General features: G+C 69.8%; 94 protein-coding genes (1 of these 94 running past the window's edge). 64 read left to right on the forward strand and 30 right to left on the reverse strand.

Translation table 11 applies throughout. The features are described from left to right. A protein-coding gene (locus tag J4H91_RS05895; RefSeq protein ID WP_243752688.1) for a CapA family protein crosses the window boundary here: on the forward strand, positions 1-443 show its 3' portion. It extends 811 nt beyond the left edge of the window; 443 of the gene's 1,254 nt are visible here — the last part of the coding sequence; its start codon lies off the left edge, out of view; the stop codon is at positions 441-443. Positions 444-539: 96 nt separating this feature from the next. Here the strand turns inward: J4H91_RS05895 and J4H91_RS05900 are convergent, their stop codons facing one another. From J4H91_RS05900 to J4H91_RS05915, 4 genes are all read right to left on the reverse strand, one after another. After that, positions 540-1,496 (reverse strand): NUDIX hydrolase, encoded by a 957-nt coding sequence (locus J4H91_RS05900; RefSeq protein WP_208045338.1) that lies wholly within the window; start codon positions 1,494-1,496, stop codon positions 540-542. Next, entirely contained in the window at positions 1,493-3,616 is a 2,124-nt protein-coding gene (locus tag J4H91_RS05905) for an RNA degradosome polyphosphate kinase (protein WP_208045339.1), read from the reverse strand. Before J4H91_RS05905 ends, J4H91_RS05900 begins: the two co-directional genes overlap by 4 nt. 62 nt (positions 3,617-3,678) lie before the next feature. After that, the gene (mshD, locus tag J4H91_RS05910; RefSeq protein WP_208045340.1) at positions 3,679-4,602 is read right to left on the reverse strand and encodes a mycothiol synthase; all 924 of its coding nucleotides are present in this window, start codon (positions 4,600-4,602) and stop codon (positions 3,679-3,681) included. 71 nt (positions 4,603-4,673) lie between these two features. Beyond that, positions 4,674-5,342, reverse strand: a complete 669-nt coding sequence (locus tag J4H91_RS05915) for a winged helix-turn-helix transcriptional regulator (protein WP_208045341.1) — start codon at positions 5,340-5,342, stop codon at positions 4,674-4,676. Between the two features lie 293 nt (positions 5,343-5,635). Between J4H91_RS05915 and J4H91_RS05920 the strand changes: the two genes are divergently transcribed. Further along, positions 5,636-6,916, forward strand: coding sequence for an RNA 5'-3' helicase PhoH2 (locus tag J4H91_RS05920; RefSeq protein ID WP_243752702.1), 1,281 nt, complete (start codon positions 5,636-5,638; stop codon positions 6,914-6,916). Positions 6,917-6,956: 40 nt separating this feature from the next. Here J4H91_RS05920 and J4H91_RS05925 read toward each other — a convergent pair whose 3' ends face one another. From J4H91_RS05925 to xseA, 8 genes are all read right to left on the reverse strand, one after another. Further along, on the reverse strand, positions 6,957-8,372 hold the full coding sequence (locus J4H91_RS05925) for a VaFE repeat-containing surface-anchored protein (protein WP_208045343.1): 1,416 nt from the start codon (positions 8,370-8,372) through the stop codon (positions 6,957-6,959). A 251-nt stretch (positions 8,373-8,623) separates the two neighbouring features. Continuing rightward, a complete protein-coding gene (locus J4H91_RS05930) occupies positions 8,624-9,397 on the reverse strand; it encodes an SGNH/GDSL hydrolase family protein (RefSeq protein ID WP_243752689.1) in 774 nt (257 codons plus the stop codon). Between the two features lie 48 nt (positions 9,398-9,445). Next, on the reverse strand, positions 9,446-11,392 hold the full coding sequence (locus J4H91_RS05935) for a sigma-70 family RNA polymerase sigma factor (protein ID WP_208045344.1): 1,947 nt from the start codon (positions 11,390-11,392) through the stop codon (positions 9,446-9,448). A 678-nt stretch (positions 11,393-12,070) separates the two neighbouring features. Beyond that, on the reverse strand, positions 12,071-13,474 hold the full coding sequence (locus tag J4H91_RS05940) for an aspartate ammonia-lyase (RefSeq protein ID WP_208045345.1): 1,404 nt from the start codon (positions 13,472-13,474) through the stop codon (positions 12,071-12,073). Between the two features lie 115 nt (positions 13,475-13,589). Continuing rightward, positions 13,590-14,264, reverse strand: coding sequence for a carbonic anhydrase (locus J4H91_RS05945; RefSeq protein ID WP_208045346.1), 675 nt, complete (start codon positions 14,262-14,264; stop codon positions 13,590-13,592). A 25-nt stretch (positions 14,265-14,289) separates the two neighbouring features. Continuing rightward, entirely contained in the window at positions 14,290-14,958 is a 669-nt protein-coding gene (locus tag J4H91_RS05950; protein ID WP_208045347.1) for a DUF4245 family protein, read from the reverse strand. Between the two features lie 3 nt (positions 14,959-14,961). Next, complete coding sequence (locus J4H91_RS05955; RefSeq protein WP_208045348.1) at positions 14,962-15,204, reverse strand: exodeoxyribonuclease VII small subunit; 243 nt, start codon at positions 15,202-15,204, stop codon at positions 14,962-14,964. Positions 15,205-15,225: 21 nt separating this feature from the next. Next, positions 15,226-16,455: an exodeoxyribonuclease VII large subunit gene (xseA, locus tag J4H91_RS05960; RefSeq protein ID WP_208045349.1), complete on the reverse strand. Its 1,230-nt coding sequence runs from the start codon at positions 16,453-16,455 to the stop codon at positions 15,226-15,228. Between the two features lie 107 nt (positions 16,456-16,562). Here xseA and J4H91_RS05965 point away from each other — a divergent pair, with 107 nt between their 5' ends. Next, complete coding sequence (locus tag J4H91_RS05965) at positions 16,563-17,594, forward strand: 4-hydroxy-3-methylbut-2-enyl diphosphate reductase (RefSeq protein ID WP_208045422.1); 1,032 nt, start codon at positions 16,563-16,565, stop codon at positions 17,592-17,594. A gap of 126 nt (positions 17,595-17,720) precedes the next feature. On the opposite strand, the gene J4H91_RS05970 is transcribed toward J4H91_RS05965, so the two are convergent. Together J4H91_RS05970 and fbaA are read right to left on the reverse strand one after the other, a co-directional pair. After that, on the reverse strand, positions 17,721-18,428 hold the full coding sequence (locus J4H91_RS05970) for a DUF6264 family protein (RefSeq protein WP_208045350.1): 708 nt from the start codon (positions 18,426-18,428) through the stop codon (positions 17,721-17,723). Further along, on the reverse strand, positions 18,428-19,456 hold the full coding sequence (fbaA, locus tag J4H91_RS05975) for a class II fructose-bisphosphate aldolase (protein ID WP_208045351.1): 1,029 nt from the start codon (positions 19,454-19,456) through the stop codon (positions 18,428-18,430). The genes J4H91_RS05970 and fbaA overlap by 1 nt, the downstream gene beginning before the upstream one ends. 83 nt (positions 19,457-19,539) lie before the next feature. Between fbaA and glpX the strand changes: the two genes are divergently transcribed. After that, positions 19,540-20,523, forward strand: a complete 984-nt coding sequence (glpX, locus tag J4H91_RS05980) for a class II fructose-bisphosphatase (RefSeq protein WP_208045352.1) — start codon at positions 19,540-19,542, stop codon at positions 20,521-20,523. A 16-nt stretch (positions 20,524-20,539) separates the two neighbouring features. Here glpX and J4H91_RS05985 read toward each other — a convergent pair whose 3' ends face one another. From J4H91_RS05985 to erm, 4 genes are all read right to left on the reverse strand, one after another. After that, a complete protein-coding gene (locus J4H91_RS05985) occupies positions 20,540-21,946 on the reverse strand; it encodes a hypothetical protein (RefSeq protein WP_208045353.1) in 1,407 nt (468 codons plus the stop codon). Beyond that, the gene (locus J4H91_RS05990; RefSeq protein WP_208045354.1) at positions 21,943-23,514 is read right to left on the reverse strand and encodes a DNA recombination protein RmuC; all 1,572 of its coding nucleotides are present in this window, start codon (positions 23,512-23,514) and stop codon (positions 21,943-21,945) included. Before J4H91_RS05990 ends, J4H91_RS05985 begins: the two co-directional genes overlap by 4 nt. Before the next feature lie 115 nt (positions 23,515-23,629). Further along, on the reverse strand, positions 23,630-24,214 hold the full coding sequence (locus J4H91_RS05995) for an exonuclease domain-containing protein (protein WP_208045355.1): 585 nt from the start codon (positions 24,212-24,214) through the stop codon (positions 23,630-23,632). A 29-nt stretch (positions 24,215-24,243) separates the two neighbouring features. Further along, positions 24,244-25,056, reverse strand: coding sequence for a 23S ribosomal RNA methyltransferase Erm (gene erm / locus J4H91_RS06000; protein WP_208045356.1), 813 nt, complete (start codon positions 25,054-25,056; stop codon positions 24,244-24,246). A gap of 323 nt (positions 25,057-25,379) precedes the next feature. Here erm and J4H91_RS06005 point away from each other — a divergent pair, with 323 nt between their 5' ends. The 3 genes from J4H91_RS06005 to J4H91_RS06015 all read left to right on the forward strand — a co-directional run bounded on the left by J4H91_RS06005 (position 25,380) and on the right by J4H91_RS06015 (position 28,086). Beyond that, positions 25,380-25,772, forward strand: coding sequence for a VOC family protein (locus tag J4H91_RS06005; RefSeq protein ID WP_208045357.1), 393 nt, complete (start codon positions 25,380-25,382; stop codon positions 25,770-25,772). A 51-nt stretch (positions 25,773-25,823) separates the two neighbouring features. Then, positions 25,824-26,897: a redox-regulated ATPase YchF gene (gene ychF, locus J4H91_RS06010; protein ID WP_208045358.1), complete on the forward strand. Its 1,074-nt coding sequence runs from the start codon at positions 25,824-25,826 to the stop codon at positions 26,895-26,897. 259 nt (positions 26,898-27,156) lie between these two features. Continuing rightward, positions 27,157-28,086, forward strand: coding sequence for a DUF6892 domain-containing protein (locus tag J4H91_RS06015; protein WP_208045359.1), 930 nt, complete (start codon positions 27,157-27,159; stop codon positions 28,084-28,086). Positions 28,087-28,195: 109 nt separating this feature from the next. Here J4H91_RS06015 and J4H91_RS06020 read toward each other — a convergent pair whose 3' ends face one another. Next, positions 28,196-29,518, reverse strand: coding sequence for a CapA family protein (locus tag J4H91_RS06020; RefSeq protein ID WP_208045360.1), 1,323 nt, complete (start codon positions 29,516-29,518; stop codon positions 28,196-28,198). 248 nt (positions 29,519-29,766) lie between these two features. Here J4H91_RS06020 and J4H91_RS06025 point away from each other — a divergent pair, with 248 nt between their 5' ends. Next, positions 29,767-30,963: a DUF6357 family protein gene (locus J4H91_RS06025; protein ID WP_208045361.1), complete on the forward strand. Its 1,197-nt coding sequence runs from the start codon at positions 29,767-29,769 to the stop codon at positions 30,961-30,963. Further along, positions 30,963-31,676: a hypothetical protein gene (locus J4H91_RS06030; protein ID WP_208045362.1), complete on the forward strand. Its 714-nt coding sequence runs from the start codon at positions 30,963-30,965 to the stop codon at positions 31,674-31,676. The genes J4H91_RS06025 and J4H91_RS06030 overlap by 1 nt, the downstream gene beginning before the upstream one ends. Here J4H91_RS06030 and J4H91_RS06035 read toward each other — a convergent pair. Further along, complete coding sequence (locus tag J4H91_RS06035) at positions 31,648-32,007, reverse strand: zinc ribbon domain-containing protein YjdM (protein ID WP_208045363.1); 360 nt, start codon at positions 32,005-32,007, stop codon at positions 31,648-31,650. The genes J4H91_RS06030 and J4H91_RS06035 overlap by 29 nt on opposite strands. Before the next feature lie 75 nt (positions 32,008-32,082). Between J4H91_RS06035 and J4H91_RS06040 the strand changes: the two genes are divergently transcribed. From J4H91_RS06040 to J4H91_RS06050, 3 genes are read left to right on the forward strand one after another with little or no spacing between them, the layout of a single operon-like run. Further along, positions 32,083-32,514 (forward strand): metalloregulator ArsR/SmtB family transcription factor, encoded by a 432-nt coding sequence (locus tag J4H91_RS06040; RefSeq protein WP_208045364.1) that lies wholly within the window; start codon positions 32,083-32,085, stop codon positions 32,512-32,514. Next, positions 32,511-34,163 carry a SulP family inorganic anion transporter gene (locus tag J4H91_RS06045; RefSeq protein ID WP_341783457.1) on the forward strand — a complete coding sequence of 551 codons (1,653 nt, stop codon included), beginning with the start codon at positions 32,511-32,513 and terminating at the stop codon, positions 34,161-34,163. Before J4H91_RS06040 ends, J4H91_RS06045 begins: the two co-directional genes overlap by 4 nt. Before the next feature lie 4 nt (positions 34,164-34,167). Next, positions 34,168-34,740 carry a hypothetical protein gene (locus tag J4H91_RS06050; RefSeq protein ID WP_208045365.1) on the forward strand — a complete coding sequence of 191 codons (573 nt, stop codon included), beginning with the start codon at positions 34,168-34,170 and terminating at the stop codon, positions 34,738-34,740. 126 nt (positions 34,741-34,866) lie between these two features. Here the strand turns inward: J4H91_RS06050 and J4H91_RS06055 are convergent, their stop codons facing one another. Beyond that, positions 34,867-36,027 carry a hypothetical protein gene (locus tag J4H91_RS06055; protein ID WP_208045366.1) on the reverse strand — a complete coding sequence of 387 codons (1,161 nt, stop codon included), beginning with the start codon at positions 36,025-36,027 and terminating at the stop codon, positions 34,867-34,869. 67 nt (positions 36,028-36,094) lie between these two features. Between J4H91_RS06055 and J4H91_RS06060 the strand changes: the two genes are divergently transcribed. From J4H91_RS06060 to J4H91_RS06115, 12 genes are all read left to right on the forward strand, one after another. After that, on the forward strand, positions 36,095-37,759 hold the full coding sequence (locus tag J4H91_RS06060) for an ATP-binding cassette domain-containing protein (protein ID WP_208045367.1): 1,665 nt from the start codon (positions 36,095-36,097) through the stop codon (positions 37,757-37,759). Between the two features lie 105 nt (positions 37,760-37,864). Continuing rightward, positions 37,865-38,602, forward strand: a complete 738-nt coding sequence (locus J4H91_RS06065; protein ID WP_208045368.1) for a hypothetical protein — start codon at positions 37,865-37,867, stop codon at positions 38,600-38,602. Between the two features lie 100 nt (positions 38,603-38,702). Further along, a complete protein-coding gene (locus tag J4H91_RS06070; RefSeq protein WP_208045369.1) occupies positions 38,703-39,158 on the forward strand; it encodes an SRPBCC family protein in 456 nt (151 codons plus the stop codon). Between the two features lie 144 nt (positions 39,159-39,302). Beyond that, a complete protein-coding gene (locus tag J4H91_RS06075; protein ID WP_208045370.1) occupies positions 39,303-39,722 on the forward strand; it encodes a VOC family protein in 420 nt (139 codons plus the stop codon). A 121-nt stretch (positions 39,723-39,843) separates the two neighbouring features. Then, entirely contained in the window at positions 39,844-40,653 is an 810-nt protein-coding gene (locus tag J4H91_RS06080) for an alpha/beta fold hydrolase (RefSeq protein ID WP_341783458.1), read from the forward strand. 284 nt (positions 40,654-40,937) lie between these two features. After that, a complete protein-coding gene (rpsL, locus tag J4H91_RS06085) occupies positions 40,938-41,309 on the forward strand; it encodes a 30S ribosomal protein S12 (protein WP_046456180.1) in 372 nt (123 codons plus the stop codon). Then, positions 41,309-41,779 (forward strand): 30S ribosomal protein S7, encoded by a 471-nt coding sequence (gene rpsG, locus J4H91_RS06090; protein ID WP_208045371.1) that lies wholly within the window; start codon positions 41,309-41,311, stop codon positions 41,777-41,779. The genes rpsL and rpsG overlap by 1 nt, the downstream gene beginning before the upstream one ends. 156 nt (positions 41,780-41,935) lie before the next feature. After that, positions 41,936-44,056, forward strand: coding sequence for an elongation factor G (gene fusA, locus J4H91_RS06095; RefSeq protein ID WP_208045372.1), 2,121 nt, complete (start codon positions 41,936-41,938; stop codon positions 44,054-44,056). A gap of 222 nt (positions 44,057-44,278) precedes the next feature. Then, positions 44,279-45,472 (forward strand): elongation factor Tu, encoded by a 1,194-nt coding sequence (gene tuf / locus J4H91_RS06100; RefSeq protein WP_208045373.1) that lies wholly within the window; start codon positions 44,279-44,281, stop codon positions 45,470-45,472. Positions 45,473-45,638: 166 nt separating this feature from the next. Then, positions 45,639-47,438: a polysaccharide biosynthesis protein gene (locus J4H91_RS06105; RefSeq protein ID WP_208045374.1), complete on the forward strand. Its 1,800-nt coding sequence runs from the start codon at positions 45,639-45,641 to the stop codon at positions 47,436-47,438. Further along, positions 47,435-48,535, forward strand: coding sequence for an MraY family glycosyltransferase (locus J4H91_RS06110; protein WP_208045375.1), 1,101 nt, complete (start codon positions 47,435-47,437; stop codon positions 48,533-48,535). Before J4H91_RS06105 ends, J4H91_RS06110 begins: the two co-directional genes overlap by 4 nt. 25 nt (positions 48,536-48,560) lie before the next feature. Continuing rightward, the gene (locus tag J4H91_RS06115; RefSeq protein ID WP_208045376.1) at positions 48,561-49,457 is read left to right on the forward strand and encodes an Lrp/AsnC family transcriptional regulator; all 897 of its coding nucleotides are present in this window, start codon (positions 48,561-48,563) and stop codon (positions 49,455-49,457) included. 24 nt (positions 49,458-49,481) lie between these two features. On the opposite strand, the gene J4H91_RS06120 is transcribed toward J4H91_RS06115, so the two are convergent. From J4H91_RS06120 to J4H91_RS06130, 3 genes are all read right to left on the reverse strand, one after another. Then, a complete protein-coding gene (locus tag J4H91_RS06120) occupies positions 49,482-50,474 on the reverse strand; it encodes a C-terminal binding protein (protein WP_208045377.1) in 993 nt (330 codons plus the stop codon). Beyond that, positions 50,471-52,099 carry a thiamine pyrophosphate-binding protein gene (locus J4H91_RS06125; protein WP_208045378.1) on the reverse strand — a complete coding sequence of 543 codons (1,629 nt, stop codon included), beginning with the start codon at positions 52,097-52,099 and terminating at the stop codon, positions 50,471-50,473. Before J4H91_RS06125 ends, J4H91_RS06120 begins: the two co-directional genes overlap by 4 nt. An 84-nt stretch (positions 52,100-52,183) precedes the next feature. Next, positions 52,184-53,539, reverse strand: coding sequence for an MFS transporter (locus tag J4H91_RS06130; RefSeq protein WP_208045379.1), 1,356 nt, complete (start codon positions 53,537-53,539; stop codon positions 52,184-52,186). A 686-nt stretch (positions 53,540-54,225) separates the two neighbouring features. Here J4H91_RS06130 and rpsJ point away from each other — a divergent pair. The 29 genes from rpsJ (at position 54,226) to rplQ (ending at position 69,884) form a co-directional block, all read left to right on the forward strand. Further along, positions 54,226-54,534, forward strand: coding sequence for a 30S ribosomal protein S10 (rpsJ, locus tag J4H91_RS06135; protein ID WP_025133701.1), 309 nt, complete (start codon positions 54,226-54,228; stop codon positions 54,532-54,534). 14 nt (positions 54,535-54,548) lie between these two features. Beyond that, entirely contained in the window at positions 54,549-55,202 is a 654-nt protein-coding gene (gene rplC, locus J4H91_RS06140; protein WP_208045380.1) for a 50S ribosomal protein L3, read from the forward strand. A gap of 3 nt (positions 55,203-55,205) precedes the next feature. Further along, a complete protein-coding gene (rplD, locus tag J4H91_RS06145; protein ID WP_208045381.1) occupies positions 55,206-55,859 on the forward strand; it encodes a 50S ribosomal protein L4 in 654 nt (217 codons plus the stop codon). Next, the gene (gene rplW / locus J4H91_RS06150; protein ID WP_208045382.1) at positions 55,856-56,155 is read left to right on the forward strand and encodes a 50S ribosomal protein L23; all 300 of its coding nucleotides are present in this window, start codon (positions 55,856-55,858) and stop codon (positions 56,153-56,155) included. Before rplD ends, rplW begins: the two co-directional genes overlap by 4 nt. 22 nt (positions 56,156-56,177) lie before the next feature. Then, positions 56,178-57,014, forward strand: coding sequence for a 50S ribosomal protein L2 (rplB, locus tag J4H91_RS06155; RefSeq protein ID WP_208045383.1), 837 nt, complete (start codon positions 56,178-56,180; stop codon positions 57,012-57,014). A 24-nt stretch (positions 57,015-57,038) separates the two neighbouring features. Next, complete coding sequence (gene rpsS / locus J4H91_RS06160; RefSeq protein ID WP_208045384.1) at positions 57,039-57,320, forward strand: 30S ribosomal protein S19; 282 nt, start codon at positions 57,039-57,041, stop codon at positions 57,318-57,320. A 25-nt stretch (positions 57,321-57,345) separates the two neighbouring features. Then, positions 57,346-57,726, forward strand: a complete 381-nt coding sequence (gene rplV, locus J4H91_RS06165) for a 50S ribosomal protein L22 (protein WP_208045385.1) — start codon at positions 57,346-57,348, stop codon at positions 57,724-57,726. 4 nt (positions 57,727-57,730) lie between these two features. After that, entirely contained in the window at positions 57,731-58,489 is a 759-nt protein-coding gene (gene rpsC / locus J4H91_RS06170; RefSeq protein WP_208045386.1) for a 30S ribosomal protein S3, read from the forward strand. Between the two features lie 2 nt (positions 58,490-58,491). Next, complete coding sequence (gene rplP, locus J4H91_RS06175) at positions 58,492-58,911, forward strand: 50S ribosomal protein L16 (protein ID WP_208045387.1); 420 nt, start codon at positions 58,492-58,494, stop codon at positions 58,909-58,911. Continuing rightward, positions 58,911-59,231, forward strand: a complete 321-nt coding sequence (rpmC, locus tag J4H91_RS06180; protein ID WP_208045388.1) for a 50S ribosomal protein L29 — start codon at positions 58,911-58,913, stop codon at positions 59,229-59,231. The genes rplP and rpmC overlap by 1 nt, the downstream gene beginning before the upstream one ends. 2 nt (positions 59,232-59,233) lie before the next feature. After that, positions 59,234-59,506, forward strand: a complete 273-nt coding sequence (rpsQ, locus tag J4H91_RS06185) for a 30S ribosomal protein S17 (RefSeq protein ID WP_208045389.1) — start codon at positions 59,234-59,236, stop codon at positions 59,504-59,506. Between the two features lie 31 nt (positions 59,507-59,537). Further along, positions 59,538-59,906, forward strand: coding sequence for a 50S ribosomal protein L14 (gene rplN, locus J4H91_RS06190; protein WP_208045390.1), 369 nt, complete (start codon positions 59,538-59,540; stop codon positions 59,904-59,906). A 4-nt stretch (positions 59,907-59,910) separates the two neighbouring features. Then, complete coding sequence (rplX, locus tag J4H91_RS06195; protein ID WP_208045391.1) at positions 59,911-60,273, forward strand: 50S ribosomal protein L24; 363 nt, start codon at positions 59,911-59,913, stop codon at positions 60,271-60,273. Further along, positions 60,273-60,833 (forward strand): 50S ribosomal protein L5, encoded by a 561-nt coding sequence (rplE, locus tag J4H91_RS06200; protein WP_208045392.1) that lies wholly within the window; start codon positions 60,273-60,275, stop codon positions 60,831-60,833. The genes rplX and rplE overlap by 1 nt, the downstream gene beginning before the upstream one ends. 118 nt (positions 60,834-60,951) lie before the next feature. Then, a complete protein-coding gene (gene rpsH / locus J4H91_RS06205; RefSeq protein ID WP_208045393.1) occupies positions 60,952-61,350 on the forward strand; it encodes a 30S ribosomal protein S8 in 399 nt (132 codons plus the stop codon). Positions 61,351-61,356: 6 nt separating this feature from the next. Then, positions 61,357-61,893, forward strand: a complete 537-nt coding sequence (gene rplF / locus J4H91_RS06210) for a 50S ribosomal protein L6 (RefSeq protein WP_208045394.1) — start codon at positions 61,357-61,359, stop codon at positions 61,891-61,893. 2 nt (positions 61,894-61,895) lie between these two features. Next, positions 61,896-62,270 carry a 50S ribosomal protein L18 gene (gene rplR, locus J4H91_RS06215; RefSeq protein ID WP_208045395.1) on the forward strand — a complete coding sequence of 125 codons (375 nt, stop codon included), beginning with the start codon at positions 61,896-61,898 and terminating at the stop codon, positions 62,268-62,270. Next, complete coding sequence (gene rpsE, locus J4H91_RS15510; protein ID WP_208045396.1) at positions 62,267-62,977, forward strand: 30S ribosomal protein S5; 711 nt, start codon at positions 62,267-62,269, stop codon at positions 62,975-62,977. Before rplR ends, rpsE begins: the two co-directional genes overlap by 4 nt. After that, the gene (gene rpmD, locus J4H91_RS06225; RefSeq protein ID WP_046456203.1) at positions 62,977-63,165 is read left to right on the forward strand and encodes a 50S ribosomal protein L30; all 189 of its coding nucleotides are present in this window, start codon (positions 62,977-62,979) and stop codon (positions 63,163-63,165) included. Before rpsE ends, rpmD begins: the two co-directional genes overlap by 1 nt. Beyond that, positions 63,162-63,623 carry a 50S ribosomal protein L15 gene (gene rplO, locus J4H91_RS06230; RefSeq protein ID WP_208045397.1) on the forward strand — a complete coding sequence of 154 codons (462 nt, stop codon included), beginning with the start codon at positions 63,162-63,164 and terminating at the stop codon, positions 63,621-63,623. The genes rpmD and rplO overlap by 4 nt, the downstream gene beginning before the upstream one ends. Positions 63,624-63,872: 249 nt before the next feature. Then, positions 63,873-65,195, forward strand: a complete 1,323-nt coding sequence (secY, locus tag J4H91_RS06235) for a preprotein translocase subunit SecY (protein WP_208045398.1) — start codon at positions 63,873-63,875, stop codon at positions 65,193-65,195. Next, positions 65,192-65,788, forward strand: coding sequence for an adenylate kinase (locus tag J4H91_RS06240; RefSeq protein ID WP_208045399.1), 597 nt, complete (start codon positions 65,192-65,194; stop codon positions 65,786-65,788). The genes secY and J4H91_RS06240 overlap by 4 nt, the downstream gene beginning before the upstream one ends. Before the next feature lie 3 nt (positions 65,789-65,791). Next, positions 65,792-66,634, forward strand: a complete 843-nt coding sequence (gene map / locus J4H91_RS06245; RefSeq protein ID WP_341783459.1) for a type I methionyl aminopeptidase — start codon at positions 65,792-65,794, stop codon at positions 66,632-66,634. A 151-nt stretch (positions 66,635-66,785) separates the two neighbouring features. Beyond that, positions 66,786-67,007: a translation initiation factor IF-1 gene (gene infA / locus J4H91_RS06250; RefSeq protein WP_017885304.1), complete on the forward strand. Its 222-nt coding sequence runs from the start codon at positions 66,786-66,788 to the stop codon at positions 67,005-67,007. 66 nt (positions 67,008-67,073) lie between these two features. Continuing rightward, positions 67,074-67,190 (forward strand): 50S ribosomal protein L36, encoded by a 117-nt coding sequence (rpmJ, locus tag J4H91_RS06255; RefSeq protein ID WP_017885303.1) that lies wholly within the window; start codon positions 67,074-67,076, stop codon positions 67,188-67,190. Between the two features lie 223 nt (positions 67,191-67,413). Further along, positions 67,414-67,782, forward strand: a complete 369-nt coding sequence (rpsM, locus tag J4H91_RS06260) for a 30S ribosomal protein S13 (protein ID WP_208045400.1) — start codon at positions 67,414-67,416, stop codon at positions 67,780-67,782. 48 nt (positions 67,783-67,830) lie between these two features. Next, positions 67,831-68,229 (forward strand): 30S ribosomal protein S11, encoded by a 399-nt coding sequence (rpsK, locus tag J4H91_RS06265; RefSeq protein ID WP_025133724.1) that lies wholly within the window; start codon positions 67,831-67,833, stop codon positions 68,227-68,229. 115 nt (positions 68,230-68,344) lie between these two features. Continuing rightward, complete coding sequence (locus J4H91_RS06270; RefSeq protein ID WP_208045401.1) at positions 68,345-69,331, forward strand: DNA-directed RNA polymerase subunit alpha; 987 nt, start codon at positions 68,345-68,347, stop codon at positions 69,329-69,331. Between the two features lie 46 nt (positions 69,332-69,377). Continuing rightward, positions 69,378-69,884: a 50S ribosomal protein L17 gene (gene rplQ, locus J4H91_RS06275; RefSeq protein ID WP_208045402.1), complete on the forward strand. Its 507-nt coding sequence runs from the start codon at positions 69,378-69,380 to the stop codon at positions 69,882-69,884. Between the two features lie 124 nt (positions 69,885-70,008). On the opposite strand, the gene J4H91_RS06280 is transcribed toward rplQ, so the two are convergent. Further along, positions 70,009-72,015: an acyltransferase family protein gene (locus J4H91_RS06280; protein WP_208045403.1), complete on the reverse strand. Its 2,007-nt coding sequence runs from the start codon at positions 72,013-72,015 to the stop codon at positions 70,009-70,011. Between the two features lie 274 nt (positions 72,016-72,289). Between J4H91_RS06280 and truA the strand changes: the two genes are divergently transcribed. Both truA and J4H91_RS06290 read left to right on the forward strand, forming a co-directional pair. Then, complete coding sequence (gene truA, locus J4H91_RS06285; RefSeq protein ID WP_208045404.1) at positions 72,290-73,174, forward strand: tRNA pseudouridine(38-40) synthase TruA; 885 nt, start codon at positions 72,290-72,292, stop codon at positions 73,172-73,174. Between the two features lie 102 nt (positions 73,175-73,276). Further along, on the forward strand, positions 73,277-74,014 hold the full coding sequence (locus J4H91_RS06290) for a MazG nucleotide pyrophosphohydrolase domain-containing protein (protein WP_208045405.1): 738 nt from the start codon (positions 73,277-73,279) through the stop codon (positions 74,012-74,014). 80 nt (positions 74,015-74,094) lie between these two features. On the opposite strand, the gene J4H91_RS06295 is transcribed toward J4H91_RS06290, so the two are convergent. Beyond that, entirely contained in the window at positions 74,095-74,466 is a 372-nt protein-coding gene (locus tag J4H91_RS06295) for a GntR family transcriptional regulator (RefSeq protein WP_208045406.1), read from the reverse strand. Then, complete coding sequence (locus J4H91_RS06300; RefSeq protein ID WP_208045407.1) at positions 74,463-75,635, reverse strand: hypothetical protein; 1,173 nt, start codon at positions 75,633-75,635, stop codon at positions 74,463-74,465. The genes J4H91_RS06295 and J4H91_RS06300 overlap by 4 nt, the downstream gene beginning before the upstream one ends. A 237-nt stretch (positions 75,636-75,872) precedes the next feature. Between J4H91_RS06300 and hisS the strand changes: the two genes are divergently transcribed. The 3 genes from hisS to J4H91_RS06315 all read left to right on the forward strand — a co-directional run bounded on the left by hisS (position 75,873) and on the right by J4H91_RS06315 (position 80,263). Next, on the forward strand, positions 75,873-77,171 hold the full coding sequence (hisS, locus tag J4H91_RS06305; RefSeq protein WP_208045408.1) for a histidine--tRNA ligase: 1,299 nt from the start codon (positions 75,873-75,875) through the stop codon (positions 77,169-77,171). Between the two features lie 155 nt (positions 77,172-77,326). Continuing rightward, positions 77,327-79,627 (forward strand): bifunctional alpha,alpha-trehalose-phosphate synthase (UDP-forming)/trehalose-phosphatase, encoded by a 2,301-nt coding sequence (locus J4H91_RS06310; protein ID WP_208045409.1) that lies wholly within the window; start codon positions 77,327-77,329, stop codon positions 79,625-79,627. A 51-nt stretch (positions 79,628-79,678) separates the two neighbouring features. Further along, a complete protein-coding gene (locus J4H91_RS06315) occupies positions 79,679-80,263 on the forward strand; it encodes a TetR/AcrR family transcriptional regulator (RefSeq protein ID WP_208045410.1) in 585 nt (194 codons plus the stop codon). Positions 80,264-80,299: 36 nt separating this feature from the next. Here J4H91_RS06315 and J4H91_RS06320 read toward each other — a convergent pair whose 3' ends face one another. Continuing rightward, positions 80,300-82,393 (reverse strand): NADPH-dependent 2,4-dienoyl-CoA reductase, encoded by a 2,094-nt coding sequence (locus J4H91_RS06320; protein ID WP_208045426.1) that lies wholly within the window; start codon positions 82,391-82,393, stop codon positions 80,300-80,302. A gap of 453 nt (positions 82,394-82,846) precedes the next feature. On the opposite strand from J4H91_RS06320, the gene J4H91_RS06325 reads away from it, so the two are divergent. Genes J4H91_RS06325 through J4H91_RS06345 form a run of 5 tightly spaced genes read left to right on the forward strand, consistent with a single transcriptional unit; the run spans position 82,847 to position 88,944 of the window. After that, entirely contained in the window at positions 82,847-83,851 is a 1,005-nt protein-coding gene (locus J4H91_RS06325) for an NrtR DNA-binding winged helix domain-containing protein (protein ID WP_208045411.1), read from the forward strand. After that, the gene (gene nadA / locus J4H91_RS06330) at positions 83,848-85,176 is read left to right on the forward strand and encodes a quinolinate synthase NadA (protein WP_243752691.1); all 1,329 of its coding nucleotides are present in this window, start codon (positions 83,848-83,850) and stop codon (positions 85,174-85,176) included. The genes J4H91_RS06325 and nadA overlap by 4 nt, the downstream gene beginning before the upstream one ends. Further along, positions 85,173-86,870, forward strand: coding sequence for an FAD-dependent oxidoreductase (locus J4H91_RS06335; RefSeq protein WP_208045412.1), 1,698 nt, complete (start codon positions 85,173-85,175; stop codon positions 86,868-86,870). Before nadA ends, J4H91_RS06335 begins: the two co-directional genes overlap by 4 nt. Positions 86,871-86,911: 41 nt before the next feature. Then, positions 86,912-87,760, forward strand: a complete 849-nt coding sequence (nadC, locus tag J4H91_RS06340) for a carboxylating nicotinate-nucleotide diphosphorylase (protein WP_208045413.1) — start codon at positions 86,912-86,914, stop codon at positions 87,758-87,760. Positions 87,761-87,765: 5 nt separating this feature from the next. Further along, complete coding sequence (locus J4H91_RS06345; protein WP_341783461.1) at positions 87,766-88,944, forward strand: cysteine desulfurase family protein; 1,179 nt, start codon at positions 87,766-87,768, stop codon at positions 88,942-88,944. 62 nt (positions 88,945-89,006) lie between these two features. Here the strand turns inward: J4H91_RS06345 and J4H91_RS06350 are convergent, their stop codons facing one another. Next, a complete protein-coding gene (locus J4H91_RS06350; protein WP_208045415.1) occupies positions 89,007-90,299 on the reverse strand; it encodes a DUF4192 family protein in 1,293 nt (430 codons plus the stop codon). Between the two features lie 257 nt (positions 90,300-90,556). Further along, entirely contained in the window at positions 90,557-92,332 is a 1,776-nt protein-coding gene (locus tag J4H91_RS06355) for an FAD-binding protein (protein ID WP_208045416.1), read from the reverse strand. 78 nt (positions 92,333-92,410) lie between these two features. Here J4H91_RS06355 and J4H91_RS06360 point away from each other — a divergent pair, with 78 nt between their 5' ends. Next, positions 92,411-93,391, forward strand: a complete 981-nt coding sequence (locus J4H91_RS06360) for a LysR family transcriptional regulator (protein ID WP_208045417.1) — start codon at positions 92,411-92,413, stop codon at positions 93,389-93,391. The last annotated feature ends 249 nt before the right edge of the window (positions 93,392-93,640 follow it).

Here is a 93,640-nt window from a genome sequence, read left to right on the forward strand (position 1 = left end):
GGCAGCGCGACCTCGCCCTGCAGCTGCACGCCAGCGGCCTGTTCGACTTCGTCTACCAGCACCACGCCCACGCGGTCCAGCCGCTCGAGAATGTGAACGGCAAGTGGGTGCTCTACGGCACCGGCAACTTCATCAGCGAGTCGGCGCCGCCCGCCAATCGGGTGAACAACGAGTTCCTGCTGACCCGGGTGCAGTTCGCGAAGCAGGCCGACGGCACCTGGACGACCAACGACGTCGCCTGGACCGCGGCGACGAACATGCAGAACGGCGGCTACAAGTGGTGCTCGGTGGCCTCCGACGCGCCGCAGGGCGCGTGCCAGGGCGCCGACTTCGACGCCGGCGTGCGGGAGCGCACCCGCGCCACGGTTGACTCGATGGGAGCGGCGGCGGCCGGGGCCCACGAGTGGTTGATCACGCAGGATCCGGCGCCGGCCGCGGGGTGAGCGCGCGTTCCCCCGCTTGATCTCGACTCGCTGGCGCTCGCTCGATCAGCGGTGCGGGGCTTCGCCGCGCTCAATCAGCCGTGGGGCGACCACCGCTCACTCGACGTGCTTGAGGGGGTAGGTCTCCACGCCGAGGATGCCCGAACCGGGGTGCTTGCGCGAGAGGTGGAACACCGAGAATCCACCGGGCGGTAGCGCGGCCGCCTCGCGCAGGTAGTCGCCGAGCAGGCTGCCGGTCGCGAGCGCGAGCTCGCGCGCCGCATCGGGCAGCACGGGGCGGTGCGTGCAGAGGATCGCGTTCTTGCCCTTCCGCACGATCTTGCCGATGGTGCGTCGCAGCTCCGCCGTTTCGCCCGCGTCCCAGGCGTCCTGGCTCAGAGCCTCTCGCACCCGCACCGTCTTCCGCAGGTGGTGGGCGATCGGTGCGACGGTGCGCAGGCAGCGCTCGGCGTTCGACGACATGATCCTCGCGGGGGCGAAGGCGGCGAGGGTCGGCACGAGGGTCTCCGCCTGGTCCTCGCCGGCGTCTGAGAGCGGTCGCAGCCGATCCTCGGGGTAGGCGTCGCCGCGCGGCTCGGCCTTGGCGTGGCGCAGCAGCGTCACCGAGAACGTCTCGGCCGCATCGCGCTCGGCGAGTCTGCGGAAGACGTCGAGGATCTCGCGGTCGGCGCGGTAGCTGAGGCGCTTGCGCGCCTGTTCGAGGGGTGTCCACTCGAGGGCCTCGACCTCTCGGTTCGGCACGAACGACGACACGTGCACGGCGGTCTCGTCGACCTCGGCGGCCCAGTACTGCACCGTCTTCTCGGCGCCATTCGGGAGCTCGTAGTGCACCGTGCCCAGGTTGACGCCGAGCGGCACGGCGAGCCCGGTCTCCTCGAGGGTCTCGCGCACGGCCGCCTGCGGCATGCTCTCACCGGGGTCGAGCTTGCCTTTCGGGAACGACACGTCGCGCTGCTTGGTGCGGTGGATCAGCAGCACCATGATGCGCTCGCCGTCGGGCATGGGCACGCGCCGCCAGCAGACGGTGCCGGCGGCCAGCACGCGTCGCGTCATCGCGACCGCCTCGCGCGCGCCTCCGTGCGGTCGGTCATCACGAGATCCTGCAGGTCGGGGAGGGGCTCGCCGTTCTCGCCGACCGTGCGGCGCTCCCACGAGCCGTCGGGCAGCATGCGCCACGAGGAGACGTCGTCGCTGAAGCAGAAGCCGAAGAAGCGGTCGATGCGGGCGAGGTGCTCGCGTTCGACGATGCGCGCCAGCACCTCGATGCGGCGGTCGAGGTTGCGGTGCATGAGGTCGGCGCTGCCGATGAAGACCTCGGGTTCGCCGCCGCCCGCGAAGGCGTAGATGCGCGAGTGCTCCAGGTAGCGGCCCAGCACCGAGCGCACCCGGATGTTCTCGGAGAGCCCGGGCACGCCCGCCCGGATCGAGCAGATGCCGCGTATCCAGATGTCGATCGGCACGCCCGCCTGGCTCGCGCGGTAGAGGGCGTCGATGATCTGCTCGTCGACCATCGAGTTGGCCTTGAGTCTGATGCCGCTCGGCCTGCCCGCTCGCGCGTGCTCGGCCTCGCGCTCGATGCGTTCGAGCAGCCCGCGGCGCAGGCCCTCCGGGGCCACCAGCAGCCGGTCGTAGTTCGTCTCGATCGCGTAGCCCGAGAGCACGTTGAAGAGCTTGGTCACGTCGCGGCCCACCTCGGGCGACGAGGTGAAGAGACCGAAGTCCTCGTAGATGCGGCTCGTCTTCGGGTTGTAGTTGCCGGTGCCGATGTGGCAGTAGTGGGCGAGCTTGCCCTGCTCCTCGCGGATCACGTGCACGAGCTTGCAGTGCGTCTTGAGGCCGACGAGGCCGTAGACGACGTGCACGCCCGCCTGCTCGAGCTTGCGGGCCCAGGTGATGTTCGCCTCCTCGTCGAAGCGGGCCTTGATCTCGACGAGAGCGAGCACCTGCTTGCCGGCCTCGGCCGCCTTGATGAGGGAGGCGACGATGGGGCTGTCGCCCGAGGTGCGGTAGAGGGTCTGCTTGATGGCGAGCACGTCGGGGTCGGTGGCGGCCTGCTCCACGAAGGCCTGCACGCTCGTCGCGAACGACTCGTAGGGGTGGTGCACGAGCACCTCGCGCCGGGCGATCGCGCCCAGCACGTCGGGCTTGTCGCTCGAGGAGCTCGAGCGGAACTGGGGGGCCGTCACCGGGATGTGCGGCTTGAACCGGAGATCCGGACGGCGCAGGCCGGAGAGCGCGAAGAGTCCGCTGAGGTCGAGCGGGGAGGGCAGCGTGTAGACCTGCTGCTCGTCGATGTCGAACTCGCTCACGAGCAGTTCGAGCGTCGCCTCGTCCATGTCGTCGGAGATCTCGAGGCGGATCGGGGGCCCGAAGCGGCGGCGCAGCAGCTCCTTCTCGAGCGCCTGGATGAGGTTCTCGGTCTCGTCCTCCTCGATCTCCATGTCCTCGTTGCGTGTGACGCGGAACACGTGGTGGTCGATGACCTCCATGCCCGGGAAGAGCCCGTCGAGCTGATTCGCGATGAGCACCTCGAGCGGGATGAACCGCACATCGTCGAGCGCCTCACGGCGGTCCACGCGCACGTAGCGAGGGATCATCTGCGGCACCTTGAGGCGTGCGAACTCGACCTTGTCGGTCCGCGGGTTGCGCACGCGGATGGAGAGGTTCAGCGCGCGGCCGGAGATGTAGGGGAAGGGGTGGGCCGGGTCGACCGCGAGCGGCATGAGCACGGGGTAGATGTGCTGCTCGTAGTACTCGGTGAGCACGGCGCGGTCGGCGTCGTCGAGCTGATCCCATTCGACGATGCGCACGCCGGCGGACGCGAGCGCGGGCTTCACGTCCTCCGCGAAGCAGCGCGCGTGCCGCAGCTGCAGCTCGTAGGCCTTTGCGTTGATGCCGGCGAGCACGTCGACGGGGGCGCGGCCCACATTGGTCGGAACGGCGAGGCCGGTGACGATGCGCCGCTTCAGGCCGGCGACGCGCACCATGAAGAATTCGTCGAGGTTGGAGGCGAAGATGGCGAGGAAGTTCGCGCGCTCGAGCAGCGGGACCGTCGGATCCTCGGCGAGTTCGAGCACCCGCTGGTTGAACGCGAGCCAGCTGAGTTCGCGGTCGATGTAGCGGTCCGCGGGGAGTTCGATCTCGCCGGTCGGTTCGCTCGTGTCGTCGTTCATATGTCCATTCTGGCAGTTCGGCTCGCGGAGCGAGCGAAGCGGAGGTGAATGACAGGTTCCGGTCAGCGCCGCCACTGCCGGCTGCGGGAGTCGATCGTGAAGCCGGCGCGCTCGTACATGCCGACGGCGACCTCGTTCTCGCCGTCGACGTAGAGCTCGACCTTCGCCGGACGGTGCTGCGCCATCCGCGCGAGCGTCGCTTCGAGCAGCGCGCGGCCGAGGCCGTGCCCCGAGCGCGCGGGATCGACCCCGATGGCGTAGAGCTCGGCGATGGGGGCGGATCCCTCGCCCGGAACGGTCTTGACCCAGGTGTAGCCCGCGACTCCCTCCGCGTCCTCGATGAAGAGCAGATCGGCCGGATCGAACCAGGGCTCCTCGCGCATCAGGGCGAAGTCGGCCTCGGTGATGCGCCCCTGCTCGGGGTGCGAGGCGAACGCGGCGGCGTTGAGCCGCACCCAGTCCGCCGCGTCCTCGGGCAGCTCGGGGTCGAAGGCGCGCAGCGCGAAGCCGGTGGGCATGGGGAGGGCGAGGGGATCGGATGATGGATCGGGCAGCCGCGAGGGATCGAGGGCCATGCGGTAGAGGGATCGCACCGGCTCGAACCCCGCGCGCGCGAGGAGCGCGTCGGCCGCGGGGTTGTCGCCGTGCGCCCAGGCCTTCAGCTCGCCGGGGGCCGCACGGTCGAGCAGCACGTCGAGGGCGGCTGAGCCGATCCCTCTCCCGCGTGCCGAGGGATCGACGACGAGGTCGACCTCTCCCTCGCCGACGATGCCGACGGCGACGGTGCGCTCCGGGTCCGCCGCCTCGGCGAAGCGCCGCAGTGCGCGTCGGCCCTGCGAGGCCGCGAGCAGCGCCTGATCCGACACCGGGGGCCGGCCGTCTGCGCTCTCCGCGGCCGCGATCACCGCTCGCGCGTCGGCGAGCGCCCGGGTTCCCGGCTCTCCTGAGCTTCCCGGATCGATCTCGATGAGCTCGGCCTCGGTCATGGTCGTCCTCCTGCCGTGCGCGCCCGGGCGAACCGCCGTCGGCACCCGCTCAGCTGCGAGGGCGCGGCGCGTCAGTCGTCATCGTAGTCGCGTTCGCGGGCGAAGCCGTAGCCGACACCGCGCACCGTGCTGATCAGCCCCTCGTGCTCGCCGAGCTTGGCGCGCAGGCGCCGCACGTGCACGTCGACCGTGCGGGTGCCGCCGAAGTAGTCGGTGCCCCAGACATCGCTGAGCAACTGCTCGCGCGTGAACACGCGGCCGGGATGCGCGGCGAGGAAGTGCAGCAGTTCGAACTCCTTGTAGGTGAGGTCGAGGGTGCGGCCGTGCACGCGGGCGATGAAGTTCGACTCGTCGATCACGACGCCCGCGGCCTGCACCTCCGCGACGGGCGCGTCGGCGGCGGAGCCGCGCTCCAGCAGGCGCAGCCGCGACTCCACCTCGGCCGGGCTCGCACCGGGCAGCAGCAGCTCGCTCACCCCCCAGTCGGCGGTGAGCGCGGTGAGGGCGACCTCGGGCAGGATCACGACGCGGGGCGTCTGCGTCGTACCGGCGAGGGCCTGGCAGGCCGTGCGAGCGCGGCGCGCGTCGAGGGTGCCGTCGATGAGCACCGCGTCGAAGCGCGACGGCATCGTGTCGGGAACCCTGAGCGACAGCGGGGAGGTGCGCACCTCGTGCGGCAGGAGGTCGAGCGCGGGCAGCGATTCGGCCGGATCCCTATCGGCGAGGCAGAGCAGCTGCATCTCCCGCTCCCTTCGGCTGTCGAACCGTTGCAATTCTACTGCCGGGCCTGTTTCCCGCCGGTTTCGGGAGTGTTACCCGCGGTGAGGGATCCCTCGCGGGCACGGGGCGCAACCCCCGCGCAACCGGATGTTCACCGTTCTTCACTCGGATCGGTGTGTGTCGCTTCGACGCATCGAGCGGCGCGAGCGTAGCGTGAGAGGCACCGGACGAAGGAGACACTGTGACCGAGTTCCCGCATTCCGAACCCCTCTCGGCCGAAGCGCACGAGGGCCGTGATCGCTCGACGGAGCGTCTGCGCACCTATGTGCTCGACACCTCGGTGCTGCTGAGCGATCCCTCGGCGCTCTTCCGCTTCGCCGAGCACGCGGTCGTGCTGCCCATCGTGGTCGTCATGGAACTCGAGAAGAAACGGCACGACCCCGAGATCGGCTACTTCGCGCGGCGCGCGCTCCGCATCCTCGACGAGCTGCGGGAGCGCCACCTTCGCCTCGACTTCCCCGTGCCCGTCGGCGACTCCGGCGGCACGGTGCGTGTCGAGCTCAACCACTCGAGCGCCGAGGCGCTGCCGAGCGGCATGCGGCTGGGCGACAACGACACCCGCATCCTCGCCGTCGCCCAGAGCCTCGCCTCGGACGGCCTCGACGTCACCGTCGTGTCGAAGGACCTCCCCATGCGGCTCAAGGCCGCGGCGCTCGGGCTCGGCTCCGAGGAGTACCGCGCCGAGCTCGCCCACGACGACGCCTACACCGGAACCGCGACGATCGAGCTCGCCGAGCACGAGATGCAGTCGCTCTGGGACCAGGAGCGGCTCGACGACGTCGACGACGTCGAGGGGCTGACCCGCGGCACCGGTCTCATCATCACCTCCGCGCGCGGCTCGGCGCTCGGGCGCGTCGACGGCCCGCGCTCGCTGCACCTCGTGCGCGGCGACCGGGAGGTCTTCGGAGTCACGGGCCGCAGCGCCGAGCAGCGGCTCGCGATCGACCTGCTGCTCGACACGCGGGTCGGCATCGTGTCGCTCGGCGGCAACGCGGGCACCGGCAAGTCGGCGCTCGCGCTCGCCGCGGGGCTCGAGGCGGTGCTCGAGCGCCGCCAGCACCGCAGGATCATGGTGTTCCGGCCGCTGTACGCCGTCGGCGGGCAGGAACTCGGCTACCTGCCCGGCGACCGCGAGGAGAAGATGGGGCCGTGGGCGCAGGCCGTGTTCGACGCGCTCGGGTCGATCGTCTCCGAGAACGTACTGGACGAGGTGATGGCGCGCGGCCTGGTCGAGGTGCTGCCGCTCACCCACATCCGCGGCCGCTCGCTGCACGACGCCTTCGTGATCGTGGATGAGGCGCAGTCGCTCGAGCGGGGTGTGCTGCTGACGATGCTCTCGCGCATCGGGCAGAACTCGCGGGTGGTGCTCACCCACGACGTCGGGCAGCGGGACAACCTGCGCGTCGGCCGCTACGACGGCATCGCCGCGGTGATCGAGAAGCTGAAGGGGCACCCGCTCTTCGGCCACGTCACGCTCACACGGTCCGAGCGCAGCGAGATCGCGGCCCTCGTGACGGAGATGCTGGGGGAGTAGGGGCGCCGGGGCGCGGCGGGAGGCCGCGCCCCGGTCGTGCCTACACCGCGCGGCGTCGCGCTACGAGGAGTGCGGAGCCGGCGAGCACCGCGAGCAACGCCGTGGCGGCGAGCGCCGATGCGGGGCCTCCGCCCGTACGCGCCAGTTCGGCCGCAGGTTTCGCGGTCGGTGCGGCCGGCTTCGCCGGCGTCGTTGCCGGTGCCTGTGCCACTACGACGGTCTGGGCGGCATCGTCGATGTCCTCGTGGGCCGCCACAGGGGTGCCGCCGACCTCCGAACCCGCATAGAGCCGCTCGAAGGCGACGAGAGTTTCCCCCGCGTAGCCGCGAGGGATCGTGAAAGAGACCTCGACGGTGCCGGACGCGGATGTGGGGGTGAAGGTCGTGGAGCCCGTGATGCCGGTCGCCGAACCGTCGGACTTCCGCATGAGCTCTCCCGTAAGCGTGTACTGCTGCCCCGGCGTCAGGTTCGCATACGCGACCGTGTCGATGACGGTGCCGCCGTCCCACGCGACGATGCGATCGCCGTCCGCGGCGTCCACGAGGGAGGTTCCGATCGCAGGAAGGGCGACGGGCGTCGCGGTCCAGCTCGCCGTCGCCTGCGCGGTCGTGCGGGCGGTGTCGGGCGCGATCAGGATGATCGACTGCGCGTGGTCGGCCGCGGTGGGGGTGCCGCCCGCGGAAGTCGGCACCGAGATCACCGAGCCGCTCGCGCTCGACCCGGTCACTGCGGCCGTCACCGTCGCGGAACCCGACTCCGTCGCGGAGCGCAGGTCGAGGTACAGCTCCTGGCCGTCGGTCACGGCGTTCGGGTCGATGGCTTCGCCCGCGGCATTCGTCAGCGTGATCGCCGGATCGACGGACACGGAGGCGGTCGGCCGGTTCGTGTGCACCGTGAAGGGGCCGACGAGATCTCCCGGCTCGAATGCGCCGGAGGGGGCCGTGATCGAGACGGTGGCCTCGAAATCGGCCGGCGTCAGTCCGGAACTCGCGTTCGCGCCGGCGATGAGGTACTGGTAGGCGGCTTTGGTGTTCTCGACCGAGTCGGTGCCCGCCCAGTTCCAGTCGGCGTCGAACCCGAGGTCGGTGTAGCGCCAGATCGCGTACTGGGTCGCCTCGATGGCGTCGTTGCGCGAGATGCCGGGCACGTTCGCGGCGTCGGCGAAGTCGGACAGGCTGAGCGCGGGGTAGCTGTGCGCGAGCACCCAGAGCACCTTGCCGTACACGGCGGGGTCCGACTTGAAGAGGTTGGAGCCGAGGTAGCTCGAAGCGTCGCCGACCCGTCCCTCGAGCCTCGTCTTGGCCGAGACGTTGTGCTCGATGCAGTACGCCCAGTAGTCGGGGGTGCCCGGGTTGTTCGGATCGGCGGGGACGGTCTCGTGGATGCCGAAGATCCCGTTCCCGCCGTGCCCCTCTCGCGGCCCGACCCAGACCGTGCCGTCGGCGACCGCTGCCAATGCAGGGGTCGTAGTCGGCGCGAGTATCGTGAGGAGTCCGACGATCAGGGCGACGATCGCCCGTCCCGTCCTTCTCCGTGGTTCTGTATGCTGCAACGTCATCGTGGGCCTCTCTCCAGGGTTTCAGCCGCCGGGCTACCGATCCGGGCACGGCTCGATATAGAGAGAGTCGACGGGGCGCGAAAAGTGACGCGGACTTCCGCGAATCGATTCGGCGTCCCCGTCGGAGGCGGCGGAGCGGGAGAGGCCCCTCAGCCTGCGTGTTCGCGCTTCCAGCGCTCGACGCGCGGGAGAACGAGCGGCCAGAACGCGTCGGCCCACACCTCGTAGCCGCGATCGTTCGGATGGAACGCGTCTTCGGCGAACTCGGTGAGGATGCCGCGCAGCCCGCGCTCGCGGGTCGCGCGGTAGACGGGCACGACCTCGAAACCACGCGCCTCGGCCACGGCGTGCAGGATGAGGTTCGCCTGCCTCACCGCGCGCTCCCGCCACGGAAGGTGGAACGAGGGCACCTCGCCCACGATCGTGTGCGGGGGCAGCGCATCGAGAATCGTGCTCAGGTTGCGGTGGAATGCGACCGGATCCCACGCGGCGATATCGTTCGCACCGATCGCGACGGTCACGAGGTCGGGGTGCTTCTTCAACGGGTTCACGGCGCGCGGCAGCTGATCCCTCGCACACAGGGCGCTCGTCGCCCCCGAGACGGCGAGGTTGGTCACGTGCACGGGCTCGCCGATCTCCGCCTTGATGCGATCGGTGAGCTGCCCCACGTAACTGCGGCCGGGCACGCTCGCCCCGATACCCTGCGCCGTGGAGTCGCCGAGCGCCAGGTAGAAGAAGCGCCCCGGCACCCGTCGACGCTCGCGCCACCACGCCGCCGTGACCGGCTGCATGTCGGACAGGGCCCACATCGGACGCTCGGCGCGCTCGAGCCAGTCCGCGCGGCCGAGTCGCCGAGCCAGCCAGACCTGCGTGGAGAGCGACAGTGCGCGCAGGCCCTGCGCGGGGGTTCCGCCTGTCATCATGCGCCTGATTCTAGTGGTTCACCGGGCGGTGCCTGCCGAGCCGACCCCTCAGTCGACCGGCTCCAGATCGATGGACTCGAGCCCTGGATCCCAGGGTGTGAAGATCGGCGCTCCGTCGTCGTAGACGTCGACAGCCAGCTCTGCGGGAGCACCGCGATACATCTCCGTCGCCGAGGCTCGGTCGCACTGCTCCAGGTAGAGGTAGTAGAAGCCATACGCATGCATGCGCATGCGGCGCACGGCCTTCCCCGATCCGTCGAGAGGGATCTCGTACCACTGCTCGGCGGCGGCCGTGGTCATGCAGACCGTGGTGCCGGGGGCGCCGGTGACCTGGAAGACCAGGCCGGTCTGCGAGGCCTCCTCGAGTGGGATGGTGGTGGCGAATTCGACACCGGTGATGAGGGGAGACTCGATGGTGAAAGTTCCGGTGATGGCTGCAGAGGAGTCGGTCTCGGTGAACGCCCACACCCGATACTCGTGCGTGCCCGACCTTCCATTGCCGAGCGAACGGAAGTCGAAGCTCCACGCGCCCGCCGCGTCCGGGGCGACTGTGTAGATCCTCGCGGTGGGCGTCGTGTACGAGTCGAGGTAGCGGTACTCGACGGCCACGGTGGAACCCGGCGTGGCACGGCCGCTCAGCTGCGGTGCGATGTAGCGCTGCTGTTCGGGGATCGGCTCCGCGCCGGAGGTGAGCAGCATCTGGTTGGGGCCGCCGCCGGGGTCACCGCCCGGCTGTCCATCGGTCGGACCGGACACCGTGCCGGGTTGGGCGGGCTGAGGCTGCGGTGGAGGGGGAAGGTATTCGCCGGGCTGACCCGAGGGGTCGAAGTCCGCGGCGACGATCGTCGGGTCTTGGACTCCGCGCCCGAACTCGCCGTTCGGCTGCTGCCCGTTCCCGCCTGCGGAAGCGCTCGAGCCTCCGCCGGTTCCCGAGCCGCCGTTCGTGTCCGTTCCGGTCCCGGACGGGAAGCCTGAGGTCGAACCGTCCGAGTTGCCCGGTACCGACGCCGAACCGGTCTCGGAGGGTTTGCCGTCCGCCGCACCCGACGCGCCGCCCGAGAAGAACAGGGCAGTGGCAAGCACACCGGCCACGGCGATGACGCCGATGCCGGCGGCGACCCCCGTCGACCCCATGCTGCCTGCCACGACACCGCCGACGAGCAGCGCCGCGGCACCGGCAGCCCCGCCCGAGCCTGCGGCGCTCGCGGGAATAACCCCGGCGAGTGCGGCGAAACCTGCCGCGCCGAGGGTGGCGCGCCGCGTGCGCGCGAACCCCGCGCGCAGTTCGTCGTGCAGTTCGGCGCAGACGCCGCAGCCCGCGAGGTGGCCTTCGATGCGGTTGCGATCGGCTGCCGAGACCTCGCTCGGGGCCGCGACGTAGGCCGGCAGGAGCGCTGCGGCGTGAAGCGGATCGGATGCGAGCCGTGCGGGGACCCGCCGAGTGAGCCACTGCAGCCCGAGACCGTTGCGGGCGCGTCTCGTCAGCGCCGAGACGGCGTTGGGTTTGATCCCCAGCTCCGCGGCGATGCGAGCCCGCGGTACGTCCTCGACCTCGGCGAGCCAGAGCACCCGCTGCCAGCGCTCCGGCAGATCCTGGAAGGCCGCGAGCAGCTCGCCCGCCTCCGCCTCGTCGCTCAAGATCGTGAGGGGATCGACCGCGTCCGTCTCGTCGATGTCCGGATCGGTGTCGACGAGACGTCCCGCCTTGCTCCACCGGATCGCGAGGTTGCGCATGGTGGTGAGCAGGTAGGGGCGGAACGCCTCCCGGGGTCCCTTCCCCTCGACGGCGACCTGCCGGTAGACGGCGAGGAAGGCTTCCGATGCGAGATCCTCGGCCGCCCCCGGCGCGTACCGGCGGGCGACGGTCAGAGCGAGCCCGATATAGCGGCACCACAGCTGGGCGTAGGCCTCCGAGCTCCCCTCGCGGAGGCGCGTCAGCAACTCGGCGTCCGTGGCGGCGGGGTCGCCGACACGATCTCTCTCGATAGACTGCACAGTCTCCCCCTCTGCGCGCCCCCACGCGCGCGGCCCCTCATCCTCGAAGAGTACCCCGAAACGGTCACTCGTCCGAGTGAGAGTCCGGAGAAGCCGAGAAGTGACGCGGGAGGCGGATTTTTTGATGCGTTCGTGCGGAGAGCACGCATTCCGCGCGATGCGCGTCACTTTTCGGGTGCTCCGCGCTCTCACCTCAGTGAGAAACCGGGGCGGCCGGACCGTATGAGCCTCGACCGTCGCGGGATCTCCGCCCCCGGTCGGCTCCTCCCCGCAAGGCTTCGACCGCTCCCGGTCGAAGCCGGGAGACGCCCCCCCCGGTATCCTGCTGCGAATCGTGAGCCCGCGGAGAAATTCTCGGCGTTCTCGCGTCACGTTTCGGGCCGAACGCCGTGTTATGGGGTGAGACGTGATGCGGCCGGACCGTATGAGCCTCGACCGCTTCCCGTCTCGACCCAGGACGGGGCGGCGTCCCCCCGACGCCGCCCCGCCCGCCGCTCGCCGGTCCGGCCGATCACTTCCCCCGGTCGTTCCGACGAGCGGGGTGCGGGAACGGTTCCCCGACCCGACTCGCCCCTTCCGCACCGGCCCGGACGCGTCCGGACCGGGGAAGCGCTGAACCACGAGGGGCGAGGGACCGTCAGGATCCCTCGCCCCTCTCGGGTGCCGATGCGACGTTCGCTACTTGGCGACGCCCGGGTGGGTCATCGAGAGCAGGTCGAGAGCCTTGTCGAGGTCGGCCTCCGTGACCTCGCCGCGCTCCACATAGCCGAGGTCGACGAGGGCCTCGCGCACGGTGATGCCCTTCGCTACCGAATGCTTCGCGATCTTCGCCGCCGCCTCGTAGCCGATGAGCCGGTTGAGCGGGGTGACGGTCGACGGGCTCATGCCCGCGAGCGTCGCCATGCGCTCGATGTTGGCCTCGAGGCCGGCGATCGTCTTGTCCGCGAAGACGCGCGAGACGTTGGCGAGCAGACGGATCGACTCGAGCAGTGCGGTGCCCATCACGGGGATCATCACGTTCAGTTCGAAGTTGCCGCGGGCACCGCCCCAGGCGATGGTGGCGTCGTTGCCGATGATGCGGGCGCACACCATGAGCGTGGCCTCGGGAACGACCGGGTTGACCTTGCCCGGCATGATCGACGAGCCCGGCTGCAGATCGGGGATGTGCAGCTCGGCGAAGCCGGTGTTCGGCCCCGAGCCCATCCAGCGCACGTCTTCGGCGATCTTCGTGAGCGACACCGCGATCGTGCGCAGGGCGCCCGACGCCTCGACCAGGCCGTCGCGGTTCGCCTGCGCCTCGAAGTGGTTGCGCGCCTCGGTGATGGGCAGGCCGCTCGACTGGGCGATCTCGGCGATGACCTTCTCCGGGAAGCCGAGCGGGGTGTTGATGCCGGTGCCGACGGCGGTGCCGCCCTGGGGCACCTCCGCGACACGGGGGAGGGCGGCGTCGATGCGCTCGATGCCGTAGCGGATCTGCGCGGCGTAGCCGCCGAACTCCTGCCCGAGGGTGACGGGGGTGGCGTCCATGAGGTGGGTGCGACCCGACTTCACGGCGTCCTTCCACAGCTCGGCCTTCGCCTCGAGCGCTTCGGCGAGGTGCGCGAGGGCCGGCTTCAGCTGCTCGATGAGCGCCCCGGTCACGGCGATGTGCACGGAGGTGGGGAAGACGTCGTTCGACGACTGCGAGGCGTTGACGTGGTCGTTCGGGTGCACCGGCGCGCCGAGGTGCTTCGTCGCGAGCGTGGCGAGCACCTCGTTCATGTTCATGTTCGACGAGGTGCCGGAGCCGGTCTGGTAGGTGTCGACCGGGAACTGGTCGTGATGATCGCCCGCGATGATCTCGTCGGCGGCCGCGACGATCGCGTCGGCGATCGAACCGTCGAGGATTCCGAGATCCTTGTTGGCGATGGCGGCGGCGCGCTTGATTCGGGCGAGCGCGACGATCTGCGCGGGCTCGAGGCCCGTGCCCGAGATGGGGAAGTTCTCGACGGCGCGCTGGGTCTGCGCGGCGTAGAGGGCGTTCTTCGGAACGCGGACCTCGCCCATGGTGTCGTGCTCGATGCGGTACTCGGTGTCAGTCACGGTGCTCCTGTTTTCTGTGCTGAGGGGCGCCCCCTGAGCCTGTCGAAGGGGGCTGGGATCGGTGCCGGACCCTTCGACAGGCTCAGGGTCCGTTGCTGGGGTCGAGTGAGGGGGATCAGTCGAGGGGAGCGAGCTCGATGTCGAGCGGGCCGACCGCCGTGTAGGGCACGGCGCGACCCTCGGTGAGTCGGTACTGGCAGCCGACCACCGCGAGTTCGCCGCGATCGACTGCGTCGCTGATGGTGCGCGAGTTGCGCAGCAGCTCGTTCACGGTCGCGGCGAGGTGGATGCGGCCGACGGCGTTCGCGTCGATCTCGGCGGCTTCGGCGTAGGGAGTCTGGTGACGGTCGCGGAGCCACAGCTGCTGCACCGACGGCTGGATCGGTGCGAGCGTGTTCGCGACCGAGTCGGTGACCTCGGAGGGATGCCGCCCGGACTGGTCGATCGCCGCCGCAACGGCGCCGCAGGAGTCGTGTGCGAGCACCACGATGAGCGCCGCGCCGAGGTTCGCGACCGCGTATTCCATCGAGGCGGTGATGGACTCGGCGACCACGTGCCCCATGTTGCGGGCGATGAAGAGATCGCCGAGGCCGCAATCGAAGATGATCTCGGCGGCGAGGCGCGAGTCGGAGCAGCCGAAGAGGGCGACGTCGGGCGACTGCTGGTTGACCAGTTCGGAACGGCGCTCCACGTCTTGATTCGGGTGGCTCGACGCGCCGGCGACGAAGCGGTCGTTGCCCGCGATGAAGGTCTCCCAAGCCTGCTGCGGCGTGACGCGTGGTGCGCTCATCTGTATCTAGCTCCTTAATCGTGCCTTATCGTGCGAGTGATTCGGCGACCTGGGTCGCCAGAATGCGAAGTGCCGCGGGAGAGTCCGTACCGAAGACGAGGATCGTGTCGCCGTTCCACTCGCCCTGCAGGCCGAACAGCATGTTCGCCTCGTCGGGGTTGCGGTCGGTGTGGTCGTAGACGGTCCAGTCGATGCCGCCGAGCTGCTCCGTGCCCGTGGCGCTCTGCTCCTCCAACTGCTCGGCGATCCAGTGCTCGTCCACCGGCTCGCCATCCGCGGTGAAGCCCTGCAGCACCGCGGCGTACGCCTCGTGACCGGTCGTCTCATCGACCGTGGTGTAGTTGACGCGCCAGACGTTGACGTCGCCGCTCCTGCTCAGCACGGCCTGCTTGGCCTTCCAAGCCTCGGGTACGGCCGGTGCCGCGAGCGTGCGGCCTGCACTGGGCGCCGCATCGGTCGCGAGGGCGGGCACATCGACCGAGACGTCTTCGAAGCCGCCGGTGCCGCGAGGCACCATCAGGAATATGACGGCGACGAGGGCGAGCGTCACGAGCAGGGAGAAGACGAGATTGTTGACCGTCTTGCGCTCGCGGTAGAGGCGGCTGTTCTCCGCCTTCCGCGCCGCCGTCTCCGCAGGAGTCTCGGGTCGACCGAGTTCGGCGACCACCACCGGGGGCTTCTGCTGCTTCGCCATGGGCTACGCGTCGTCTCCGGTCTCGTCGTCGCTCTGCGATCCCTTGCGGGCCGCCTCCAACCGCTGCCTCGCCCCGAGCAGCCATTCCTCGCAACGGGCGGCCAGCGCCTCGCCGCGCTCCCAGAGCTGCAGCGACTCCTCGAGGGTCGCGCCGCCCTGCTCGAGTCTGCCGACGACCCGGATCAGTTCGTCGCGCGCCTCCTCGTAGCTGAGCTGCGCGGGATCCCGGTCCACGGTTTCTGCCATGGGCCACAGTCTACCGCGCGCCTACTCGACGATCGCGGAGAGGCGGCCTGCCGCGAGCGACACTCGGATCGACGAGCCCGCGGGAGCCTCGGCGGGATCCCTCAGCACCGCACCCGCCTCGCCGTCGGCCTCGAGCAGCTGCGCGATCGCGTAGCCCCGCTCGAGCGTCGCGCTCGGCGAGAGCGCCCGCAGCTGCGCGCGCACCCGACCCAGCTCGTGCGCGCGGTCCCCGACCGTGCGGTCCGCCAGCTCCGTGCCGCGCGCCACCCAGCGCACCAGCTCCTCCGCGCGATCGTCGACGATGCGCTCGGGGAGCGCGAGGACGGGGCGGCCGCGCAACTGCGAGATGCGGTCGGCCTCGTGCGCGAGCAGCTGCCCCAGGCGCGCGCTCATCCGGGCGCGCGCCTGGTCGATGCCCGCGAGCTCCTCGCCGACATCGGGCACGACCCTCTTCGCGGCATCGGTCGGGGTCGAAGCGCGCAGGTCGGCGACCTCGTCGAGCAGCGGCCGGTCGGCCTCGTGACCGATCGCGCTCACGAGCGGGGTCGTCGCCGCGGCCGCGGCGCGCACCACCCGCTCGTCGCTGAACGGCAGCAGATTCTGGAAGTCGCCGCCGCCCCGCGCCACGACGATCACGTCGACCTCGGGATCCCTGTCGAGAGCCTCGATGCCCGCCGCGACCTCGGCCGCCGCCCGATCGCCCTGCACCGCGGCGTGGTGCACCCTGAAGCGCACCCCGGGCCAGCGCAGCGTCGCATTGCGGATGACGTCCTTCTCCGCATCGGAGTCGCGGCCGGTGACGAGGCCGATCAGGCCGGGGAGGAACGGGAGTGCGCGCTTGCGATCCCTGTCGAAGAGACCCTCCGCCTGCAGCTGCCGCCGCAGCCGTTCGAGCCGCTCGAGCAGCTCGCCGAGTCCCAGGTGCGAGAGTTCGAGCACCTGGACCGTGAGCGTGCCGCCCTTCACCCAGAAGTTCGGTTTCACGAGCGCGACCACGCGATCGCCCTGCGAGAACTCGGCCGTGAGACGCTGTGCGACAGAGCGCCACACGGTGAAGCTCACCGTCGCGTCCTGACCGAGGTCCTTGAGCTTGCCGTAGACATGGCCGCCCCGCACCTGCCACTGCGTGACCTCGCCCTCGATCCACACGGTGCCGAGACGCTCGATCCAGGCCGCGATCTTCTCGCTCATGAGGGCCACCGGCCATGGCGCGTCGCGCGTCGCGGGGGCGTTCGGTGCGGGCTCTGCCATGCCGTCCAGCCTAGTTCGTCGCGTGCGCCGGTAGAATCGCCGGCATGAGTGTCACCGGCCGAGCCATCGACCAGCGCACCATCGGCGCGCCCGTGGTGAGCCTCGCGATGCCGCGCATGCGCCGCCAGGCGGGGCGGCTCGAGAACCTGCCCGTCGACGGCGAGAAGAAGGTGCTGCTCGCGGCACCGCGCGGCTACTGCGCGGGTGTCGACCGCGCGGTCGTCGCCGTCGAGAAGGCGCTCGAGCGCTTCGGGGCGCCCGTCTACGTGCGCAAGCAGATCGTGCACAATGTGCACGTCGTGCGCACACTCGAGAAGATGGGCGCGATCTTCGTCGACGAGGTCGACGAAGTGCCCGAGGGCGCGAACGTGGTGTTCTCGGCCCACGGCGTCTCGCCGGCGGTCGTCGGCGCCGCCGAGGACCGCGGCCTGCACGCGATCGACGCCACCTGCCCGCTCGTCACGAAGGTGCACCGCGAGGCCGTGCGCTTCGCCAAGCAGAACCGGCAGATCCTGCTCATCGGCCACACCGGTCACGAGGAGGTCGAGGGAACCGCGGGGGAGGCGCCCGAGCACATCACGATCGTGAACTCGCCCGACGACGTCGACTCTCTCGAGGTGAGGGATCCCGACAACCTCGTCTGGCTCTCGCAGACCACGCTCTCGGTCGACGAGACGATGGAGACCGTGCGCCGCCTGCGCGCCCGCTTCCCGAAGCTGCAGGACCCGCCGAGCGACGACATCTGCTACGCGACGCAGAACCGCCAGGTCGCGATCAAGAGGATCGCTCCGAAGGCCGACCTCGTCATCGTGGTCGGCTCCGCGAACTCCTCGAACTCGGTGCGCCTGGTCGAAGTGGCACTGGAGTACGGTGCCAAGTCCGCCTACCGCGTCGACTTCGCGAGCGAGGTGCGCCAGGAGTGGCTCGACGGAGTGCGCACCGTCGGCGTGACGAGCGGCGCCTCGGTGCCCGAGGTGCTCGTGCAGGAACTGCTCGACGACCTCGCCGACGCCGGCTACTCGGACGTGGAGGCCACGGTCGCCGCTGAGGAGGACCTCGTCTTCTCGCTGCCGAAGGAGCTGCGCCAGGACGCCGCGGGCAACCGCGACGAGCGGGCCCTCGGCGGTCGCGTGCGCTGACGCTCGCTCAATCAGCGGAAGAGAGGGCTGAGTCTCGCTCGATCAGCTCGTCCGCCGGCCCGGCGAGGTGGAGCATCCCCGCTGGTTGAGCGAGGCGCAGCCGAGTCGAAACCCGGGCATCCACACTTACGGCGCGGTGCCCGTCTGCGACACGTACTCGAGAATGCGGCTCATCGCCGTCGGGTCGGCGAGCTCCCGCGTGAGCTCCGGCATCTGACTGGCGGCGAAGGCGCTGCACGCAAACACGATGATGAAGGCCACGGCGCCCGCCACGAGCGGCACCCAGAACGTCAGCTTGCCGCGACGCAGGCGCTGCAGCGAGTAGATGAGGTTCAGCGCGTACACCGCGAAGACGAGCAGCGCACCGACCATGCCGAGCGTTCGCACGGACTCGGGCAGCACGAAGCCGTCGACCTGGAGGGCCGCGGCCATGAGCTCGAACGAGCCGGGCATCTGATACAGCGACATGGCGGAGTAGAGCGCTCCGCACGCGCCGAGCACCAGCAGCACGATCGTGACGACGCGGTCGCCCGAGCGGGGTCGCGGCGCCTGCGGCTGGGAGCCGGGCGCCGATGCACGGTAGGAGTGGGGGTCGTCCACCGCCGAGGACGACTGCGCGCCCACCGCAGGGTCCCGCTGCGCGGGCGGCGCCGCCTGAGAGCCGGAGCCGCGGGCCCCGAGGTTGTGGGGGACCCCGCTCAGGCGGCCGGGGTGCTGATCCTCAGCCGCGAGGGATCCCTCGTCGCGCTGCGCAGCCGATCCCTCATCGGGCTTCCACTCCCAGCCCTCGGGAGCGTACTCGCCGTAGGCCGGAACCGGTCGCTCGTCTGCCACTACGCGCTCACCGACTTCCCGGCCGAGCCGAGCTGCTCGGCCGCCTCGACGATGCGGGCGGCCATGGAGGTCTCGGCCGCCTTGCCCCACGCGCGCGGGTCGTACTGCTTCTTGTTGCCGACCTCGCCGTCGATCTTGAGCACGCCGTCGTAGTTCTTGAACATCGAATCGGCGATCGAGCGCGTGAACGCGTACTGCGTGTCGGTGTCGATGTTCATCTTGATGACGCCGTTCCGCACAGCCTCCGCGATCTCCTCGGGGGTCGAGCCCGAGCCGCCGTGGAAGACGAGGTCGAGAGGCTTCTCGCCGGTACCGTACTTCGACTGCAGGCCGGCCTGGATCTCGGCCAGGAGCTCGGGGCGCAGCCTCACGTTGCCCGGCTTGTAGACGCCGTGGACGTTGCCGAAGGTGAGCGCGGTGAGGTAGCGGCCCTGCTCGCCGAGGCCGAGCGCCTCAACCGTGGCCACGGCGTCGTCGAGCGTTGTGTAGAGCTGGTCGTTGATCTCGTGGCTGACGCCGTCCTCCTCGCCTCCGACGACGCCGATCTCGACCTCGAGGATCACGCCGATCGCCGCGAGGCGCGGCAGCAGCTGCTGGGCGATCTGCAGGTTCTCCTCGAGCGGCACAGCCGAGCCGTCCCACATGTGCGACTGGAAGTAGGGGAGCCCTCCCTCGGCGACCCGCTCCTCGCTCGCGGCGAGGAGGGGCAGCACGAAGCCGTCGAGCGCGTCCTTCGGGCAGTGGTCGGTGTGCAGCGCGACGGTGACGTCGTAGGACTTCGCGACCTCTTCGGCGTACTTGGCGAAGGCGATGGCACCGCGCGCGCGGTTCTTGACCGTGTGGCCGGCGAAGTAGTCGGCGCCGCCCGTGCTGACCTGGATGATGCCGTCGGAGCCGGCCTCGGCGAAGCCCTGGATCGCAGCGTTGATGGTCTGCGAACTCGAGACGTTCACCGCGGGGAAGGCGAAGCCTCCGCTCTTCGCGGCATCGAGCATCGCTGCGTACTGTTCCGGGGTTGCGACGGGCATGAGCGCTCCTTGTCGTGGGGTCGGATCGGCGGGATCTGCTGGGCCACCGCTTCGAGGCCAGTCTACGCGGTAGGCTGGGCGACATGACTGAACCTGTTTCGCTTGGCGATTGGCAGCCGGACCGCAACCTCGCGATGGAGCTCGTGCGCGCGACCGAGGCCGCGGCGATGCGTGCGACGCCGTGGATCGGACGCGGCGACAAGAACGCCGCCGACGGCGCGGCGGTCGATGCGATGCGCCGATTCCTTGCCACCGTCAACATGAGCGGGACCGTGGTGATCGGCGAGGGCGAGAAGGACGACGCGCCCTGGCTCTACAACGGCGAGGTCGTCGGCAACGGAGAGGGCGCGGCCTGCGACGTCGCGGTCGACCCGATCGATGGCACGCGGCTCACGGCCGAGGGCCGTCCCGGCGCCCTCTCGGTGATCGCGGTGGCCGACCGGGGGTCGATGTACGATCCGTCGGCCGTCTTCTACATGGACAAGCTGGTCTGCGGCCCGGCCGGTGTCGGCGTCGTCGACATCCGCCGCCCGATCGGCGAGAACATCCGGGCGCTCGCGCGGGCGAAGGGCGTCGACGTCTCCGACATCCGAGTCGCCGTGCTCGACCGCCCGCGGCACGAGCAGCTCATCGCGGACATCCGCGAGGCCGGGGCAGGCACGCGTCTGATCATGGACGGCGACGTCGCGGGCGGCGTGAACGCGGCCCGTTGGGATTCGCGGATCGACATGTGCGTCGGCATCGGCGGCACCCCCGAGGGCATCATCACCGCTTGCGCGGTGAAGGCGCTCGGCGGCGTGATCCAGGGCCGCCTGTGGCCCAAGGACGACGAGGAGAAGCAGAAGGCGATCGACGCCGGGCACGACCTCGACCGCGTGCTTGAGGCGAACGATCTCGTCGCGAGCGACAACTGCTACTTCGTGGCCACCGGCATCACCTCGGCCGACTTCGTCGAGGGCGTGCGGCGCAACGGGCCGTACGTGAGGGCCGAGAGCATCGTGATGCGCGCCCACTCGGGCACCATCCGCCACGTGGTCGCCGACATGGACCCCGACCGCTGGATGTGAGCCGGAACGCCGACCTTCAGCTCAGGTCCTCGGGCAGCTCCAGGTCGTAGCCGTCCAGGCTCGGCACCCACAGCGAGACCTCGTCGATCTCCGAGGAATCGATGAGGTCCATGAGGGTTGCGCTCGCGCGGTCGACATCGTTCGGCGAGGTCGTGCCGTCGAGGTCGAACCGCATCCTGATCGTGTCCGAGCTGATGATGAGTGCGGCGAAGGCGGCGTGGGGGATGGAGCCGCGGGCCGAGTTCATCGCCGTGTACGCTTCGACGGCCCCTGTGGCGTCACCGCCCCGGGAGATCCGGACGAAGCCCTGATCGGGATCTGCGCCCTCGATGAAGAACTCGGCTTCGACCGGGGAATGCTCCGCGACGAGGGCGAGGATGCCGGGCACGGACTCCCAGTCGCGGGCTCGGACCGTGACCTCGGCGCCGCCTCGCGAAGCCGGGAGCGTGACGCTCTCGACCTCGGGCAGCGCGTCGAGAGCGATGATGAGTTCGTCGTACGATGCGCTTTCGTCGCCGCCTCCCGGGCCGTCGAGATGCACCGTCACCGGAACGTCGATCGCGTCGGCGGCCGTGCGCAGGCGCTCGGCATCGGGGCTCTCCAGCATCCGGGGATCACCGACCGCGACGTCGAGCGCCCCGTCTGCGAACGAGATGCCGCGGTGCGGCATGGCGGCGGCGAGCTTGAGCAGCGGGAGCAGATCATCGATCTCGTACTGCGCCGGAATCCGCACTGCGATGGGCTCGCCGAAGTTCGTGATGGCGCTGCCGTCTCCGTCGACCCAGCCGTTGAACTCGAAGGCGACGTCCGGGGTGCGGTGCCGGAGCTCGCCGAGCAGCTCGAGGAGAGAGGGGAGCGTCGTGGTCTCAGCCGTGACCCGGAACCGCGGTTCGCTCGGGCCCTCGTCTGCCGCCCCGGCCTCCTCCTCGGAGAAGACGATGACCTCGCCGAGGAAGTCGGGTCCGGTGGCCTCGAGCGTCTCGAGGACGACGGAGAACCGTTCGAGCGCGGCGGGATCGCGGCAGGAGTCCGTCGGCCCGTAGCCGGTCGCCCTCCACCGCTCATCGACGGCCCTGCTCTCGAACGTGAGGTCCGAGAACTCGGTCGGCGAGCTGCAGCCCACGTCGGCGATCGCGCGGGCCTGCTGGGTCGTGAGGTCGGGCGAGAGCTCGACGCGTCCCGTGTAGCGGTTCGAGCTCGTCGGCCAGCCGCTGTAATAGTTCCAGTCGGCCGACTCCACTCCGGCGGCCGATTCCATCTGCTTCTGCCACCGCCCGTGGCCCGGATCGAGGCTTCCGCACCCGCTCAGCGCGATGGTCGCGGTGAGGGCGGCGGCGCAGCAGACGATTCGAACCGTGCCCCCGCTGCGTCGGAACACCGGCCCACCCGTATCGGCCGGGCTCGGCGGCTCCCACGCGGTCATTCCGGGCCTTCTCCCGTATCGAGGCCCGTCTCGAGACGCTCCGAGTTCGCCTCGACCTCCTCGAGTTCCGGGAAGAGTTCGTCGAGCGTCGGCGCCTCGGTCGCCGCGATCTCGAAGGTTTCGACCGAACGAAGCGTGCGCTCGACGGCCCTCGTGCGCACGCCGGCCTGGTGCACGGTGTTCTGGGCGGTCTGCAACTGCTTCTCCAGTTTCGCCCAGACCTGCCCGTACTTCTGGAACTCGGTCTTGGCGGCGCCCAGCACCTGCCACACCTCGGAGCTGCGCTTCTCGATCGCGAGCGTTCGGAATCCCAGCTGGAGGCTGTTGAGCAGTGACATGAGCACGGTCGGACCCGCGATCGTCACGTGGTACTCGAGCTGGAGCTTGCTCGCGAGGCCGGGCCGGCGGATCACCTCCGCGAACAGACCCTCGGTGGGGAGGTACATGATGGCGAAGTCCGTCGAGTGCGGCGGTTCGATGTACTTGTCTCGGATGAGCTTCGCCTGCGCCAGGATCACCCGCTCGACCGTCTTGCTGGCGGCCTCGATCTGCTCCTTCTCCCCGTGCTCCTGGGCCTCGAGCAGACGCTCGTAGTCCTCCTGCGGGAACTTCGAGTCGATCGGCAGCCACACCGGCGTCTCGTCCTCACCGCGACCGGGCAGCCTGATCGCGAACTCGACCCGCTCTGCCGAGCCGGGGCGCACGGCGACGTTCTCAGCGTACTGATCGGGCGTCAGCATGTCTTCGAGCTGGCGCGACAGCTGCACCTCTCCCCAGCTGCCCCGGCTCTTGACGTTGGTGAGCACCCGCTTCAGGCCGCCCACGTCGGAGGCGAGCGTCTGCATCTCGCCGAGGCCCTTCTGCACCTGCTCGAGACGGTCGCTGACGAGCTTGAAGGATTCGCCAAGCCGACGCTCGAGCGTGCCCTGCAATTTCTCGTCGACGGTCTCGCGCATCCTCTCGAGCTTCGCCTCGTTGCCCTGCCTGAGCTTCTCCAGCTCCTCGCGCAGTGTCTGCTGCAGCTCGGCCTGCTTCGCGACGTGAGTCTCGCTGAGCGACTGGATGCGCCGGGCATTCTCATCGAGCGAGGTCTTGAGAGTGGCCTGCAGCTTTTCTCCGACGGTCGCCCGCACCTGCTCGAGCTTCGCCTCATTGGCCTGCCGCAGCTCGTCGAAGCGCGCCTCGACGGCCGCCTTGAATTCGGCCTGCGACTGCTGCGAGATCTGCGAGCCGCTGTGCAGTCGATCGCTCAGGCCCGCGAGCGAGCGCTCGAGCAGTTCCCGCTGCTCCCGCTGCGCCGCACCGCGCGCCTCGCGGTCGCGCGCCAGCTCGTCGGCCTGCGCGGAGGCCGCGGCCTGCACCCGGGCGTCGAGCTGCTGCTGCCCGACCGCGAGCGCCTGGGCGAGTTCGCTGCGCTGCGCCGAGAGATCCTGCCTCAGCTCGCCGCTGATCGCGCGCGAGTCGACGGTCTGCCCGCCTTGGTGCCTGGTGCGCGCGAGCACGACGAGCAGCACCGCGATGAGGAGCAGCAGGTTCGCGGCGAGCAGGACGATGGTCAGTGCGTTCATGGTTCACCAGGTCTCTCGGGTCGGGATGCTGCAGATGGTACGGGTGACCTCCGACATTCTCGGCGGTGCAGGGGGCGGAGCGGGGATCCCTCGCCCGGAACGGCCGTTCCGCCGCTCACAGCTTGAGCGGGATCGCCTGGAGTCGGTGGATGCGCACGCCGATCTTCTTGGCGAGCGCCGTCACGTCGGAGGTCTCATGGCGCCTGGCCGCATCGCTGATGATGGCGGCGCAGGCCTCGGCGTCGGCGAGCGCATCGTGGTGCGAGAACTCGCCGAAACCGGCGGCCGCAGCGGCGAGCGGCAGCCGGTGCGACGGGATCTCGTAGGTCTTGCGCGACACCTGCACGCTGCACAGGTAGCGCAGCTTCGGGATCGGGGCGATCGCCTCGGCACATGCGGCCTTGATGACCCCCATGTCGAAGCTGGCGTTGTGCGCGACCGCGACGTCGTCGCCGATGAAGTCGCGCAGCTCGACCAACTGCTCGGCCCACGCGCGCGCATCGGCGACCATCTCGGGGGTGATGCCGTGGATCTTGACGTTGAACGGCAGGAACGCGCCGTGCGACTCCGGCGGCCTGATCAGCCAGTCGGCGCGCTCGACGACCGCCCCGTCGCGCACGCGCACCAGGCCGACCGCGCAGGCGGATGACGGGTGGCTGTTGGCGGTCTCGAAGTCGATGGCGGTGAAGTCTACTGACACCCGTCTAGGGTGGCATACGCGTCTGACACTCACGATCCGGCCCGCTGCGGGCGGTGCTGTCCGCAGGCGCGCCAGAGCTCCGCCCACTGCTGCGCCGTGACATCGCGGGGGAGCGCAGCCGCTCGCACGGCGGCGCTCCGCAGCGCGGCGTCGACCTCCGTGCGGGAGAGGCCGATCCCTCGCTGCAGGATCTGCCGCATGCCGCGCCCGCGCGCGGTGAATACTCGCCGCACGAAGCGCTCGTAGGCGCTGCGATCGCGGATCGGCACGAGAGGCGAATCGCGACGCGACACCTCCAGCAGCCCGCCGTCGACGCCGGGCATCGGACGGAAGCCGTGCGCCGGCACCCGGCAGTGGAGTCGGAACTCGAACCACGGCGCGCTCTGCCCCGTGAGCAGCGTGCCGCCGCCGATCCCGGCCCGCTTGCGCGCGACCTCCCACTGCGTGAGCAGGATCGCGCGCTCCCAGCCGGGTGAGCCCAGCAGTTTGCGCAGCAGCGGCGTGGTGAGGTGGAAGGGGAGGTTGCCGACGATGAGGGGTGCGCGGAACGGTACCCGCATGGCGTCGGCGTGGATCACCTCGGCGCGAGGGAAGCGGCTCCGCAGGGCGGCGACGCGGTGCTCGTCGAGCTCGACGAGGGTGAGGGGGCGTCCCAGTCTGGCGAGGCCGGTCGTCAGGGCCCCGTCACCGGGTCCGATCTCCAGGATCGCGCCGCGGGACTCTTTCGCGAGCGCCGAGATGCGGTCGATCGTGGGTCGATGGTAGAGGAAGTTCTGGCCGAGCTCGTGACGGCCGCCGTAGCGGGACCTGGGCTCGGGGGAATGTTGGGAAACGGGGTGCATGGAAGCGCTCCATCCGAGGAAGTGATGAAGCACCCGGAGACGGGATGGCCGTATCCGGGCGCGATGGGCTCGGAGGTCGGCGCGGAGCGCACGCTCGACATCCCGTCACCGCGCGGATCGCTCGGGCGGGGTGTCGGCGAGGTCGGGATCGCGCCGTCAGGCGCGGCGGTCCCGGAAGATCGCGCGCCGATCGAGCGCGCTGCACAGAGTTCCCATGTCGGCCAACATAGCATTCGGGGCAGTCCCGGCGCGAGGGATCCGGGTCATCCCCGCGAAGCGCAACCCCCTTTCGGCCTCGACCGAGTCCTGCCTACAGTGCAGACATGAGCACACCGATCCGCACGAAGAAGCACGTGTTCGCCCTCGACTGTCCCGACGCTGCAGCGCTCGGCCGGTTCTACGCCGAGCTGCTCGGGTGGCGGTGCCAGGCCGGCGAGGACAGCGACTGGGTCGATGTGATCCCTCCCGAGGACGGCGTCGGCTACGCGATCGCCTGCCAGCAGATCGAGGGCTACCGGGTGCCGGAGTGGCCGGAGGGGCCGATCCCTCAGCAGGCCCATATCGACTTCTACGTCGACTCGATCGCCGATGCCGCTCCGCTCGCGGAGGCGGTCGGAGCCGTGCGGCACCCGCATCAGCCCGGCGAGGGGCGGGGGTTCGCCGTGTTTCTCGATCCCGCGGGACATCTGTTCTGCCTGTGCGAATCGACCGAGTGAGCCGACCGTGGCGCGGGTGAGCGCGTGTCGCGGCGGGTAGACTGATCCCTCGTGGCTCTGACTATCGGCATCGTAGGACTCCCCAACGTGGGCAAGTCCACCCTCTTCAACGCACTCACCCAGAACGACGCGCTCGCCGCGAACTATCCGTTCGCCACCATCGAGCCGAACGTCGGCGTCGTCAGCCTGCCCGACCCGCGGCTCGACAAGCTCGCCGAGATCTTCGGCAGCGAGCGGATCCTGCCCGCACCCGTCAGCTTCGTCGACATCGCGGGAATCGTGCGCGGCGCGAGCGAGGGCGAGGGGCTCGGCAACCAGTTCCTCGCGAACATCCGCGAGGCCGACGCGATCGCGCAGGTGGTGCGCGGCTTCAGCGATCCCGACGTGGTGCACGTCGACGGCGCCGTGAACCCCGCGAGCGACATGGAGACGATCAACACCGAGCTGATCATCGCCGACATGCAGACCCTCGACAAGGCGCTCGTGCGCTTCGAGAAGGAGCTGAAGAACAAGAAGATCGACGCCTCGGTCGTCGAGACGGCCAAGGCCGCCCGCGCCGCGCTCGACGAGGGCAAGGTGCTCTCGCACTCGGGCATCGATCTCGAGCCCATCAAGGAGCTCGGCCTGCTCACCGCGAAGCCCTTCCTCTACGTGTTCAACGTCGACGAGGCGGTGCTGCAGGATCGCGCTCGTCTGGATGAGCTCGCCGCCCTCGTGGCGCCGGCGAAGGCGATCTTCCTCGATGCCAAGATCGAGAGCGAGCTCATCGAGCTCGACGCTGAGGACGCGGCCGAGCTGCTGGCCTCGATCGGCCAGGAGGAGAGCGGGCTGGATCAGCTCGCGCGCGTCGGCTTCGACACGCTGGGCCTCCAGACCTACCTGACGGCCGGTCCCAAGGAGGCGCGCGCCTGGACCATCAAGAAGGGATCCACGGCGCCTCAGGCGGCCGGCGCGATCCATACCGACTTCGAGAAGGGCTTCATCAAGGGCGAGATCATCTCTTTCGAGGACCTGGTCGAGTGCGGCTCGGTCGCCGAGGCCCGCGCCAAGGGAAAGGCCCGCATGGAGGGCAAGGACTACATCATGCAGGACGGCGACGTCTGCGAGTGGCGGTTCAACGTCTAGCTCGGCGCGCATCCTGGCGAGGAGCGGATCCGGTCGCTGCGGCAACGCGGCGTGATCTACCGACACCGATTCGACGTTCGACTCCCACTGCTCGGGGAGCGGTGGTCGAACGTCGAATCGTTGCTGATGGAAAGCCTGAGCGCCCGGGCCGCGCAAGACCGAGCCGCCGTGGCGGCCGATCCTACCGCCCTGCTACGCTGCCGCGTAGGCCGGGAGGGGATCAGCCTCGACCGCGCCGGGCACGGACGGGGGTAGTGCGGTGACGAAGACGCTGACGGTCGACATCCGGCTCGACGGGATCGAGATCGACGGGAGGCTCTACGAGTACCCGATCCTGCTGACCGATCTGCAGGCCCTCTTCGACGAGGAGCCCGTGGAGACGGGGGGATCGCGCTCCGCGAGAACCTCTTCCTCCTGGGTCTGGTTCGACTCGGGGCTGAGCGCGACCCACAAGGACGGCGTGCACGCGCTCGCGGTGAAGTTCGACGTCGACGACCCCGCGCACGACGTGCGGATCGAGGGCCGCCCCTTCGGCGAGGAGTTCGAGCCTCAGGGGCCCACGTACCCGAGCCGCGACTTCGGCAACGGGTACATCATGGCCCGCCGCAGCAGCGACCGCGGCCCCGATCAGCACGTGAAGACCATCATCGTCGAGCAGAAGGTGCTGCGCGGCAAGAAGAAGCAGGCGGCTCCCGCGAAGAAAGCTGAGCCGGCGCAGGTCCCTGAGATGCCGGCACCGACGAAGGCCGCGGCACCGGCGCTGAGCATCGACGCGGTCGAGTTCGCCGATCTCAACTTCAAGCTGCTCGTGCTGCAGGACCTCATGTACGACCAGAAGCTCCTCGCCCCTGCATTCGACTTCGCGGAGTTCATCGAGCACCACGTCGACCGTGAGATCGACGTAAACGAGGAGGGGTACGCGCCCATCCCAGAGGTGCTCGCCTACTTCGCCGAGTACCCCGTGCCGCGGGAACTGCTCGGCAAGGTCGTGGAGCTCGTGCAGGACGGCGGCAACGACATCTACCTGCAGATCGCCCCGCTCTGGGACGGGGAGGACGACGTCTTCGATGTCAAGGACTTCGCCGACGTCGAATTGCTCCCGAATCTTCGGTCGCTGACGCTGACCGGCGTCGACGAGGAGACGCTGGAATCGCTGCGCAAGCGGGGCATCGAGGCCGATCTGCTCTGAGCGGGCGACGGCCGTCGCGGCGGGGATCCCTCATGTCTTCGAGGCGAGGGATCCCGGCCTTCGGCCGATGACGCCGCCGCTGGGCGGCATACCCGTCGGCGCCGAGTCTCTACGGTGCGGCGAGATCCACGGTGCCGAGCCCGGTTTCGGCGTCGAAGGAGATCCGGGTGCCGAACGGCTCGCTCATCCTGGCCAGTTCGGAGACGATGCGCTCGGCGGAATCGCCCGACGCGAGCCTCGGCATGCCCCGCAGCGAGCGCCGCTCGCTGTTCATCTGCAGATCGAGGGGGTGCAGCGTCGCCCGCAGCACGGAGCCGTCGGCCTCATCGGTGACGAGCTCTGCCAGAACGGCCTGCGAGAAGCGCTCCTGGCTGTAGAAGCCGAGCCGCGCGCCGTCGGCGCCCCGACGGCGCGCGCCGTGCAGGTCAGAGGGGTAGGCGTTCGCCGGGTGCCCGTATTTCTCGAACATCTCGACGGGCACGCGATACCCCGACTCGAGGTCGAAGGTGAGGCCGTTGAGGGAGTAGAAGATCGGCGCACCGCGGTAGACCTCGATGCCCCGCAGCATGTGGGGGCCGTGTCCGAAGACGGCGTGCGCGCCCGCGTCCACCATCGCGTGGGCGGCCTCGACGATGAACTCGGCCGGCTGGTCGGAGTACCAGCCGTCGCGCTCGCCCTCGTGCGCGTGCAGGCTCACGATCACGGTGTCGCCGGTGGCGCTCGCGTCGACGATCGCGCGGCAGATCTCGGCGAGATCCCCGCGGTCCGCGTCCCAGCGCAGGCGCGTCGTGTCACGGCGACGAATCGGCACTGAGCCGAACGCCGTGAGATCCGGGTCGAGATTCTCGCGGATCTCGATCCGATCCGTCTCACGGTGCGTGGCGTCGATCCCCAGGGCGGCCTCGATGGCCAGGATCTGCTCGAACTGCTCGGAGGCCAGCTCGTACGACACCTGCCAACGGAGCGGATTGAGGCCCGGGCGGGCGGCGACATCGCGCCCTGCGTCGGAAGCCCGGAACTCGGCGGCGCCCGACGTCGAGGTCGCGACGAGTGCCACCCGGCCCTGAGCGGTGTCGGCGAAGATCGCCTGCCGTGCCTCGGAGAGGGTGCGGCCGACGCCCGCGAGTTCGAGGCCCTGCTCGGCGAACGCCTCCAGAGTGTCGATCACGCCGACGTGACCGTAATCGCCGGTGTGGTTGTTGGCGCCGGAGACGAGCGAGATCCCGAGCTCGCGCATCTCCGCCGCCGCCCAGCGGTGGTTCCCCAGGGTGTAGCCGTGCGGATAGGCCGGAGTCGTCTCCTTCGGCATCGTGAACTCGGCGTTCGCGAAGACCGCGTCCGCGCGGTCGAAGAGTTCGACGATCGCCGGATCGAACCGATCGCGGAGATGACGGCTGCCGAAGATCATGTCGCCCGCGCCGATGATGTTCATATGGATCCCTCCGGGTCAGGGGTGTCGCCGGACGGCGGAATACCCGCCGTAGGCTGCTTCGCGGACGTTCGCGAGCAACGCGGTGCGCCTTCGCACGCGAATCGTCGGGCGACCGCTTCGCCCACCAACGATACGCTCCCACGGCCGAACGGCCCGCCAGCCGTGACGTTCCGTTTCCACCGCCGAGTAGGGTGAGATGCGGAACCGGTCCGAACGCGTGACACCCGAACCGAACACGGAGGCCGCCGATGCGCGCACTGATCCTGAGCGATGACGCCGGGCACGAGCTGAGCCTGACTCCCGAGGGAGGGGCCTCGGTGCGGGAAGCGTTGAACGCCTTCCTGGAGGAGCACGGGGCTGACGGCAGGCCCACGGTCACCGTCGAGGATCGGGAGAGCGGCGAGGGCCTCCGGCTGCTGTACGGCGAGGGCGGGATCAGCCGCTTCACGACCGTCGACGGCGAGACACGGACGGAGTTTCGGGTCGTGACGAATCGCGGCGACTACACCACCGCCGTCATGAACTTCGCGCGAGGCGGGTTCGCGGCGCTGCGGTTCTTCGGCCCCTGGTGGCCGGATGTCGCTGCCTTCGAACGCGCGCGCATGCGGCACGAGTTCCTGTGGACCGGGATGCGTCGGAAGCACCCGCGCGAGCTCCGCCGCAGATTCGACGCACTGACCCGCATCGCCGGTTCGGCACCCCGCACCGACGGCGGATTCACCCGCTACGCCTTCGGCGACGCGGACGGGAACACCGTGCTCGCCTGGTTCGACGCGCGGGGGCGCGGGATCGTGGTCGGTTTCGACCGCCGCAACCCGCTCGGCGAGGTCGGAGACGGGGCGGCGCTGGCCGAACTCTACGCGGGTGTGCCCGACGACCTGCTGCGGGTCGTGCGCGCCGATGCGGGCGAGGGATCGGTGCGGAGCGTGCCCCACCCCGACGGTGGGGCGCAGTTGCTCGCCAACGCGATCTTCACCTTCTCGGGCCCCTGCGAACTGCCCGAAGGTCTGATCGACCGGATGCAGCGGGAGGGCTTCTACGCCGGGGACTCCGTGCAGGGGCAGTTGCTCGAGACCGTGCTGATGCCGGAGGAGTTCACGGCGGAGGCGCTCTCCGAGGTCGCGGGGTGGTGGAGCTCGGAGGAGATCGCCCGTGGGCTCGAGGCCGCAGGGCCCGCCCCTATCCCGGCGCCCGCGGATCCCGCCGCGATCGAAGCCTTCTGCCGCATCTGGGCCGACTCCGGCTACAACGATCAGTGGGGCGTCCACTACATCCTCTTCGAGGGCAGCGACCTCGAGGACCACGTCGAGGCCCGGCGCCGCGCGCTCGAGCTGGCCGAGGAGCTGGGGCTCGAACGCGTCGACCCGCCCTTCGGGGCAGCGGCCGGGGAGCTGTGGATCCGCACCGATCCGAGCATCGACGCCGAGCTCGAGCACTGGAGCTGATGAGCGCAGTGACGGGCGACGACGCACGGCGACCAGACGGCGGGGGCGCTGACGTGGATATCGCGGCCTTCGCACCGACCGCTCTGACGGCGGGCGCGATCCTGCCGCAGGAGGCGCGCCGGACCCTGCAGAGCGCCGACGGGCTGCCCGGGGCGGTGGTCGATGCGGAGCGAGACGGCTGGGCGACGCCGGAGATTCCGGTGCTCGTGCGCGGCCGTGGAAGGAGCCGGGCGAGGATAGTGCCGCTCGCGTGGCTCGGCGATCCGGCCGTCTACAACCCCCACGCCGATCCCGGGCAGATCGCCGTGTTCGCCTCGAGCCTCCAATCTGCCGGCATGTACTGGTCGGGCCCGTGGCGGGTGCTCGACGAGCTCGAGAGCGAGGGGCTCGACAGCGTCGGCTCCTACCTCGCGGCGCTGCAGGAGGCAGGCGTGCACCGCGCCGACATCTGGAGGTACTCCGAGTCCGAAGGGCTGGTGCTCGCCTGGGCCGGCGACGAACTCGCGGGCACGATGTCCCTCGCGCTGCATGTCGTACCGGTGAGCTGGGTGACCGCGATGCCTCGCGGGGCGTCGAAGCGCCGAGCCCGCGACTGGGAGCCGGTGTACGGGATCGATCTCCGCTGGTCGTGGGCCGACGTCGTGGCGCTGCACGCCGAACGCGTCGCGCGTGCGGCGGCGGCCCCTACGCCTTCTTCACCAGGCTCGACTTGAGCAGCATCGCGCCGATGCCGGGCACCTTGCAGTCGATGTCGTGACCGTTCACGGGCGCGATGAGGCGGATGCCGCGCACCTTGGTGCCGGCCTTGATGCCTGCGGGGGATCCCTTCACCTTGATCGTGGTCGTGACGACCACCGTGTCGCCGTCGGCGAGGACGTTGCCCACGGCGTCCTTCACCACCCGCTCGGCGTCGGCGGAGTCGGCCTGGTCGCCGGCGTTCTCCGGCGACCACTCGTGGCCGCACATGGGGCACACGAGCAGGGCGCCCATCTCGTAGGCGTGTTCGCTGGAGCACTCGGGGCAGAGGGGGAGGGAGTCAGACATGCCCCCATTATATTCCGATATGATGAATTCATCATATCGGCCGGTACTGTGCCGAGGCCGTCGAAGGGAGGGAACGTGCTCAGCGATCCGAATCGCCCGCTCTACGAGATCAAGGCGGGCCTCTTCAAGGGCCTGGCCCACCCGATCCGCATCCGCATCCTCGAGGTGCTCGCCGCGGCCCCGGAGGCGTCGGTCTCCGAACTGCTCGCCGAGACGGAGCTCGAGGCCTCGCACGTCTCGCAGCATCTGGCGGTGCTCCGGCGCAACCGACTCGTCGACTCGGAGCGCCGCGGCAGCCTTGTCTACTACCGCCTGGCCCATCCCCAGGTCGCCGAGCTGCTCCGCGTCGCGCGCTCGCTGCTCGGCGAGGTGCTCGCCGAGACGGAGCGGCGGATCGGGCAGCAGAGCGGGCTTCCCGAGATTCCCGGATCGACCCGCGCCTCCGACCATGCCCGTGACCCCGGCGCGGGCGAGCCGGCGAACCTCCCCGCGAGAGCCGCGCGGTGAGCGCGATCTCCCGGGGTTTCTCCGCCGTCCGCTCGCTGCTGCCGTCCGCGGCCGACTACCGCGAGGCGCGCAGATCCTGGCGACCGGACCTGCTCGCGGGCCTCACGGTCGGCATCGTGGCGCTGCCGCTGGCGCTCGCCTTCGGCGTCAGCTCCGGGGCGGGCGCCGAGAGCGGGCTCGTCACCGCGATCGTCGCGGGCGTCGTGGCAGCGGTCTTCGGCGGGTCGCCCGTGCAGGTCTCGGGCCCCACAGGCGCGATGGTCGTGGTACTCGCGCCGATCATCGCCGCGCACGGCACCGGGGCGCTCGCGCTCGTGTGTCTGCTGTCGGGTCTCATCGTGCTCGCTGCGGGAGCCCTCCGCCTCGGGCGCACCGTGTCGTACATCCCGTGGCCCGTGATCGAGGGCTTCACCCTCGGGATCGCGGTGATCATCTTCCTGCAGCAGGTGCCGACCGCCACCGGGGGAGACCCCGGCGACAGCACGAACGCCGCCGTCGCCGCGGTGCACTCGGTGCTGTCGGCGTCGTGGCCGAAAGCGGGATGGTCGCTGGCGCTCGTCGCCGTCGTGGTGCTCGTGATGCTGGCCTCGATGCGGATCCACCCCCGCTTTCCCGGCTCGCTCGCCGCCATCGCGGTCGCGTCCCTGCTCGTGGCGCTGCTCGGGATCCGCGTGGACGTGATCGGGGTGCTCCCGGCGGGCCTGCCGACGCCCGTGCTGCCCGCGCTCGATCCCGCGGCCGTTGCGACCCTGGCCGGACCGGCCGTCGCCGTGGCGGCGCTCGCCGCGATCGAGTCGCTGCTCTCGGCGCGGGTCGCCTCGACGATCGCCGACACCGGCCCCTACGACGCCGACCGCGAGCTCGTCGGGCAGGGGCTCGCCTCGATCGCGTCCGGCCTCTTCGGCGGCATGCCGGCCACCGGGGCCATCGCGCGCACCGCGGTCAACGTCCGCTCGGGCGCCCGCACCCGCGTCGCGGCGATCACGCACGGCCTGCTGCTGCTCGTCGTGGTGGTCGTGGGATCCGCCGTCGTCTCCCGCATCCCGCTGGCCGCGCTCGCGGGCGTGCTCATGGTGACCGCGTGCCGCATGATCGCGCTGCGCACGGTGCGCACGATCCTCGGGGCGTCGCGATCCGACGCGATCGTCTTCCTCCTGACCGCTGTCGTCACGGTGAGCGTCGACCTCATCTACGCGGTCGTCATCGGTCTGCTCGTCGCGGGGTTCTTCGCGCTGCGGCAGCTCGCCCGCACCAGCGGGGTGCACCGCGAGGAGCTGCCGGGCACCGCCCGCGCCGGCGACGAGCGGATCGCGGTGTTCCGACTCGAGGGCGCCCTGTTCTTCGGAGCCGCCGAGCGAGCGCTCGAGCGCGTGTCGAGCGCGGGCGGGGTCGAGGTCGTGATCCTCCGCATGTCGCAGCTGCAGCTGCTCGACGCGACCGGCGCGCAGGTCATCACGGAGCTCATCGGCGCGCTCGAACGTCGCGGCATCACGGTGCTGATCAAGGGGATCCGCCCCGATCACGTGGGCCTGGCCGAGCGCGTCGGCGTGATCTCCTCGCTCCGGCACCAGAACCACCTCTTCGACGACCTCGACACCGCCGCGGCCCACGCGCGCAGCCACATCGCGAGGTCGCGGACGGTAGAGTGACACCGTGCACGACGACACCGGTGCGGGGGGCGAGCGGATCGCCGACGGGACTGCGATCCTGGCGGCGCTCGAGCGGCTTCCGCAGTGGCTGGAACCGGTCTGGGCGGAGCTGGGGTTCCCGGTCGTCGATCGAGGCAGGCACGCGATCTTCCCGCTCGCGGTCGCACCGCTGATCGGTGGTGTCGAGCCGGGTCGGGCCGAAGCGCTGAACGAGGCCGCGGTGCACCTGCAGAACTACGGCATCCACTTCTACGGTGGCGACTTCTTCCACGCGGAGTCGCCGCTGGATCTCGAGGCCGGGTACGGCCGCAGACTGGCCGACGCGGGTCCGATCCTGCTCAATCCGCCCTGCCTCATCTGGTGGGGGATCGGCAAACTCGCCGTGGTGCTCGTGCGCGCCGCGGATCCCGTGCGGTCCCTCGAGACCCTCTCGCTGCACGTGCTGCCGAAGGAGTGGGTCTGGCGCTGGCCACCGGAGCCGAGCACGAAGCGCGAGGCGTCGCGAGCCAGACGGATGGTGCGGGAGCAGGCCGCTGCCGATGCGTCGTGGTCGTGGCCGCCAGACGCAGCAGGCTGAACCGCGCCGCGGTCGGCGCGCATGATCGGGGTCACTCGTGGGGCGTGTCGGCTCGATTTCGGCCGCGACACACCCCACGAGTGACCCCGATCGCGGGCGGCGACTGCGAGTCCGTGCCACCCGCGCTCACCCCGGGCGGCGTTGCTCGGCGATCCACGTGTGGTCGCGGATCGCGGCCGAGACCGCGGCGCGGTACTCCGAGCCGCCGTCACCGCGGTACAGGTCCCGAGAGCGGTACGGCGACTCGTCGGTCCAAGGCGCGGTCCCCTCTATGCGCCGGGCGAGACCGGTCAGGGCGTCATGTCCGTCGGCCCGGTAGTCCGCAAGCTCGGCCTCGTCGAGGCGCACCAGTGCGGAACTGTCGATGTAGGCGCCCGCCGAGTACCTGGAATCGAGGTACAGCTCGCCCCGCTGCTCCACCAGGAACCAGCGACCCGGCTCGTGGCCGACGTAGTGCATGCCGGCCTCGTCCGCCGCGACCCGTTCCGCGTCGCCCCAGAGCGCGACGGGCGGGATGGGGCCGAGCGGGCGCCGCATGGCGGCGTCGTAGGGGAGGTACACGAGGGTCGGCGTCCCGCTGCGGGGCAGGTGCAGGCAGAGCACCCGGCCGCACGAGCGGCAGACGGCCTGACTCTCCGCCCACGCCACCAGCCCCGCGGCGTGCAGCGGTCGCAGGTCGGCGAGCGGCACCCACGAGGACTCCTCCCTCAGGAGGCGTTCGGAGACGCCCGCATGGAGCGCCTCGATGGAGGCGTCGACGTCGAGGCTTCCGTCGGGGAGACGGACGGGGATCTCGCCGCAGGTCTCGCAGTCCTCGTCCTCCGGCGGGCAGACCAGCTTCGGATCCTCGGCGGAGAGGACCACGCTGAGAAGCTCCTGCTCGCGGACGGTGAGGCGAACGTATCCGTCGAGCACCGTGAAGTAGCGCATCCCGCCGGAGGCGAAGCCCCACTGCCGGCCGAAGACCGCCTTGAAGTCGTCGAGATCCGAGCGGTTGTCGACCCGGGGGATCCACTCCGACAGATCGAGTCCGCGAGGGGAGAACGCGGTCGGCACGAGGTGCAGGATCACGGCGACGAGCGCGTCGTCATGGAAGAAGAGTTCTCCTCCCGAGGCGAAGCGCAGACGCCTGGATCGGATCGCCGGAACGCCGATCAGCCGCTCGGCGACCTCGAAGGTCACCCCGCCGAGCGCATCGATCAGGGAGCCTACTTGCGGATCATGCTCGGACAGCGCGAGCGCATCGAGGACGAGCGGCATCTTCGTGCGCTTCGGCGAGAGGCTCATGCGACCATTATCCGGGGCTGGTTCCGGGCGCGCTTTCGTCGACCCCGCACCCGTCTACAGTTGAGGAGTGACTGCAACGCTCGTGGCCCACGGCCTCGCCGGAGGGTACGCCCACCGCACACTCTTCGACGGCCTCGATCTCACGGTCGCTCCCGGTGACGTGGTCGGTGTCGTCGGGGCGAACGGTGCCGGCAAGTCGACGCTGCTGCGGATCCTCGCGGGCGTGCTCGAGCCCCAGGCCGGCTCCGTCGCCCTCGCTCCGGCTGACGCCTTCGTCGGCTGGCTGCCGCAGGAGCACACGCCCGTCGAGGGAGAGACCGTTGGCGCGTACGTCGCGCGACGCACTGGCGTCGCGGAGGCGACGGCCCGGCTCGATACCGCTGCGGCGGCCTTCGCCGAGATGGACGCGACGAGGGTTCTGGGCGTCCCGGACCCCGCCGACGAATACTCGATCGCGCTCGACCGCTGGCTCGCATCGGGGGCGGCCGACCTCGAGGAGCGGCTGCCCGCGGTGCTCGCCGGGCTCGGGCTCGCGGTGGAGGAGGATGCGCTCATGACCGCTCTCTCGGGCGGTCAGAAGGCGCGGGTCGGCCTCGCCGCCCTGCTCTGCTCCCGCTTCGATGTCGTGCTGCTCGACGAGCCGACCAACGATCTCGACCTCGACGGGCTCGCGCGGCTCGAATCGTTCGTGCGGGGCCTGCGCGGCGGGGTGGTGCTCGTGAGCCACGACCGCGAGTTCCTGGCGCGTTCGGTCACCCGCGTGCTCGAGCTGGATCTCGCTCAGAACCCGAACCGCGTGTACGGCGGCGGGTACGAGGCGTACCTCGAGGAGCGCGCGACGCTGCGGCGCCAGGCCCGCGACGACTACGAGGAGTTCGCCGCGAAGAAGGCCGACCTCGTCGGGCGCGCCCGCACCCAACGGGAGTGGTCGAGCAAGGGCGTGCGCAACGCGATGCGCAAGTCGCCCGACAGTGACAAGATCAAGCGCCGGGCGTCGATGGAGTCGAGCGAGAAGCAGGCGCAGAAGGTGCGGCAGATGGAGAGTCGGATCGCCCGGCTCGACGAGGTCGAGGAGCCGCGCAAGGAGTGGCGGCTGGAGTTCACGATCGGCGCTGCGCCTCGCTCCAGCTCGGTCGTGGCGACTCTGAACGAGGCCGTCGTGCACCAGGGCGACTTCACCCTCGGGCCGGTGTCGCTGCAGGTCGAGGCGGGCGAGCGGATCGGGATCACGGGGCCGAACGGCGCGGGGAAGTCGACGCTCCTGGGCATACTGCTCGGGGGTCGCGCCCCCGACGCCGGTGCTGCGAGTCTCGGCAGTTCCGTCGCGATCGGCCGGATCGACCAGGCGCGCTCGCTCTTCACCGGCGCTGCGCCGCTCGCGGAGGCGTTCGAAGGCCTCGTCCCCGAGTACACCACCGCCGAGGTGCGCACCCTCCTCGCCAAGTTCGGGCTCCGGGCCGACCGTGTGCTGCGGCCGCTCGACGCGCTCTCGCCTGGCGAGCGCACGCGGGCCGGCCTCGCGTTGCTGCAGGCCCGCGGGGTCAACGTGCTCGTGCTCGACGAGCCGACGAATCACCTCGATCTCGAGGCGATCGAGCAGCTCGAGGAGGCGCTCGAGGCGTACGACGGCACCCTGCTGCTCGTCACCCACGACCGGCGGATGCTCGAGAACGTGCGGCTGGACCGGCGATGGGCCGTCGACGAGGGGCGGGTGTCGGATCTGCTGGTCTGAGTGCGGGGCCGGACGAATCGACCATAATCGCCGGGCATCGGCGGCCGAGCCCGTCCGCACTACGTTTGAAGCAGCATCGCAGGCATCGAGCAGACGAGGAGCCGCATGAGCATCCACTCCTTCCACCTGGCGCGCGTGCCGCGCCTCCGGGCGGTCGGCGCGCTCCTCAGAACCCCTGAGGCTCCCGGGCTGCGGGGCGTCGAAGTGCTCGCGGGCATGCGTCTGGGCTCGCCGGTGCTCTCGCCGCAGCGGATGCAGCTGCACCGTCTGGCCGCCTTCGCAGAGTGGGAGGACGAGGCGGCCCTCGAGTCGTTCCTGCGCGAGCACCCGCTCGGCAGGCGCCTCGAGGCGGGGTGGCACGTGCGGCTCGAGTTCCTGCGGCGATGGGGATCCGTGGCCGAGTTCGCCCATCTGCCCGAGGCCGCGGGGCGCACCCGCCCCGACGAGCCGGTCGTCGCCGTCACGCTCGCCCGCATGCGTCTGCCCGAGGTTCCGCGCTTCATCCGCTGGGGTCGCCCGGTCGAGCGGCAGGTGAGGGATCACCCCGAGACGACGCTCGCGCTCGCCGCGATGCGACCTCCGCGATCGGTCTCGACCTTCTCGGTGTGGACGAGCGCCCGCGCCATGACCGGCATGGTCTTCGGCCAAGGCGCTCCTGCCGGGGACGACGCGGACGGCTCGGGTGCGGGCCGGCGCCACGTCGAAGCGATGCGAGAGCGGGATCGCCGGGACTTCCACCGCGAGTTCACCACCCTGCGGTTCCGGCCGCTGTCCGAGCACGGCTCCTGGGAGGGGCGGTCCGGCTATACGGGGCTGGACTCGGCGGGTATCCCGGCGGCGTGAGCCCGTCGAAGCCCGCGGAGACGGCGTGCAGCACATCGTGCTGACCGATCGCGGTTGGGAAGCGGCGCGATCGTTCCGCCGCGCGGGCGAGAATGGAGCCATGCCGACCCTGCGCCTCGAGACCCGTATCGCCGCTCCTGTCGAGCGGTGCTTCGCGCTGAGCCTCTCCATCGATGCCCACTCCGACTCGATGCGGGCCTCGGGCGAGCGCGCCGTCGCCGGTGTGACCTCCGGGGAGATCGGTCCGGGCGAGTCGGTGACCTGGCTCGCCCGCCACTTCGGGATCCCGTTCCGCATGACCTCCCGGATCAGTGCGTACGAGCACCCGCTGCGCTTCGTCGACGAGCAGACGCGCGGCCCATTCGCGCGCTGGTGGCATGAGCACCGCTTCGTAGAGGAGGGCGGTGGGACGCTCATGATCGACAGGATCGAGTTCCGTGCACCGCTCGGGGTTCTCGGCCGAGTCGCCGAGCGGGTCGTGCTCACCCGGTACATGGAGCGGTTGATCTCGCAGCGCAATCTCTGGCTCAAGCGTCGGCTCGAGGAAGCCGGTTGACGTTCCGAGCCGAGCACCGCGGAGCCGAATCCGGGAGGGGGTTCCGCGGCGGAGACCGCGGGAGCATACTGGGGGAGTCCCGCGCCTCGAAACCGACGAAGACGACGAGGACGACGAGGACGAAGAAGACGAAGGGAGCCCATCATGGCCCACTCACTCGCGACCTACATCGCACTCCCGGGCACGACGGCCGAAGCGATGGAGCACTGGCACGAGGTGTTCGGCGGGGAGCTGCAGATCATGCGCTACGGCGATGCTCCGCCCATGGAGGGCATGCCCTTCGAGCCCGACCCGAACGCGGTAGCCCATGCGACGCTCACCACGCCGGCGGGCGTCATCGCGGGCGGCGATGCCATGGAGGACGGCAACGACTACAACGTGCGCGGCAGTGCCTATTCGCTGCTCTACACCACCGACACCCCGGATGAGGCGCGCGGCTACATCGACAAGCTGCTCGCGGGCGGCGGCGAGATCGGCATGCCGTTCGAGCAGGCGCCCTGGGGCGGCTGGTACGGCCAGGCCTACGACCGCTTCGGCGTGATGTGGGCCTTCTCCTGCGAGTGACCGGTCCGGTCCGTCGGCGATCCCTGTCGGCGTGGCTCGTCAGGGGTCCCGGCCGCTTCGCGAGGGATCCCCTCCGGCCGCGGTGCGAGAAGGATCTTCGGCGGGCGGGTAGCGTGGAGGCGTGAACGCTCAGATCTCGCGCCCCATCCACTCGGCCGTCGTCGGAGACGACTCCGGGCACCGCGTCGTGTTCCTGCACGGCCTCTTCGGCCGGGGCAAGAACTTCACGACGATCGCATCCGGGCTGCGGCCCGAGCTGCAGAGCCTGCTCGTCGACCTCCCGAATCACGGGCAGTCGGGATGGACCGAGAGCTTCGACTACGCGGAGATGGCCGATCTCGTCGCCGCCCACCTCCGCGCGGGCTTCGCCGCGGAGGGGCCGGTCGACGTGGTCGGGCACTCCATGGGCGGCAAGGTCGCGATGATCCTGGCGCTGCGGCACCCCGACCTCGTGCGCCGCCTGGTGGTCGTCGACATCGCTCCGGTCGCGCGCACCTCCTCGGGGACCGACTTCCGGCATCTGCTGGGAGCGCTCGCGGCGCTCGACCTCGGATCCCTCGAGAAGCGCACCGACGCCGCCGAGGCGCTGCGCGGCCCGATCCCGAACGGCACGGTGCGAGGATTCCTGCTGCAGAACCTCAAGCGCGAGGGCGACGGCTTCCGCTGGGAGCCGAACCTGGGCCTGCTCCGCTCCGAGCTCGACACGATCATGGATTTCCCCGATCAGGGGGATCGCACCTTCCCCGGACCCGTGCTGTGGATCGACGGCGAGCGATCGGACTACGTCACGGACGCCGACGAATCGGCCATGCGGCGGCTCTTCCCGCGCACGAGGCGGACGACCGTCCGCGGCGCGGGCCACTGGGTGCACGCCGAGGCGCCCGATGTCGTCGTGGCCGCGCTGCGCGCCTTCCTCCTCGCGGGCGGCTGATCCGACGGTGGCGAGGGATCCCCATCCCTTGCAGAACACCGCGCCAGCGCGTAGTGTAGTTTCTCGGTGTGCTCCACTGCATTGAACCGTGCCCGCACGGTTCGAGGCGGGGGTGCGCATCAGGGTCCCTCGCTCACCGAGCTGACACCCCCACGGCATAGCTGCACTCGGCTCCCTCGGCCGTCCAGGCGGAGGGCGCAGCAGCTCAGCGCCCGCGCAAGCGGTCGTACATGCTTGCCCATCGAAGCATTCCTGTCACCGTGCAGGAACAACTAGGAGAATCAGTGCCTACTATTCAGCAGCTGGTTCGCAAGGGCCGGACGCCGAAGGTCTCCAAGACCAAGGCTCCCGCCCTGAAGGCGAACCCCCAGCAGCGCGGCGTGTGCACCCGTGTGTACACCACCACCCCGAAGAAGCCGAACTCGGCGATGCGCAAGGTCGCACGTGTGAAGCTCTCGAACGGTACCGAGGTCACGGCCTACATCCCCGGTGAGGGCCACAACCTGCAGGAGCACTCGATGGTGCTCGTGCGCGGCGGTCGTGTGAAGGATCTGCCCGGTGTCCGCTACAAGATCGTGCGCGGCGCGCTCGACACGCAGGCGGTCAAGGATCGTCAGCAGGCCCGCAGCCGCTACGGCGCGAAGAAGGTGAAGTAATGCCCCGTAAAGGTCCCGCTCCCAAGCGCCCCGTCGTCGCCGATCCGGTCTACGGTTCGCCCGTCGTCAGCCAGCTCGTCAACAAGATCCTGCTCGACGGCAAGAAGGGTCTCGCCGAGCGCATCGTCTACGGTGCCCTCGAGACCGTCGCCGAGAAGTCCGGCCAGGATGCCGTGACGGTCCTCAAGAAGGCGCTCGACAACGTGCGCCCCACCCTCGAGGTCCGTTCGCGTCGCGTCGGCGGCAGCACTTACCAGGTGCCCGTCGAGGTGAAGCCGCACCGCGCGAACACGCTCGCGCTGCGCTGGCTGACCAGCTACGCGAAGGCCCGTCGCGAGAACACGATGACCGAGCGTCTCACCAACGAGATCCTCGACGCGTCCAACGGCCTCGGCGCCGCTGTGAAGCGCCGTGAGGACACTCACAAGATGGCCGAGTCGAACCGCGCGTTCGCTCACTACCGCTGGTAGTCATCCGCGCATCGAGCTTGCCGCCGATCATCGAGCCCGTCGAGATGCGAGGCGATAGCCCCGGTCTCGACAGGCTCGACCGGCGGCAGGCTCGATGAACGATCGGGCGCACCCGATCCCACACACACTTTCATCCCCACCCCGGAGGAGACCCCTGTGGCACAAGACGTGCTCACCGACCTGAGCAAGGTCCGCAACATCGGCATCATGGCGCACATCGATGCCGGCAAGACCACCACGACCGAGCGCATCCTGTTCTACACGGGTGTCAACCACAAGCTGGGCGAGACCCACGACGGCGCTTCGACCACCGACTGGATGGAGCAGGAGAAGGAGCGCGGCATCACGATCACGTCTGCCGCCGTGACCTGCTTCTGGAACAAGAACCAGATCAACATCATCGACACGCCGGGTCACGTCGACTTCACCGTCGAGGTGGAGCGTTCGCTCCGCGTGCTCGACGGCGCCGTCGCCGTGTTCGACGGCAAGGAGGGCGTCGAGCCCCAGTCCGAGACCGTGTGGCGCCAGGCCGACAAGTACGGCGTGCCGCGCATCTGCTTCGTCAACAAGATGGACAAGATGGGCGCCGACTTCTACTTCACGGTCGACACCATCATCAACCGCCTCGGCGCCAAGCCGCTCGTGATGCAGCTCCCGATCGGTTCGGAGAGCGACTTCATCGGCGTCGTCGATCTGCTCTCGATGAAGGCGTTCGTCTGGGAGGGCGACGCCAAGGGCGATGTGACCCTCGGCGCGAACTACGAGACGCAGGAGATCCCCGCCGACCTTCAGGCCAAGGCCGAGGAGTACCGCGCGCAGCTCGTCGAGACCGTCGCCGAGACCGACGACGCGCTGCTGGAGAAGTTCTTCGGCGGCGAGGAGCTGTCGATCGACGAGCTCAAGGCCGGCATCCGCAAGCTCGTCGTGAACAACGAGATCTACCCCGTGTACTGCGGCTCGGCGTTCAAGAACCGCGGCATCCAGCCGATGCTCGACGCGGTCGTCGACTTCCTGCCGAACCCGCTCGACATCGGATCGATCGAGGCGCACGACCCGCGCGACGAGTCGATCGTCATCGAGCGCAAGCCCTCGGCCGACGAGCCCTTCTCGGCGCTCGCGTTCAAGGTGGCGGTGCACCCGTTCTTCGGTCGCCTCACCTACGTGCGCGTCTACTCGGGTCAGCTCGACTCGGGCGCCCAGGTCATCAACTCGACCAAGGGCAAGAAGGAGCGCATCGGCAAGATCTTCCAGATGCACGCCAACAAGGAGATGCCGGTCGAGAACCTGACCGCCGGCAACATCTACGCGGTGATCGGACTCAAGGACACCACCACCGGTGACACCCTCTGCGATCCGAACAACCAGGTCGTGCTCGAGTCGATGACCTTCCCCGAGCCCGTGATCGAGGTGGCCATCGAGCCGAAGACCAAGGGCGACCAGGAGAAGCTGTCGACCGCGATCCAGAAGCTCGCCGAGGAGGATCCCACCTTCCGCGTGAGCCTGAACGCCGAGACCGGCCAGACCGTCATCGCCGGTATGGGCGAGCTGCACCTCGACATCCTCGTCGACCGCATGAAGCGCGAGTTCAAGGTCGAGGCCAACGTGGGCAAGCCCCAGGTGGCTTACCGCGAGACGATCCGCCGTCCGGTCGAGAAGTACGACTACACCCACAAGAAGCAGACCGGTGGCTCCGGTCAGTTCGCGAAGGTGCAGATCGCGCTGGCTCCCCTCGACACCGAAGAGGGCAGCGACAAGATCTACGAGTTCGAGGACAAGGTCACGGGCGGCCGCGTGCCGCGCGAGTACATCCCCTCGGTCGACGCCGGCATCCAGGACGCGATGCAGTACGGCATTCTCGCCGGCTTCCCCGTGGTCAACGTCAAGGCGACCCTGCTCGACGGCCAGTACCACGACGTCGACTCGTCGGAGATGGCGTTCAAGATCGCCGGTTCGATGGCCTTCAAGGAGGCCGCGCGCATGGCTCAGCCCGTGCTGCTCGAGCCGATGATGGCCGTCGAGGTCCGCACCCCCGAGGAGTACATGGGCGACGTCATCGGCGACCTGAACTCCCGTCGCGGTCAGATCCAGGCGATGGAGGATGCGAGCGGCGTCAAGGTCGTTCGCGCCCTGGTTCCGCTCTCCGAGATGTTCGGGTACATCGGCGACCTGCGGTCGAAGACCAGCGGCCGCGCCGTGTTCTCGATGACCTTCGACTCCTACGCAGAGGTGCCGAAGGCCGTGGCCGATGAGATCGTTCAGAAGGCCAAGGGCGAGTAACACCGCTCCGATGATCGGGCCCGTCGAGATCGAGGGAGGGATCCCGACGTCTCGACGAGCCCGATGACCGGCGCCGCGCTCCGATGAGAGCGCGGCGCCCAAAACCCGCTCAGGTCGCGATCGCAGGCCGGAGCTTGTAACATTGTTCAGTACCCCCGTGCTCGTGCCCCTTCGAAACCGTCGGAGGGGAGCGGGTGCAACGACGTCCTGAGGAGGACCATAGTGGCGAAGGCCAAGTTCGAGCGGACCAAGCCGCACGTAAACATCGGAACGATCGGTCACGTCGACCACGGTAAGACCACCCTTACCGCGGCGATCTCGAAGACGCTCGCCGACAAGTTCCCGTCTGACGTCAACGTCAAGCGCGACTTCGACACGATCGACTCGGCTCCCGAGGAGCGCCAGCGCGGCATCACCATCAACATCTCGCACGTCGAGTACGAGACCGAGAAGCGCCACTACGCGCACGTCGATGCCCCGGGTCACGCCGATTACATCAAGAACATGATCACCGGTGCCGCTCAGATGGACGGCGCGATCCTCGTGGTCGCGGCGACCGACGGCATGATGGCCCAGACCAAGGAGCACATCCTGCTCGCCAAGCAGGTCGGCGTTCCCTACCTGCTCGTCGCCCTCAACAAGAGCGACATGGTCGACGACGAGGAGATCCTCGAGCTCGTCGAGATGGAGGTCCGCGAGGAGCTCTCCAAGCAGGGCTACCCGGGCGACGACGTCCCCGTGGTCCGCGTGTCGGGCTACGAGGCGCTGCAGGGCAACGAGAAGTGGGTCAACTCCATCCTCGAGCTCATGGAGGCCGTCGACGAGAACATCCCCGACCCCGTGCGTGACAAGGACAAGCCGTTCCTCATGCCCGTCGAGGACGTCTTCACGATCACCGGTCGTGGCACCGTCGTCACCGGCCGCGCCGAGCGCGGCACGCTGAAGATCAACTCCGAGGTCGAGATCGTGGGCCTGCGTCCGACGCAGAAGACCACCGTCACCGGCATCGAGATGTTCCACAAGCAGCTCGACGAGGCGTGGGCCGGCGAGAACTGCGGCCTCCTCCTCCGCGGCACCAAGCGCGAGGACGTGGAGCGCGGCCAGGTCGTGGTCGCCCCGGGTTCGATCACCCCGCACACCAAGTTCGAGGGCACCGCCTACATCCTCAAGAAGGACGAGGGCGGTCGCCACAACCCGTTCGAGACGAACTACCGTCCGCAGTTCTACTTCCGTACGACTGACGTGACCGGCGTCATCACCCTGCCCGAGGACAAGCCGATGGTTATGCCCGGCGACACCACCGACATGACCGTTGAGCTGATCCAGCCCATCGCCATGGAGGAGGGCCTCGGCTTCGCGATCCGTGAGGGCGGCCGCACCGTCGGCGCCGGCACGGTGACCAAGGTCATCGCCTAAGTCTCGCCTGCGAGCTGAAGAACCCCCGGGGCACCCGCCCCGGGGGTTCTTCGCGTCTGCGGGGATCCGCGGCTCACCCCGTCGCTCGGCGAGGGATCGGGCGGCGGGCGGTATCCTCGATGGGTACGGGTTCGCCGACCGCGGCCCGAGAACGAATGGAGGGCGAGTGTCGCAATCGATCGGGCAGCGCTTCGCTCATTTCCTGAAGCAGTACGGCATGCTCTACCTCGGCGACGCGCTCGCCTGGACGGTGGGCATCCTGGCCGCTCTGGTGCTGCGCTTCGACTTCAACCTCGCGAGGATCCATCCGAGGTGGACGCTCATCCTGATCCTCGTCACGGTGCTGGTGCAGCTCGTCGCCGGATGGCTGCTCTGGCTCTATCGCAACCGCTACGCCACGGGCAGCTTCGACGAGGTGCGGGCCCTCGCCATCGACGTGAGCTGCGTCGCCGTCGTGATGTGGGTGTTCGCCTACATCGTGGCCTACGGCCACGGGATCCCTCGCAGCACGATGATCATCGCGGCACCCATCGCCTTCAGCGTGATGGGGGTTCTCAGATACGTGCTGCGGCTCGACATCGAACGGCGGCTCATGCCTGGCGCCTCGGCCGAGCGCACGCTGCTCTACGGCGCGGGCTACCTCGGGGTACAGACGGTGAAGCGTCTGCTGACCGACGCCCAGGGCTTCGCACTGCCCGTCGGGTTCATCGACGACGACCCGAGCAAGCGCAATCAGGTGGTGCGCGGCGTGCACGTGCTCGGCGGCCTCCAGGATCTGGAGCGCGTCGCAGCCGCGACGGGGGCGACGCAGTTGATCGTCTGCATCGGCGACGCCGATACGGGGCTCATGCGCAGGGTCGATGAAGCCGTCGACCGGGCGGGCATGACCGCCATGGTGCTGCCTCCGCTCGAACAGATCCTGACCAATTCCTCGGCCATCTCCGACGTGCGCGAGCTCTCGATCGAAGACCTCATCGGCCGGCACCCCGTGCGGCTCGACACCGAGTCGATCGCCGACTACCTGCAGGACAGGCGGGTACTCGTGACCGGCGCCGGCGGTTCGATCGGATCCGAGCTGTGCCGTCAGCTCGCGCGTTTCGCCCCGCGCGACCTCATCATGCTCGACCGCGACGAGACGGCGCTCCAGGAGACGCAGCTCTCCATCAGCGGGCACGGCCTGCTCGACACCAACGACGTCGTGCTCGCCGACATCCGCGATGAGGCGACGTTGCTGCGCATCTTCGCCGAGCGACGGCCCGAGGTCGTCTTCCACGCCGCGGCGCTCAAGCACCTCCCGATGCTCGAGCAGTACCCGGACGAGGCGTGGAAGACCAACGTCATCGGTACCCTCAACGTGCTGCGCGCGGCGCGCTCGGTCGACGTCAGCGCCTTCGTGAACATCTCGACCGACAAGGCTGCGAACCCCACGAGCGTGCTCGGGCACTCGAAGCGCGTGGCCGAGAAGCTCACCGCCTGGATGGCCGAGCAGACGGGTCGGCGCTATCTCTCGGTCCGCTTCGGCAACGTGATCGGCAGTCGGGGCTCGATGCTGCCCACCTTCCGCAAGCTCATCGACGCCGGCGGCCCGCTGACCGTGACCCACCCCGAGGTGACGCGGTTCTTCATGACCATCCCCGAGGCCTCGCAGCTCGTCATCCAGGCCGGAGGCATCGGTCGCCCGGGAGAGGTGCTGATCCTCGACATGGGCGATCCCGTCAGCATCCTCGATGTCGCGAAGCGCATGATCGCGCAGTCGGGGAAGGACATCGACATCGTGTTCACCGGGCTGCGTCACGGCGAGAAGCTGCACGAAGAGCTCACGGGCGAGGGAGAGGGCGACGAGCGCCCGTTCCACCCCAAGATCTCGCACGCCCACGTGGACACGATCTCGCCCGAGGTGCTCGACCACCAGGGCTGGGTCGAGCGGCTCGACCTCACCGAAGCCGCCGAGGAGCGCGTCGAATGACCGGCGTCGGAGCGGCCCTGGCCATCGGCGGGCTCACGCTGATCCTGAGCCTGGTGCTGCCGTTCGCGGTCAAGCCTCTGCTGATGAGGCTCGGGATCATGGATGTGCCGAACGAGCGCTCCTCGCACGAGCGCCCCGTGCTGCGCGGCCTCGGTCTCGCCGTGCTCATCGCGATGCTCGTCGGGGGAGCGACCGCCGTGGCTCTCGTCAGGTTGAGCCCCGGCTACGGGTACATCGAGACGACGCTGCTCATAGTGGTGCTCGGCTCGGCGGCGGCGGGGCTCCTCGGCCTCGCCGAGGACCTGCGGGGGCTGAGCGTCGCGGTGCGGAGCCTGTGCCTGCTGATCATCGCGTGCGGCGTCTCGGTCTCCCTGCTGTTCCAGAGCGCGCTCTACGGCGACATCGCCGGCTACACGGCGCCGGTGCTGGTGCAGTGGGTGGCGGGGTGGCCGCTCGCCGGCATGCCGGTGTGGGCGCTCGTGCTGCTCGTCGTCTACGCGATCCTGTTCATCTCGAGCTACATCAACGTCGCCAACTTCATGGACGGGCTGAACGGCATCAGCGGCTTGCACGGCTCGATCGCGGGCCTGGCCTTCGCGGCGGCGGGGCTCCTGAGCGGCCAGGGCTGGCTGCTCGTCGCCGGGCTGGTGCTCGCAGCGGGCTTCCTGGGCTTTCTGCCGTGGAACCTCACGAGACCCGGAGCCTTCCTCGGCGATGTCGGCAGCTACCTGCTCGGCGGTGCGGTCGCGGTGACGAGCTTCGCCGCGCTCGTATCCGGGGTCCCGTTCCTCGCGACCATCGGACCGATGGTGATCTACTTCGGCGACGTCGGGGTGACGCTGGTCAAGCGCGTGCGGGCCGGCAAGCGCTGGGACGAGCCGCACAAGGAGCACACGTACCAGCGCATCCAGCAGCTCGGATACAGTCACGTGCAGGCGTCCGCGATGGCGGCCGGGTGCACGCTGCTGACCTCGATCCTCGGCCTCGTCTCGATGTTCACGGGCCTCTTCGGGACGCTCGCACTGCTCGTGGGCGGGCTCGCGGTGCTCGCGTTCTACCTCGCCCTCCCGCGCCTGCTGCCGACCCGGGCCTCCTGACGGCGGCTGAGAAGGCGAAGCCCGCATGGACGATCTGACCGAGCGCATCGTAGCGCTCCTCCGGCACGACGGCCGGATGGCCTTCACGAAGATCGCGGCACAGCTCGGGGTCGGCCGCGAAGCGGTCGCCGATCGGGTTCGCACGCTCACCGAGAGCGGCAGGCTGCGCATCGTGGCGGGTGTCCATCCCCACGCGGTCGGTCTGCCCGTCTCGGCTCACCTCTCCATCTGGGTCAGCGGTCCGATCGAGCCCGTGGTGGGGGAGCTGCTGCGCTTCGACTCGATGTGCTTCATCTCGGAGACGACGGGGTCGTTCCAGATCTCCGCCGAGACCTGGCTCGAGGACACGGCGGCCCTCAGGGCGCAGGTGATCGCGATCCGCGCGATCCCGGGTGTGGTCGATGTGCAGGTGGCCATCTTCGACAGCATTCTCGACAGCTTCTTCGGAGGCGAGCCGCCGAGCATCGATGCGCGATCCCTCGACCGGATCGACCGGCAGATCCTCGACGCCCTGCAGCGGGACGGCCGCATCCCCCTCGGCGAGCTCGCCGACCGGGTGCGGCTGTCGCCCAGCGGATGCCGGCTGCGCGTGCTGAAGCTCATCGACTCCGGCGTCATGAAGATCGGCGCGATCGATCAGCACACCGGCTCGAGCGAGGATCTCCTGCTCGGCTTCGGCATCAAGGTGCTGGACGACGAGGAGACGACGTCGCGGATCCGCGAGTCGGGCGTCGGGCTGGAGTTCCTGGCGCGCACGACCGGGCGCTTCGACCTCAAGGCGACGATCGCCTTCAGCTCGGTCGATCCCTTCCGAACCCTGATGCAGCAGCTGCGCGAGGAGCGGCTCATCGCCTCCTCCGAGACGTGGCTGCACACGCGGATCGTGCGGGAGCGCTACGAGCGCGACCTCTCGGTCGAGTGAGGTCGCGCCCGCAGCGTCGTCGCCCTACAGCGGGCGGTTCACGGGTGAATCGGGGTTCCCGCTCTCGAGCAGCGACACGGCGTTCTGCGCCTGGATCCTGACGTACTCGATCTCCGTGCGTGCGGAGAAGTAGGCGATGTGCGGGGTGAGCACGATGTCGTCACGGCCCAGCAGGGGGTGCCCCTCCGCCGGCGGCTCCTGGTCGAGCACGTCGAGCGCCGCACCGGAGAGCCGTCCCTCGTCGAGCGCGGCGACGAGAGCGCCGTCGTCGATGAGCCCGCCGCGCGAGACGTTGACGAGCACCGAGCCGCGCGGCATCTCCGCGAGGAAGGCGGCGTCGACCATGCGCTCCGTCTCGGGCGTGAGCGGCAGATGGAGCGACAGCACATCGGCCGTGCGCCGCACCTCCTCGAGCTCGGCGCGCACGACGCCGAGACCCTCGAGTTCGGCGCGCACCTCGGGGGTGTCCGGGAGCATCGGGTCGTAGCCCACGATGGTGCCGAACAGCGGGCCGGCGAGCCGTGCGAGCTCGCGGCCGATCTTGCCGAGGCCGATGATGCCGAGCGTCGTCTCGCTCAGACGGGGCGGCGGGGCGGCCGCCCGCTCGTTCCAGTCGCGCGGGTTGGCCGACGCGGTGTAGAACGGCAGCTGCCGCACGCTGCTCAGCAGGATGGCGAGCGCGTGCGTCGCCACCTCCTCCGTCGCGGCACCCGGCACGTTCGTCACCCAGACGCCGCGCTCGCTCGCCGCCTCGAGGTCGACGTAGTCGAAGCCCATCGACATGAGCGAGACGAGCCGCAGCTGCGGCAGCGCCTCGATGATCTCACGGGTGATCGCGGCGTAGCCGGGCAGCAGCACGGTGGCGTCGCGTGCGCCCGCGATGATCTCATCGGGGTCGCGGGTGCCGAGCACCCGGACCTCGAAGCCGTTCTCCTCGAGCAGACGGATGCCGAGGGAGGGATCGGTGTCCTCGACGTCGGTGTAGACGGCGATCGGGCGTGTGCCTGCGGCGCTCATGCCGCGCTTACCGCAGCGAGCTCGAATGCCGCCTGATCGATGTGGATCAGCTGGAGGCCGCCGTCGCGCACCGCCGCGTCCACGGCGCGCCGCAGCTCGTCCGGGTCGCCGACCCTGCGGCCGGTGCCGCCGAACGCGTCGGCGACGGCGGCCCAGTCGGGCTGCACCAGATCGACGGCGATCGGGGCGATGCCCGCGTCGGCCTCGTTCTGCTTGATCTCCGCGTATCCGCCGTTGTCGACCACGATCACGGTGACGTCCTCGCGCTGCTCGACGACGGTGATGAACTCGTTCATCGAGAACATCAGCGCGCCGTCGCCGATCACCACGAAGGAGGGGCGCTCGGGTGAAGCGATCCTGGAGCCGAGCGCGGCGGGCAGGCCGTAGCCGAGCGTGGCGTAGGTGGTCATGTAGGGCGTCGAGTTGGGCGTCGACACCCGGAGCAGGTTGAGCAGGCCCCAGTAGGCGATCTGCGACGAGTCGGTCGACACGATCGCGTTCTCGGGCAGGGCCGCGGCGATGACCTTGGCGAGCGCTGTGTTGGAGGCCGAGAGCTCGGCGCACTCGGCGCGCACCGCGCGCCGAGTCGCCTCGGCCCCCGCGGCTCCGTCGAGGGGGGTGCCGTCGCCGAGCTGCTCGAGCAGAGCCGCCAGCGTCGCCCGTGCGTCGCCCACCAGGCCGACCCGCGCCTGCTGGTTCTTGTGGATCTGGGACTCGAGCAGGTCGATGCGGATCACCGCGCCCTGCGCGTCGAGACGATCGACCCAGAGCTCGGCCTCGCCGAGCTTCGAGCCGACGACGAGCAGCACGTCGGCGTCGCGCGCGCGGTCCCGCGCCGCTGCGAGCCGCAGGCTCGCGCCGAGAGCGAGGGGGTGGTGCTCGTCGAGCACGCCCTTGCCGTTGCCCGTCGTGACGACGGGAGCGCCGAGCCGCTCGGCGAGGGCGCGCAGTTCGGCGGTCGCTCCGCGCGACCCGCCGCCGGCGAGGATCACGGGATCATGCGCCGCGGCCAGCAGTGCTGCGGCCTCGGCGAGTGCGGCCTGCTCCGGCAGGGGCGCGGGTGCGAACTCGCGGGGTGCGAGGGACTCCGCGGCGATGGAGGTCTCCTCCTCGAGCAGATCGAGGGGCACCTCGATGTAGACGGGGCGCGGCCGCGTCGTCGCGAAGAGCTCGAACGCATCGTGCACCGCCTCCACGGCCTCCTCGGCCGACTGCACGCGACGGCCCCACTCGACGATCGCCGAGGCGGCGCCGAGCTGGTCCTTCGTCTCGTGCAGCGTTCCGACATCGGCGAACTCGGCGCCGCGAGCCGGACCGGGGGAGAGGATGATCATGGGGCGTGACTCGCAGTACGCGGTTCCCGCCGCCGAGAGCGCGTTCAGCAGGCCGGGCCCGCTCGTGGTGATGACCACGCCGGGCTTGCCGGTCTGCAACGACCATCCGTCGGCTCCGTACCCGGCGCCCTGCTCGTGGCGGGTCGTGACGGCACGGATCCCGAGCGCGGTCAGCGGGCGGTAGAACTCGAGATTGTGCGTGCCCGGGATGCCGAACACGGTGTCGATGCCGTAGCCGTTGAGGGTCTCGACGACCACCCAGCCGGTGGTGCGCTTGGTCAGGGTTTCCATGCTGTCCTCTGGATCGTGGGAGCGGGTGGGAAAGGGGAGGCGGTCCGGCTGTCGCGGGGCCGCCTCCCCGGGTTGTGCAAGGGCTCAGCGGTCCTGCGTGTCGACCGTCGTGGTGTCGAGCCGAGCCTGGAGGGATCCGGTCACCGGGGCCGCGTCGGAGTGCTGCGGCGCGAAGAACACGCCGATGAAGGCGGAGAGCGACAGCACGCCGAAGAAGGCGACGACCGACCAGAAGTTGCCGTCGGTCGCGATGAGCAGCGTCGAGGCGATCGCGGGGGAGAGGCCGCCCCACACCGCTGCGCCGATGCCGTAGGAGAGCGACATCGAGGTGTAGCGCGACTGCGGGCGGAACATCTGCGCCATCAGGGTGGACAGGGGCGCCCACGCGCCGCTCAGCGTGACGCGGATCAGGATCACGAAGAGCCAGATGAGGCCGACGTTCTTCGCCTGGATCGAGAGCACGAGCGGGATGATGACGATGAACGACGGGATGATGCCGAGGTACATGACCATCTTGGGGCCGATCTTGTCGCCGAGGGCGGCGATCGGCAGGGTCACGATGAACTCGACGAGGGACGCGATCGTCATCGCGCCGAGGATGATGGAGGGATCGAGGCCGATCTCAGGGGTGTCGGCGTAGTTCTGCACGAACGTGGTCGCGATGACGTAGCCGCCGGAGGACATGGCGATGATGCAGAAACCGAGCAGGATCGGGAGCCAGTTGTTCTTGAGGGCGAACAGGAGCGGCGTCGACTGCTCGTGCCCTTCGACCTTCGCCTCGAAGACGGGAGTCTCCTCCACCTTCCACCGCACCCAGAAACCGACGCCGATGAGCACGATGCTGAAGAGGAACGGCACGCGCCATCCCCAGCTCAGCAGGGCGTCCTCGCCGAGAGCGGAGAGCGCCCAGAAGGCGCCGGTAGCCATCATGGCGCCGAGGGGGTTGCCGACCTGGGTGAAGCCGCCGTAGAAGCTCTTCCACTTCGAGGGGGCGCTCTCGACGGCCATGAGGCTCGCGCCGCCCCACTCGCCGCCGACGGCGAGTCCCTGCGCCATGCGGCAGAGGATGAGGAGGATCGGACCCCAGATGCCGATCGTGGCGTACCCGGGCAGGAGGCCGACGAGGGTGGTGGCGATGCCCATGAGGATCAGCGTGATGGTGAGCGCAGGCTTGCGGCCGAGCTTGTCGCCGATGTGACCGAAGATGATGCCGCCGATCGGGCGCATGAAGAAGGCCACGGCGTAGGTGCCGAAGGAGGCGAGCGTCGCGAGCGCCGGCTCGGCCTCGGGGAAGAAGACGTGCGGGAAGATGATCGCCGCGGCTGTCGCGTAGACGTAGAAGTCGTACCACTCGATGGAGGTGCCGACGAGAGCGGCGAAGCCGCCCCTGAGGGCCCTCCGATGGCTGTTCTCCTGAGGAACGGTGGTTGCGGTGGACATGCGGAAGCTCCTTTGCTCGGTGGGGCAGGCTGAATGCCCTGCGTTCGCTCGCGCTAGCTTGGACTGTAGACGCTCAAAGCGTTCCGCGAGAACACTGCGACTCGCGACACGGCCTCAATCGCTGATGATTCGTCGGTCATGTCGACAGATCCACGTCTGATCGGCGGCAATGCCTCGCTCTACTCTGCTGAGTTGCGTCGTGGAACGAGCATATCAGCGAATTTTAAGGATCTTGATCGCCCCGCTGTGAATCGGCGGCGCTCGCGCGGCTTCGGCGCGGGCACGGCATGGACGGGTGTGACGGAGGAACGCCGCGCGACACGCCCGGGTTGCATCGCGACCTGTCGGCGTGCGAGAATAGATAAGTTCAGTACTCCGGGCTACGGCGCGGATCACTGCTCTGCTGTGCATAACGGCGTCGGATCCCTCGCCATATATCGAGGGATCGGGCCCGCTAGGCCGCGGGCAGCGAACGCACCGCGTGCCGTACAACGGCCAGACGTCAGTCGGGCCGTTTTCGTGTGCGCGGGTCGTCTCTTCTCGGGAAGAGGCGTTTTGACAGGTGAACAGAGACCCAGTACGAGGCGCGCACAGGCGTCGAAGTGCCACGGGCGCTGATACGCAAGACGTCCAATGCTGCGGGCCACGAGTCCGCAGTACGACGCAAGTAGAAAGTAGAGAGTCACATGGCGGGACAGAAGATCCGCATCCGACTGAAGTCGTATGACCACGAGGTCATCGACAACTCCGCACGAAAGATCGTCGACACGGTGACCCGCGCGGGTGCGACCGTGATCGGCCCCGTGCCGCTCCCCACGGAGAAGAACGTGATCGCCGTGATCCGTTCGCCCCACAAGTACAAGGACAGCCGCGAGCACTTCGAGAAGCGCACGCACAAGCGCCTGATCGACATCGTCGATCCCACCCCGAAGGCCGTCGACTCGCTCATGCGACTCGATCTGCCTGCCGACGTCAACATCGAGATCAAGCTCTAAGGGGGGATTCGAACATGTCTGCAGCACGCAACGTCAAGGGTCTCCTGGGCACCAAGCTCGGTATGACTCAGGTCTGGGACGAGAACGGCAAGGTCGTTCCCGTCACCGTCATCGAGGTGGCTCCCAACGTGGTCACCCAGATCCGCACCCCCGAGGTCGACGGCTACAGCGCCGTGCAGATCGCCGCGGGTCAGATCGATCCCCGCAAGGTCAACAAGCCGACCGCCGGTCACTTCGAGAAGGCCGGGGTCACCCCGCGCCGTCACCTCACCGAGGTGCGCACGGCCGACGCGGCCGAGTACTCGCTCGGTCAGGAGCTGACCATCGACGGCACCTTCGAAGCCGGTCAGAAGATCGACGTCGTCGGCACCTCGAAGGGCAAGGGCTTCGCGGGCACCATGAAGCGCCACAACTTCAAGGGCGTTTCCGCTTCGCACGGTGCTCACCGCAACCACCGCAAGCCGGGTTCGGTCGGCGGCGCCGCCACTCCCGGTCGAGTGTTCAAGGGCCAGAAGATGGCCGGCCGCATGGGCGGCGAGCGCGTCACCGTGCAGAACCTCACCGTGCAGGCGATCGACGCCGAGAAGGGTCTCATCCTGGTCAAGGGTGCGGTTCCCGGCGCTCGCGGTCGTCTCGTTTTCGTTCGCAACGCAGTGAAGGGGGCGTAGTTCATGGCTACCGCTACCAAGCTCGAGGTGCTCGACGCGAAGGGCAAGAAGGCCGGCTCGGTCGACCTTCCCGAGGCCATCTTCGGCGCCGAGACCAACGTCCCGCTGATCCACCAGGTGGTCACCGCTCAGCTCGCAGCTGCGCGTCAGGGTACGCACAAGACCAAGAACCGCGGCGAGGTCTCCGGTTCGGGCGTCAAGCCGTTCAAGCAGAAGGGCACCGGCCGCTCCCGTCAGGGTTCGGTCCGCGCGCCCGAGCACCGCGGCGGCGGCGTGGTCCACGGCCCGGTGCCGCGCGACTACTCGCAGCGCACCCCCAAGAAGATGATCGCCGCCGCGCTCACCGGCCTGCTCTCGGATCGCGCCCGCGCGAACCGCCTGCACGTCGTCGAGGGCTTCGGCATCTCCGACAAGCCCAGCACCAAGACCGCTCGCGAGTTCCTCGCCTCGGTCGCTCCGGGCAAGCGCGTGCTCGTGGTCGTCGACCGCGAGGACGAGCTCACCGCGCTCAGCGTTCGCAACCTGTCGCACGTCCACGTGCTGTTCCAGGATCAGCTCAACGCCTACGACGTGGTTGTCAGCGACGATCTCGTCTTCACCAAGGCCGCCTTCGACGCCTTCGTCGCCGGCCGTGCCGCCAAGGAGGAAACGAAGTGAGCCTGAACAAGTCCGCACACGACGTCATCATCCGCCCCATCGTCTCCGAGAAGAGCTACGGTCTCATCGACGCGAACGGCCAGTACACCTTCGAGGTGGAGCCGACCGCGAACAAGACCGAGATCAAGCTCGCCATCGAGCAGGTCTTCGGCGTGAAGGTCGGCAAGGTCCGCACGCTGAACCGCAAGGGCAAGACCCGTCGCACGAAGTTTGGCATGGGCAAGCGCAAGGACACCAAGCGCGCCATCGTCACGCTGAAGTCGGGTTCCATCGACATCTTCACGGCTGCGCTGTAGAAGGGGCGAAGAGGAATACAACATGGCTATTCGCAAGTACAAGCCGACGACCCCGGGTCGTCGCGGTTCGAGCGTCGCTGATTTCGCCGAGATCACGCGCTCCACGCCCGAGAAGTCGCTGCTCCGCCCGCTCCCCAAGACGGGCGGCCGCAACAACCAGGGCCGCATCACCACCCGCCACATCGGCGGCGGTCACAAGCGTCAGTACCGCGTCATCGACTTCCGTCGCAATGACAAGGACGGCGTGAACGCCAAGGTCGCGCACATCGAGTACGATCCGAACCGCACCGCGCGTATCGCGCTGCTGCACTTCGAGGACGGCACGAAGCGCTACATCATCGCACCGAACAAGCTGAAGCAGGGCGACGTCGTCGAGTCGGGTCCCTCGGCCGACATCAAGCCGGGCAACAACCTGCCGCTGAAGAACATCCCCACCGGTACGGTGATCCACGCGATCGAGCTCAAGCCGGGCGGCGGCGCGAAGCTGGCCCGTTCGGCCGGCTCCTCGGTCCGCCTCGTGGCGAAGGACGGCCCCTACGCCCAGCTGCGCCTGCCCTCGGGCGAGATCCGCAACGTCGACGCGCGCTGCCGCGCGACCGTCGGCGAGGTGGGCAACGCCGAGCAGTCGAACATCAACTGGGGCAAGGCCGGCCGCATGCGCTGGAAGGGCGTCCGCCCGACCGTCCGCGGCGTCGTCATGAACCCGGTCGACCACCCGCACGGCGGCGGCGAGGGACGTACCTCCGGCGGTCGTCACCCGGTCAGCCCCTGGGGTCAGAAGGAAGGCCGCACGCGCCGTCCGAACAAGGAAAGCGACAAGCTCATCGTGCGTCGCCGTCCGACCGGCAAGAAGCGTTAATCGGCAGGTAGGAGAGAGTAGAAGATGCCTCGCAGTCTCAAGAAGGGCCCCTTCGTCGATAACCACCTGCTGAACAAGGTGGTTAGCCAGAACGAAGCCGGCACCAAGAACGTGATCAAGACCTGGTCGCGCCGCTCGATGATCATCCCGGCGATGCTGGGCCACACCATCGCGGTGCACGACGGTCGCAAGCACATCCCCGTGTTCGTCACGGAGACCATGGTCGGTCACAAGCTGGGCGAGTTCGCGCCCACCCGCACCTTCCGTGGTCACGTGAAGGACGACAAGAAGGGCCGTCGCCGCTAAGCGGTGACGTGAAGGAGGAAGAGAAATGGTGGAGTCGATCGCACGCGTGCGTCATATCCGCATCACCCCCCAGAAGGCCCGTCGCGTCATCGACCTGATCCGCGGCAAGAACGCTCAGGAGGCGCTCGCCATCCTGAAGTTCGCCCCGCAGGCGGCCTCGGAGCCCGTGTTCAAGCTCGTCGCCTCGGCGATCGCCAACGCGCGAGTCAAGGCAGACAACGAGAACCTGCGTCTCAACGAGGACGAGCTCGTCGTGGCTCGCGCCTACGTCGACGAGGGCGCTACGCTCAAGCGTTTCCGCCCCCGTGCTCAGGGTCGCGCATTCCGCATCAACAAGCGCACGAGCCACATCACGGTCGTTCTGCAGACCGCTGACGAGCTCGCGGCCGCGAAGAAGGGAGCCTAACGGTATGGGCCAGAAGATTCATCCCTACGGCTTCCGCCTCGGGGTCACCACCGACCACGTGTCGCGCTGGTTCTCGGACTCGACCAAGAAGGGTCAGCGCTACGCCGACTACCTGGCCGAGGACATCAAGATCCGCCAGCACCTGACGACGCAGCTCGATCGCGCCGGCGTCTCGCGCGTCGAGATCGAGCGCACCCGCGACCGCGTCCGCGTGGACATCCACTCGGCGCGTCCCGGCATCGTCATCGGCCGCCGCGGCGCCGAGGCCGAGCGCATCCGCGCCGACCTCGAGAAGCTCACCGGCAAGCAGATCCAGCTGAACATCCTCGAGGTGAAGAACCCCGAGGCCGACGCTCAGCTCGTCGCTCAGGGCGTTGCCGAGCAGCTCGCCGCCCGCGTGGCCTTCCGCCGCGCGATGCGCAAGGGTCTGCAGGGCGCCCAGCGCGCCGGCGCCAAGGGCGTCCGCATCCAGGTCTCCGGCCGCCTCGGCGGCGCCGAGATGAGCCGCTCGGAGTTCTACCGCGAGGGACGCGTGCCGCTGCACACCCTCCGCGCGAACATCGACTACGGCTTTTACGAGGCGAAGACCACCTTCGGCCGCATCGGCGTGAAGGTCTGGATCTACAAGGGCGACCTGACCAACAAGGAACTCGCTCGCGAGCAGGCGGCCCAGAAGCCGTCGCGCGACCGCGGCGACCGCCGCCGTGCGCCCCGTGGCGCGCAGGCCGAGGCTGCACCCGCTGCAGCAGGAGCGGAGAAGTAACCATGCTGATTCCCCGTCGAGTCAAGTACCGCAAGCAGCACCACCCGGGCCGCAGCGGTCAGTCCAAGGGCGGCACCAAGGTCGCCTTCGGCGAGTTCGGTATCCAGGCCCTGACCCCCGCCTACGTGACGAACCGTCAGATCGAGTCCGCTCGTATCGCGATGACCCGTCACATCAAGCGCGGCGGCAAGGTGTGGATCAACATCTACCCCGACCGTCCGCTCACCAAGAAGCCGGCTGAGACCCGCATGGGTTCCGGTAAGGGTTCGCCCGAATGGTGGGTGGCCAATGTCAAGCCGGGCCGCGTCCTCTTCGAGGTCGCCGGTGTCGACGAGCAGCTCGCGCGCGAGGCCATGACCCGCGCGATCCACAAGCTGCCGCTCAAGGCCCGCATTATCAAGCGCGAGGAGGGCGACGCGTAATGGCGATCGGTACCAAGGAACTGGCCATCACCGAACTCGATACCTTCGAGAACGAGCGTCTGGCCGAGGAGCTCAAGAAGGCCAAGGCCGAGCTCTTCAACCTGCGCTTCCAGTCGGCCACCGGCCAGCTGGAGAGCCACGGCCGCGTACGTCAGGTGAAGCGCGACATCGCTCGCATCTACACCGTGCTCCGCGAGCGCGAGCTCGGCATCCGGGCCACGCCCGCCGCCGTCGAGGCCCCGGCCAAGAAGAGCAAGAAGAAGACCGAGCAGGCGGACGCCGCCGCGGATTCGGCTAGCACCGAGACGAAGGAGGCCTGATCTTGGCTGAGATCGAGAACGAACAGCGCGGCTATCGCAAGGCCCGCCGCGGTTACGTCGTCAGCGACAAGATGGACAAGACCATCGTCGTCGAGGTCGAGGATCGCGTGAAGCACCCGCTCTACGGCAAGGTCATGCGCCGCTCGTCGAAGGTGAAGGCTCACGACGAGCAGAACACCGCCGGCATCGGCGATCTCGTGCTCATCCATGAGACCCGCCCGCTGAGCGCCACCAAGCGCTGGCGTCTGGTCGAGATCCTCGAGAAGGCGAAGTAAGCCCCGCGCTTACTGAGTGAAGGAGTAACAAGTGATTCAGCAGGAATCCCGACTCAAGGTAGCCGACAACACCGGCGCCAAGGAGTTGCTCACGATTCGTGTGCTCGGGGGCTCGAAGCGTCGTTACGCCGGTCTCGGCGACACGATCGTCGCGACCGTCAAGGACGCGATCCCCGGCGGCAACGTGAAGAAGGGCGACGTGGTCAAGGCCGTCGTCGTCCGGACGCGCAAGTCGACCCGTCGTGCCGATGGCTCGTACATCAGCTTCGACGAGAACGCCGCCGTCATTCTCAAGGCCGATGGGGAGCCCCGCGGCACCCGTATCTTCGGGCCGGTCGGTCGTGAGCTTCGCGATAAGAAGTTCATGAAGATCGTCTCGCTCGCACCGGAGGTGATCTAGTCCTATGGGCGCAAAGATCAAGAAGGGTGACCTCGTCGAGGTCATCTCGGGCCCGTCGCAGGAGCGCGGCGGCTACAAGGGCAAGCAGGGGCGCGTCATCGAGGTGCTCACCGACAGCGACCGCGTCGTCGTGGAGGGCGTGAACTACGTCAAGAAGCACGTGCGCGAGGGCCAGTCGGCCCGTGGCACCCGCGAGGGCGGGATCGAGACCGTCGAGGCCCCGATCCACGTCTCCAACGTCGCCATCGTCGACCCCGAGACGAAGAAGCCGACCCGCGTCGGCTTCCGCGTCGAAGAGGTCGAGAAGGACGGCAAGAAGAAGACCGTTCGCGTGCGCTACGCCAAGAAGTCCGGGAAGGATCTCTGATGACCGAGACGAAGATTCAGCCCCGTCTGAAGCAGAAGTACCAGGGCGAGATCGTGCCGCAGCTGCGCGAGGAGTTCGAGTACGCCAACATCATGCAGGTTCCCGGCATCGTGAAGGTTGTCGTGAACACGGGTGTCGGCGAGGCGGCTCGCGACAGCAAGGTCATCGAGGGCGCGATCGCCGACCTCACCAAGATCACCGGTCAGAAGCCCATGGTCACCAAGGCTCGCAAGTCCATCGCGCAGTTCAAGCTGCGCGAGGGCCAGGCCATCGGCGCCCATGTCACGCTCCGCGGTGATCGTGCCTGGGAGTTCCTCGATCGCCTGATCAACCTCGCACTGCCCCGTATCCGCGATTTCCGTGGTCTCTCGGGCAAGCAGTTCGACGGAAACGGCAACTACACCTTCGGATTGACCGAGCAGAGTGTGTTCCACGAGATCGATCAGGATAAGATTGATCGGGTGCGTGGTTTCGACATCACCGTCGTCACCACCGCGAAGACCGACGACGAGGGTCGTGCGCTGCTCAAGGCGCTCGGCTTCCCGTTCAAGTCCGAATAACTGAATAGTCCAAACGGCGCGGGTGCCCGGGATTTCCCGGGCACCCGATCCGTGTGTCACCCAGGTCGCACCCCGTGTAACGGTGTGTGAAACCAGGCGAGTAAAGAAAGAGTCACTCATGACGATGACTGATCCGGTCGCAGATATGCTGACCCGGCTGCGCAACGCCAACAGCGCACATCATGACGACGTTTCGCTCCCCGGCTCGAAGCTGAAGGAGCGGATCGCGGAGATCCTCAAGCGCGAGGGCTACATCGCCGACTGGAAGGTGGAGCCCGCTCGCGTCGGCACCACCCTCACCATGTCGCTGAAGTACGGCCCGAACCGCGAGACCTCGATCGAGGGCCTGAAGCGCGTCTCGAAGCCCGGTCTCCGGGTGTACGCGCGCTCCACCGAGATCCCGAGCGTGCTCGGCGGCCTCGGCATCGCGATCCTGTCCACCTCCTCCGGTCTCCTGACCGACCGCGAGGCCGAGCAGAAGGGCGTGGGCGGCGAAGTGCTGGCCTACGTGTGGTAAGCCGTCATGTCACGTATCGGAAAGCTTCCCATCGCCGTTCCCGGCGGTGTTGACGTCAAGATCGATGGCCAGCAGGTCACGGTCAAGGGCTCGAAGGGCGAGCTGTCGCTCGTCGTGGCCGAGCCGATCCGCGTCGCCCTCGAGGACGGCCAGGTGCTGGTCACCCGTCCCGACGACGAGCGGAACTCGCGAGCGCTGCACGGTCTGACCCGCACGCTCATCAACAACAACATCATCGGCGTGACCCAGGGCTACTCCAAGCAGCTCGAAGTCGTCGGCACCGGCTACCGCGTGCAGCAGAAGGGCGCGGGCCTCGAGCTCGCCCTCGGCTTCTCGCACCCGGTGCTCTTCGAGGCTCCCGAGGGCATCACCCTCGGAGTCGAGGGCGCCAACAAGATCACCGTGAGCGGCATCTCGAAGCAGGCGGTCGGCGAGACCGCCGCGAACATCCGCAAGCTGAAGAAGCCGGAGCCCTACAAGGGCAAGGGCATCCGCTACGCGGGCGAGAACGTCCGTCGCAAGGCTGGAAAGGCTGGTAAGTAACCATGGCCGCTTCTATTTCCCGCGCCAAGGGTCGCACGGCCGCCCGTCTGCGCCGCCACGCCCGCCTGCGCAAGAAGATCGTCGGCACGGAGGCCCGCCCCCGTCTCGTCGTCACCCGCTCCTCGCGTCACGTGTTCGTCCAGGTGATCGACGACTCCAAGGGCCACACCGTGGCCTCGGCGTCGACCATGGAGGCCGATCTCCGCGTCTTCGAGGGGGACAAGACCGCCAAGGCCCGCAAGGTCGGCGAGCTCGTCGCCGAGCGCGCGAAGGGCGCCGGTGTCGAGGCCGTCGTGTTCGACCGCGGCGGCAGCAAGTACGCCGGTCGGGTCGCAGCCGTCGCCGACGGCGCTCGTGAGGGAGGTCTGTCCCTGTGAGCAACGAAACGAAGGAGCAGGAAGTGAACGCAGAGGCCCAGGTCAACGGAGCCGCGGAAGCTTCGGCCCCCGCTCAGGATCACCGCGGCGAGCCCCGTGAGCAGCGTCGCGGCAGCCGCGACCGCGGCACGCGCGGCGAGCGCGGCGGACGCGATCGCAACGACAGCCAGTTCCTGGAGCGCGTCGTCACCATCAACCGCGTCTCGAAGGTCGTCAAGGGCGGCCGTCGCTTCAGCTTCACCGCGCTCGTCGTGGTGGGCGACGGCAACGGCACCGTCGGTGTCGGCTACGGCAAGGCGAAGGAGGTGCCCCTCGCCATCTCCAAGGGTGTCGAGGAGGCCAAGAAGAACTTCTTCCGCGTGCCCCGCGTCGGCAACACGATCCCTCACCCCGTCCAGGGCGAGGCCGCAGCCGGCGTCGTGCTGCTGCGCCCCGCCGCAGCGGGTACCGGCGTTATCGCCGGCGGTCCGGTTCGCGCCGTCCTCGAGTGCGCCGGCATCCACGACGTGCTGAGCAAGTCGCTCGGCTCGTCGAACACCCTGAACATCGTGCACGCGACCGTCGAGGCGCTGCAGCAGCTCGAGGAGCCCCGCTCCGTCGCAGCCCGCCGCGGTCTCGACTTCGACCGCGTCGCCCCGGCCCGCATCGTGCGTGCCGAGGCGAAGGCCGCGGCCGACGCTGCCGCGAAGGCAAAGGCAGGTGCGTAATGGCGAAGAGCCTGAAGATTACGCAGACGAAGTCCGTCATCAGTGAGAAGCAGAACCAGCGCGACACGCTGCGCAGCCTCGGTCTCCGCAAGATCGGCCAGTCGGTCGTTCGCGAGGACACGCAGGCCAACCGCGGCTACATCCGCGCGGTCGCTCACCTGGTAGAGGTTGAGGAGATCGACGCATGAGCGAGAAGAACGAGGAGCGCGAGCAGGTGCTCAAGGCGCACCACCTGCGTCCCGCGCCCGGCTCGAAGAAGGCCAAGACCCGCGTGGGGCGCGGCGAGGCTTCGAAGGGCAAGACCGCCGGCCGCGGCACCAAGGGCACCAAGGCCCGGTACCAGGTCAAGGTCGGCTTCGAGGGCGGCCAGATGCCGCTGCACATGCGCACCCCGAAGCTGCGCGGGTTCAAGAACCCGTTCCGCACGGAGTACCAGGTGGTCAACGTCTCGAAGCTCGCCGAGCTCTACCCGCAGGGCGGCGACGTCACCGTCGCCGACCTCGTGGCGAAGGGCGCCGTGCGCAAGAACCAGCCCGTCAAGGTGCTGGGCGACGGCGACATCCAGGTGAAGCTCTCCGTCCAGGTCGACAAGGTCTCCGGCTCCGCCGAGCAGAAGATCGTTGCCGCCGGCGGCGAGGTCAAGTAAGGGTCCTTCAGGACTCGAACGTTCGAGCATGACTCGAGCAGCGGGGGAGTGACGGGGCCGGCACACATGCCGCCCCGTCCACCCCCGCTTTTTTCATTCGCACTCGGTCTGGACTCGCGCTGTAGCGCGAGGACGAAGCGGCGGTGAACGCTCCGCGTCCACCCGTAGCCAGCTTCGTCCGTGTAGGCTGGTGTAGTTGGTTCTCGTCGTCAGGCGAAGGCCCAAGACGACGCTCCCAGGAGGCAGAATTTGTTCAGCGCCATCGGACGGATCTTCAAGACCCCTGATCTCAGGCGGAAGATCGTCTTCACGCTCGGCATCGTGTCGCTGTTCCGGCTCGGATCGTTCATCCCTGCGCCGTTCGTGCAGTTCGACAATGTGCAGGCCTGCCTCGCAGCGAACCGGGCCGGCACCTCGGGTCTCTACGAGATGATCAACATGTTCAGCGGCGGAGCGCTTCTGCAGCTCTCCATCTTCGCGCTGGGCATCATGCCGTACATCACGGCCTCCATCATCGTGCAGCTGCTCCGCGTCGTGATCCCTCACTTCGAGGCGCTGCACAAGGAGGGCCAGGCCGGCCAGGCCAAGCTGACCCAGTACACGCGCTATCTCACCATCGCGCTCGCCGTGCTGCAGTCGACCACCCTCATCACCGTCGCGCGCTCGGGCCAGCTCTTCGGCTCCATCTCCAACCAGGCCTGCCAGAACCTCGTGTCGCAGGAGTGGTGGGCGATCCTCATCATGATCGTCACCATGACCGCGGGCACCGGCCTGATCATGTGGCTCGGCGAGCTCATCACCGAGCGCGGCATCGGCAACGGCATGTCGCTGCTGATCTTCACCTCGATCGCGGCGCAGTTCCCGAACGCCCTGTGGGTGATCAAGGAGTCGCGCGGCTGGGAGGTCTTCTTCCTGGTCATCGCGGTCGGCCTGGTGGTCGTCGCCGCCGTCGTCTTCGTCGAGCAGTCGCAGCGCCGCATCCCCGTGCAGTACGCGAAGCGCGTCGTCGGGCGCCGCACCTACGGAGGCTCGAGCACCTACATCCCCATCAAGGTCAACATGGCGGGCGTGATCCCTGTGATCTTCGCCTCGGCCATCCTGTACCTGCCGATGCTGCTCGCGCAGTTCAACCAGCCGCAGATCGGCGAGGACCCGAAGCCCTGGGTCGTCTGGGTGCAGAACAACCTCGTCTACGGCGACCAGCCGCTCTACATGCTGGTCTTCTTCCTCCTCGTGATCGGCTTCACGTTCTTCTACGTGCAGATCACCTTCAACCCGGAGGAGGTCGCCGACAACATGAAGCGCTATGGCGGCTTCGTGCCCGGCATCCGCGCCGGCCGTCCGACCGCCGAATACCTGAACTACGTGCTGAACCGCATCACGAGCGCCGGTTCGCTCTACCTCGGCGTCATCGCGCTGCTGCCGCTGATCGCGCTGTCCTTCTTCGGCGCGAACCAGAACTTCCCGTTCGGCGGGGCCTCGATCCTCATCATCGTCGGTGTGGGCCTCGAAACCGTCAAGCAGATCGACGCGCAGCTGCAGCAGCGTCACTACGAAGGGCTCCTCAAATGAGCGAAACCACCACCCGACTCCTCATCATCGGCCCGCCCGGGGCCGGCAAGGGCACGCAGGCCGGCAGGATCGCCGAGCGCTACGGCGTCCCCGCCATCTCCACCGGCGACATCTTCCGCGCGAACATCAAGGGCGGCACCGAACTCGGACAGCGCGTGCAGGCGATCATCGAGAGCGGCGAGCTGGTTCCCGACTCGCTGACGAACGAGATCGTGCAGGATCGGCTCGCCCAGGCAGACGCCGAGGGCGGCTTCCTGCTCGACGGCTACCCGCGCAACGTCGAGCAGGTCCACGCGCTCGACGGCATGCTCGACGGCTCGTCGCTCGATGCCGTCGTGCTGCTCGAGGCCGACGTCGACGCCGTGGTCGCACGCCTGCTCAAGCGCGCAGAGATCGAGGGCCGCGCCGATGACACCGAGGACGTGATCCGCCACCGCCAGGAGGTGTACGCGGAGCAGACCGCGCCGCTGATCGACCTCTTCTCGAAGCGAGGGATCCTCGTCACCGTCGACGGGCTCGGCTCCGTCGACGAGGTGGCCGACCGGATCGCCGCGGGCCTCGACGCGAAGCTCGCAGCGCCGGTGGAGAGCTAGGTCGTGGCCCGTCGAGGCTTCCTGCGTCGATCGATCTACAAGTCGCCGGCCCAGCTGCGGCTGATGGTCGAGCCCGGCCTGGCCGGCGCGGCCGCGATCGCTGCGATGCGCGCGGCCGTGCGGCCCGGGATCACGACGCTCGAGCTCGACGCGATCGCCGAAGACGCGATCAGGTCGCGCGGGGGTGCCCCCAACTTCATGCTGGAACCGGGCTACCGCCACACGATCTGCGCGAACGTCAACGAGCATGTGGTGCACGCCATCCCGACCGAGCGCCCGCTCGCCGCGGGAGACATCGTGTCGCTCGACGTCGGCGCGGTGATCGGCGGCTGGCACAGCGATACCGCTTTCACGGCCGTGCTGCCCGACCACGCCGATACCGATCGGACGGCGCGCCTCTCGAAGCTCAGCGACGTCACCGAGCAGGCGATGTGGCGCGGCATCGCGCGGCTCGCCGAGGCATCTCACCTGAACGAGGTGGGGGAGGCGGTCTCGTCGTACGTGCGCGCGAACAGCGACTTCGGCGTGCTGGAGGACTACATCGGCCACGGCATCGGACGCAGCATGCACGAGGATCCGCCGGTGTTCAACGTGCCCGTCGCGCGCCGCGGACCAGAGGTGAAGCCCGGACTCGTCGTCGCGATCGAGCCGATCGTCTCCGCGGGCGGCATCGACACCGTCGTCGAGGACGACGACTGGACCGTGCGCATCGCAGACGGTTCCATGAGCGCGCAGTGGGAGCACACGGTCGCCGTGCACGAGCGCGGCATCTGGGTGCTCACCTCCGAGGATGGCGGGGCGGAGGGCCTCGCGCCGTTCGGGATCACCCCGGTTCCGATCCCGTAACCGATCTCGGCCCCGCCGGATCCCTCGCCTTTACAAACCGCGTAACAGCGAGTACTCTTGATCTTTGGTGCTTTGCGCCTGTTTTTGTGTTCTCAGAATCAGGCCGGGGCATTCGCAAGACCAGTACACCTACGCAAGCGATAGTGAGGCTATGGCGAAGAAAGACGGCGTCATCGAGATCGAGGGACAGGTTGTCGAGGCTCTGCCGAACGCGATGTTCCGCGTCGAGCTGACCAACGGCCACAAGGTTCTCGCCCATATCTCGGGCAAGATGCGTCAGCACTACATCAGGATCCTCCCCGAGGATCGCGTGATCGTCGAGCTGACTCCGTACGATCTGACCCGCGGTCGCATCGTCTACCGCTACAAGTAGGCCGCTGGAAAGTAACGGCCCGCGGCACCCCGCGGGTACGAGGACAGCGAACCACGAAGGAACATCATGAAGGTCAAGCCCAGCGTCAAGCCGATCTGCGATCACTGCAAGGTCATCCGTCGTCACGGCCGCGTCATGGTGATCTGCAAGAGCAACCCGCGCCACAAGCAGCGTCAGGGTTAATCGGATCGTCATTCTGCGCGAGGAGTGGCTCGCGGGATCTCTCCGAGATCCTGCGATTCGCGAGCTCATGCAGGATGACGGGTCTGCTCGAGCAGAACACTCACAACTCAACATCTGATTCCAGCGCATCGAAGAAACCGGCCCACGCCGGTGGACACCTCGGGTCGGAGGCCCGAACCCCCGGTGCGCACCACACCTCCACAGATCCGCAAGGAGAGCCACCATGGCACGTCTCGCAGGAGTCGACATCCCGCGCGATAAGCGCGTCGAGATCGCACTCACCTACATCTACGGCGTCGGCCGCACCAGCGCGCTGAAGACCCTCGCCGACACCGGTATCGACGGCAGCATCCGCGTCAAGGACCTCACCGACGACCAGCTCGTCGCGCTCCGCGACTACATCGAAGGCAACTTCAAGGTCGAGGGCGATCTCCGCCGCGAGGTCGCCGCCGACATCCGCCGCAAGGTCGAGATCGGCAGCTACCAGGGTCTCCGCCACCGCAAGGGCCTGCCCGTGCACGGTCAGCGCACCAAGACGAACGCTCGCACCCGCAAGGGCCCGAAGCGCACCGTCGCCGGCAAGAAGAAGTAACCGCCGGTTCACTGACCCAACACACAGAGCTTTTCAGGAGAACACCCAATGGCTGCACCCAAGACGGCGGCTCGTAAGCCGCGTCGCAAGGACAAGAAGAACGTTGTTGTGGGCCAGGCCCACATCAAGTCGACGTTCAACAACACGATCGTTTCGATCACCGACACCACCGGCGCCGTGATCAGCTGGGCCTCGTCCGGCGGAGTCGGCTTCAAGGGCTCGCGCAAGTCGACCCCGTTCGCCGCACAGCTCGCCGCCGAGTCGGCTGCGCGCAAGGCGCAGGAGCACGGCATGAAGAAGGTCGATGTCTTCGTCAAGGGCCCCGGCTCGGGCCGCGAGACCGCGATCCGCTCGCTGCAGGCCGCCGGCCTCGAGGTCGGCTCGATCAACGACGTCACCCCGCAGACGCACAACGGCTGCCGCCCGCCGAAGCGTCGTCGCGTCTAACGAGCACTCGTGTGCGACGGAGCGCTGCAGATCCCTGTCTCAGCGCCCCGTCGCATCCCACATTCCCGATACCGCATGAGTCATATAGCGGACTCCAGCGAAAGGATCACACACCGTGCTCATTGCACAGCGACCCACTCTGACTGAAGAATCCATCTCCGAGTTCCGTTCGCGCTTCGCCATCGAGCCCCTCGAGCCCGGCTTCGGCTACACGCTCGGCAACTCGCTGCGTCGCACGCTGCTCTCCTCGATCCCGGGCGCCGCCGTCACCAGCGTGCGCTTCGAGGGCGTCGCCCACGAGTTCACCACGATCCCCGGCGTGACCGAGGACGTCACCGAGATCATCCTCAACATCAAGGCCCTCGTGGTCTCGAGCGAGCATGACGAGCCGATCACCGCGTACCTGCGCAAGACCGGCGAGGGCGAGGTCACCGCGGCAGACATCTCCGCTCCCGCGGGTGTCGAGGTGCACAACCCCGAGCTCGTCATCGCGACGCTCAGCGACTCGGCCCAGTTCGAGCTCGAGCTGACCATCGAGCGCGGCCGCGGCTACGTCTCGGCTGCGCAGAACCGCAACGAGGACGCCGAGGTCGGCCGGATCCCCGTCGATTCGATCTACTCGCCCGTGCTCAAGGTCACCTACCGCGTCGAGGCCACTCGTGCCGGGGAGCGCACCGACTTCGACCGCCTCGTCGTCGACGTCGAGACCAAGCCCGCCATCACGCCGCGCGACGCGATCGCATCGGCCGGCTCGACCCTCGTCGAGCTGTTCGGCCTCGCCCGCGAGCTGAACACGGCCGCCGAGGGCGTCGAGATCGGCCCCGCGCCGGTCGAGGCCGCCACCGAGGGCGAGCTCTCGATCCCGATCGAGGATCTGGACCTCTCCGTGCGCAGCTACAACTGCCTGAAGCGCGAGGGCATCAACACGGTGAGCGAGCTCGTCGCGCTCTCCGAGGCGCAGCTCATGAACATCCGCAACTTCGGCCAGAAGTCCGTCTTCGAGGTGCGCGACAAGCTCACCGAGATGGGCCTCTCGCTGAAGGACGCCGTGCCCGGTTTCGACGGCGCGCAGTTCTACAGCTACGAAGACGACAACAACTAACGATCCGGTTCTTCCCGACCCGATCGCACATCCACTGGAGTAAACAATGCCGAAGCCCAACAAGGGCCCCCGCCTCGGAGGCGGACCCGCTCACGAGCGCCTGATGCTGAACCAGATGGCGGCGCAGCTCTTCGAGCACAAGCGCATCCAGACCACGGAGACCAAGGCCAAGCGCCTGCAGCCCGTGGCCGAGCGCCTCGTCACCTTCGCGAAGCGCGGCGACCTGCACGCTCGCCGTCGTGTCATGCGCCAGATCCTCGACAAGTCGGTCGTGCACGAGCTCTTCACCGAGATCGCGCCGCTCGTCGAGAACCGTGAGGGCGGCTACACCCGCATCATCAAGACCGGCTTCCGCAAGGGCGACAACGCGCCCCTCGCGGTGATCGAGCTCGTTCTCGAGCCCGTCAACCCGAAGCCCAAGGCCAAGAAGGCTGCGGCTCCGGTTGAGGAGCCGAAGGCCGAGGAGGCCGAGGTCGTCGAGGAGGCCCCCGCCGAGGAGGCTGCCGAGACCGAGGCTCCCGCCGAGGATGCTGCTGAGGAGAAGGCCGAGTAAGGCCCTTCCGCTGCGCACGAGCGCCCCGCGATCCCTGCCGGATCGCGGGGCGCTCTGCTGCGTACAGGGGGCTTCGATCCGCTCGATCGGCGGGCTCCTTCGATCTGAGGAGGGCCCAGCTCGCTCAGCGGCGAGGGATCCCGTAGCCGATCGCCTCATCGGGCGTCTGGAGCTCCTCAAGCGCTCGCTGCACGGCCTCGGCGTAAATCTCGCCGCCGCTCGGGTTCGGGTGGATCCCATCGCCAGCGAGCGCCCCGTCCACACCGTTCACCGACCCGGCCCAATCGGCCACCACCACACCGCGATGGGCCGCGGCGTAGTCGGCGAGCTGCTGGTTGACGCCGGGAATCCAGTCGCGCTCCCCGTAGGCGTTGACGAGCACGAGCGGGCGATCGCCCGTTACCTGGTGCAGCGCATCCAGCTCCTCCGGCTGGACGGTGCCGTTCGTGCCGAGGCCGGCCACGACCACGCGCCGCAGTGATCCCTGCTGCGAGGCTCCCTGCGCGATGCCGACGCCCGCTCCGAAGCCGCGCGACACGGCGGCGTCGACCGCGATCCCCGGGAAGGTCTCGGTGAGCTCGGGCAGGCTCGCGAGCATCACCGAGTCGCCGATGGCGGTGATGTCGCGGCCCTCGGGCGCGATCGGGGGAGCGGGCTTCGCGGGTCCCTCGCCCTCGGTGGATCCCTTGCCTTCGCTCTTCGTGGATCCCTCGCCCTTCGATGCGGAGCCGGCGGCAGCATCCTCCCCATTCGAGCCGTCAGTCGCGGAGCCGTCTGCGTTCTCGTCAGTCTCGGCCTGACGGTCCAGAGCGGCCTGACCGCGCGCGATGGCCTCGGCCGCGGAGCTGAGCCTGGGCGCCGTGGCGATCGCGTAGGCGGTGGCGGGCAGCGTCAGGAGGATCACGAGGCCGAGCGAGATCGCGACGACACGGTGTCGGGGCGTCTGCGTTCTGATGGAGAAGGCGCGCTTGCACGACTTGACGAGCCCGATGCGGCGGATCGGGCGCTCCACGTAGCGGTATGAGAGCGCGGCGACCACGATGGTCAAGACGAGTGTGACGAGACCGACGATCCATGGCTCGACCCCTTCGCCGAACGCCGCCGCGAACACGATCAGCAGCGGCCAGTGCCAGAGGTAGATGCCGTAGGAGCGTTCGCCGACCCAGCGCAGGGGCTGCACGTCGAGCGCGCGCCCGATCCACGCGCGCGGGCGGGTGATCGCGCAGACCACCACGAGCGACGCCAGCGTGGCGAGCTGGAAGCCGCCGTGGAAGCTGATCGGGCTCGCCTCGGGCAGCGTCGCTGCGAGCCAGCCGAGCACGGCCAGTCCGGCGAGTGCGGCGACCATCCACCCGAGTTGCGCGGCAACCCCGGTCTTGCGACGCAGAGCGGCGGGAACAGCGGCGGCGGAGCCGGATGCGCGGAGGGAGTCGGGCGAGACGGGGGGCTCCGGGGGGCGGTGCAGCAGTGCGGCGGCACCCGCTCCGAGCAGCAGTCCGAAGGTGTGCGTATCGGAGCCGAAGTAGATGCGGGTGGGATCGGCCCCGAGCAGCGACAGGACCGCCATCCAGCAGGCTGAGGCCGTGCCGAGAGCGATGAGCAGCACGGAGCGCGCCCGCCTGCCGCGCAACCGGAAGAGCAGCAGCAGGAGCAACGGGAGGAGGATGTAGAACTGCTCCTCGATGGCGAGCGACCAGGTGTTGCGGAACAGCTCGGGGTTGTCGCGGGTGAAGTAGTCGGCCCCCGCGGCGACGTAGACCCAGTTGCTGACGAAGAACGCCGCGCCCGCGATCTGCCTGCCGATGCCGACGAGCAGATCGCCCCCCACCGTCCATGCGAGGGACGTCGTGACGAGCAGCGCGAGTCCGAGCGCGGGCAGCAGCCTGCGCGCCCGCCTGCGCCAGAATCCGACGAGGTCGATCCTGCCGTGCATATCCAGTTCCCGCAGCAGCAGCGAGGTGATCAGGAAGCCGCTGATGACGAAGAACACGTCGACCCCGAGAAACCCTCCGGGCAGGAGGTCGGGGAAGAGATGGTAGACCAGCACCAGCGCGACCGCCACCGCTCGGAGTCCGTCGAGCCCGCCGAACCTCGCGGCTGACGGATTCTGGGCGGGGAGGGGAGCGGGCATCGTCATCTTTCTCGGGCGGGTCGGTCGCCCGGTGGCAATCGTCCCATTCTAAGCGAGGAACTCCGGGCGTCTGCGGGGTGCCGGGAACGCAGCGCAGGGAGCACCGGCTCCCTGCGCTGCGCGCACCCAATACGACGTTTTCGGCGAGATCGACGCTTCCGGGGGCACTGAAACAGTCGGTCTCGCTGAAACCGTCATTCCCGCTGGAAGAAGCGACGAGGGATCGGCGGCCGTGGGGTCCGCGGGTCGGAGGCCGGTCTGGCAGGATCGAGGAATGACCACAGCGACCGCGCGCCTCCGTCTCGACATCGCCTACGACGGCACCGATTTCTCGGGCTGGGCCGTGCAGCCGGGGCTGCGCACGGTGCAGGGGGAGCTCGAGGCCGCGATCGCGGTGCTGCTGCGCCTGCCGGTCGACGCCGTGCGGCTCACGGTCGGCGGACGTACCGACGCCGGCGTGCACGCTCGCGGTCAGGTCGCCCACCTCGACGTCAGCGCCGAGGGCCTTGCGAAGTGGAACGGTCGCGGGCCCGCCCGCGACGCAGACCTGCCCGGCGCCGAGGATCTGCTGCGCGCACGGCGGCTGAACGGAGTGCTGAAGCGGGCGGCTCCCGACATCGCGGTGCACGCGGTGCGCGTGGTGCCCGCCGAGTTCGACGCCCGCTTCTCGGCGCTGCGCCGCCGATACGAATACCGATTGCGCGGCGAGGGATCGCGCCGCGACCCGCTGACGGCGCGCTTCACGGCCGAGGTGCCGCGGCGGCTCGATCTCGCGGCGATGCAGCGCGCATCGGACGAACTGCTCGGTCTGCAGGACTTCACCACCTTCTGCAAAGCTCGGGAGGGAGCGACCGCCGTGCGCGATCTGCTGCGCTTCGACTGGCGGGAAACGGAGGACGGCGCGATCGCCGCGAGCATCGAGGCCGACGCCTTCTGCCACTCCATGGTGCGTGCCCTCGTCGGAGCCGTCGTGGCTGTCGGCTCGGGACGGCTCGCGGAGACGGAGCTGCCCGCGCTGCGCGATGCCCGCGAGCGTACGAGCCGCTTCACGGTGATGCCCGCGCACGGTCTGAGTCTCGAGGAGATCGCCTACCCGGCCGACGACGAGCTCGCGGCTCGCGCCGAGCAGACCCGCGCCCGCAGAGACGCCGTCGACTGACGGCCTGAGCCGCGCATGGGCGTGTGCGCGGGCGATCGGGAGAACCGGTACGGTCGCCGGGCTCTGCGGAGGCCCGCAGACTGGCTGCGTAGAGTGGAGGCCATGGATCACGTGGATCACCGAGCAGTGGAAACGGCCGATGAGACAGGGATCGCGAGCGCTGATCCGCTCGAGCGCGTGCGCGCGGTCGTGCGCCGCATGGTTGAGCCCGGCGGCTGCGCGTGGCACGAGGCGCAGACCCACGCCTCCCTGACCCCGTACCTCGTCGAGGAGACGGCTGAGTTCATCGATGCAGTCGAGCGCGGGCTGCCGGCGGAGGAACTGCGGTCCGAACTCGGCGACGTGCTCTACCAGGTGCTCTTCCACGCCGCGATCGCCGAGCGCGACGGCGAGGGCTACGACCTGGACGGCGTCGCCGGATCCCTCGCGGACAAGCTGGTGGCCAGGCACCCGCACGTGTTCGGAGACCGGGGATACATGACGGTCGAGGAGCTGCACGCTGAGTGGGAGCGCCTCAAGGAGGACGCCGCGGGCGAGGAGCGCGGCTCGCGGGGCGCGCTCGAAGGGATCCCAGCCGGCATGCCGACCCTCGCCCGCGCCGCGAAGGTCGTCGAGCGGTTGAAACGCTCCCGACTCATCGATCCGGGTGCGGGAGAGAGCCATCCCGACGACCCGCTCGTCGGCGCCATCGGGCCCGACGAGCAGCAGATGGCGGAGAACGGCATCGGCGACGCCCTGCTCGCGCTCGTGCTGCGAGCGAATGCGGCGGGAGTGGACCCGGACCGCGCGCTGCGCCTCGCCGTCGACCGACTCGCCGCGAGGGCGATGAGCGGGACCTGACGGGCGAGGGATCCACCTGCTCTGCGAGGAGCCTGCTCACACCACCCCGCTCGAGTGGCGGAGGCGGTGCGTCGCATTGCTCAGCCTGCGGGAGGCGGCGACGCCCACACCGCGCGCAGCACGGCGGCCGCGTCGTCGAACCCCATGCCCGTCTGCTGAGCGGCGGCGGCCAGGGCTCGGGCGTGCTCGACCACGGGGCCGGACGCGCGCGAGGCGCCGGGCGCCACACGGGTGCCTGCCGCGGTGCGTGTGACGACGAGCCCCTCCTGCTCGAGTGCGCGGTAGGCCTTCGCCGCCGTCGCCTGGGCGACGCCGAAATCGCGCGCGGTCTGGCGCACGGTGGGCAGGCGCTCGCCGTCGCCGAGCTGGCCCGAGTGGATCGCGCCCCGGAAGAGCTCGGCGATATCGTCGGCCGTTCGGGGGGCCGGGGCTTCGGGATGCACGGGAGTCATCGTACGGTCTCTGAGGCGACGCCGTTGCCGCTGACGGTATCGCTGTCGGTGCCGCTGCCGACGGGAGTGCTTCCGGACGGCACGCTCCCCGCGGCGGCGTTCCCTGGCTCGGCGCTCCCGGCGGCGTCGCCCGGTGCGGGCTCCTCGGGATCCCTCGCCCGATCGCGGTTCCGGGCCTCCCGCGCTCGCCAGGTATCCACCGCGAGCCGCAGCAGCAGCGCCGCACCGATGCCCTGCACGAGGTAGCCGCCCTTGTGCATGAGCGGAGCGAAGTCGCTGTAGCCGGTGCCGACGTAGAAGCGGGCGACGGCCTCCTGCTCCTCACCCTCGTTGTGAATGCCCACGATCATCTCTCCGACGAAGCCGATGTGGGCCAGTGCCGCCCCGAGCGTCAGCAGCACCCCGCCGAGCGCGATGCAGACCAGCAGGCGTGCGGTGATTGAGCGTTCCTCGCGCACTCCCGGGGCGGTGGAGCGGGCGAATACCGGCCGGTTCGCGTCGCTGCTCAGCACGAGCACGAGCGCGGTCGCTGCGACGAGCATCACCAGCACGGTGGCGAGGTGATTGGGCCAACCAGCTCCCCAGATGTAGCCGTTGTCGTCGGGTGCAGGCATGTAGACGGGTAAGCCTGCTGCGCCGGGGTCGATGACCGGGCCGATGCCGTAGCGGTTTGCGCCTGCGGGTGCCGAGACGCCCATCATCGAGTGCCAGACCGACACGAACAGCAGCATGCCGGCGGCAGCGGTGGTGAGCCACAGGGCCGGCAGCGGCGCGAACGCCCACCACCTTCTGCGTGGGGAGATCGCCCGCTCACCCGGGGCGGGCAGCGGTTCGCGGCGCAGCGCGAACCAGGAGACCGCGATGACGCCGGCCGCGGCGAGCAGCGGCAGCGGGCGCAGCCACCAGCCGAGCCACATCTGCTGGGTCGGATCGAGCGTCGCGATCCAGCTCGTCGCGGTCGCGACCACCAGCACGGTCAGCGAGCCCCCGATCCCGATCCCCGTGAGCTCTCGCGAGCGCCGTCCGCTCGCCGGCAGCGAGACGATGCGTCCGCGGCGGATCCGGGAGAGCCCGAAGAAGACGACGCCGAGGGTGATGGCGATCTCGACGGGCGGCAGCAGGTCATTGAGGGTGCGGAGGGCCGCGAACAGCCAGGTGGGGATTTCCATGTCGATCCCTTCCGGAGAGTGACGCTCCCGGCCCGCGGGTGGACCCGAAGCTATTGTGCTGCAAAGCTAGCACAACTTGTGCTGCTTAGGCAGTGCAAGTTCTCCTGGTCACCGGGCGTGCCCCTCGAGCAGGGAGGCGTCGGTGATGCGGGTCCAGCGCCCGCGGCCGCGATCCCTCGCCGAATCGACACCCGGAGCGCGAGTGGGGGAGCGCCGGGCGTGGAAGAATGGATGACCATGGCCAACCCCGTGAATCCGCCGCGCGGCATGCGCGACTTCCTCCCCGCAGACAAGGCGCGCCGCGAGCACGCGCTCGGCGTGATCAGAAGCGTCTACCGGGCCCACGGCTTCGACGAGATCGAGACGCCCGTGGTCGAGGACTACGCGCGTCTCCACGCCGGCCTCGGCGGCGACAACGAGAAGCTGAGCTTCTCGATCCTGAAGCGAGGGATCCGGCCCGAGCAGCTCGCCGCTGCGAACGAGGCGGGCGACGCCGAGCGTCTCGCCGATCTCGGCCTGCGCTTCGATCTCACGGTGCCGCTCACCCGCTTCTACGCGAGCAACCGCGCCGAGCTGCCGCCCGTCTTCCGCTCGATCCAGATCGGGCCGGTGTGGCGCGCCGAGCGTCCGCAGAAGGGGCGCTACCGGCAGTTCGTGCAGGCCGACATCGACATCATCGGCGAGGCGGGGCTGCTCGCCGAGGTCGAGCTCGTCACGGCGAGCGCCCAAGCGCTCGCGGCACTGGGCCTCGAGGGCTGCGTGATCCGCGTCAACGATCGGCGCATCCTCTTCGGGCTGCTCGCGCACTGCGGCTTCCCGCCCGAGACGCACGACCGCGCCCTCATCACGATCGACAAGCTCGACAAGATCGGTGCGGCCGGGGTCGTGGAGGAGCTGCGCGGCATCGACGACGCAGGAGCCGCGCGCATCGGAGAGGTGCTCGCGGCCGTCGAGCCCGCCGTCGCGGGCGACGGTATCGCCCTCACACGCGACGCGATCACGGCCGTGCTCCCCGCAGGAGCCGCAGAGGAGGGCGTCGCGAACCTCTCGGCGCTCGGCGACGCGCTCGACGGCGCGCTGCCCGCGGGCGTCGAGGTGCGCTTCGATCCGACGCTCGTGCGCGGCATGGGCTACTACACGGGCACCATCTTCGAGGTGGCGCACCCCGGGTCGGGCAGTTCGGTCGGCGGCGGCGGGCGCTACGACGGCATGGTCGGACGCTTCCTCGGTCAGGAGGTCCCGGCGGTCGGCTTCTCGATCGGCTTCGAGCGCATCGTCGACCTGATCTCGCTGCCCGAGTCGACGGGTCCCGAATCGGTCGCGCTCGTCCACGACGCCGATGTCGAGCTCGCAGACCTGCTCGCGCTCAAGCGCGCGCTCGTCGAGCGCGGCCACCGCGTGCGCCTCGAGAAGCGGCAGAAGAACATGAAGGCGCTGCTCTCGCGCATCGAGTCCGACGGCTTCGCGAGCTTCGCGAACGTGCGCGCGGGCGTGCGCTCGGCCGACGAACTGGAGCTGCGCCCGCTCGGCGGCTGAGATATCGGGGCGGGCCCTCGGTTTCGACTCGCCGGCGCCCGCTCGGCGGCTGATCCCTCGCTTTAGCAGTTCGGCACCAGCCATCGCGACCCCTCGCCCGCTCCCGAGCCGGCGCGCTAGCCTGGCAGGAGAAGAACCTGGGGGAGCGGAGCGGTATGGAATCACGGAACCGAACACTCAGCGATGTTCTGGGGCGGCGGGAACTCGTCATGGTCTCGAACCGGCTGCCGGTCGATCGGGTCACCGCGCCCGACGGCAGCGTCTCGTGGCGCACCTCGCCAGGCGGGCTCGTCACCGCTGTGGAACCCATCGTGAAGGAGCTCGGCTGCCTCTGGGTCGGCTGGGCAGGCATCGCCGACGCCGAGATCGAGCCGTTCTCGCTCGAGAGCATGCAGCTCGCACCGGTCACCCTCAGCGCGGATGAGATCGAGGAATACTACGAGGGGTTCTCGAACGGCACCCTGTGGCCCCTCTATCACGACGTCATCGCGCAGCCCGAGTACCACCGCGAGTGGTGGGAGACCTACCGCGCGGTCAACCGGCGCTTCGCCGAACGCGTCGCCGAGAGCGCGGGCGAGGGGGCGATCGTCTGGGTGCACGACTACCAGCTGCAGCTCGTGCCCGAGATGATCCGCGAGATGCGCCCCGACCTGACGATCGCGTTCTTCCTGCACATCCCGTTCCCGCCCGGCAGCCTCTTCGCCCAGCTGCCGTGGCGCAAGCCGATCGTGCGCGGCATGCTCGGCGCCGATGTCGTGGGCTTCCAGCGGGTGCAGGACGCGGTGAACTTCCGGATGGCCGCAGAGCGGTACCTCGGCGCCCCCGCCCTCGGCAATGCGCTCAGGGCGGCCGACGGGCGGCAGGTGCTCGCGCAGGAGTTCCCCATCTCGATCGACGCGGCGGCCTTCGAGGAGCTCGGCAGGCTGCCCCGCGTGCGACAGCGGGCGCGCGAGATCCGCGACGAGCTCGGCGATCCGGAGACCGTGATGCTCGGCGTCGACCGGCTCGACTACACGAAGGGCATCAGGCACCGCCTCAAGGCGTTCGAGGAGATGCTCGCCGACGGCGACGTCTCGGCCCGCGACGCCGTGCTCGTGCAGGTCGCCAGTCCGAGCCGGGAGCGGGTCGGCGCCTACCAGCAGCTGCGCGACGACGTCGAGGTGACCGTGGGGCGCATCAACGGCTCCTACGGCGCGATCGGTGCGACCCCCGTCGTCTACCTGCACCAGGGTTACGGGCGTGAGGAGATGGCGGCCCTCTACCTCGCGGCCGACGTGCTGCTCGTGACTCCGCTGCGCGACGGCATGAACCTGGTCGCGAAGGAGTACATCGCGGTGCGCTCCGACGAGCGGGGTGTGCTCGTGCTGAGCGAGTTCGCCGGCGCGGCCGACGAGCTGCGCGACGCGCTCCTCGTCAACCCGCACGACATCGAGGGTCTCAAATCGACGATCCTGCGCGCGGTGCACATGCCCGCGGCCGAGCAGGAGCGCCGTATGCGCGCGCTGCGCAGTGTCATCACCCACTACGACGTGGCGCGCTGGGCCGAGCAGTTCCTGGGAGCGGTCGGCACCGCCGCCGAACTGCGCGACGCCGCGACCGAGGGCGGCGAAGCCGCACCGACGGGTGAGATCTCGGTGCAGGACGCCTTCGTGCCGCGCAGCCTGGCCGCACGCATCCGCCGCCTGGCCTCGGCCCCGGCGCTCACCGTGGTGACCGACTTCGACGGCACGGTCGCCCCCATCGTCGCCAGGCCCCAGGACGCCCGCATCCTCCCGCGGGCGAGGCAGGCTCTCGAGGTGCTGAGCCGTGCGCCGGGCGTGAGCGTCGTCGTGCTGTCCGGGCGATCCCTCGCGGGCCTCGCCGCCACTGGGCTCGACGCGCCTGACTGGACCATCTCGGGCTCCCACGGAGCCGAGCTCGCGTCTCCCGGCGGTGCGGAGAGCGGCGGACCGGCCCCGCTCAGCGACGACGACGCGCACCGCATCGCCTCGCTCGAGCGCCTGCTGCACCGCGTGCTCGGCGACGAGCCAGGTGTGCGCTTCGAGCAGAAGCCCTTCGGGATCGCCGTGCACACGCGCGAGGTGCGCGACGAGGCTCACGCCGAGGAACTGCTCGAGGCCGCCGTCGAGCTCGCGGCATCGGCCGGTTTCAAGCACCGCGTGGGCAAGCGGGTGCGGGAGTTCTCGGTGCGCGATACCGACAAGGGATCGGCGCTCGCCGCGATCCGTGCCGGTCTGCCCGAGGCTCCGGCCCTCTTCCTCGGAGACGACGTGACCGACGAGGACGTGTTCGCGACCCTGAGCCCCGACGATGTCGGCATCAAGGTCGGCGAGGGCGACACCCAGGCGCGCGAGCGGGTGGAGGGGCCGGCCGCGGCGGCGGCCGTGCTCGCGATGCTCGCCGAACTGCGCACCGGTGTGGTGATCGGCTCGGGCCCAGCCGACTCCGACGGTTGAACCAGCGGGTGTTCGCCACCGCCGGTGACCGCCGGCAGTAGGGTGGTGGGCATGACGACCTCGACGCGCGGGAGACCGCACGCCTCCTCACGCGAGGTGCTCGCCGACGCCGCATGCGAACTCTTCCTCGAGCAGGGCTACGACGCGACCTCGGTCGCCGAGATCACGCGCCGCGCAGGCGTGAGCCGTTCGAGCTTCTTCAACTACTTCGAGTCGAAATCGGGCCTCCTCTGGTTCGTGTTCGACGCGCACACGGGCGCGCTCGTCGATGCCCTGGAGGGTTCCCGCGCGACCCTCGACGAGGCGCTCGCCGCATTCGGGCGCGGCGAACCGCCGGAGACGCTCGCACTCGCCATCGTCGATGCGCGCACCATGCGGGTCGAGGAGGAACTGCTCGCGGGCCGCGCCGCCAGGCAGAGCCGCATCGCCGCCGCGATCGCCGCGCGGCTCGAGCGCGAGGGCGAGAGCCCCGTCCGCGCCGAGATCAGGGCGGCGGGCTACGCGGCCGCGCTCATCGGTGCGGTATGGCGCTGGGCGCTGCAGGGCGCGGGCAGGCACCCCCTGCACGGCGCCGTCGCGGAATCGCTCGGCGCCGCTGCAGAGGTGCTGTCGGGCGAGGGATCCCGTCCCTACTGAGGGCGCGGCGTATCGCCGCTCGGCACTGCGGCTGCCTCAGAGTGCCGCCGCGAGTCGGGTGCCCTGGTCGATCGCCCGCTTCGCGTCGAGCTCGGCGGCCACGTCCGCGCCGCCGATGCGGTGGGCCGCGATCCCTCGCGAGACGAGCGCATCGTAGAGCTCGCGGTTCGGCTCCTGCCCCGTGCACAGCACGATCGTATCGACCGCGAGCGTGCGCTCCTCGCCGCCCACGCGTACGCGCAGGCCGGTGTCGTCGATGCCGAGATACTCGGCCCCCGCGACCGTGCGCACCCCGCGCCGCGCGAGCTCCGTGCGGTGGATCCACCCGGTGGTCTTGCCGAGTCCGGCGCCGAGCTTGCCCTCGCGCCGCTGCAGCATCGTGACCTCCCTGGGCGAGGGGTCGGCGGGCGCGCTCGCCGCGAGCCCGCCCGGCCGGGTGTACGCGGGGTCGACGCCCCAGTGCTCGAGGAAGCCCGCGATGTCTTCCGGATCGTCCGCGCCTCCCGCGGTCAGGAACTCGGCGACGTCGAAGCCGATCCCTCCCGCGCCGAGGATCGCGACACGCTCGCCGACAGGAGAGCCCGGCGCGGTGGCGTCGGCGCGGCCCGCGGTCGGACGATTCGCATCCCCCTCCCAGCGGCCCGCGCGCAGCACGTCGAGGTAGCCGACGACGCTCGGGTGGTCGAGGCCGGGGATGTCGGGACGGCGCGGCACGACCCCCGTGGCGATGACGATCTCGTCGAAGCCGGCGTTCGCGAGCTCGTCGGCCGCAACCCGCCGTCCGAGCCGCACGTCGACGCCGGTCTCGCGCAGCCGCACCCCGAAGTAGCGCACCGTCTCGTCGAACTCGCTCTTGCCGGGCACTCGCCTGGCGACGTTCAGCTGCCCGCCGATCTCGTCGGCGGCGTCGAAGAGGGTCACCGAGTGACCCCGCTCGGCGGCTGCCGTCGCGCACGACAGTCCGGCCGGCCCGGCCCCGACGACGGCGATGCGCTTGCGTCGCCGCGTCGGCCCGAGCACGAGCTCGGTCTCGTGCCCGGCGCGCGGGTTCACGAGGCACGAGGTGAGCTTGCCGACGAAGGTGTGGTCGAGGCAGGCCTGGTTGCAGCCGATGCAGGTGTTGATGCGCTCGGGCATTCCGGCCGCGGCCTTCGCGACGAAGGCGGGGTCGGCGAGGAAGGGGCGCGCCAGCGAGACGAGGTCGGCGGAGCCGTCGGCGAGGAGGCGCTCGGCGGTCTCAGGCGTGTTGATGCGGTTGGTCGCGACGACGGGGATGGAGACGGCCTCGCGCACCCGCCGCGTGACCCAGCCGAACGCCCCGCGCGGCACCGATGCCGCGATCGTCGGGATGCGGGCCTCGTGCCAGCCGATGCCCGTGTTGAGCACCGTGGCGCCGGCCGCCTCGACGAGCCTTGCGAGGGCGAGCACCTCGTCGAGGGTCGCGCCGTCGTCGACGAGGTCGAGCATCGAGAGCCGGTGGATCACGATGAAGTCGGGGCCGACGGCCTCGCGCACCCTGCGCACGATCTCGACGGGGAGACGGCTGCGGTTCTCGAACGAACCGCCCCAACGGTCCGTGCGCCGGTTCGTGCGCGGCGCCGTGAACTCGTTGATGAGGTAGCCCTCGGATCCCATGATCTCGACACCGTCGTAGCCGGCCTGCCGAGCGAGGCGGGCCGTGCGCGCGAAGTCGTCGATCGTGCGCTCGATGTCGGCGTCGCTCAGCTCGCGCGGCGCGAACGGCGAGATCGGGGCCTGCAGCGGGCTCGGTGCGACGAGCTCGGGGTGGGCGGCGTAGCGGCCGGCGTGCAGGATCTGCAGGGCGATGCGGCCGCCCGCACGGTGCACGGCGTCGGTGATGGTGCGGTGAGCTGCGGCTTCCTCCTCGTTCGCGAGCATCGCCGCCCCCGGCGTGAGGCGCCCCTCGGGGCCCGGCGCGATCCCTCCCGTGACGATGAGCGCGGGGCCGCCGTCGCGGGCCCGCTCGGCGTAGAAGGCTGCGAGCCGCTCGGGGCCGTCGGGCAGCTCCTCGAGGCCGAGGTGCATGGAGCCCATGATCACGCGGTTGGGGAGCGTGACGAAGCCGAGATCGAGCGGTGCGAAGAGGTGGGGGAAGGTCTGCGCTGACATGGGTCCCTGCTGCTCGGGGCCGTCGCCCGGCCAGGTGGTCTGAGTGGATGCTCTCGAATGTAGGGCGAGGGATCCCTGCCGGTCGAGCCGTTCGTGGGAAGTGCACACGCGGAGCGGGCTGCGGGCGGCGGCGAGTATGCGGGGCGCACATCGGAACCGTGGTGCGCTCGCCTTCTCCTCGCCCTTCTCCTCGGGCTCGCCGCCGCCTCGGGTGCGAAATGGGGGCGTTTGCACGAGACGCCCCCGGATTCCCGGGATAACGCCCGCATCTCGTGAAATCGGGCGCGTTTCGCGGGAGTGGTGCGGGGTGCGGGGCGGTCCGGGATGGCGATTTCGGATTGACGAGTGGGGCGCTGCGGCGTAGTGTCACTTATGGTCAATGTGACCATAAGTTGACTCGATCCGCTCGCCGAACGGCGAGCTCGCAGAGTCTTCGGTCGGAATGAGGGATCCGTGCACTACGAGAGCGCGAGCGTGAGCGAGCGGCGCACACTGCCGCCCGCCGTCGCGGTGTCGACCGTCGCGTTCGCGCTGCGCCCCCCGCTCGGCTCGGCGATCGGTTCCGCTGCGCCGCGGCCGGGCGAGGAAGCGGGCGCTCCGACGCTGTGGATTCCGCTCGTCCGGCGCACCCGGGCGCCCTTCCTGGGGCGGTGGGCGCTGCCGGGAGGCCCCACCCGCTGGAACGAGACGCTTGCGGATACCGCCCTGCGCACCCTCCACGACGCGGTGCTGCGCGCCCCCGGCTACCTCGAGCAGCTCTACTCCTTCGGCGGCGTCGAACGCTCTGCCGACGCGCAGCGGCTCGTCACGATCGCCTACTGGGCGCTCTACGGCGAGCGCGACCTGGCGGCCGAGCCGAGCCTCGCGGTGCGCGTCTCCGTTCCGGACGCCGGGCGTGCGGGCGAGCCCGCCCCAATCGGAGCGCCCGCCGCTGCCGGGGTTCGCGCGGTCGACCCGGCAGACGGGTCCGTCGCCCCGGCGCGCTGGGACGACGTGCCGGTCGCGGGGGATCCCTCGCCCGCCCTCGATACGGCCGAAGGCCCATCGCAGCCCGGCGAAGAGGGCGCCTGCCTGCCAGACCTCTCAGACCCGAACGTGTCGTGGTTCTCGGCCGATGCGCTGCCCGAACTGGCCTTCGACCACGCAGAGATCGTCGCCTACGCGCTCGAGCGGCTGCGGGTCAAGACGGAGTACTCGGCGATCGCGCACCTGTTCCTGGGCCCCGTCTTCACGCTCGGCCAGCTGCGCACCGTGCACGAGGCGGTGCGCGGAGAGAGCGTCGACCCCGCGAACTTCCGCAGGCAGGCGCTCGCCCGCGGCTCGCTCGTCGACACCGGCGAGTTCGAGACCGGCACACCTCACCGGCCGGCCCGCCTCTACCGCTTCCGGGACGAGCCCGGACCCCTCTCACCGAGCCGACCGGGCCCGTCGGCACCCCAGACGAAGGACACACCATGACCAGCGTGCACGAACTCATCCGCGGTGCGGCGGCCCGTGAGACCGCCGCCCGCGAGACCGCCGGCCGGCCGGCGCATCGGCGCCCCATCGCGCTGAAGGCGACGGGGGTCTCGAGCTGCGATTCGGGCCTCGCCAGGGATCCCTGGGCGATCGACCGCGCACCCGGCTACGGCCCCGGGGCGTCGACCGGCGATCAGATCCCCGCCGATGCGCCCCGGCAGGGGCCGCTGCCGCAGCGCTACACGGACGCCTCGGAGGAGCAGTTGCAGCAGTGGATCGTCGAGGCGAAGGAGCGGCTCGGCGACCGGGTGCGGATCCTCGGGCACTTCTACCAGCGCGACGAGATCGTGCAGCACGCCGACTTCGTGGGCGACTCGTTCATGCTCGCGCAGGCGGCGAAGGCGAGTCCGGAGGCCGAGGCGTTCGTCTTCTGCGGCGTGCACTTCATGGCCGAGACCGCCGACATCCTCTCGGGCCCGGACCAGGCGGTGATCCTGCCGAACCTCGCCGCCGGCTGCTCGATGGCCGATATGGCGACGATCGAGCAGGTCGAGGCCTGCTGGGCCGAGTTGACCGCGACACTCGGCGGCGCGGCGGACGACGACGGCCTCGCTCCCGTGATCCCGGTCACGTACATGAACTCCTCCGCCGCGATCAAGGCGTTCTGCGGCCACAACGGCGGGATCGTGTGCACCTCGTCGAACGCGCGCACCGTGCTCGAGTGGGCGTTCGAGCGCGGGCAGCGGGTCGTCTTCTTCCCCGACCAGCATCTCGGGCGCAACACGGCGAAGCAGATGGGCGTCGCCGAGGAGCAGATGCCGCTGTGGCGCCCCCATCTGCCGCTCGGCGGCAACACCGCGGAGCAGTTGCGCGACGCGATGGTGATCCTGTGGAACGGCTTCTGCTCGGTGCACAAGCGCTTCACGGTCGCGCAGATCGAGCGGGCGCGGGCCGAGCACCCCGGCGTGCGGGTGATCGTGCACCCCGAGTGCCCCGCTGCTGTCGTGGAGGCGGCCGACGGCGCGGGGTCGACCGAGTACATCCGCAAGGAGATCGAGGCCGCGGCACCCGGGTCGGTGATCGCGGTCGGCACCGAGATCAACCTCGTGAACCGTCTCGCCGAGCAGCGCCCCGACCTCACGGTGTTCTGCCTCGACCCGGTCGTGTGCCCGTGTTCGACCATGTACCGCATCCACCCCGCGTATCTCGCCTGGACGCTCGAGTCTCTGCTCGAGGGATCCGTACCGAACCGCATCCGCGTTTCGGACGAGGTGGCGGGCGACTCGCGGGTCGCCCTCGAGCGGATGCTCGCGGCCCGGCCGTGATCCTCGTCATCGGAACGGGCGTCGCGGGCCTCTCGTGCGCGCTCGCCGCCGCGGCCGCGGGCGCCGATGTCGAGCTGGTCTCGCCCGGGGAACTCGCCGCCGATGCGACCGACTCGGCGAGCGGTCTCGCGGGCGGCAACACTGCGCTCGCGCAGGGCGGCATCGCGGCGGTGCTCGGTCGGGACGACACGCTCTCCGCGCACGTCTCGGACACCCGGGCTGCCGGGGCTGGCCTCGTCGACGCCGAAGCCGCGGAGGCGCTGGTGGGCGACGGCTCGGCGCTCGTGCGTCGGCTGCTCGAAGCGGGCTTCCCCGCCGACCGGGACGAGAACGGCCGACCACGGCTCGGGCTCGAGGCGGCTCACTCGGCCGCCCGCATCCTGCACGCGGGCGGGGACCGGTCGGGGGCCGCGCTCCACGCATTCCTGACCGCGCGCGTGCTCGCGGCTGCCGGCGAGGGGCGGATCGTGCCGCGCTCCGGCGTCGTCGCGGTGTCGCTGCTCCAGGACGGCGGCACGGTCGCAGGCGCCGTGCTGCGAGACGCCTCCGGCGCGCTCGCCGTGCACCGCGCCGATGCCGTGGTGCTCGCGACCGGCGGCTATGCGGCTCTCTACCCGCGCACCTCGAACCATCCCGCTGCGCGCGGCCGCGGCATCGTGCTGGCGGCGCAGGCCGGCGCGCTCGTGGCCGACCTCGAGTTCGTGCAGTTCCACCCGACCGTGCTGCACGGGACGGGCGCGCTCGTCTCGGAGGCCGTGCGAGGGGCGGGTGCCGTGCTGCTCGACGGCGCGGGTCGGCGTTTCCTCGTCGATACCGCCCGCGTCGGCAGCGACCCTCGAGCCGAGCTCGCGCCCCGCGACGTCGTCTCCCGCGAGATCCATCGGGTGCTGCGCGAACGAGGCGAGGCGTGCGTCTGGCTCGACGCGACGGGCATCGAGGAGCGGGAGGGGCGCGGTGCGCTCGCCCGGCGGTTCCCCGGGATCTCGGCTTCGATCGCGCGCGAGGGATTCGACTGGGCGAGGGAACCGGTTCCGGTCTCTCCCGCCGCCCACTACACGATGGGCGGCGTGGTGAGCGACCTCGACGGCCGCAGCACGGTGCCCGGGCTGTTCGTCTCGGGCGAGGTCGCCTCGACGGGTGTGCACGGAGCAAACCGTCTCGCCTCCAACTCGTTGCTGGAAGGCCTCGTATTCGGCGAGCGCGCGGGCCGTGCCGCCGCTGCCCGATCCCTGTGCACGGGGACGGGGCGGGAATCGGAGACCGGTGCCGGGTGGGCGCTGCGCGGGTCCGGGGTGCGACGCCTCGTCGCCGAGGCCGAGACCGAGCGCCTGCGGCTCGCGCCCGGGACCGAAGGCCTTCCCGACGGCCACGCTGCGGAGGCCGCGGATCACGACGCGCGGACGCGTGTCTCGCGCCTCGTCGCCGACGGGCTCGGCATCGAGCGCGACGCACAGGGGCTGCACTTCGTCTCCGCCGCCATCGAGGGCGAGGTCGGCGCGGATGCGGCGCTCGCCGCGATGATGGTGCGATTCGCCGAGTCGCGCACGGAGTCGCGCGGCGCGCATCAGCGCGCGGACCGCCCCGATACCGATCCGCGCCAGTCCTCGCGTCGCGCCCTCCGTTTCGCCGTCCGTCCGGGCGCCGAGGCGAGCGGCGGACCGGCCCGCCGCGAACCCGCCGTGCTGAACGCCTGATACCCCGGACCTGCTACCCCCCCCCAGAGGAGACCGCCACCGTGCTGACACCCCAGACCATCGAATCCGTCGTGCGCCGCGCGCTCGAGGAGGACGCCCCGTGGGGCGACCTCACGGTCGAGCTCGCGATCCCGGCGGAAGCCGAGCTCGATGCCCGCCTGGTGGCCCGTGAACCCGGGGTGTTCGCGGGCGGACCGCTCGTGGTCGCAGCGTTCCGGCAGGTCGATCCGAGGACCGCCGTCACCGATCTCGCCGCCGAGGGCGCGGCATTCGAGATGGGCGAGGTGCTCGCCCGGATCTCGGGCCCAGCACGGGGGGTGCTCACAGGGGAGCGCATCGCCCTCAACTTCGCGCAGCGCATGAGCGGGGTCGCCTCGCTGACCTCGAGGTTCGTCTCGGCGGTCGCCCACACACGGGCACGCATCGCCGACACCCGCAAGACGACGCCGGGACTGCGGGCGCTCGAGAAGCACGCCGTGCGCGCGGGGGGCGGATCGAACCACCGCTTCGGGCTCTCCGACGCCGTCATGGTCAAGGACAACCACCTAGCGGCGCTCGGGGCCGTCGACGCGGCCACGATGACCGCGGCGCTGCGTTCGCTGCGGGAGCGCGCGGGGCACACCACGTCGATCGTCGTGGAGGTCGACCGCCTCGACCAGATCGAACCGGCACTTGCGGCGGGGGTGACCGGGATCCTGCTCGACAACATGTCGCCCGAGCAACTGGCCGAGGGCGTCCGCATCATCGGTGGCCGGGCTATCGCGGAGGCGAGCGGCGGTGTGACGCTCGACACCGTGGCGGCGATCGCGGAGTCGGGGGTCGACGTCATCTCCGTGGGGCTGCTCACCCACGGCGCCAGGGCGCTCGACCTCGGTCTCGACTCGGAGTGAGCGCCGTGCCCGACTCCGACGCTCCCGGAGCCGATCGCTACCTCGATGCCGCGGCGACCGCTCCGCTGCGGCGCGAGGCGCGCGACGCGATGCTCGCGGCGCTCGACGCCGGCCCGGGCAACGCGTCGAGCGTGCACACGGCGGGTCACCGCGCGCGAACCGCGGTCGAAGCCGCCCGTTCGGGTATCGCCTCCGCGCTCGGCGCCTCGCCGGGCGAGCTCGTCCTCACCTCCGGCGGCACCGAGGCGAACAACCTCGCGATCACCGGACTGGCTCTCGCGAATCCGCGCGGTCGCCATCTGGTGACCACTCCGCTCGAGCACCCCTCTGTGATCGAGAGCTGCCGCTACCTGGAGCGCGTCTTCGGCTTCGACCTCACGCTGCTCGCCGTCGATGAACGCGGCAGGGTGGATCCCTCGTCGCTCGAAGGGGCGCTGCGGCCCGACACGACCCTCGTGTCGGTGGGGCTCGCGAACGCCGAGGTCGGCACCGTGCAGCCGCTGCCCGATATCGCCGCCGTCGCGAAGAACCGAGGGGCGCTCGTGCACACCGACGCCGTGCAGGCCGCGGCGTCGCTGCCCGTGTCGTTCGGCGAGGGCGGCTCGGGCTGGCCGGGAACCGCCGTCGACGCGATGACGATCGCCTCGCACAAGTTCGGAGGACCTCAGGGTGCCGGGGCCCTGCTGCTGCGCGCGGGCACGCGGATCGAGCCGCTGCTGCACGGTGGCGGTCAGGAGCGGGGCCTGCGATCGGGCACCGAGAACGTCGCAGCCATCGCGGGCTTCGCCGCGGCCGTCGGCGCGCACGCCGGTGACGCCGGCACCCGCGCGCTCGAGCTCGTGCGCAGCAGGGACGAGCTGATCGCCCGGGTTCTCGCCGAGGTGGCAGGTGCGAGTCTCACCGGCCACCCCGAGGAGCGCCTGCCCGGCCACGCCTCCTTCGTCGTGGAGGGGCAGAGCGGGGAGTCGCTGCTGGTCGCGCTCGATGCCGCGGGATTCGCGGTCTCCTCCGGTTCGGCGTGCGCTGCGGGGAAGGACGAGCCGTCTCCGGCACTGCTGGCCATGGGCTTCGCGCCCGACCTCGCCCGCACGGCGATCCGCTTCACCCTCGCGAATCCGCTCGGACCCGGTGCGCTCGAACGCATCGTCGGCGTGCTGCGGAGCGAGATCCACGCGCATCGCTGATTCGCTCTCGGCGCGGACGACGACCGGGGAGCGCCGCGCTTCCACAGCGCCGACGGTTCGCATCACGCGGCCCTCGCGCCCCAGCCACCGATGAGGCGTGCTGCGCAGGCCGGCGACTCGATGAGCCGACCCACCATCAGCGCGAGCTCGTGTCCGGGGTCGATGGCGAGGGCTTCGCGCACGTGGCGGTGCGCGACCGACTGGCTGCCGCCCATCCACCACACCCACGCGCTGAGTGAGAGCACCCCGGGCCGCAGCTCAACGGGCGACTCCGAGACCGCGGTCAGGAGCAGCTCCCGCAGGCCCCGGAGCTTGTGGTGCTCGGTGAACTCGTGGCTGATGGAGGAGAGGAAGCGGTGGATCGACCCGCCGACCAGTGAGCCGCCGTCGGCAGCCTGAACGACGTCGGAGTCGATGGGCAGCGCTGCGAGGTGATGCGGCCCCAGACCGTGGGAGACCTCGAGCGGGAACTCCGGCCGGGTGATCAGACCCGTGGCGAGCACGAACCAGCGGTCGGACCGTTCGGCCGTGCGCAGCAGTCGGGCCGTCATGCGGGGGCTGAGCCGAGAGGCGCCTCGGGTCATGGCGCGCGCCACCGCGACGGTCTCGTCGAGCCAGAGGTAGTCGGTCGGTCCGTACTCCTCGTCCGGCTGCGGAGGCCGTGCGCCCGTCCCGCGACCGTCCGCGAGCGCTTCCTCGGGCAGCAGAAGCTCGGCGGTGCGTCGGCGCAGCGCCTCGGCGCGCTCCTGAGCGATCGCAGGCCCTGGGTAGGGCGGCAGCTCGGCGAGCGCGGCCTTCACGGCGCCCACCCGTCGCGGCTCCGGCACAGGGATCGCTCCGAGCTGCGAGATGTCGGGTGCCTGCTCGCCGGCCTGCTTGGCCTCTCTGGCTATCGGGCTGTCCTCGATCTCTCGAAGAGGGTGCCCGAGGGCCGGCGGGTCCGGCTCGAGATAGCTGACCCAGCCGTCCGGCGCGAGGCAGCACAGCTCGCGGGGCGGGAAGCCCGCCCGGCGCAGTCGCCGCTCGATCCGTTTGGCGAGCCGGCGCCAGGGGGCCCTGCCCTCCCCGGCGAAGGTGCGTTCGCAGGTGATGACGATCGCCGGGGCGGCCGGTTCCTCATCGCCGAAGGCGAGCACCGTGTCGCAGATGAAGTCGAGGATCGCGATCGATCGCGAGGGCTGTTCGTCATCGGGCAGATCGATCCGCACGGCGCTCGCGGTGCGCTTGCCGGAGAACAGCACCACGAAGATGCTGTCGGACGCGGTGAAACCGGTGAGGCGGGGGAGGGCGGCGAGGAAGTCGGCGGTGCCCCGGCAACGGAGCACCCGCCTCGTGTCGTGTTCGTGAGCGGTCATGACCCGATCATGCGCGCTCGAACGAGGCAGATCCGAGTTCTCCACAGGAATTGAAACGATACCCGCAGAAAATGCCCTCCGGCGGGCTGTGGAGGGAGAAGGTCTCCGAACCCGGATCCGATCGGGCCCGCTCCCTCAGGGGAACCGAGCCCTGATCCTTCGAGGGAGCCGGGCTCCGATCCTTCGAGGGAGCCGGGCCCCGATCCCTCGAGGAAACTGCGGCCCGGATCCCTCGCCGAACAGGCGGCACCCGACCGCTACTCGACGAGCTTGCCCTCCACCGAGGTGTCGATCGCATCATGGGCGAGGCCCCTGAACGACTCGGGAGCCTCCGCCGCGCGCTCGAAGGCCACACCCTCCGTCGGCGTCCAGATGAAGCTGCCGCGCAGAGAATCGTCTTGCTCAGGGTAGTCGGAGCGGTTGTGGCAGCCCCGGGTCTCGCGCCGCTCGAGCGCGCACTCCAGAGTCGCTCGTGCCGCGAGCAGCGAACCGTACAGATCGTAGGCGTGGGCGAGGTCGTCGAAGCCGGCGATGTCGGGGTGCACGCCGAGGTTCGCGGCCCGCTCCTCGATCTCCGCGAGCTCCTCAAGACCCTCGCGCAGCCCCTCCTCGCTCCGCACCACGCCGGCGCGCTCGGTCATGAGGTCGCGCAGCCGTCGCTGCAGCAGCCGCGGCGTCTCCGTGCCTCTGCCCGTCAGGAGGCGCCGCATCTCGGCCCGCGCTTCGCCCACAGCCTCGGGCGAGCGTCGCACCTCGGTGAGGCCGGACACGTAGGCAGCGGCATCCTCGCCCGCGATGCGTCCGTAGACGAGCAGCTCGATGAGCGAGTTGCCGCCGAGGCGATTGGCCCCGTGCAACCCGCTCGAGGCCTCGCCGATGGCGTAGAGCCCATCGACGCCGGTGCCGTGATCCTCCGGTCGCACCCACACGCCGCCCATCGAATAGTGAGCCGTGGGTGCGATCTCGATCGGCTGCTCGGTGATGTCGAGCATCTGCAGGTCGATCAGCGTGCGGTAGACGCGGGGGAGCTTCTCGAAGATCGTCTCGCGCGGCAGGTGCGAGACGTCGAGGAGGACGCCGCCGTCCGCGGTGCCGCGCCCCTCCTGGATCTCCGTGTAGCTTGCGAGCGCGACCCGGTCGCGGGTCGAGAGCTCCATGCGCTCGGGATCGTAGCGCTCCATGTAGCGCTCCCCGAGGGCGTTGCGCAGGATCCCTCCCTCTCCGCGCGCCGCCTCCGAGACGAGCGTGCCCGCGGCCTCGGCCGGCTCGAGGATGCCGGAGGGGTGGAACTGGACGAGCTCGGCGTCGCGGATACGAGCCCCGGCGAGCGCGGCGAGGCGGAACGAGTCGCCCGTGTTCTCATCGCGGCGGGAGGAGGTGTTGCGCCAGATGCGGGTGTGGCCGCCCGCCGCGAGGATCACGGCGTCGGCATGGATGACGACGGGCGTGCCGTCCACGACGTCGAAGCCGTAGGCGCCGAAGACGCGGCCGCCGGTCGCGAGCAGACGGGTGATGTAGACCGTGTCGACGATGGGCACGTCGAGTTCGCGCGCTCGCCGCAGCAGGGTGCGCTGGATCTCGAGCCCCGTGTAGTCGCCCGCGTAGCAGGTGCGGCGGTATTTGTGCGCGCCGAAGAAGCGCTGGCTGATGCGGCCGTCGGCCTCGCGCGCGAACGGCATGCCCCAGCGCTCGAGATCCTCGATGCCGCGGGCGGCGTTCCTCGCGACGACCTCGACGATCGCGGGGTCGGCGAGGAAGTACGACTCGCGCAGCGTGTCGGCTGCGTGCTGCTGCCAGCTGTCCTCGGGATCCACGGTGCCGAGCGCGGCGTTGATGCCGCCCGCCGCGAGCGTGGTGTGGGCGTCGTGCTTGCGGCGCTTGCCGACCGCGAGCACCTGGATGCCGCGCTCGGCGAGTTCGATCGCGGCCCTGAGGCCGGCACCACCGGTGCCGATGATGAGGACGGAGGTCGAGAGGATGCGCTCGGTGCGAGTCGTGTCGGAGATGTCTGCGGTTGCTGCGATGGTGCTCATGGGCACCACGCTAGGCGCGTGCTCTCGATTACTCCAATGAATAGATCGGATCAACATGATACGGATACGCTATGAGTTATGAACCTCGAGCAACTGCGCGGCTTCGCCGAGGTCGCGCGCACGGGCCACTTCACGCGCGCCGCCGAGCATCTCCACCTCGCCCAGCCATCGCTCAGCAGGCAGATCGCGAACCTCGAGGGCGAGCTCGGCGTCGAACTCTTCCACCGCGCCCGCGGCAACGTCGCACTGACGGCGGCGGGGGAGCGCCTGCTGCCGTTCGCGAGGCGCATGCTCGCCGATGCCGAGACCGCGCGCGGCGAGATGGCAGAACTCGCCGGTCTCCGCCGCGGCAGGGTGCGGCTCGGGGCGACCCCGACGCTGTGCACGAGCCTGGTCGCCGAGGTGCTGGCCGACTATCGCGAGCGGCACCCCGGCATCGACATCGAGATCCTCGAGCGCGGCTCCCGCAGCCTCATCTCCGCGCTCATGGACGGCGCTCTCGACCTCGCGCTCATCGTCACGAGCGTGTCGTCGGGCGCCGCGCGGGCGGTGCTCGAGCGCGAGCCGATCCTGAGCGAGCGGCTGGTGGTCGTGTCGTCGGCCGCGGCACCCGATCCCTTCCGGGGCGAGGGATCGGGCGCGCTCGGCGCGGGCCGGAGCGCGGGCGAGCGACCGGTTTCGCTGCGGGAGCTGGCACGTGTGCCCCAGGTGCTGTTCCCCGGCAACTACGACCTGCGCGTCGCGGTGGACGCCGCCCTCGGGGCGGAGGGACTGACACCGACCGTCGCAGTCGAGGGCGCGGAGATGGACGCTGCGCTGCGCTTCGCCGAGCGAGGGTTCGGGGTGGCCGTAGTGCCGGCGATGGTCGCCGTCGATCGCCCGCAGCTGCGAGCGACGCCGCTCGCCGACGCCGCGCTGACCCGCACGATCAGCGTGGCGCGCCGCTCGGACATGTCGCCCACGCACGCGAGCGTCGCGCTGCAGGCGCTCATCGAGGAGGTCGCAGACCGGTTCGCAGCGCCCGGCAGCGCGACCGCACGACTCGTCTCGCGGGTCTGAGCGGGGCGCCGCGCCCGCTGCACCGTGCCCGTGGCACCGCGGGGCGGGCTATCGCTCGTGGGGCACGTTGTTTCGCGAAATTACGTGCCCCATGAACAGCAACGTGCCCCATGAGCAGCAAAGGCTCTTCGGATTTGAGAGTGTAGGCCGATCGGTGAGTACGCCTGGGTAGAACGAAGACCTCGTAAGAGAATCAGGGTGTTCAACGTCCATCGTTCTCTCACGAGGTCTTCGTGTTTAACGCTACCT

The sequence above is a fragment of the Leucobacter ruminantium genome (genome assembly GCF_017565705.1).
GTDB classification, from domain to species: Bacteria; Actinomycetota; Actinomycetes; order Actinomycetales; family Microbacteriaceae; genus Leucobacter; species Leucobacter ruminantium.

Bases quoted from the DNA above. Each gene is read 5' to 3' on its own strand.
- rplX (WP_208045391.1), top strand. From the start codon at position 59,911: ATGGGCGCAAAGATCAAGAAGGGTGACCTCGTCGAGGTCATCTCGGGC.
- infA (WP_017885304.1), top strand. From the start codon at position 66,786: ATGGCGAAGAAAGACGGCGTCATCGAGATCGAGGGACAGGTTGTCGAG.
- rpsS (WP_208045384.1), top strand. From the start codon at position 57,039: ATGCCTCGCAGTCTCAAGAAGGGCCCCTTCGTCGATAACCACCTGCTG.
- J4H91_RS06025 (WP_208045361.1), top strand. From the start codon at position 29,767: ATGCGCGCACTGATCCTGAGCGATGACGCCGGGCACGAGCTGAGCCTG.
- J4H91_RS06035 (WP_208045363.1), bottom strand. From the start codon at position 32,007: ATGTCTGACTCCCTCCCCCTCTGCCCCGAGTGCTCCAGCGAACACGCC.
- rpsH (WP_208045393.1), top strand. From the start codon at position 60,952: ATGACGATGACTGATCCGGTCGCAGATATGCTGACCCGGCTGCGCAAC.
- J4H91_RS05950 (WP_208045347.1), bottom strand. From the start codon at position 14,958: ATGGCGAAGCAGCAGAAGCCCCCGGTGGTGGTCGCCGAACTCGGTCGA.
- J4H91_RS06350 (WP_208045415.1), bottom strand. From the start codon at position 90,299: ATGACCGCTCACGAACACGACACGAGGCGGGTGCTCCGTTGCCGGGGC.
- rpmC (WP_208045388.1), top strand. From the start codon at position 58,911: ATGGCGATCGGTACCAAGGAACTGGCCATCACCGAACTCGATACCTTC.
- truA (WP_208045404.1), top strand. From the start codon at position 72,290: ATGACCACAGCGACCGCGCGCCTCCGTCTCGACATCGCCTACGACGGC.
- J4H91_RS06320 (WP_208045426.1), bottom strand. From the start codon at position 82,393: ATGTCAGCGCAGACCTTCCCCCACCTCTTCGCACCGCTCGATCTCGGC.
- rplB (WP_208045383.1), top strand. From the start codon at position 56,178: ATGGCTATTCGCAAGTACAAGCCGACGACCCCGGGTCGTCGCGGTTCG.
- J4H91_RS05900 (WP_208045338.1), bottom strand. From the start codon at position 1,496: ATGACGCGACGCGTGCTGGCCGCCGGCACCGTCTGCTGGCGGCGCGTG.
- rplP (WP_208045387.1), top strand. From the start codon at position 58,492: ATGCTGATTCCCCGTCGAGTCAAGTACCGCAAGCAGCACCACCCGGGC.
- fbaA (WP_208045351.1), bottom strand. From the start codon at position 19,456: ATGCCCGTCGCAACCCCGGAACAGTACGCAGCGATGCTCGATGCCGCG.
- rpmD (WP_046456203.1), top strand. From the start codon at position 62,977: ATGGCGAAGAGCCTGAAGATTACGCAGACGAAGTCCGTCATCAGTGAG.
- rplD (WP_208045381.1), top strand. From the start codon at position 55,206: ATGGCTACCGCTACCAAGCTCGAGGTGCTCGACGCGAAGGGCAAGAAG.
- rpsM (WP_208045400.1), top strand. From the start codon at position 67,414: ATGGCACGTCTCGCAGGAGTCGACATCCCGCGCGATAAGCGCGTCGAG.
- J4H91_RS05965 (WP_208045422.1), top strand. From the start codon at position 16,563: ATGCCGCGCATGCGCCGCCAGGCGGGGCGGCTCGAGAACCTGCCCGTC.
- J4H91_RS05990 (WP_208045354.1), bottom strand. From the start codon at position 23,514: ATGAACGCACTGACCATCGTCCTGCTCGCCGCGAACCTGCTGCTCCTC.
- rpsC (WP_208045386.1), top strand. From the start codon at position 57,731: ATGGGCCAGAAGATTCATCCCTACGGCTTCCGCCTCGGGGTCACCACC.
- rpsJ (WP_025133701.1), top strand. From the start codon at position 54,226: ATGGCGGGACAGAAGATCCGCATCCGACTGAAGTCGTATGACCACGAG.
- rplV (WP_208045385.1), top strand. From the start codon at position 57,346: ATGGTGGAGTCGATCGCACGCGTGCGTCATATCCGCATCACCCCCCAG.
- rpsK (WP_025133724.1), top strand. From the start codon at position 67,831: ATGGCTGCACCCAAGACGGCGGCTCGTAAGCCGCGTCGCAAGGACAAG.
- J4H91_RS06075 (WP_208045370.1), top strand. From the start codon at position 39,303: ATGGCCCACTCACTCGCGACCTACATCGCACTCCCGGGCACGACGGCC.
- J4H91_RS06295 (WP_208045406.1), bottom strand. From the start codon at position 74,466: ATGACTCCCGTGCATCCCGAAGCCCCGGCCCCCCGAACGGCCGACGAT.
- J4H91_RS05915 (WP_208045341.1), bottom strand. From the start codon at position 5,342: ATGCAGCTGCTCTGCCTCGCCGATAGGGATCCGGCCGAATCGCTGCCC.
- J4H91_RS06020 (WP_208045360.1), bottom strand. From the start codon at position 29,518: ATGAACATCATCGGCGCGGGCGACATGATCTTCGGCAGCCGTCATCTC.
- J4H91_RS06120 (WP_208045377.1), bottom strand. From the start codon at position 50,474: ATGAGCGCCGCAGGCACACGCCCGATCGCCGTCTACACCGACGTCGAG.
- J4H91_RS06030 (WP_208045362.1), top strand. From the start codon at position 30,963: ATGAGCGCAGTGACGGGCGACGACGCACGGCGACCAGACGGCGGGGGC.
- rplQ (WP_208045402.1), top strand. From the start codon at position 69,378: ATGCCGAAGCCCAACAAGGGCCCCCGCCTCGGAGGCGGACCCGCTCAC.
- J4H91_RS05905 (WP_208045339.1), bottom strand. From the start codon at position 3,616: ATGAACGACGACACGAGCGAACCGACCGGCGAGATCGAACTCCCCGCG.
- J4H91_RS06280 (WP_208045403.1), bottom strand. From the start codon at position 72,015: ATGCCCGCTCCCCTCCCCGCCCAGAATCCGTCAGCCGCGAGGTTCGGC.
- rpmJ (WP_017885303.1), top strand. From the start codon at position 67,074: ATGAAGGTCAAGCCCAGCGTCAAGCCGATCTGCGATCACTGCAAGGTC.
- J4H91_RS06355 (WP_208045416.1), bottom strand. From the start codon at position 92,332: ATGAGCACCATCGCAGCAACCGCAGACATCTCCGACACGACTCGCACC.
- J4H91_RS06125 (WP_208045378.1), bottom strand. From the start codon at position 52,099: ATGGAAACCCTGACCAAGCGCACCACCGGCTGGGTGGTCGTCGAGACC.
- rplC (WP_208045380.1), top strand. From the start codon at position 54,549: ATGTCTGCAGCACGCAACGTCAAGGGTCTCCTGGGCACCAAGCTCGGT.
- rplO (WP_208045397.1), top strand. From the start codon at position 63,162: ATGAGCGAGAAGAACGAGGAGCGCGAGCAGGTGCTCAAGGCGCACCAC.
- J4H91_RS06315 (WP_208045410.1), top strand. From the start codon at position 79,679: ATGACGACCTCGACGCGCGGGAGACCGCACGCCTCCTCACGCGAGGTG.
- J4H91_RS06300 (WP_208045407.1), bottom strand. From the start codon at position 75,635: ATGGAAATCCCCACCTGGCTGTTCGCGGCCCTCCGCACCCTCAATGAC.
- glpX (WP_208045352.1), top strand. From the start codon at position 19,540: ATGACTGAACCTGTTTCGCTTGGCGATTGGCAGCCGGACCGCAACCTC.
- xseA (WP_208045349.1), bottom strand. From the start codon at position 16,455: ATGGCAGAGCCCGCACCGAACGCCCCCGCGACGCGCGACGCGCCATGG.
- J4H91_RS06055 (WP_208045366.1), bottom strand. From the start codon at position 36,027: ATGAGCCTCTCGCCGAAGCGCACGAAGATGCCGCTCGTCCTCGATGCG.
- hisS (WP_208045408.1), top strand. From the start codon at position 75,873: ATGGCCAACCCCGTGAATCCGCCGCGCGGCATGCGCGACTTCCTCCCC.
- rplE (WP_208045392.1), top strand. From the start codon at position 60,273: ATGACCGAGACGAAGATTCAGCCCCGTCTGAAGCAGAAGTACCAGGGC.
- J4H91_RS06065 (WP_208045368.1), top strand. From the start codon at position 37,865: ATGAGCATCCACTCCTTCCACCTGGCGCGCGTGCCGCGCCTCCGGGCG.
- J4H91_RS06310 (WP_208045409.1), top strand. From the start codon at position 77,327: ATGGAATCACGGAACCGAACACTCAGCGATGTTCTGGGGCGGCGGGAA.
- J4H91_RS06115 (WP_208045376.1), top strand. From the start codon at position 48,561: ATGGACGATCTGACCGAGCGCATCGTAGCGCTCCTCCGGCACGACGGC.
- J4H91_RS06130 (WP_208045379.1), bottom strand. From the start codon at position 53,539: ATGTCCACCGCAACCACCGTTCCTCAGGAGAACAGCCATCGGAGGGCC.
- mshD (WP_208045340.1), bottom strand. From the start codon at position 4,602: ATGACCGAGGCCGAGCTCATCGAGATCGATCCGGGAAGCTCAGGAGAG.
- J4H91_RS05930 (WP_243752689.1), bottom strand. From the start codon at position 9,397: ATGATGACAGGCGGAACCCCCGCGCAGGGCCTGCGCGCACTGTCGCTC.
- erm (WP_208045356.1), bottom strand. From the start codon at position 25,056: ATGCACCCCGTTTCCCAACATTCCCCCGAGCCCAGGTCCCGCTACGGC.
- rplF (WP_208045394.1), top strand. From the start codon at position 61,357: ATGTCACGTATCGGAAAGCTTCCCATCGCCGTTCCCGGCGGTGTTGAC.
- J4H91_RS05985 (WP_208045353.1), bottom strand. From the start codon at position 21,946: ATGACCGCGTGGGAGCCGCCGAGCCCGGCCGATACGGGTGGGCCGGTG.
- rpsG (WP_208045371.1), top strand. From the start codon at position 41,309: ATGCCCCGTAAAGGTCCCGCTCCCAAGCGCCCCGTCGTCGCCGATCCG.
- J4H91_RS05945 (WP_208045346.1), bottom strand. From the start codon at position 14,264: ATGAGCGCACCACGCGTCACGCCGCAGCAGGCTTGGGAGACCTTCATC.
- J4H91_RS06110 (WP_208045375.1), top strand. From the start codon at position 47,435: ATGACCGGCGTCGGAGCGGCCCTGGCCATCGGCGGGCTCACGCTGATC.
- rplR (WP_208045395.1), top strand. From the start codon at position 61,896: ATGGCCGCTTCTATTTCCCGCGCCAAGGGTCGCACGGCCGCCCGTCTG.
- J4H91_RS06290 (WP_208045405.1), top strand. From the start codon at position 73,277: ATGGATCACGTGGATCACCGAGCAGTGGAAACGGCCGATGAGACAGGG.
- J4H91_RS06240 (WP_208045399.1), top strand. From the start codon at position 65,192: ATGAGCGAAACCACCACCCGACTCCTCATCATCGGCCCGCCCGGGGCC.
- J4H91_RS06005 (WP_208045357.1), top strand. From the start codon at position 25,380: ATGAGCACACCGATCCGCACGAAGAAGCACGTGTTCGCCCTCGACTGT.
- J4H91_RS06360 (WP_208045417.1), top strand. From the start codon at position 92,411: ATGAACCTCGAGCAACTGCGCGGCTTCGCCGAGGTCGCGCGCACGGGC.
- J4H91_RS05955 (WP_208045348.1), bottom strand. From the start codon at position 15,204: ATGGCAGAAACCGTGGACCGGGATCCCGCGCAGCTCAGCTACGAGGAG.
- nadA (WP_243752691.1), top strand. From the start codon at position 83,848: ATGACCAGCGTGCACGAACTCATCCGCGGTGCGGCGGCCCGTGAGACC.
- J4H91_RS06070 (WP_208045369.1), top strand. From the start codon at position 38,703: ATGCCGACCCTGCGCCTCGAGACCCGTATCGCCGCTCCTGTCGAGCGG.